The organism is Clostridium amylolyticum, assembly GCF_900142075.1.
Classification (GTDB): Bacteria; Bacillota; Clostridia; order Clostridiales; family Clostridiaceae; genus Clostridium_AA; species Clostridium_AA amylolyticum.
In genome coordinates, this window is record NZ_FQZO01000001.1 from 173,014 (window position 1) to 288,356 (window position 115,343).

Below are 115,343 nucleotides of genomic sequence, written 5' to 3' on the forward strand. Positions count from 1 at the left end.
AGCAAAAATTGTAACTGGTGAAATCAGTTATGTAATCTTCTTAAGAGACCCTCTTACAGCTCAACCTCACGAGCCAGATGTATCCGCTCTTATCAGGGTGTGTGACGTACACCATGTCCCTGTAGCCACAAACCTAGGCACCGCTGAAGTATTAATAAAGGGGATAAAAACAATTTAGAATTGAGAATTTAGAATTTAAAATGAAGGATAGTTTTTCTGAAAAAGCATCAGAAAAACTTACAAAGTAATTTAGGTATATAGAAACTCTAGGGGAGTTTCTTTGAAATGGTGCAAAACAAAAACTCCTCATGGAGTTTTTTTGTTTTGGAAGTATTTATGAATTGATTGTAGGTAAAGTTACTATATATTTCTTATTTCTAATTAAAGAAGCTTCCCTCGAAGCTTCTTTAATTTTTTAATAAATTCAAAGAAACTCTTAGAGTTTCATCATTCATTCTAAATTCTCAATTCTAAATTCTCAATTATTAAAATATATATAATATAGAAAGTAAAAACTAAAGTAATTATAAAATCAAAGGAAGTAATAATGGTGTAAAGGGGATATATTATGGGAAACTACAATTCACATTATGAGAATTATTATTCTATGTTATCTGAGAAGAAAAATATCAATAAAAATGCGGGCTATTACAATAATACAAAAACTAAGGAAAAACCTAAAAGCAGCTTTATAGTAAGAAGGGTGATACAAGAACTCACTGGATGCCTTTGCTTGTTTGTGGTTTTAACCAGCTGCAAATATATAAATACTCCAAAAACTCAGCAATTTTATAGATATTCTAAAGAACTAGTGAATAAAAATTACGATTTCAAAAATATTTATAACAGCATTACAAGTAAAAGTATAGAGACTTGGAGAAATGATGCTGAAAATTATATTGATAAAGTAAAATCTAAACTTACTGGAACTCAAGGCATTAAAGAGAAAACTATGGGCAATTTTGCAAATCCTGTGGAAGGTAAAATAGTTAAAAAATATGGGGAAAGTAAAGAAGGTATACCACATAAAATGGAAAAGGGAATAGTGATGGAAGTTAAAGTGCCTAGTGAAGTGAAAAGCAGTTTTCAGGGTACTGTTAAAAGCGTGGGAGAAGATAAGGAAGTTGGACAATATGTTTTAATTAGTCATGAAGATGGATTAGAAACTAAATATTCCGCTTTAGAAGAGATAGCAGTATCTGAAAATCAAAAGATAACTAAAGGAGAGGTGATTGGTAAAATAACCTCAGATATACAAGATTCTAAGGGCTATGTGTTTTTTCAACTGTTATATATGGGGGAAGAAAAAAATCCTGAAGAATACATTCAATTTAAAACTGAATAGTTTTTTACTTAAGCAATATTTGGGAGCAGTGAATGTATAAAAGACTTTTTAAATATTTGCCACAATTACTTTTAGTAGTAATAATTACTCTACATACAAAATTTGCAGTAGCATTTTTTTGGGTAGTATTTCATGAATTCATGCATTTTATTGTATCTTACAAATTAAATATTAAAAAGGAAAAGGCAGGAATACATGCTTTAGGGGCATACCTCTATTTAAAGGATTTGGATTATATAAGTCCTAACCAAGATATTATTATTTCTTTTGCCGGTCCCTTATCTAACCTATTGCTGGCAATACTTTTTTATTTTTCTTTTAAACATTTTAACAATGAATTTTTAATGTTATCCTTTGAAAGCAATTTAGCTTTAGCTTTTTTTAATCTATTACCTGCTTTTCCTTTAGATGGTTCACGAATATTAAGAGCCTTTTTAAGCAAAAAGAAGCTTTACAAAAAAGCATATATGATAACTATAAACTGCAGTTTTATAATAAGCACATTTTTGTTTAGTGGTTTTATTTTTTTGCTTTTTTTTAATAGAATAAATATAAGTTTAGGGTTAGCTTCCATACTAACATTTTTTGTGACTGTAAAAGAAAAGGAAAGGATAATGTACATTATCATGGGGGACATAGTGAAAAAGCGAAATAGATTCATAAAACAAAAATATATTGAAAATAAGAGTATCTCTATACATGTAAGCCTTTCCTTAGTTAATGTATTAGGCATTATGGATAAAAATAAATATAATGTATTTACCATATTAAATGATGAAATGATGGTTTTAGGGGTATTATATGAAGAGGATATAATATATGGGGCTAAGGAATATGGAAATATTAGTATAGAAGAGCTAATGACAAAAGAGGAATTCGTTCATAAGTTTACTAATCTTTAAATTGAAGATGTTATTATTTAAATTAATATGGTAAAATATAATGATGTAATTATCATGGGTATAATTGCATCTTTTTTGTATTTAACAAAAGTATTGGAGGAGTTAATTTAATGAATAAAATAACTGATGATATATTATATAGGGTTGAAAAGCCTGCCAGATATATTGGAGGAGAATTAAACATTGTAATTAAGGAAAAATCTAAAGTTGATGTACGATTTGCCTTCTGCTTTCCAGATGTTTATGAAGTGGGTATGTCTCATTTAGGTACCAAAATACTATATCATAATTTAAATAAAAGAGAAGATACCTATTGCGAAAGAGCCTTTGCTCCATGGCCAGATATGGAGAAACAGCTGAGGGATAATGATATTCCCTTATACACATTGGAAACTAAGGACACTTTAAAAGAGTTTGATTTTATAGGATTTACACTTCAATACGAGATGAGCTACACCAATATACTAAACATGTTAAATCTTTCAAACATACCTCTTAGAGCTTCAGAAAGAGATGAAAGCTATCCTATTATAATTGCAGGAGGCCCCTGTGCTTATAACCCTGAACCTTTATATGACATAATAGATGTGTTCCAATTAGGTGAAGGAGAAGAGGTTATTAACGAGATAATAGATGTATATAAAGAGAATAAAAACAAATTAACTAAGAGTGAGCTTTTATTAGAGCTAAGTAAAATTAAAGGGGTTTATGTGCCTTCCCTTTATGAAGTTAGCTACAATGAAGATGGAACCATAAAAGAGTTTAGGGGTAAATACCCAGAAGTACCTAAAAAAGTTGTTAAAAGATTTGTTTCTAATTTTGATGAGTCAGAGTTTCCAGAAAAACTTATAGTGCCCTACACCGAAATAGTTCATGATAGAGTAGTATTAGAAACCTTTAGAGGATGTACCAATGGATGTAGGTTTTGTCAAGCAGGGATGATATATAGACCTGTTAGAGAAAAGAAAACCGCTACGCTTTTATCTCAAGCAGATAAACTTTTAAAGAGCACAGGCTATGAAGAAATATCTCTAAGCTCTCTAAGCACCTGTGATTATTCAGATATTCAAAACCTCATAAACACTTTAATACTAGAACATGGTGGAAATAATGTAGGTATAGCGTTACCTTCCATAAGGGTAGATGCCTTTTCCGTGGATCTTATAAAGGCTATACAAAAGGTAAGAAAATCAGGCCTTACCTTTGCACCAGAAGCTGGATCTCAAAGGATGAGAGATGTTATTAACAAGGGGGTTACAGAAGAAAGGGTTATAGAAGCGGTAAAAAATGCCTTTGAATCAGGCTGGTCCACCATAAAGTTATATTTTATGATCGGCCTTCCTTATGAAAACATAGAAGACTGTAGCGCTATAGGTGAATTAGCAGAAAAAATAGCTGATGAGTATTTTAAGGTACCTAAGCAAATAAGGAACAAAGGTCTAAGGATCACTGTAAGTACTTCAATATTTGTACCAAAACCTTTTACTCCTTTTCAATGGGCGCCTATGGCCACAATAGAAAGTGTGGGGGAAAAAATAAAAGCTGTTAAAACTTCCATGAGGAGTAAATCTATAACCTACAATTATCACCACTCACAGGTTTCATATTTAGAAGCTGTAATTGCTAGAGGGGATAGAAGGGTTTGTAATGTGATTATTAAAGCTTATGAAAATGGAGCAAAGTTTGATGGTTGGACTGAACATTTCAACTTTGAGCACTGGCAAAAAGCTTTAGAGGATAGCAATGTAAATGGAGACTTTTATTCCTATAGGGAAAGAAGTACCGAAGAGATACTCCCTTGGGATTTTATTGACATTGGAGTTAATAGAAATTATTTAATAAAAGAAAATGAAAAGGCAAAGGATGCTGAGCTTACTCAAAACTGCCGACTAGGATGCACAGGCTGCGGTATAAATATTAACTTTAAGGAAGGGGAGTGTTTTCATGGTGCGCTATCTAATTAAGTTTACTAAAGAGCCAGAAATAAAATTTGTAGCTCATTTAGATTTTATGAGAACTATTCAAAGAGTTGTAAGAAGAGCGGGCCTTCCAGCTGCATATTCTAAGGGGTTTAATCCTCACATGTCTTTATCCTTAGCTCAGCCCTTAGCTGTAGGAGTGTATTCTACTGGAGATTATTTGGATTTAGACTTAGAAGCTTATGTGAATCCAGAGGAAATGATAAATAAATTAAATGGCTGCAGCCCATTAGGAATAAAGTTTTTGCAGGCAGCAGAGGTTAAAACTCAAGAAGGTAGAAAAGTACCTCAATCCATGGCGCTTATAGACGCTGCCAGATATACCATAAAAATAAAATGTATAGAGGGTAGCACTTATGAAGATCAATTTAAAAATATATTAAAAATGGATTCTTGGGTTACCATAAAAAAGAGCAAAAAAGGCAGTAAAGAAGTGGATATTAAGACTATGATTAAAGATTTTAAATATTCTTTTAAGGATAATGTTTTAATAATCAGTACTCTTATAAGCTGTGGAAGCAGAGAAAATTTATCAGCAGATCTTTTGGCCAGCTACTTTGTAGACAACATGGAAAATAGTAAAAAAGAAGCCTTCGTAGAGATATATAGGGAAGACATGTATGCCTTAAAGAATAATAAGTTGGTTTCACTAATAAAATATGTGAGTTGATTAGTTATGAGAGATATATTTATTGAAAGAAATAAAAATATACTTAGAATAGCCGTAAAAGAAGAAGAAAAACTCATGGAGTGCTATATAGAAGATGATATGGGAGAAGCTATGCCTGGGGAAATATATAAAGGCATAGTGAAAAATGTGGTTCCTGCTATTAAGTGTGCTTTTATAGATATCGGTGGTAGTAAAAATGCCTATCTTTATCTGGACAGAAAAATTAAAAAAGGTCAAGAAGTTATGGTGGAGGTTATAAAAGAAGAAATTGGTTATAAAGGGGCAAAGGTTAGTGAAGCTGTAACCATACCAGGGCGATTAGTAGTACTGCACACCTATGATAATGAAGTTAACTTTTCAAAGAAGATTTCTGATAAAGACTTCAAGGAAAAAGTTATTAATCATATAGAAAAACCTCAAGAGGTAGGAGTAACTGTAAGAACTAAGGCAGAAGAGGCCTCTATAGAAGATATCCAAAAAGAAATAGATGAATTGCACAAAAAATTTATACAAATTAAAAGAACCTTTGAATATACTTTGAACCCCAAAAGGATATCCAGTGAAAACAGTATATTTTATAGAATCCTTAGGGATATAACCAATACTAATACTCATAAGATATATGTGGACACCAAAGAGGATTATAATTTTATAAAAAATTACTTAGAAGATATAATAACCGTAGAAGTAATACTTCATCAAGAAGATAGGACACTATTTGATTATTATGGCATTGAAAAAGAAATACTGGCTTTAAGGGGGCATAGGATAAACCTACCTTGCGGAGGATATATAATAATAGAAAAAACTGAAGCCATGTACACTATAGATGTAAATACCGGAAAGAATGTCCACGGAAGGAATATGGAAAAGACTATTTATGAAACTAATTTAGAAGCGGCTACAGAAGCGGCTAGACAGATTAGGCTTAGGAATCTAAGCGGCATAATAGTGATAGATTTTATTGATTTAAAGGATAAATCCTTACAAGCTAACATAGTTAACAAGTTAAAAGAATGTTTTGATACGGACTCAAATAAAACTGTTATATATCCTTTTACTGAACTTGGTTTAGTGCAGATTGCAAGAAGAAGAAGAGGAAAAAATATAAGTGAATTTATAGAAGAAGAGTGTCCAAAATGTCATGGCTTTGGAGTAAGGCTTAGGTTGGATTATATATCATTGCTTATTAGTAATGAAATTATTAAATTTGAAAATGAAAACAGTATAGATAATATACTCATAGAAATAAATGATAAATATAAAGAAGAAATTCAAAATGATATATTGTCGTTTATTATGAAGATTAATGGGTTAAATAAAAATATTTATATAAAATATATAAGTGGAAGTGGTTATTTTAAGGTAGAACCTCTACTTTTTCAAAATCAATTAGATGCACTTAATGAATATAAGGTAACTCTATAGATCAAGTGATTCTTAGGTTCAGGTGGGGTTTGTTTTTTGACCACATCTGAACCTTAGAAGAACTTATCTAGGCGCTTAGCAGTGCTTATCCCCCACTTTGATAGAAGATGGGGGTATTAGCAATGGTAGCGATCAGATAAATAAAAATAAATTTCTTTACAAAGGTACAGCTATATGGTAAAATTGCTTTTGTAAACCGCACACCATTGGTTTTTTAGAAACAACTTCCAAAGAAAGTTGTACCTGAAGTGGCGAGACCGTTAAGAGGAGGTGTTTTCATGTACGCAGTAGTAACAACAGGTGGAAAACAATACAGAGTTCAAGAAGGAGACGTTATATACGTTGAAAAATTGGATGCTGAGGTTGATTCAACAGTTGAGCTTACAGAAGTTCTCGTTGTATCCAAAGGAGAAGGCGAGTTAGTAGTAGGTAAGCCAGTAGTTGAAGGAGCAAAGGTTGTAGCTAAAGTAGCTGCTCAAGGTAAGTCCAAGAAAGTTATAGTTTTCAAATACAAACGTAAAAAAGACTATAGAAGAAAAGCTGGACACAGACAACCTTATACTAAACTAACTATAGAAAAAATCGAAGCTTAATCATGACTGAAATTAAGTTTAAAAGAAAGTCAGGTCAAATAGTTTCTTTTTCCATGGATGGTCATTCAGGCTATGCCAGCAGTGGAGAAGACATAGTGTGCGCAGCACTATCAGTACTTTCCCAAAGCATGGTTATTGGAATAGAAGAAGTTTTAAAAATAAATCTTAAGTATGAAATAGAAGATGGCTTTTTAACCCTTAGTATTGAAGACAACACTGAGGATGAAATAAATAAATGCCAAGTTTTACTTCAAACCATGCTTAAGAGCATTGAAAGTATGATAATTTCGTACGGTGAATATATAAACCTGGAAATAGAGGAGGTGTAGTACTATGTTAATAATGAACCTTCAATTGTTTGCTCACAAAAAAGGAGTTGGTAGCTCCAAAAACGGCAGAGATTCAGAATCTAAGAGACTTGGTGTTAAGTCTGCAGATGGACAGTTTGTTCTTGCTGGAAACATATTAGTTAGACAAAGAGGAACAAAGATCCACCCAGGTACTAACGTAGGTAAAGGTAAAGACGATACTTTATTTGCCAAGCTTGATGGTGTTGTTAAGTTTGAAAGAATGGGTAAAGACAAGAAAAGAGCTAGCGTTTACCCTGTAAATGTTGAAGAGATAGCTGAATAATAAAAAGGTTTTTAAGCACCCTAAAAAAGGGTGCTTTTTTAAGTAAAAGACTATATTAATTTAGAATTGAGAATTTAGAATTTAAAATGAAGGAAAAAGTTCCCCACGGAATTTTCTAAAATATATTTATAGAAACTCTTGGAGTTTTTCCCTACATTCTAAATTCTACATTAATAAATTATAAATTATGTCCCATTCTCAATTTTAATTAACTAATATTGATACTTTTAGTCTATAATATGTATAAACAATTGAGAATTGAGAATTTAGAATTTAAATTACAAAGTTAGGGGTGAAATTATGTTTTTAGATACTGCAAAATTATTCGTTAAGTCTGGAGACGGCGGAAATGGATCTATTTCCTTTAGAAGAGAAAAATACATACCACTAGGTGGTCCAGATGGTGGTGACGGTGGAAAAGGCGGAAATGTTATTTTAGTGGTAGATTCACAGATGACTACACTATTAGATTTTAAGTATAAAAAGAAGTTTGTAGCAGAAAGAGGAACTAATGGTTCAGGCTCTAAATGCTATGGAAAAGACGGAGAAGATCTTTACATAAAGGTTCCTATGGGTACCATAATTAGAGACGTGGAAACCGATAAGATTATGGCCGACTTATCCCATGCAGGTGACACATACGTGGTTTGTAGAGGTGGTAAAGGAGGGAAAGGCAACACTAAGTTTGCTACTCCTACTAGACAGGCACCAAACTTTGCAGAGCCAGGAATGCCAGGAGAAGAAAGATGGATTTCTTTAGAGTTAAAGCTATTGGCAGATGTGGGGCTTTTAGGATTCCCCAATGTAGGTAAATCCACATTGCTTTCCATGGTTTCAAAAGCAAGACCTAAGATAGCAAACTATCATTTTACTACCATAAAGCCTAATCTTGGAGTGGTTAGTGTTCCAGGGATACAGCCTTTTGTTATGGCAGATATACCGGGTATAATAGAAGGAGCTGCTGAAGGGATTGGTTTAGGATTAGACTTCCTAAGACATATAGAAAGAACTAGGCTTCTTATCCATGTGGTAGATATTTCTGGTATTGAAGGACGAGATGCTGTAGAAGATTTTATAAAAATAAATGAAGAACTAAAAAAATATAATATAAAGCTTTGGGATAGACCTCAAATTATAGCTGCAAATAAGGCTGATATGCTTTATGATGAAGATATATTTAACAACTTTAAAAACAAGCTTAAAGAAATGGGTTATAATAAGGTGTTTAAAATATCTGCGGCCACTAACGAAGGGGTAGAAGAGCTTATAAAGGAAGCAGCTGCTATGCTTACTACTATACCTGTCACTGAACTTGAAATTTCAGAAGAAGAAAGATTTGTACCAGAAGATAGGAAATTCTCCTATGCTATTTCCGTAGAAGAAGGAGAAACTGGCAAAGTATATGTTGTGGAAGGCAGCTTCGTAGATAGATTACTTATGGCAGTAAATATTAATGAGCCTGATTCATTAAGATACTTCCACAAGGTTCTTAAGAATAAAGGTATTATGGAAGAATTAGTAGACAAGGGCATAGAAGATGGAGATACAGTTAGACTTAATGATTTTGAATTTGAGTTTATGAGGTAAGGAGGAATATAATTGATTACAAGTAAACAAAGGGCATATTTAAGATCTTTAGCAAACAATATTAGCCCTATATTTCAATTAGGAAAAAATGGCATTGAAGAGGCTTTTTTAAATCAGATAGAATCAGCACTAGAGGCAAGGGAGCTAATAAAGATATCTGTATTAGAAAACAGTGGCCAGGACACCCGTGAAGCATCTGACAAGATATGTGAAGCCATTGGATGTGAAGGGGTTCAGGTTATAGGAAATAAGATAGTGCTTTATAAGCAATCTTTAAAGAAACCTAAAATTGAACTGCCAAAAGGTAAATAATTTTTACCATGAAGAAAATTGGGTTAATAGGTGGAACCTTCAATCCAATACACAATGGACACCTTTATATAGCTTCAGAAGCTATGGAAAAATTAAAGCTTCAAGAAATAATATTTATGCCAGCAGGAAATCCACCTCATAAAAGGAATAAAGACATACTGGATGCTAATATTAGAAGTGAAATGGTAAATCTTGCTGTAAGAGATTACAGCGGATTTACCCTATGTGACTATGAAGTAAATAAAGAAGGTTATAGCTACACTTATGAAACACTTAAATATTTAAAAAGTATATATGAAGATATTGAAATATATTTTATTACAGGTGCGGATTGTTTAGTAGATATATTTACTTGGAAAAATGTTGAAGAGATTTTAAAGCTTTCACATTTTGTAGTATTTAATAGACCTGGTTACCCATTGGAAGATTTATTAGTGCAAAAAGAAAAGGTAGAAAGATACTACAATAAAGAGATAATATTTTTAAATTTATTGCAGATGGATATATCTTCTACAGATATTAGAAACAGGATAAAAAATAATTCTCATTACAGGTTTTTTGTTCCTGATAATGTTTATAGTTTCATAGAAAAGCTTGAATTATATAGATAATTTAAAAAGAGGTATGGAAATGTGGAGTGAAGAGCAAATTGATGAATATTTAAAAGAAAATATTCATGAGAGCAGATATATACATATAATAGGTGTGGTAGAGACCTCTGAAAATCTTGCAGAAATTTATGGAGGGGATATACGCAAGGCTAGATTATCAGCCTATATACACGACGCAGCAAAGTATATACCAAAGGATAAAATTATAAGTATAATAACTGATAATGGCTATGAAATAACAGAGGAAGATAGGGATATGCCCCATCTTCTCCATGGACTTGCCGGTGCCATTATAGGAAAAAATGTTATGGGTATTGATGATGAAGAAGTATTTAATGCTGCTAGATATCATACTACTGGCAGAGAAAACATGTCTCTTCTAGAAAAGATAATATTTATAGCAGATTTTATAGAACCTTCCAGGGACTATCCAGGAGTAGAATATTTAAGGGAACTTACCCTAAAAGATTTAGATAAAGCTTTAATTCAAGCCTTTGATAACACTGTTAAGTATGTTATAGAGAAAGGGCTTATGATTCATACGGATACTATAAAATCTAGAAATTATTTACTAAAACAAAAGAGGTAAAATCACAAATAACCTTTAATGGAGGCATAGATGAGCGTTATAACAGAAACCATTAAAAGTGAAGAGCAAGGACTTACCATAAGAAATTATCTTAAAAATAATCTTGGTTTAAGCACTAGGCTTATTAGAGGTGCTGCTAAAGATGGAAGAGTAAAGGTTAATGGTGAAGTGGTAAGGATGAACTATGTGGTTAATACAAATGACCAAGTAGAAGTACAGCTGTCAAAGGAAGAAAATCAAGATATTCAAGAAGAACCCATGGATCTTTCCATAGTGTTTGAAAACGAGGATATACTTGTGGTGAATAAGCCTCCCTATATGGTGTGCCATCCTACTAGAAGCCATATTACTGGCACTTTAGCCAATGGTGTGCTCTATTATTTTAAAGAAACAGGCCAAAACTGCATTGTAAGGTTAGTAAACAGATTAGATATGAATACTTCTGGCATTGTTATTATTGCAAAAAATCAATATGCTCATATGTTTTTATCTAAAGCAATGCAAAATGATACCTTTAAAAAGAGATATAAAGCCTTAGTACATGGTAAAATGAAATCTGAATCTGGTACTCTTGATCTGCCTATATACAGACCTACAGAGGATTCAATTAAAAGAGTGGTAGATGAAAGAGGACAAAGAAGCATAACCCATTATAAGGTTATAAAAACTTCAGAGGATATAAGCTTAGTAGAACTTCAGCTGGAAACAGGTAGAACCCATCAGATAAGAGTACACCTAAGTCATATAGGACATCCTATTATAGGAGATACCCTTTATGGCATAGAAGGAGATAATTTAATGGAAAGGCAGGCGCTTCACGCTTATGCAGTGGAGTTCCCAGATCCTAAAACTTCTGAAATAATATCATTAAGTGTAGACATTCCAGAAGATATGAAGAAACTATTGGAGGAACTCTAGTAGGACATTATTAGTTTAAGAAGTGAAGTTAATGAAAATTTATACGGTAGCTAATCGCTCCTAGATAAAGTTCTTCTAAGGTTCAGCTGAAGAAGGTATTCATTTTAAGTAAGTCCATGTGAAGCTAAGAATCACTTGATAATAAAAACATTGCTATGCCATAGTTTACTATTGCATAGCAATGTTTTTTTATTATCTTCATAAATCACTTTCTAATAGCTTTTCTTATTAAAAACCAAAGGAAAAGTGATATTATAACTAAGGTTCCAGTGATGACAGCCCAAAGGGGGATAGTATTTTTTATATAGTTAGAAGCTGATTTCACTGGAGGCACTTCATAGGAGGCTCCGCTCATTAGAGTAAGACTGCCTATTAAATTGTCTTTAAGATAAATTTTTGAATCTATTAGTCTTTCTCCTTTACCAAAGCTTGTTTTGCTTAAATCTTTAGCTTCTAGTTTGCATACGGCAGAGGAGACATTTAAGTTACTTTCGTCTTTTTTTATTAAAGCATAGAAATCTTCACTAGCTAAAAGAGGTATCTTGTTTTTGTCTAGCGTTAAATCTATAACCTCTTGGCCTTTGCTATATAATTTTAACACTTGAAAATTAGCAAAACCATATTCCAATAAGTTTTTTGTTTCAGGAAAGAAAAACTCTTTTCCTTCGCCATTAATCATGGCGCTAATGAGTATTTGATTATCCTTTAATGCGGCAGCGGTATAGGAATGCCTTGCTTTTATGGTATAACCGGTTTTACCAGCTATGGCATAAGGATAATAATAATGAGAATTTTTAAGCATAAGCTGATTTTTATTGTTGGACCATTTAGGATTTGGGTCTAAATTACTAGGCGGAAGCTGATAAAAAGGAAGCTTTTCAATTTCAAGAAAAGCAGGATTTTTAATGGCCTCACGCATTATTAGAGCTAAGTCTCTAGCTGTGGTATAGTGATTTTCATCATATAAACCGCTAGGATTAACAAAGTTTGTATTGGTACACCCTAACTCTAAGGCTTTAGCATTCATTAATTTAGCAAAGTCTGAGATAGAGCCAGCTACGTGCTCCGCAAGAGCTTCTGCACAGTCATTGCCTGATTCTAAAAGCATCCCTCCTAATAAATCCTTTACAGTGAAAACTTCATCGGTTTTTATACCCACAGCAGAACCATCTGTATTAGGTGGATTCTTTCCTACAGTAACCTTGTCGTTTAAGTTACAATTCTCAAGAACTATAACTGTAGTCATTATTTTTGTAGTAGAGGCTGGAGATAGCCTTTTATCGGGATTCTTTTCATAAATCAATTTACCTGTAACCCCATCCATAAGTACAGCGCCTTCAGCGGTAACCTCAGGAGCAGGTGTAGAAGCACTAACACTTCTATTTAAAGATAACAATAAAAAAACACAACAAAAAAAGGTGAAAAATATTCTTTTCATAAATAATCCTCCTACATTAACACAGTAAAATTATATCAATAAATTTAAAAAACATCTATATAATAAGATTATTCTGTCAATAATTTAACTAGAAATTATTGTATGGAAAGGATGCTTATGTTGAAAAAGAAAGAGAAATTAATAGGTTCTGTAATATTATGTGCAATTTTACTATTAGTAACTGTCATAGGATATATGATGTCAAAAAATAATAATTCAGGTATGGACGAGGATATATTTATTGAAAAATCTTCTAAAGAAGAAAAATCCAACGTAAAAAGTGATAAAAACTCCACTTCAAAAGAGACAGAAACCTCGAATTCTACAGAGAAGAAGGGCATTTTGGTAGAAATAAAAGGTGAAGTAAAAAAACCAGATGTTTATTTAATGAAAGAAGACAGCATAGTAAAAGATTTAGTAAAAGAAGCTGGAGGAGCCACAGATAATAGCGACACTAGCAAATTAAACTTAGCACAAAAACTAAGAGATGGCATGTGTATAGTAGTGCCTAATGTACAAAGCAATACTGGAAATATGATTACTGCTCCAGTATCCTCAAATGTGGGGATAAGTTCTAATTCTGAAATAATTAACATAAACACAGCTACTAAGGAAGAGCTAAAAAAGCTTCCTTCTGTAGGAGATGTTACTGCAGATAAAATTATAGCCTACAGAGAAAAAAACGGAGGCTTTAAAACCATAGAAGATATAAAAAAAGTTGATAGGATAGGAGAAAGTACCTTCAATAAGCTAAAAGATAAGATAGATGTTAAGTAGTGCAAAGTGGTACATATGTATAGTTTTATATGACTTTTAAAAACATTGAAAATAGTTTATAATGTATTCAAAACAATGGAAAGAGGTGGCGTACATGGTAAAAAGATTAACAGAATTAACTCGTACCTCTGGTTGAGCAGCCAAAATAGGGCCGGAGACCCTTTCAAAGATACTTGGTACTTTACCAAAAATGGAAAGCGAAAATTTAATAGTAGGCATAGAAACCAGCGATGATGCCGCAGTATATAAATTAAATGATGAAATGGCTACCATTCAAACTTTAGATTTCTTCACTCCAGTGGTGGACGATCCATATACTTTTGGAGCTATTGCAGCGGCAAATTCTTTAAGTGATGTATATGCTATGGGAGGAAAACCTATAGTAGCTCTTAACATAGTATGTTTTCCTAACTGCCTGCCCATTGAAGTTTTAGGAGAAATTTTAAGAGGGGGAGCAGATAAGGTTAAAGAAGCAGGAGCAGTGGTTATAGGAGGACATTCAGTTCAAGATGAAGAACCTAAGTACGGCCTCTCAGTAACCGGTATAGTACATCCAGAAAAGGTTTTAAAAAATCATGGATGTAAAGAAGGGGATGTACTTATACTAACAAAACCTTTAGGCACAGGAATAATTAACACAGCTATTAAAGGAGATATAGCTTCTAAAGAGGCTTATGATGAGGCTGTAGAAGTTATGTCCACATTAAATAAATATGCTGGAGAAATAGTTGTAAATCATGATATAACAGCATGTACAGATGTTACAGGTTTCGGTATTATGGGGCATGGATATGAAATGGCTGAAGGTTCTAATAAGACCTTGATAATATATAAGAATAAAATACCTTATATAAAAGCTGCTAGAGAATATGCGGAAATGGGATTAATACCAGAAGGAAGTTATAATAATAGAGGATATTTAGATGGTAAATATGAACTTAACAATGTAGAGCCTTGGTTAGAGGATATATTGTTTGACCCTCAAACTTCTGGAGGCCTATTAGTTTCCTGTTCTTTTGATGAAAGTGAAGAGCTAATGAGAGAGCTTTCAAAGCTTAAATTGCAAAGTTCTATAATTGGTGAAGTTGTAAGTAAGAAAGATAAATATATTATAGTTAAATAAAAAGCCGCAAATAGTTGTTACATTGATTATTGATATAACTACATTAAAGTTAAAAACTGAAGGTGGCTATTTCATTTGGGTAAATAACTTTAATCAGGAGGAGTTAAAATGGGTAAGGAGCTTTTAAGAAAGCTACCTAAGGTAGATATATTGCTTCAACACTCAAAAGTAGAAGAAGCTTTTGAGAATAATTCAAGGGTTTTGGTTATAGAAGCAGTAAGAGAGGCTTTAGAAGATACTAGAAAGAATATATTAGAAGGAAATATCCAAGAATTTACTATAGAAGATATAATAAATACATTTAATGATATACTAGATAAAAATAACAAGCCTAAGCTTAGAAAAGTAATAAACGCAGCAGGAATTGTTATACATACAAACCTTGGACGTTCTCTTTTATGTGATAAGGCAGTTAATCAAGTAGAGGATATCATTAAAAATTATAACAATCTGGAATATGATATTGACAAAGGTGCCAGGGGTTCTAGGTACTCCCATATAGAAGATATTATTAAAGAAATAACTGGAGCGGAAGCAGCCTTAGTAGTAAATAATAATGCTGCTGCGGTGATGCTGGTTTTAAACACTCTTTGTGAAGAAAAAGAAGCCATTGTATCTAGAGGTCAGCTGGTAGAAATAGGTGGATCCTTTAGAGTGCCTGAAGTTATGAAGTTTAGCAAAGCTAAGCTGGTGGAAGTAGGTACAACTAACAGAACTCACCTTTATGATTATGAAAATAATATAACTGAAAATACTGGTGTACTTTTAAAAGTACATACTTCTAATTTTAAAATTTTAGGATTTACAGAAGATGTATCAGCAGAAGAACTTACAAAGCTGGGAGAAAAATATGATGTACCAGTGGTAGAAGATATAGGCAGTGGAGTATTGATAAATCTTCAAAGCTACGGATTAAGCTATGAGCCTACGGTGCAAGAAAGCGTTAAAAAGGGCATAGATGTAATAACCTTTAGTGGGGATAAGATGCTAGGGGGGCCACAGGCTGGTATAATCATTGGAAAGAAGAAATATATAGATAAAATAAAAAAGAATCAGCTTACAAGAGCATTAAGGGTAGACAAAATGACATTAGCAGCCTTAGAGGCAACGTTAAAATGTTATTTAGATGAAGAAACAGCCATAAAGGAAATACCTACTTTAAATATGATGTTAACACCACCTGAGGAAATTAAAAAGAAAGCTCAGTTACTTAAAAGAAAGCTATCCACAGCTCCAAAACATTTTAGTTTCCACATTGAAGAGGATTATTCTATGGTAGGAGGAGGCTCCATGCCTGAGGAAAAGCTTAAGACTTATGTGGTTAAAGTAAAAAGCAGTAAGTTTTCAGCTAAGGAATTAGAAGGAGAATTAAGAAACTATGAAACTCCTATTATTTCAAGGATATCCAATGATGAAATTTATCTTGATTTAAGAACCATATTTAAAGAAGATTTTGAAATTATATTAAATGCTCTTAAAGCACTAGGAGAATAACCTATGAAGCATATAATTATAGGAACAGCAGGACATATAGATCACGGTAAGACAACGCTTATAAAGGCTCTTACAGGAAGAGAAACAGATACCCTTAAGGAGGAAAAAGCGAGAGGTATATCTATAAACTTAGGTTTTACATTTTTTGATTTACCTTCAGGAAAAAGAGCTGGAATAATAGATGTACCTGGCCATGAAAAATTTGTTAAAAACATGCTGGCGGGAGTTAGCGGTATAGATATAGTACTTATGGTCATTGCAGCAGATGAAGGTGTCATGCCGCAAACAAAAGAGCATCTTGAAATACTTCAGCTATTAAATATTAAAAAAGGTTTAGTAGTACTAACCAAAAAAGATATGGTAGATGAAGAATGGTTGGAAATGATAAAGGAAGATGTAAAAGATAGGGTTAAGGGAACCTTTTTAGAAAATAGCCCCATAATACCTGTATCCTCTAAAACTGGTGAAGGTATTGACAAGATTATGGAGTATGTGGAAGAAGCCTCTGAAGAAGTGGAAGCAAAAGATACCATAGGTCACTTTAGAATGCCGGTAGATAGAGTTTTCTCTGTAAGTGGTTTTGGTACTGTGGTAACAGGAACCATATTTGGAGGAAGAATAAATACAGGAGAAACTGTAGAAATATATCCTCAAAAAATAACAGGGAAAATTAGAAATATTCAGGTTCATGACAAGGATGTAACCTTTGCAGAAGCAGGTCAAAGATGCGCATTAAATATATCTGGAGTAAAAGGTGAGGAGGTGTCCAGAGGCAACGTTATATCCAAGGAGGATATAATGGAACCATCCCTTACTATAGATTGTAACTTATATTATTTAAAAAGCGCTGAAAAACCTCTTATTAATAGACAAAGAGTGAGATTATATCACGGTACAGATGAAATATTATGTAGAGTAATTATTTTGGACAAAGAAGAGGTTAAACCTGGAGAAAATGCTTATGTACAGCTAAAATTAGAAGAGCCCATAGCTGCTCAAAGAAATGACAGATATGTTATAAGAAGTTACTCACCTATGATAACCATAGGCGGCGGGGCAATAATTGAACCCGTAGCAAAGAAAGCCAAAAGGTTAAATAAGGAATATCTAGAAGAGCTAAAAATAAAGGAAAGCGGCTCTGCAGATAGCATAGTTGAAAGTATCGTAAACAAACTATCATCTAATTATCCTGGAAATAATGAGATATTAAAAGCTTTGGGAAAAAATGAAGATAGGCTTGCTGATATTTTAGACACCTTAGTAAAGGAAAAGAAGATAATAAGGTTAGATGCTGGAGATAAGCCTGTTTATATTCACAACAAATTTCTAATGAAGAAGATTGAAGAAGCTAGTGAATTGTTAAAGGAATTTCATAAAAATAATCCTTTAAAAGCAGGGATATCAAAAGAGGAATTCAAAAACAAAGTATTTGGAAAGAACTTAAAACAGAGAAATTATGATGAGATACTAGATATTTTATTAAAGGGAGATATTATTAAAATTACAGGAAACAATGTAGCTCTTTATGACTTTCAAATTGTTTATGACGCATATCAAAAGGAAATTAAAGAAACTATCCTTAAACAATTTAAAGAAGGAAAGTATATGCCACCAAGATTAGAAGATCTTTCAGCTAACATAAAAAATAAAAAGGATTTTAAAGCTGTATTAGATTCCCTGCTAGATCAAGGTGAATTGTATAAGGTGAATGAAGAGTGTATTCTTTATAATGAATATTTTACAGAAGCAAAGAATATGTTAACTCAGCATATTCAAAGTAATGACTTCATTACTGCAGGAGATTTTAGGGACTTATTAGATACCAGCAGAAAATATGCAGTAGCTATTCTTGAACACTTTGATTCTTTAAAGATAACTAAAAGGGTAGAAGATAAAAGATTTTTAATGTAAATATGTATAAATTTAAGCATATTTATAGTAAGATAATGGTAGTATGATAATAAGATATTGAGAAGGGGGATTTAAATGGAAGTACTAGCTAATTTAGGATTAAGTTTGATCTTTGGAATTTTAGGAATTATAATAATGGCTATAGGTTATATTGTTTTTGACAAGATGATTCCTTTAGATTTTAATAAAGAATTGGAACAAAAGAACATAGCTGTAGCTATTGTAATTGCAGGACTACTAATAGGCATAGCTATTATAGTATCTAGAGTGGTAGCAGCCTAGTAATTGAGAATTTAGAATGGAGGAAGTTTTTCTGATGGAGAGAATCAGAAAAACTGAAGAATGTATAGAAGAAACCAAAGGATGAATCCTTTGGTTTCTTTTAAAAACATTGATTAGGGTAGACTTTGTTGAGAGTGGTTTGGAGTTTATACCTGGGTACATTGACACAATAATAAAAAAGAATTATAATAGAGATCGTGCAATCGTTTGCATGCCTTTTTTTAATTTAGTGTAGGAGTGTAATAATTATGGCAGTAACTATAAAAGAAGTAGCAGATTTAGCAAAGGTTTCTACCTCTACAGTGTCTAGAGTATTAGCCGGAAATCCAAGGATAAGTGATAATACTAAAGAAAGGGTTTGGAAAGCGGTAGAGGATTTGAATTATCATCCTAATGCTATTGCCAGAAGTCTTGCCAATAAATCTACTAATACCTTAGGGGTTATTTTACCTAGTAGAAACGATGATCTATTCAAGAATCCTTTTTTTATTCAAACCATGACTGGTATAAGTAAATATGCAAAGAAAATAGGGTATTATATCATGTATACTTATAGCAAGAATGAAGAGGAAGAAGTTAAGATAATAGATAACTATATCAACAGTAAACTAGTGGATGGAATTATTTTATTAACCTCTAGATACGAGGATAAAAGCATAAAAAATTTAAAGAACAAACAGTTTCCTTTTGTGGTTATAGGACGACCTGAGAATATTGATAATGATCTATGGATAGATAACGATAATTTCAGAGCCATGAGAGAGGTTGTGTACTATTTAATTGAAAAAGGACATAGAAATATAGGCTTCATTGGAGGACCAAGCAATTTATATATGTCAAGAGATCGATATCAAGGATACATATCAGCCTTGCAAGAGAATAACATAGATATAAACATTGATTACATATATGAAATGAAAGACTTTACAGAAGAATGTGGCTATTTAGCCGCAAAAAAACTGTTTAAAAATAAAGGTGTTACCGGCATAGTAACCACAGATGACTTGTTAGCCTTTGGAACTTTAAAGTTTATGAAGGAAAAATCTATTAAAGATATATCCATAGTTGGATTTAATAATACACCTTTATCGGAGTACCAAAACCCTCCTTTAACCACTGTAAATATTAATGCGGATTTGCTTGGCTATAATGCAGCTAAGCTTCTTATTAGCTCTCTTAGAAATACTTTAGAAGGAAAAAATTATTTTATTGTGGATACTGAGATAATAAAAAGAGAATCTACAAAGTGATAGAAGTATGGGAGATTTAATAATATTCAATAGGATTACTTCTATATTATTAAAAATAAAAAATGAAGGAGTTGTCGCATAATACATTATACAACAGCTCCTTATTTATAAACTGATTTTTAATTATACCAATTTTAGAATAAAAATTAATTGCTTCATTAATTATTCTTAATATACATCTTTTCAAAATACTCTTCTAACATTCTTTTTACTGAAAAATAATCTTTAGTGCTGTTTATGGAATTAATCATCATTTCCACCCATTTAGCTTTATTGTTATAATAAGTTGGTATAACTTCATTTAAAAGCACATGGTAAAGAGCTTTTAAATCATGATTATCTAATTCTTCCTCGGTTTGGAAATCTTCAAGAGCCTTGCCATCTCCAAACTGCCATCCATTCACTCCATGGTTGCAGGCTTCTGGCCACCATCCATCTAAGATGGAGAAGTTTATTACACCATTCATGGCTGCTTTCATTCCTGAGGTACCGCTGGCTTCAAGAGGCCTTCTAGGGTTGTTAAGCCATATATCAGAGCCTCTGGTAAGCATCTTTCCTATGGTCATATCATAGTTTTCTAAAAATACTACAGAGTTTGGATACTTTTTAGTCATATTAACTATATTCTTAATTATATCTTTACCAGTATCATCTAAAGGATGAGCTTTTCCTGAAAATACTATTTGTATCTTTCCTTCTCTTAAAAGAGGTTCTATTATTTCTGTATCTGTAAAAATAAGATTACTTCGTTTATAAGGGGCAGCCCTTCTTGAAAATCCTATAAGAAGCTTGTCAGCATCTAGTGCTACTCCGGTTCTTTCTTTCACAAAGGCTATTAAATCATGCTTATTTTTCATATGGTTTTCCCAAACCTGAGATTTTTCTTCAGCAGCCTTAATCATATTTTCATCCACCCAAGTAGGCATGTGAATAGCATTGGTTATGCCTATTATTTCACTTCTGTTATCTATATGCATCCACATCTTATTGGCAGTTTCAGCATGAAGCTGTGCCACAGCGTTGGAGATCCTAGAAAGTCTAAGAGCAGCCACGGTCATATTAAAAGGTGCTCCTCCTATGTCCACCATTTGTTCAAAGGTAAGGCCATTGTTTGCTCCCATATACATAAGCCTATGAAGGGGATGGGATTCATTCCCTTGAACAATAGGGGTATGGGTGGTGAAAACAACTTCATCAATGGTTTTACATTTTGCATTTATAAAGGATAAACCTTTATCCATTTTTTCTTTTATAAGCTCTAATCCAGCAAAAACTGCATGGCCTTCATTAAAATGATATACTTCTACCTCATGGCCTAAAGCTCTTAAAGCTCTTACTCCACCTATACCCAGCACCATTTCTTGTGCTATTCTCTCTTCACCAAACCAACCATAAAGCTGACCAGTAATCCAAGCATCTTCATTTTCAGGAAGATCTGTGTCCAAAAAATATAGTGGACATACTCCGTAATTTACTACTTTCCATACCTTTATCACAACATCTCTTTCTCTTATTTTAACATTTACCTTCACTCCGGTATCTTCTAGGCAATGATAATCATTGTTATGATAACTGTCATAAGGGTTGCCTTCTTCATCTATCCTTTGATCCGTATAACCTTGTTTCCATTTCAGTCCTAAACCTATAAGAGGGTAGTGATAATCATGGGCACCCTTCATATAGTCTCCAGCAAGTATACCTAATCCACCAGCATAAGTTTTTATTTTACTATCTATGCCATATTCCATGCAAAAGTAAGCGGTATTTGGAAGCTTTTTATTCATAACAGTTACACTCCTTTGAAATTTATCTCTTCATAATTATATTTAAGGGAGAATTTACTTTTAAATCATAATATGCATCATATACCTCTATAGGTAGTTCTTCTCCATACTCCATATTTACCCTTATATTTTCTTTATCTATGGAAATGCTAAGCAGTCTCTTTCTAAACATTATCTTGAAAGAATAGCTGCTCCAAGTTTTTGGAATAAAGGGCGATAGAGTAAGCTTACTATCCTTTATTCTAAATCCGCCAAAGCCATAAACTATGGACATCCAGGTACCAGCCATACTGGTAATATGAAGACCATCTTCAGTATCATTATTGTAATTATCTAAATCTAATCTAGCAGTTCTAAGATATAGTTCATAAGCCTTTTCATGGTATCCTATCTCTCCGGCAATTATAGAGTATATGCAAGGAGATAAAGAGGATTCATGAACGGTTCTAGGTTCATAGAAGTCAAAGTTCCTCTTTTTAGTAGCTAAATCAAATCTATGATTTAAGAAGAATAATCCTTGCAGCACATCAGCTTGTTTTATAAAACAGGATCTTAAAATTCTGTCCCAAGACCAGTTTTGGTTAAGGGGAAGTTCAGCTTCAGGCAGATCTCTAACCATAAGCTGCTCTTTGTCCATATATCCATCTTGCTGCTGAAAAACATCTAATTCTTCAATATGTGGATAATACATCTTATCTATTATATCTTGCCACTTTTCAATTTCTTCTTTAGAAATATTTAACTTAGCAGTTAATCTATAAAAATCTGCAGGATATTTTTCTTTTAATAGAGTATAAACTTCAATGGTATATTCTAGGTTCCAGCTAGCCATAGTATTGGTGTACCAGTTATTATTAACATTATTCTCATATTCATTAGGTCCTGTAACGCCTAGAATCATGTATTTATCTTTATAGGTATTGTAATTTACTCTAGATGCCCAAAAACGGCTGGTTTCAACTAATACTTCAAAACCGTACTCTGCCAAATGGTACTCATCTTCTGTATATTTAACATAATTATATATAGCATAGGAAATAGCAGCATTTCTGTGAATCTCTTCAAAGGTTATTTCCCACTCATTATGACACTCTTCACCATTCATGGTAACCATAGGGTAAAGGGCTCCTCTAAGTCCTAACTTTGCGGCATTCTCCTTAGCTTTTTCCAAATGATTATATCTATAAATAAGGAGCTGCTTGGCTATCTTTGAAGGAGCAGTGCTTAAGTAAAAGGGAAGGCAATATGCTTCTGTATCCCAGTAGGTACTGCCGCCATACTTCTCGCCTGTAAAGCCTTTAGGACCTATATTTAATCTTGGATCTTCTCCGGTATAAGTTTGGTTTAGCTGAAAGATATTAAAGCGTATAGATTGCTGGGCAGCTATATCTCCTTTAATTTCTATGTCACTTTCACTCCAATGCTTTTCCCAAGCTCTTCGGTGTTCCTGAAATAAATCTTCAAATCCCTTATCACTAGCCTCTTTTAAGAATTCATGGGCTTTTTCTTCTAACAAATTGTTATCGTAATATCTATTACTTACAACGGATATATATTTATAAATTGTTAGAGTATCCATTTTTGAAACCTTTATTTTAAAGGAACTAGCTACATATTTATCCTTTAGTATAGGATCTGTATCTATATTAACGAAATTATTGTTAATAGTTGCATTAAAGCTACTTGCCCAAGTAGTTCTAAAGGCAGTCTTTTTGGTTTCCAGGGTTAAATCCATAAAGGATTGGGTGCTGTGCTTATCTATTTCATTCCAAAACTTTTCATCATAGTTAGAATCCTCGTTTTTAACGTCTCCATCTAAATAAGGGCATACAGTTATTTCTCCATGATAGTTAAGAGGTTTAATAGAATACTTTATAGCTGCTATTTCATTAGAAACTATACTTATAAATCTTTTTACTTCTATTTCAGTTTCTCTTTCATCTTCACTTACTATAGTAAAGCTTCTTAGAAGATAACCTTCCTTCATATTTAATATCCTCTTGAAAGCCTTAACTTCCTTTGCTTTAGATAGATCTAAAATTTCATCATTTATTTTTATGGAAAGCCCTAGAAAGTTAGTTGCATTAGGAACCTTGGCAAAGTATTCAGGATATCCATTTTTCCACCAACCAACTCTAGTTTTATCCGGATAATATACTCCTGCTACATAGGAACCTTGTAATGAATCTCCGGAGTAATCTTCTTCAAAGTTTCCCCTTATTCCCATACTGCCATTACCTAAACTCATTAAACTTTCATAAACTCTATTGTCATTGGGGTGAAAACCTTCTTCTATGATTTCCCATTCATGGTGTTTAACATATTTATTCATTATTAAAACTCACCTTTCTTGAGATAATGTAGTGCAAGCGGTTGCATACAATGATAATAAAAAAAGCATTTAAATGTTTACACGCCTGTTAATTCTAATATTACCATCACTTAATGCAATTTTCAAGAGAAAATTCTAATATTGTTTTGTGTAAGCAAAAGAATCGCTTGATTTAATTGTTCTATAAAAAAGTAAATAGTGAAAAATGTTCAAAATTATTTAAAATTTCAGAATTATTAAACTAAATAGAAGGATTTTACAAATATGTGTAGTATATATAAGATAACACAATATTTACTAACACTCATTAAGTATCAATAATTATTAATATATTTCAGATGAGGGGGACTTTGAAATGTCTAAATTGTACTATTGTCTAGATTGCAAAAGGGTTTTTCAAAAGGAAGAGCAATGTGAGTATTGCAGTAGTAATGCCATAAAAGAAATTAGAAAGGATAGCCCTGTAAACATCCTAGGAACTAAAATTAAAGGCAGGGTGCTTAAGATAGAGCCAGATGCAGTAAGACTATTGCTTACCAATGAATTCAATGAAAGATATATAAAAGACTACAAAGCCGAGGAACTGAAAAAGGTACTATAATAATAGGGAAAAAATGTAATCGCCCCTGGGGTGCTTCCTTTTAATTGGAAGCACCCCAGGGGCGATTACATTTCTTGGAATTTATCCTTAGAACATACTGTATAACATCTTTGCTGCTACTGCTAGGGACATGGTTACAAATATGGGTTTTATAAGCTTGGCTCCTTTGTTTATAGCGGCTTTGGCGCCTAGCCGCGCTCCTAGGATCATGAATACAGCCACTAGAATACCATATTGATAGTTAATTTTGCCTTCTAAAGAGAAGGTTAAAAGAGAAGCTATATTACTGGTGAAATTTAATATCTTTGCATTACCATTGGCGTGTACAAAATCAAATTTAAATATGTAAATAAGGCCAAATATCAAAAAGGAGCCTGTACCAGGGCCAAAAAAACCATCATAAAATCCAAGAGAAAAACCAAGTAGCATTGCAAAAAAGAGAGTCTTAGTGGTTATTCCTTGATAATTATTTTCTAACCCGATATTCTTAGATATTAGGGTATAAATCCCCACTAACAGTATGAGTATCATAACTATAGGGTATAGGAAACTTTGATCTATTAAAAGCACCGTTTTAACCCCTAGAACAGCACCTATAAAGGTTACTGGAACGGCATATTTCAATATGTCTTTATTTACTTTTTTAGAGGTTATAAATTTAATAGAGCTAGTCAATGAACCGGTGGTGGCTGCAAATTTATTTGTGCCTAAGGCTATATGAGGAGGAAAGCCTGCCATAAAAAAGGCTGGAACACTTATAAGACCGCCTCCTCCAGCAATGGCATCCACAAAAGCTGCAATAAAACCAGCAGCACAGAGAAATACTATATTATACATGAATTACCCCCTACAAATATTGTGATAAAAAAATTATATCACACCATAATTATACTAGTAGGATATTATAACTTAAATAAATAATTATATTAATGTTATAAATAAGAGGGTTGTGTAAATGTTTACTGATAATTTATTATTAAAAAATCACTATTATTAATAAAATATTTAGAAAATATTGATTTTGTTATTGATTTTTTTAGAAAATGTGATTATACTAGTGTCAATGGAAAATTAAATAACTGATAACAATTGTCTTATCAAGAGAGGTGGAGGGACTGGCCCTGTGAAGCCCGGCAACCAGTATTTATTTATAAATACAATGGTGCCAATTCCAACAGCGTAAGCTGGGAGATGAGAATAAATGAGGACTTAATCGCCGGAGTTTATTCTCCGGCGTTTTTATTTTGCATAAAGATACATATGATCTGCACAAGGGGGAGAGCACATGATAGAAATCAGCGGCTTATACAAGAACTTTTATGATTTTGAAGTTCTTAAAGATATAAGTTTAGAAATTAAAGAAGGGGAGATATTTGGAATAATAGGCAGAAGCGGAGCTGGAAAGTCCACTTTACTAAGATGCATAAATGGTCTTGAAGGTTATGACAAGGGATCTGTAAAGGTGATGGATAAAGAAATAAAAGATCTAAACCCAGACAACCTAAGAAATTTAAGAAAAGAATTAGGCATGATCTTTCAAAGCTTTAACCTATTGGAAAGAAAGAATGTTTATGAAAACATTGCACTTCCTATGGAGGTTTGGGGAACCGACAAAGGAGTAATAGACAAAAGGGTGAAGGAATTACTGAAGCTGGTGGGATTAGAAGATAAAGCAAAATCTAAACCTCGTTCCTTAAGCGGGGGACAAAAGCAAAGGGTAGCCATAGCCAGAGCTTTAGCTTTAAAGCCTAAAGTACTATTGTGTGATGAAGCTACTTCTGCCTTAGACCCTAGCATCACCAAGGGAATACTTCACCTATTACAGGATATAAACAAAGAGCTAGGTATAACCATAGTGGTGGTTACCCATCAAATGGAAGTGGTAAAGGAAATCTGTGAAAGAGTTGCACTACTAGAAGATGGAAGGCTAAAAGCTGTAGGGCAAAGTAATGAGCTTTTCCTTAAGCCAAGCCATGAGCTTAAAAAATTCTTAGGAGAAGAAGAAGTTTTACCAGAAAAGGGGGTTAATATAAAGATATTCTTCCCTAAGGAATTTAGTGAACAAAGCTTAATAACCAATATGGCCAGGACCTTAGATATAGACTTCTCCATAGTTTGGGGCAAGCTTGAAAAGTTTAGAGGAGATGTTCTAGGATCCTTGGTAATAAATGTGGACAAAGAGCAACAAGGAAGAGTGCTTAATTATCTTATAGAAAGATCTATTAACTGGGAGGTGCTTTAAATGCAGTATGCTGAATTAATATATGATGCACTTTTAGAAACTTTATACATGGTTTCTGTATCTACAATATTTGCAGTAATAATTGGTGCTATACCTGCCATAATACTTACTCTCACAGCACCTAATGGGTTAAAGCCTAATGAAGGAGTATATAAAACCTTAGATTTTATAATAAATATTTTAAGATCCTTTCCTTTTATAATACTGTTAGTAGCAGTGGTACCTCTAACAAAAATTATAGTGGGGAAATCCATAGGTACCACAGCGGCCATAGTTCCCCTTACCATAGCAGCAGCTCCTTTTGCAGCCAGAGTTATAGAATCTTCCCTTAGAGAAGTAAATCCAGGAGTTATTGAAGCAGCAAGATCCTTTGGCGCTACTAACTTTCAAATCCTTACTAGGGTGATGCTAAAGGAAGCCCTTCCTTCCATAATATTAGGAATAACTTTAACAGTAATTAGCGTTATAAGTTATTCAGCTATGGCAGGAGCCATTGGGGGAGGAGGTCTTGGAGATATTGCAGTAAAGTATGGTTATCATAGGTTTAAAACAGATATTACGGTTTATACGGTGATAATATTAATAATACTTGTACAAGTAGTACAATCCCTAGGAAATTTTATTTATAGAAAGCTTACCAAATAATAAAGAAAAATAAAAAACAGTTTATATAATATAAAACTTAAAAATAATTACACAAAATGGAGGTATTAACAATGAAAAAAGTATTATCAATAATATTAGCAGCAGGATTAGCACTAGGTGCAGTAGGGTGTACTAGCTCAAAGGGTGGAGATACAGGAAAAGCTAAGGATGATAAAACCATAGTTATAGGATTAAGTCCAGTACCACATAAAGAAATAGTAGAAGCAGCTAAACCGATTTTAGAGAAGGAAGGTTACAAAGTAGAAATAAAAGAATTCACAGACTATGTACTGCCAAACACAGCTTTAGCAGACAAAGAGTTAGATGCAAACTTCTTCCAACATGTGCCTTTTCTTAAAAAGACCGTAGAAGAAAAGGGCTTAAAGCTAACTTATACCGTTAAGGTACACTTAGAACCCCTTGGTTTCTACTCAAAGAAGATTAAGGATGTTAATGATATAAAGAATGGTGCAGAAATAGCTATTCCTAATGATCCTACCAACGGTTCAAGAGCATTAAGACTATTAGAAACAAAAGGAATAATTAAGCTTAAGGACGGAGAAATAGTATCCAAGCTTGATATAGTAGAAAATCCTAAAAACATAAAGATAACTGAGTTAGATGCTCCTCAACTTCCTAGAGCTTTAGCAGATGTAGAGGGAGCTGTAATAAATACAAACTTTGCTCTTGAAGGTAAGTTAGATCCTCTTAAAGATGCCTTAATAATTGAAGCTAAGGACTCACCTTATGCTAATGTATTAGCAGTAAGAGAAGATAATAAAGATTCAGAGAAGATTAAAGCTCTATCAAAAGCTCTAAATTCCCCTGAAGTAAAGAAATTTATAGAAGAAAAATATAAAGGGGTTATACTTCCTTCCTTTTAATAAGTAACATTTTAATATAATATGCAATTTAAAATATCTCTAGAAGCTTTGGTGAATAAATTAAATCCACAAGTTTATAGAGATATTTTCTTTAGCTTAAAACCTAGGGGTTTGTTTACTTGATATGTAAAATATAGTATAGTAAATATCAGAGTAAAAACAAGGAGGAAGCATCATGAGCGATTTAGAAAAGAATGGAATAATTGAAAATGATACAGAGTTAAATAATGAAAATGTAGTATCAGAAGAAATTAAGGACATACTAAAAGAGGAAGAAGAAAAGGAGAAAGCTGACTCTGAAGCAATGGTGGAAGCAGAGAAGGATAATATTGAAAATTCTAAAGAAGAACATAAGAGAATTTCCTTTGGAGATTTATTTATAGCTAATTTTGTAGATGTTTTAGCTATAAGTGCTATTTCCTTTATTATTTTATCTTTATTTCAAATTATCATTAAGTTTATAGGCTACAAGGTATCAGACATGATGTCTATGTATTTAATTATGTTTATAATCATATCCTTATTCTATGCACCTATATGCCATAAGTCAAAGCTTGGCACAACTATTGGAAATAAGCTCTTTTATTTATCCTTAAAAAAGGATAAGTAATATATTTATACAAAGGAGAACCTATGAAAAAAGGCACGGAATTAGAAATTAAAATACAAGATATGGAGTTTCCCTCCTATGGAATAGGAGAGCGGGATGGGATAAAGCTCATGGTTAAGAATGCTTTTCCCGGGGAAACCATTAAAGGTAAACTTACCAAGTATAAAAAAGGTGCTGGAGAAGTAAGACTTCTAGAGATAATAGAAAAAGCAGATTATGAAGTGCAAGGACCTTGTCCTCATTATGGACCCTGCGGAGGATGCATAAGTCAACATGTTCCCTATGAAAAGCAACTGGAATTTAAAGAGAATCAAGTGAAAAAGTTATTTGTGAAAGCAGAAATACCTATGGGTGAGTATTTAGGCACTGAAGGCAGCCCTAATCAGTGGGAATATAGAAATAAAATGGAATTTACTTTTGGAGACTTTGAAAAAGGTGGAGAGCTTCAGCTGGGAATGCATATGAAGCATCAAAGCTTTAGCATAATTTCTGTACCTCATTGCCTTATTGTAGATGAAGATTTTAGAAAAATATTAGATGCTACCTTAGACTATTTTAGGAAGAAAGAACTTCCTCATTATCACATAATGAGAAGAGAAGGCTACCTAAGAAACTTAATTATAAGAAAAGCCTACTTTACCCGGGAAATAATGGTGAACTTAGTAACTACAACTCAAATAGACTTTAATTTAGAAGAATACAAAAATCTTTTAAACAGCCTAGAATATGAAGGTAAACTAGAAACCATAATGCACACTGAAAACAACTCTTTTTCAGATGCCGTGGTACCTGAAAAGGTTAATGTACTTCAGGGTAAAGGCTACATAACAGAAAAGCTTCTAGGACTAAACTTCAAGATATCTCCTTTTTCCTTCTTCCAAACCAACTCTCAAGGGGCAGAAAAACTCTATAGCGTGGTGAGGGAGTTCTTAGGTGACTCTAAAGACCTAACAGTATTTGATTTATATTGCGGCACTGGCACCATAGGACAGATAACTGCTGCTAAAGCCAGGGAAGTTATAGGTATAGAGCTTATAGAAGAGGCAGCTGCAGCGGCCAACGAAAATGCAAAGCTAAATGGTCTTACAAATTGTAACTTCATAGCAGGAGATGTAACTAAAGTTATACAAACCCTAGACAAAAAACCCGATGTGATAATATTAGACCCACCTAGAAGCGGAGTACACCCTAAGGCATTAGAATACGTGGTAGACTTCAATGCCAAGGAGATAGTATATGTTTCATGTAACCCTAAAACCTTGGTAATAGACCTAAAATATTTAAGAGAAAAGGGCTATGAGGTGATAAAAAGCAAGTTGGTAGATTTATTCCCTAATACACCTCATGTGGAAACTGTGGTGAAGCTTAAAAGGAAACACAGTTAGAAGCCTAGATATAGTTGGGTTGGAGAATGGTAAAAACAGTATATGCTCCTTAATAAGGGGTTAAAAAATAGTGAGAAAAAGATGATATAGTTGAAGAAAGCACTTAAGTGTTGATTACGCACTTGAGGGCTTTTTTATTATTAGGAATTAAAAAAATTTGCTTTAAAAAATAGTTTTAATTAATTTCTTAAGAAATTTTTAATAATTGTTAGTAAATATGTAATAAATATAGCCGATATTTTTAAACTTCATGTTATATAGTTATACATATAGATTACTTATAAGGATGTGTATAGCTGATGAAAAAAATAAATTTAATAACAACTATAATGGTATTGATTTTAGCCTTAATAATAATTGATAAAACTTTAATTAAAAAAACTAGAAATTTAGAAGTAACAAATAGGATATATTCATATATGAAAAGTGAAAGAAATCAAAAGCAGGTATTTAAAGATGCAATTGCTTTAAATAATAATAATTCTTCTAATACATGTGTATATTTTGTGGCTGAAGTCTTAAGGAAGAATAATATTGAAGTTGCAAAGCAAATAGCAAATACAACTCAACTTATCAATGTTTTAAAGGATAAAGGATGGAAAAAAGATAATGATTACAAAAATTTGAAACCAGGAGATATAGTTTTTACAACAGATGATTTAGGAAATAAAAATGGTGCTCCAAGTCATGCTTATGTATTTATGAAATGGGTAAATGAAGGTAATTATGATTATGCTTATATATGTGATAATCAAGCAAAGGATTATGGAAATAAGATTTATCATATTAGAAATGTTAAAAATAGAGATAATATTAATGGAGTGACAAAGGATGCTTTCAGTTTTTTTATGAAACCTTAATAAAGAAATATTAGGGCAATAGATTAATCAATTAGAAAATGATATAATCGGTGCTAAGGGGTGGTAGAAATGGCTGAATATAATGTTTTAGTAGTTGATGATGATAATGCAATACGAGAATCAATAGAAATATATTTAAAGAATGAAGGAATTAAAGTAATTGAAGCTTGTGATGGAGAAGAGGCTTTGAAGGTATTGGAAAAACAAGAAATTCACATTATCATTATGGATATTATGATGCCAAGAATGGATGGTATAAAGGCAACCTTTAAAATTAGAGAGAGCAAAAATATACCCATCATAATGCTTTCAGCTAAATCAGAGGATGGAGACAAAATTCTTGGGCTTAACATAGGTGCAGATGATTATATAACAAAGCCTTTTAACCCATTAGAGCTTGTAGCAAGGGTAAAATCTCAATTGAGACGATATACAAACTTTGGGCATTTTAAAGAAGATGATGAAATACAAATAAGAGGCATTAGCTTAAATAAACATAGAAAAACAGTAAAGGTAAATGGAGAAGAAGTAAGTTTAACTCTTACAGAATATAAGATACTAGAATTGCTTATGGAAAATAAAGGCAGAGTTTTTTCCATATCAGAAATTTATACAAGGGTATGGAATGAGCCTTTTTACAATGGTGAAAATACAGTAGCTGTTCATATAAGAAGGTTAAGAGAAAAGATTGAAATTAATCCAAAAGAACCTGAATATCTTAAGGTGGTGTGGGGAATTGGATACAAAATTGAATAATATATATACTCAAGGAGTACTTTTTATAATATGCATGTATTTGTTTGGAATAACAACGCTCTCAGCAGTTGATGTGCTTAAAAATTACAAATACATTGAAAAAGAATATTATCTTAAAAGTACTTCTTTTAAAACAGAGTTGTTTGAATATTTTGAAGATATTAAGATGTTAATTATCGGACTTCAAAAGGAACAGCAAAATGTGGAGGATAAAAACGATAATTTGAAAATTGATCCATCTTCTGAGAATATTAAGAATCAAGTGAATTTAAAACAATCCTTAAGATATTATATTAAAAGTAAAACAAGTGATAAAATATATACTAACATTATTGATTCAAATGATATAGAAAATTATATTAGTAATAATGCTATTTATTTAGAAAAATTTCCAAGATCTTCTGATAATGAATGGGAGTTTCAGAGTATTAACAATTGGTTTCAAAAAAACAACTTAGAAGGTAGTCTTATATTTATTAAAACTCCAGGAGGATATAGCCAAATGGAGAAGGATTTCACTTATTATAATTCTATTCGAGAAAGATTGATTAAAGAGATTATTTTAGGAAGTGGATCCTTGATAATTGCAATATCCATATTTGTATTTTTAAAATTAAATGTAAAAGATAAAAAAAAGCATGTAAGAATAGAAGAAAAATATTCCAAAATACCGTTAGATTTAAAAGTTCTTATATTTGTTTTATTAACTTTTATTATGTGTAGATTCATAGTTAATGTGGATTTTTTTTATAAAGCTGTTGATGTAGGGCAGTTTATAATATTAACTGTTTTGGTTGTTTATTTTTTGTATATTAAAATCAATATTGATTTTATATTAAGGTTAATCAGAAATAAAGAAGAATTATCAGAACAATTTAGAAAAAGTATAATTAGTGAAGTTACTTTATTAATTCGTGAATGCAAATATATTTTTATTAAGGAAATATTATTATTTATAGCTACTATTTTATTTGGGGCCTTGCTGCCCATTAGATTATTTGCATATTCTTCTATAGCTAATTGGGCTGTAATGTTTATATCTGCTTATAAAGTCATTTACTTGATAGTTGTTCCTATTTATGTATTAAAAAGAGTCTTAGCCTTAAGTAAAATTATAAAGGGAACAGATGCTATAGTTTCGGGTGATTTTAACTATCGTATAGAGGAAATTGGAGATAGCAATTTTATTAAGATATCTAAAAATATCAACAGTATGAAGGAGGGGTTTAAAAAGTCTGTTGAAAGCCAAGTGAAAAGTGAAAGACTCAAAACTGAACTTATAAGTAATGTATCACATGATCTTAAAACACCTCTTACTGCAATAATAAATTATGTAAGTTTATTAAAAAGAGATAATATATCGGAGGAAGAGAGTAAAAAGTATATAGATGTTTTAGATCAAAAGTCTCAAAGACTTAAAGTGCTCATAGAGGATCTTTTTGAAGCCTCAAAACTTTCAAGCGGTGCCATTGAACTTAACGTTGAAAAAGTTGACATTGCATCCCTATTACGACAGGCTTTGGGTGAGCTTGAAGATAAGATAATTAACTCTTCTTTGACCTTTAGGACAAATATACCTGCAGAAGAAGTATATTTAAATTTAGATGGTAAAAAAACCTGGAGAGTGTTTGAAAACTTGATAAGCAATGCATTGAAGTATTCTCAGCCTAATTCAAGAGTATATATTGATGTCTTTGAAGAGGATAAGAGTGTAATAATAACTATAAAGAATATGTCTTCCTATGAAATGGATTTTGATGTTAATGAGATTTTTGAAAGATTTAAAAGAGGAGATAAAGCTAGAAGTAGTGAAGGATCTGGATTAGGTCTATCTATTGCAAAAAGTATAGTGGAGTTACAAGGTGGTCAGATGAGAATTGATATTGACGGTGATCTATTTAAGGTTGCGGTAGAGTTTAAAAAATAAATATACAAAAAGCGGCATAGCCAAGAAATAAAAAAATATTTATACAAGCCTATGAATAAAAGAACTTAATTATAATGAATAAAATTATCTACTTAAAGCAAAAATAACATAAATAGGATTGTTTTATAATAAACTTTCTTTGAAAATATTAATTTAGGTGGTGATTAATATGGAAATCAAGGAAGGAGTAATGGTTCCATTAGGTTATGGTAATTTTGCCAGATCTGATAAGATTATTAGTCTTCAACGTATAGAAGATGAAAGAGGACCAGGAAGAAGAACAGTAGTGCACGTGGAAGAACTTAGTTCTCCTATAATAGCATCAAAAACCGAAAATTCAATACTTGCTGCTATGGTGGAGGTACCAAGAAATGAACTGGAGGCTGCTTCAGCACTAGAGCTTTTATATGATATAAGAGATGACATACAACAAATTGGTCCTATGTTGAGGAAAAGCATAAAAAAAGAAGCTGACTTTGATTTAGATAAAATTGAAAAACGAATAAATGAAATCCTTCAGCATGAGATAGAATTTGATGAGATGCATTAGATGCCATATTACAAATTATGCATGACTTAAAGTATTGCATTAAACTTGGAAGAGGTTATGAAACTCTATACTATTAATTGGAGTATTTTCATGATTATTATTAATGTATGAAAATAATAAGGTTTGAAAAGGGTTAGAAAAATTTGACCCTTTTTTTCGTGGAATTTATATATTTATGGAGCATGTGAAATGCTAGCATTAAATCCAAAGCCTTTGATATATAAGAGATTTATATAAATACATCAAGTGAGATAAAAAATAACCTAATGGGTATCCTCATGATGTTATTTTTCGTAATATACAATGTAAAATACACACTAAAAAATCTTAAATTCCTCTTTAACACTAGGAGGATTACTAAATGCATTAATATATTATTTGTTAATAATCCTTGTTATTTACAAAATAATTTCATTGTGATATCATCTTTGTAGGTTTAATGAAGATAAATTGGAAATAAGAGTTAATTATATAGAAATAATTATTGAAAATATTAGTGAATTTGAGAAAGTAAATTAGAATTACCAACAGAATTTAGGAGGAACACAACATTGGAATTTTTAAAAGATGAATTTGAAAGTGTGAAGAGATATTTTGAAAACACTATATATAAATGGAAAGTTATAATGGCTTTTTTAGGTTATGGGAAGGTGAAAGTATCAACTGCTAGAGTATACAGAGGAAAGGTTCATCATAAGGAAATAATAGGTGGTGCCATATGGAGATAGATGCTAATACAAGGGCAATAGGCGAGTCACATAGCAAACTGATTTTACTTGGTGAGCATGCAGTGGTTTATGGAAAACCTGCCATCGCTATGCCTTTTCCATTGAAGGTTAGATGCATAGTTGAAGAGACCATTGGTCATGTTATGCTTGATTCTATTATTTATACTGGAGTTGTTGATCACATGCCTAGAGAAATGCAAGGCATAGCAGCTTGCATGAAAGAAACCTTAAATTATTTAGGTAAGCCTCTAGAAAATTTAAGTATTAGTATTGATTCCTGCATTCCTTTAGGTCGTGGATTAGGCTCTAGCGCCGCAGTGGCTATTGCTATGGTAAGGGCCTTATTTGCTTTTTACGGGAAAGAACTTTCCAAAGAAGAGTTGTTTTCTTTGGTGCAGATCTCTGAAACCTATGCTCATGGAAACCCTAGCGGCATTGACATGGTTTCGGAAGCCAGTGATTGCCCAGTGTGGTTTGAAAAGGGAAAGGAGGTATTACCTCTTAAACCCACTGCCCCTTTATTTATAGCGGTGGCAGATACAGGACGCATGGCTGACACTAGAACTGCTGTGGACAATGTGAAGAAGAGGTATGCAGCTAATCCTGAAAAAGTGGAACAATCCTTAGAGAAAATAGATGACATGGCTAATAAAGCTAAAGCTGCTCTTTTAAAAGGGGATATCCAGTGCATTGGGGAGCTCTTAAATGGTAATCAGCAGGAGCTTGTGAAGCTTGGTGTCAGCGATGAAGGACTCAATGGGCTGGTTCAGAGGGCATTAAAGGCTGGAGCCTTGGGAGCAAAACTCACTGGCGGAGGCATGGGAGGATGCATGTTAGCTCTTGGCAAAAATATGGAACATGCTAAGCTGATTGCCAAAGAATTAAGGGAGTATGGTGCCTCTAACAGCTGGTATTTTTCCACAGACAGCGATATGCTCTATGGGGTATATGAGTAAAGGAGGATAATTTCATGAAGGCTACAGCAAAAGCAAACACTAATATAGCTCTGATAAAATATTGGGGAAAACGTGATGAGAAGTTATTTTTGCCTATGAACGGTAGTATATCTATTACATTAGATAGATTTTATACCATAACCGCAGTAGAATTTAAAAGAGACCTTCAAAAGGATGTTTTTTTATTGAATAACCAATTATCCAGTGAAGCGGAAGGACAGAAGGTTTTTAGGTTTCTTGATATCATAAGAGAATTATCTGGTACTGACTTAAATGCAGTAATTACCTCTGAAAATAGAGTTCCTACAGCAGCGGGCTTCGCTTCTTCTGCTTCAGGCTTTGCAGCCTTATCAGCGGCGGCAGCAAAGGCTTTAAATTTAGAGCTCAGCGAAAAAGAATTATCTGCACTAGCTCGTCGAGGTTCAGGATCTGCTTGCCGTTCTATTTATGGCGGCTATGTGGAGTGGCAAAAGGGTGAAAGGGCAGATGGAAAAGATTCTGTAGCACATCAGCTTTTACCTGAAGACCGTTGGAATATTAGTATACTATCCGTGATGGTAGCTTCTAAACAAAAGAAGATATCCAGCAGGGAAGGCATGAAGCGTACTGTAGAGACCTCTCCATTTTATACTGGCTGGTTACAAACTATAGATACGGATTTACAAAAAGCTAGAGAAGCTATAATTTCCAAAGATTTTGAGAAGCTTGGAAGGGTAGTGGAAGCAAATGCACTGAAGATGCACGCCACCATGCTCGGGGCAACACCTCCATTTTTTTATTGGCAAAGTGGCACCATGGAGGTAATGGAGCAGGTTCAAAACCTTAGAGAAGATGGTATTCCGGTGTATTTTACCATAGATGCAGGAGCAAATGTGAAGGTACTTTGTTTACCTGAGGATGAACAGAAGGTTTATGAAGCTTTATTAACATTACCTTCTGTGAAAGAGGTTATTACTTGTCATCCAGGGGCAGGGATAACCTATCTGTAAAAAATCTACTAAATAAATGGTAGGAGTGAATTAAATGAACAGTAAAATTTCAAATATAAAAGAATCTCCTGAAAGGGAAGATTCAAAAAATAATATAGAAGTATGGGAAGACTTGGTTAGTATTAAAGACTTAATTATATCCCTTATAATTTGCACTATAATGTCCCTTGGGGGATATTTTCTTGCGCCTAATACCCCTCCTAAGCCTTTATTTGGAGGACTAGCAGGTGCCATCTTGGGTTTTGTAATTTGCGCTGTTTTAATTAAACCTAAAAGAGTGCTTATAGAAACAGAGCAGGAGGATTAAAATGGACTTTTCAATAATTATACAAGCAACTATTGCAGCTGCAGTAGCAGCGGTGGTATATACAATTATTGGTGCCGTACCTGGGGCAGATGAAACTGCAACCCTTGCACCTATTACCTTAGTATTGGTTTTAGCAGGTTTACATCCTGCTGTAATCTTGTCCTTCTTTATTTCAGCCATTGTGGCATGTAAACTTATAGATGCGGTGCCTGTTTCCATAGCAGGGATTCCTGCGGGGGTTATGTCTACTCCTATGGTGGAGCATGCTATGGTGCTGAAGAAGCACGGGATGACAGATACTAGCATTAGAAAGATTGCTTCAGGAGCTATTATTGGAACCTTTGTTTCCCTGCCTGTAAGCTTATTTTTAGCCAGTGCTATAGTTCCTTTTGCCAATTCCATTAAACAGTATGGAGACCCAATATTCTTCGTAGGAGCTATACTATTAGCCCTTATGAGCAAAAAGAAATGGGTGAGCCTCGCTTCAATAATACCTTTTGCTCTATTGATTCAAGGACTTCGTCACCTATATTGGGGAATTGGAGTGGTGCCAAAGGGAACTAATGTATTTATCTCCTTCTTCTTAGGTATAACCATAGGACCAGTTATTTTAACCCTATTTGAACTTCTTAATAAAGATAAGAGAGAAAGCATGCCAAGGTATGATAAAAAGGAGATTCATTTAAATAGAACAGAGGAAATCAAAAGATTCCCTAATCCTTTTAAAATCTTAACTAAAAAAGAGGTAGGTTATAGCGCTATTGCTTCCCTTATAGGCTCTTTTACATTTATTCTGAGCCCTGTAGGTCTTACTACCTTTTTAGGAGAACTCTTTGCCAGCCGGGTTAAGGATCCAGTGGAAAAGTCATCCCTTGCAGTGTCTACCATGGAAGCCTTAGCCCAAGCTACCTATATGTCAGGAACCTTGATTCCTCTTATTGCTTTAGGTATACCTTTATCTCCTATGGCACTGGGACCAGCCAATCCCTTATTTAATGCTCCTCCGGTATATACCTTAGAGAGAAATATGCACCATCTACTATCCAGCTGGGACTTTGTTTGGGCAACTTTTCTTGGAGCAATAATCGCTTCTGCCTTTACCTATTTTGTGGCAGTGAAGTACTCCAAGCAAATTTGTGCCTTTGTGTTTAAAAAAATCCCTCATGAAGCGATGTTAGGACTATTCTTAGCCTTAGTGGTATTACTTGCCTTTATGGATGCAGGATGGATTAATGTTGCAGGTGTACTCTTAATCGGAATTGTGTCAGGAACACTATACCGCTTAGGTGTTAATTACGGTGTTCTATTTATGATTTTATACTCGGCACCGTGGATTGTTAAAACCTTAGGAGCTATATAAGAGAAAGGGAGGAAAGACCATGAGTTACTCTAGCCATGAGGTAAAAGTACCAGGTAAGCTTATGATCGCTGGAGAGTATGCTGTACTGGAACCTAATGAGAAATCAGTGGTAGCGGCAGTAAACCGCTACGTAACAGTTCAAATAGAACCCGGGGAGGAAAATGTTCTATCCCTGCCACAGTGGGGACTAGAAGCCATCACTTGGGAAATAAATAATGAAGAGGTGCAATTTAGCATAGAGGATTTACGACTAGGATTTATTAGAAATGCTTTTCTTGTTGCCCACCAGCTTTTACAGGAAAAGTCCGTGAAACCTCAGAGCTTTAAATTGCAAATCAAAAGTGAACTGGACGATGCCTCAACCAATAAAAAGTATGGACTAGGTTCCAGCGCAGCTATTGTTACTGCGGTTATTTCCTCTATTTTAACTTTTCATAGCTGTGATAAGGAACTACTTAATCTAGATACAATATTTAAGCTATCAGCCATTGTACATTTAAAGACCCAAAAAAGTGGCTCTGGTGCAGATGTGGCGGCAGCGGTATATGGTGGATGGCTTGAGTATTGTGCCTTTGATGGTGAATGGGTGTTAAAGGAGCTAGAGCAAGGGAACAAGCTAACAGACATAATAAAGAAACCTTGGCCAAATTTATTAATTAAACCCTTAACCCCGCCCTCATCCCTAGAGCTAGTGGTAGGATGGACCAAAGAGCCAGCAGCCACAGCACCTATGATCAAGAAACTGCAGAATTATAAAGAAGGTAATTTAGAAGCTTATAAAGACTTTCTAAAGGAAAGCTCCTTGGCAGTGAATAAATTGATCAAAAGCTTTGAGATAAATGATTATGCAGGAGCCATTAATAGCCTTGCACTAAATGGCAAAATTCTTAGGAAGCTAGGTGAAAATGCTGGCATGGACATTGAAACGGAGAAGTTAAGAAAATTATCTTCCATAGCTCAAAGCTTTGGCAGTGGAAAATCCTCAGGTGCAGGAGGGGGAGACTGCGGTATTGCTTTTTTAAAAAGTGATAACCATAAAGAAGAGCTATATAGAGCTTGGGAAGAGGCGGATATTCTCCCATTAGATTTATCTGTATCCCAAAGGGGTGTTTCTGTAAAATCTGGTAACTAATTTAATAAGTCCTTCATAACATAAATTGTAGTAGTATATATGGAGGGTTTTATGACATTCTATTATAACGGCTATGATTGTTTTAATAATTATTATGGCTGGAGAAAAGATGTTAATGTACAGTATAGCAAGGCAGTAGCATATTTAAGTGGCGGACCTTTAGTACCAAATATTCGTGGTATGGTAACCTTTATAGATGTTCCTGGAGGAGTAGAGGTTGCTGTAGAAGTAAACGGCCTGCCTCCTTATAAACCTGCCATGGGCGGAAACCCACCAGTTGGTCCCCACGGTTTTCACATCCACGAAAAAGGCAACTGCGAAGTAGGCAACCCCTCAGATCCCTTTATGGCAGCAGGCGGACACTGGAATCCTACCAACCAGCCCCATGGGAATCATGCAGGAGACTTCCCAGTGCTCTTTTCCAACAATGGCTATGCTAGAATGAGTTTCTTTACTAATAAGTTTAAGGTCTCAGATATTATTGGAAAAGCCGTAATAATACATGAAAACCCAGACGATTATAGAACCCAGCCTGCAGGAGCATCTGGTAAGAAGCTGGCTTGTGGTGTTATTCAGGGGATGATGTAATAAAAATTGCAATAGTGAGAGCTATTGCAAATTTTTTTGGCTAATTTTTGTAGATATTGAAAAATCAACTTAAAGAACCAGGAGCCTTTTGAGAAATAAAAATCAATTGGCTTTTTTATTTGGGTTTGAATCTATATGACGTGTAATTAAATTAAGGCAGTTTCGTTAATATATAAAAAAATAGAAATTTAAAACATACTTAGATATATATCTAAATATATGTTCACAATTTATCTAAGTATGCATACATTAATATTAGATAAGTATCTAAGTAATATTAATATAAGTATAGTATATTCCTTAAGGGGGGATTTAAAAATGAATATAGAGTTTAACAGAGGTTTATCACGGGTACACGATGCAATGGAGGGGCTGGTTTATTGCTATAAGGATAACTATAAACATATATACGAAGAATATAACCTTAGTTTGAATAAGGCAGCTGAAGAAGCTTTCGTCTTCATAAAGGAAAGAATAACCATGGATATAGCAAATAGTGACCTTTTCTTCAGTAGGGAAACAGGAGCAGCCATCACCTTTGCCAGATCAAGATTTATACCATCTGATTTGTCAGTTGACAACTTTGTTGACTATCTTATTGGGTTAAGTGATGAAGAAGTGAAGCTAATTGTTCTTTCAAACTTAAACTCTGCAGGACCAAAAATAAGCCATGAGGAGTTAATACTCATTTCTCAGGATGGAACCAGGATAATGGATTTTTTAAGAAATATAAAGCTTTCCTCCTCCATTAAGTGGGAGGCACTAGAGTTTTTCAGAGATGTAAGAAGCTCTATGAAGGGATTTATTGAGCTTGTAAAAAGATATATTCCTATCTATAAAAAGATTTTAAGCAGGAATAAAAAGCTCATAGAAACTTTTGAGAACTATGTTGAGAGTGGTATCAATTCTGAGGGAGAAGTATTTTTTACAAAGCTGGTAAAGGATTCAATTAGACTAGATGCAGAGGAAATAATTATTGGCACTCTCTTTTTCCGTTCTAGAACCCTTATTTGTACAATTGTAGGAGAAAAATTATATATTTTTATCGGTATGGATTATGAGGAAACAGTAAGATTATCCTTGGGTGCAGGAGATGCCTCCATAAGCGTATTTAAAAATGTTTCAGACAAAACCAGGTTTCAAATTCTAAACTTGCTTAAAGACAAGGATCTATACGGCCAAGAGATTGCTGATAAGGTTGGAATCACTTTGGCAACTGTATCATACCACATGAACTATCTTCTGGCATCTAATCTTGTGACTTTAGAAAAAGTTGGACAGAAGGGATACTATTCACTGAGGAAAGACACTTTGAAAAAAAGTGTAGATTTTTTAAATAATAACTTTAATCTATAATTAAATGAAGGAGAATAGGGATTATGATAATAGAGTATCAAGATCAATACAATATAAAACTAACTAATGAAGTAGATGTTTACTGCAGACTAGAAGGTGTTTCCCCTCTATTTATCTACAGGACTGGAGAGAAAAAAGAGATTTATCCAAAACACAAGTATGGAGGGAAAAGCTTAAAATATTTATTTAAAAAATGGCTGGGGTTCATAAAATTACCCAGCTTCACTACCCATCTATAATAAGCCATTAACCCTCTTGGAAGGAGGGATTATCAGATAGCTAATCGCTCCTAATACCTATACTTCTTCAAGTAGTGGGATAACGAGCGATTAGCTCCTAGATAAGTTCTTCTAAGCTTCAGTTGGAGTGGTACCCCCTGTATTTCCTCACCATGGGATGATATGTATCGGGGAAACTTATGCTGCATCGATGAATACCGTTTGCGCTTTATTTCCTCAAATGGCGGTGTTATCCAAAGAAAATAAGGAATGGATATTTTGATGGAGCCTGCAAATGAAATAAATAAACTGAGTAAAATCAAGGATTTACCTGATTAAGTGTAAAAAATAAAAAGTTTACTTTATAAGAAAAATGTGAATTGTACTCATTGTATTGGATTGCATATATTTTGCAATTCATTTAGTACAAAACTGCCTTGTTTATATAAATACATTAATGATTCAACAGGTATTATCAAATAGTAGATTATTTAATATATTGCAAGCTGAGGATTTTAGGGCGTTGACTCCTCTTATTTATACCCATGTAAATCCGTATGGAAATTTTAACTTAGACATGAATGAGAGACTGCCTATTGAATTAGCTTTATAAAGCATTTATTGTTATAATCTAGTGGTTTATCAATAAATATATATATAAATGAAAGGATTAAGGCATAAGGATTTCAATTTCTATCATCCTTATTTTTTAATCCTTTTTCAAATCCCTATCTTAATTTCAAAATCTATTTAACCTCAAATTAAGTATTTTCAATGCTTTATACTGCTTTAGATTCTATTTAGATTTCAATTTTCTTATCCCTTGAGCCATAAACCTTTTTCCTACACTGTGTAATTTATCGCTTAGCCTAGTTCTTTAAGTGTGTTAATTTGAGTTATTAAGTTTTTTAGGCCCTATTGAGCCTTGAAATATAAGGGCTATTCGTTATGATAAAGCCTAATAAATTTAAAAAGCGAAGTGAAGAAGTTCTCTATTTTCTGAGAGTGTTTGCTGAATATTCTTTTGTTTTAGAGCCACCAGTCCAGTGATTGCTGAGCCATGATTCCGGACGCAAAGCCAACATCAAACTTTTATGCCGCGAAAGCCTCTTGACAATGAGTATCGGCTTGTTAGTCTGAACCGCCAGGCATCAACTATTCTCCAAAGCCCTGCTCCTTGTTCAACATGGGTGATGCCCTTGATGCTTGAAGACACGCCGATGGATGCTCACTGTCAAGAGGACCGTGGAATAAATTATAGCTGGCTCAAATTAGGCAAGATTACTCATGTTTGCAGTTTAGGTTGTAAAAAATAATTTCATAGTGCAACTTTTTACTATCATAATTTATCTAATAGGTGAAATGATATAATATTGCTTTAGAAGGGAGTGTGAATGTTTATGGAACAAACTTTTCTTGTTAGGAGTGCCGTAAAAGGCAATAAAGAAGCTTTCACTGCACTCATTCATCAATATAAAAATGAACTATATAATGTAGCTTATATATATACAAAAAACCAGGATGATGCTTTAGATGCTATTGATGAGAGTGTATATAAAGCATACATATCAATAAAAAAATTGAAAAAGCCTGAATTTTTTAAAACATGGCTTATTAGGATATTGATAAATGAGTGTATAAGCTTATTAAGGAAAAAAAATAAAATCGTGCTAGAAGCAGATAATTCGAAATTAGATAGTTCATATGATGATATAAATTTAAACATTGATCATGAAGAGTTATATAAGGCTCTAAACATCTTAACCGATAAACAAAGAACAGCAATTGTTCTTAAATATTTTGATGATTTAAAGATATCGACCATAGCAGAAATAATGGAAGTTCCAGAAAATACTGCGAAGGCTCATATAAGACGTGGACTTTTAGCACTAAGAAAATCATTAAAGGAGGATGTTATTAGTGGATAAAAAATCATTTCATGTAGAAATTCCTACAGAGAAATTAGACAGCAGAATAGAAGCTTCGATTAATCGAGGCGAAAGGTACGTGAAACATAAAAACTTTAAAAAAGTAGCTGCAGCATGCATACTTATTGGAGGTCTGTCAATTGTAAATTACGCCAAGCCAGCACTAGCTGAAAGTATACCAGTTATAGGAATTGTAATTCAAGAAATAGATAAGGCCTTAGGTATAAATAAAGACTATAAAGATTATGTAAAGTACGCTCAAAAGATCAATAAGATTGCCAAAGATAATGGTATTCAAGTAAAAGTAAATGAAGCAATAATCGATGATCATAACCATATTTTATTAAGCTATGAAATTAAAAATGAAAGTGCATTTACTCCTGCTGATAAAGCTTATTTCAGTTCTAACGATATAGGAATGATATTAGAAGGAATAAAAAGAGTAAGTTTTCAACCTAATTATAATATTGCACCAGAAGAAGCTGAAAAACTATTGCCTTCATTGTCAAAAGACGGCAAAATGTTAGCATTAGAAGAAACTGGTGGTGCTGTACATGGCAAGTTTATAGATGATCATACCTTCATTGGAATAAGTGAGTTTGATTTATCAAGTTTTCAAGATGTACCTAATAATTTTAAAATGAAAGTTGATATAAATAAAATTAAATTTCTAAGTGGTATAGTTGAAACAGGAAATATCGAAAAAAATCAATTTTATAGTGGTCCATCTGATGTTAATGGAAAGTGGAACCTAGAGTTTGAAGTTAAGAAATCTATTGTCTATGAAGTAAAAACTGTAAAACCAAATATATCATCAGAAAATGTAACAATAAAGGATATAACTATTACTCCATTTACTGCTGATGTTTCTGTGAAAATTGATTTTTCAAAGATTAATAAACTAAAAGTTGTAGATGAGAATAATAAAGAGTATGAAAATTATAATACCATTAATAAAAAGGAAATGGTCGGCAGATTCTCCGACATAACCTTTAGATTTACCAATATAAATAAAAATGTTAAAAACCTGAAATTAATATTTTTAAACGATCATAATGAAGAAGTGTTTTCCTGCTCTGTTCCAATGGAGTAAAATATATTACCATTTAGGACACTGGAATTGTAATACTGAAAGCTTTATACAGTAAAATTAAGGGGCTGCTACACAGCTAACTGATTAGTTAACTGCGTAACAGTTCCTGTTTTTGTTTTAAAGTAGTAATTCTTGACTCCAATGTTATTCTGCTCGCACCATCTGCTTAGAGTCAATACGCTGGCACGGAATTCTTTTATCCTGTTTGTCCATAGAGCCAGGTGGTAACCATGCGTTTCAGTTGTAAGTTTATCCATAGCTTTCCTCTAATCTTTAGACTCGAAATATCTAAAATCCCTTAAGAACCCTAAGTTACTTTAGCATTCTTGTTTTATATTGGAGATTATTTCACAGACATAAGATAGGGGACAATCCACATTTTTATTTGACGATTACCTTTGAAATTCTAATTCTCTTTCTTCTTAAAATTCTTTTTAAAATAATCATTGTAACTGCAACTATTTATTTTATTTATTTATCTAATAAGTGTAATTAATAAATTTCAAATTATTTTAGGAGGAGAAAACATGAAAAAGAAACTAGTAATTTTATTTAGTATTGTTGCTGTAATAATAATATCAGGTGTTTTTGTATTAATGCCCAAAAAAGATAAACCACAAGCCACTAAGGAATCTAACAGAATACCGCTATATACTATTTCTCAGAGTGATAAAGTGTTTGTAAACGGAATTATTTTACCAGAAAAGGTGATAAATATAAATCAAGATCCCTCAAAAGGAACTGTATCTAAGGTTTCTGTGAAGACTGGACAAGTAGTAAAGGGCGGTGATATCCTCTTTACCTATAAGAATGATCAAAATGAAGGGAAGATTACAAACATAACAGCACCTATTGATGGTAAGGTATTTTTAAATGATTCTAATGATCAAAATAAGCCATTTATCACAATTAAATCAACAGCACTTATTGTAAAGAGTGTGATTAATGAAAAAGATTTGATAAAGGTTAAGGAAAATCAAGCTGCTGATATTTTTGTTTATGCTTTAGATAAAACTATAACTGGTAAAGTAAAAAGTGTAGCAAGTGAGCCGGGCAGCATATCAGATGAAGATATGCAGGGGATGATTACTGGAGGTTCAAATTTATCAGTTTATGGTATGCGATTTTCTTTGGATTCTCAAGAGGGAATTGTAAATGGATTTCATGTGCAAGTTTCAGTGAAGCTTTCAGGAGAAGTTAAAATATCGAAAGGTTCAATTCTAGAGGAGGATGGAAAGAAATACGTGTTTAAAGTTCAGGATAAGAAGCTTATAAAACAAGAAATCAAATATGAAGAAATTAAAGGCTCAAATGATGTCTCTGTGAACACAGGATTAAAGGAAAATGACACTATCATTATAACTCCTACTCCAGATATGAAGGAAGGTAATGTCATTGAATAAGGTTATTGAATTGAAAAATGTAAATAAATATTACAAGCTGAAAAATGATATGCTGCATGCATTAAAGGATATAAATTTAACTATAAATCAAGGCGAGTTTGTTATGATAATGGGGAAGTCAGGAAGCGGAAAAACCACACTGCTAAATCTTCTTGGTTTTCTAGACCGTTTTGAGAAGGGAAATTATATATTCAACGGTAAGGATGTTACTAATTTAAATGAAAACCAAAGGTCAGAGCTTAGAAATAGTTATATGGGATTCACCTTTCAACAGTTTCATTTAATTGATTCTCTAACTATAGGTAAAAACGTTGAGCTTCCTCTTTTATACAGAGAAAAGAATGGTATGTCTAGAAAAGAAAGAGCAAAAAGAGTTGAAAAGTACTTGGATACAGTAGGCTTATTAGACAAAAAGAAACGATCACCTTCAGAGCTATCGGGCGGTCAGCAGCAGCGTGTTGCAATAGCTAGAGCTCTTATTAATGATCCTTATGTAATTTTTGCCGATGAACCAACAGGTGCTTTAGATAGTGAAACAGGGATAGATATAATGAATATCTTAAAAAGACTTAATGAAGAGAAGAAAACAATATTAATGGTGACCCATGATGAAGATTTGATTAAGTATGCCAGTAAAGTAATTCATTTAAAAGATGGCTTAATAACAAAGGTGGAGTAGATATGTCGATTATTAATTTATTAAAAACCTCATTGTACAGTCTGAAAGCACATAAATTAAGAGTTTTTCTCACAATGATAGGAATAATTATAGGGATAAGTTCTGTTACCACTATTCTTTCAATAGCTAATGGATTTAAGATAGAGATAAAAAAGTCTATGGCAGAAACTAAGGCAAATAAAATTAAAATAGGCTTTACTGCGGATAATAAAATAACAGATATAAGTTTAATTCAACCTTTTACTAAAAATGATATAGCTAATATTAAAAAGGTTGATGGAGTAGAAAAGGTAGAGGTTTCTAAGATATCTGGAGAACTTGTTACTACCACTGTAGGGGCTACCTATTTCGATAGGAATTCTGCTGTTTTGGTAGAGGATTATGAAAATAAAATGATAAATGTAAAGTATGGTCGCTCTTTTAATAAGGGAGATGCTTCTAAAAAACTCCTTGTATTAACTAATGAAGCAGCAGTATCTCTTTTTGATTCACCAGAAAATGCTATAGGGCATGGAGTAGAAATTAGTGGTTATAACTATATGGTAATTGGAATTTTAGAACAAACAAATAAATTTTCAATAATGGGTAACTCAAGTTATATTTCAAATTATACTCCAAGCGACGTAAATGAAAATAAACCTATCGATGGCCTGGATGTTTATATTGAACCAGGCAGTAATAAAGATAAGACCTTTGAGGATGCAAAGAGAATGCTTATGCAATATCATCCAAATTTGAAGGGCAGCTATAAGCTTCAAGAGCCAGAGGGAATGACAAAAGCCTTTGATAAAATAATTGGTGGGTTAACAGCATTTTTAGCTTTCATAACTGGAATTTCCTTGTTCGTTGGGGGAATAGGGGTAATGAATATAATGTATGTTTCAGTTTCTGAGAGAAAGAGAGAAATTGGTATAAGAAGAGCCATTGGCGCAAAACCCAAAAGTATATTGCTTCAGTTCCTTTTTGAAGCGACAATTGTTACAGGGGCAGGAGGGCTAATAGGAATACTTTTAGGCTATTTCATTGGCAAGGTAGCTGGTAAATTCTTGCCATTCCCTCCAGTATTAACAGTAGCAAGCTTTTTAGGAGCTACACTTACCTCAGTCCTTGTTGGAATAATCTTTGGAATCATACCTGCTATTAATGCATCAAAACTGGATCCGATTAAGGCGATTTATAAATAAAAACTTGATGCTATAAGTAAAAAGTTCCCTAATTGGGACTCTCAATAGAGTGGCTTGCCACTCTATTATTATTTAATAGAAGTACTTTAATATGGGGAGCATGCTCTTTATTTTTTAACTTTGCCACTGGTTACGCAAATTCTCCCTCCACCCCATGTATTCTAGATAGCACAGAAATTAGATAAAGAAAATTCAAAGGCATTGAAATGAGAAATCTTGATGCCTTTTGGAAGTCTATCCTAATATAGTTGACTTGTCAATTATAATTTTGTAAAATAAATATGGTGATAAATATGAAAAACATATACGAAGAATTTGGCAGATGGATATCTATACTGTATAGACAGTTTCAGATATTCATAAATAATGAATTGAAGGACTTAAATATAACATCGGGTGAATATATATATTTGATAAAGCTCTATGAAAATAAAGAATTGACTCAAGAGGAGTTAGCTGAAATATATTATATTGATAAGGCAGCGATAACAAGGAGTATAAGGAGCCTAGAGGATAAAGGATATATAAAAAGAATAAAAAATCAAAGGGACAAAAGATCCTATAGAATACAAGTTACAGATCAGGCTCTAAAGGTAAAACACAGAATATATAATGCATTAAAATCTTGGGATGATTTGATCTCATCAGATGTAAATGATGATGAATTAAAAATGCTATCCAATGTATTGAAGAATATGTCATTAAAATCACTACATGGAGATCAAAAAGGAGATGATATTTATGAAAATAAGTAAGAAGTATAGGGGAATGATATTTTCATGTCTTGCTGCTGTATTTATATCTGTACCCATTGCCTTTTTTATGGTATTAATAAATTATGGATTTAAACCAGGCTTCTTGATGGCATTTTTAAAATCTTCATTGGTGGGGACAGCCATTTCTGTGCCGTTGGCTAATATATTTATTCCATTGGCAGAGAGGATAGTAAATAAGGTAGTGGAGGAATAGTAGGCTTTCCTAAGTATCTTGATTGTTCTGTTTGTGAATAGTGCTAAGCCAAGGGTAATGTTGAGGCCTGCCCGCAAGGGGATTCCAGGCTCAGGTGGCATCTTTTTTATCTCCTCAAGACATGTGGAGAACAATGCCTTTTACAGAAGAAAGAGATGGGTAACTCAACTTTAAAGTAGTTTAGGAGGTGATTAATTATGGAAAAGAAGCCTGAGAAAGACTCTAAATCAGCGTCCCAACTAATAGACGAGAAAATTGAGGAACTGGGTGATTGGCGCGGTCAGATGCTATCAAAGGTGCGGAACATAATCAAACAGGTAGACCCGGAGGTAGTGGAAGAGTGGAAGTGGAGAGGGACCCCTGTATGGTCTCATGACGGGATAATATGTACCGGGGAGACTTATAAGAATGTGGTGAAGATGACTTTCGCTAAAGGAGCATCACTGGAGGACCATATGCATATTTTCAACTCAAGCTTGGATGGGAATGTCAGGAGGGCCATAGACTTCCACCAGGGAGACCAGGTGAACGAGGAGGCTCTTAAGGAGCTAATCAGAGCTGCCATTGCATTAAATAATTCTAGCAGCAAGACTTCCCGTAAGAGGTGAGCTTCTGAGTCAGCCTGCTTGGGTTTTGAGTTAACAGACTAATTTTTATTTTTGGAGGGAACAACATGGAAGTTTTTGCAGAATATTTAGCTGGTATTGATAACCTGCAACATAAGGCCCGGCTGGAAGAGGTTTTTGGTTGGATAATTAAAACGTTTCCTAATCTAATTCCTAAAATTGCATGGAATCAGCCTATGTTTACTGATCACGGCACATTTATTATCGGCTTTAGCGTAGCAAAACATCATTTAGCCGTTGCCCCTGAAAGGGTAGGGATTGATCATTTTTCTGGGGAAATTGTGCAGGCTGGCTATAACCATAGTAAGGAGCTGATACGCATCCCATGGGATAGCCATGTTGATTTATCATTACTTGAAAAAATCATCCAGTTTAATATTTTGGATAAGGCAGAATGTTCAACTTTTTGGAGAAAATGATGAAAATAGCTTATCATATGCTATAATTTTGAATATAGATTAGCATTAAGGAAGTGGTGTCTTGGTACAGCAATATACAAAAAAAATGATTCGCCAGGTATTCATAAAGATGCTGAATGAGCATCCACTTAACACAATCACAGTTAAGGCTATTGTTGCAGAATGTGAGATCAATAGAAATACATTTTATTATTACTATTCAGATATTTATGCAATTTTGTCGGAGATTTTCCAAACAGAACTTCAGAGAGTCATTGATGAATATAATGATACACTGTCCTGGGAGGAGAGCTTTATTGCGGCTGCTAAGTTTGCTTTAGAGAACAGAAGAGCAATTTATCATGTATATAATTCCATGCAAAGAGAAGAATTGGAGAACTATATATACAATGTATCAGGAAATGTCATGATTAGGTATGTTGAAAAAGTAAGCGATGGTATCTCAGCCTCTTCGGGGGATAAAAAACTTATTGCTTCCTTTTATCAGTGTGCCCTCACCCAAATGGTGCTGCATTGGATTGCTACAGGAATGAAGGAAGACCCTGATGTTATCAGCAGGAGAATAGGGCAGCTTTTCGATGGAAACATTGTCCTATCCCTTAAGCGAAGTGTTGGATTAACTGATATCTGGTAAAAAAATAATATGAGATTTCTTTTTTATTAGACATTCTAATGTAAATGCCTAAAAATTAGACAAATGAACTGCAGTGTTTGAATTTCGAACACTGCAGTTTTTTTATCTAATGTAAAAGATATTAAAAAGCTATATTATAAGTATAAATAAATCCTACAGACAACAAATATTCACAAAGTTAAAGGTGGATTTATTATATTTTGTACCACCTAGTTATATTAACAAGGTTAATAAAAAGATATCTAAACACAATAGTAGGATTTAGAAAACTATTAATAATTGGGAAAGAGGGAGAAAAAATGAAAATAAAAACACATGATGATAGGCTTACACTTACCAATGGAAGTTATCATGCTTTAGTAAATGCAAGAAAGCCTAAGGGAATCGATGATAAAAAAGCTTACTTAATAGGTACAGGAATTGGTGCTTTAGCTGCTGGCTGTTTTTTGATTCGTGATGCCCATATGGATGGAAGCAAGATCACTTTTCTAGAGCAATTAGACATCCCTGGTGGATCCTTGGATGGTGCTATTCGTGAAAATATGGGTTATGTAGCACGTGGTGGACGTGAAATGGGACATCATTTTGAGGTTTTATGGAGCTTGTTTAGTTCATTACCATCCACAGAAGATCCTAGTATGACTGTATTAGACCATTTTTATTATACAAACTATGATGATCCAAACTTTAGCAATTGTCGTATTACTAAAAACCAAGGGGAACGTTATGACAATGGGAAATTTAATTTGGGTCAAGACTTGGCAAAGGAATTAGCTGCTTTTACCAGCATGACAGATGAAGAGCTTCAAAATAAAGCTATAGAAGATATTTTTTCTGAAGAGCTTTTAAACTCTGATTTTTGGACATTATGGAGAACAATGTTCGCTTTTGAAAACTGGCATAGTGCCCTAGAGATGAAATTATATATGAACCGTTTCATCCACCATGTTGGCGGATTGACAAATCTTTCAGCTTTACAATTTTCAAGACATGATCAATTCACTTCCTTTGTAAAACCTATGGTTAAATACTTGGAAGATCACGGTGCTAAATTTGAATATGGAGTCAATGTGGATAACGTTGAGTTCTCAATTTCAAACGATAAAAAGGTTGCAAAGAAAATAGTTGCAAAAGATAAGAATGAAAAGGATATTTCCATTGACTTAACAGAAAATGACTTAGTATTTATCACTAATGGATCCATGACTGAAGGTTCTGGGTATGGTGATGACAATACTTCTGCTCCATTTAACAAGGAACTAGGTGGATGTTGGAGACTGTGGAAAAACATAGCTGCCCAATCCGATGAATTTGGAAATCCAGATAAGTTCTGTACAGATACAGAAAAATCTAATTGGGAGTCTTGTACAGTAACTTGCCATGATGAACGTGTTCCTAAGTACATTGAAAAGATCACAAAACGTTCCCCATATGGCGGACGCACTGTAACAGGCGGCATAGTTACAGCTGTTGACTCTTCATGGCTTATGAGCTGGACCATAAACCGTCAAGAACAATATTATGGACAACCTGAAAAAGACGTTGTGGTTTGGGTATATGGTTTATTCTCTGATGTTCCTGGAGACTATATTAAAAAATCTATGAGAAATTGTACTGGTAAGGAAATCACAAAAGAATGGTTATATCATATAGGTGTTCCTACAGATGAAATAGAAGAATTAGCAGAAAGCTGCACTGCAATTCCTGTTATGATGCCATTTATTACATCTATGTTTATGCCTCGTGAATTTGGAGACCGTCCTTATGTTGTACCAAAGAATGCAGTAAACTTTGCTTTCTTAGGACAATTTGCTGAAACCTTGGATGATCCAGGACGTGATACTGTATTTACTATTGAATATTCAGGACGTACAGCTATGGAAGCAGTATATGTTTTAACCGGAGTTGAAAAAGGAGTTCCTGAGGTGTTTGCTTCCAGATACGATATCCGTTACTTATTAAATGCAGGTGTAAGTTTATTAGATGGAGAAAAACCAAAAATTGATCTGCCACCACTTACTAGACGTAAAATTGTAAAACAATTAGCAGGAACAGATATTGAACGATTATTGAAAGAATATGGAATTATTTAATGGCACTTAGAATTAAATAATTTATTTAAAATCCCGAATTTGAAAAAAATCGGGATTTTAATTTATACCCATTTATCATAATACGCTGGCACTATAACAGATATCACTCAAAGGAGGAAGCTTCTGTGAAAAAAGAAAAAAATCTTAAGCAAGTTTATATTCCTACAATAGAAGAAATGCAATGTTGGTATGAAGATGACTTGCGTAGAGAAGCCTTAAAATCATCGGAATTGGAAAATAACAAAAAAATAAGTGAGCAGGGATCCTTTTTTAAAGCTTTTCGAAAATTTGAAGAAGAGGATGTGAAAATTCCTTCTGATTCTAAAAAAAATAATGTTTATTATGAAAAATATAAAGCTTATGTAGAACAAGAATTAGAAAACAAGGGCAAAAAGATCCAAGAAATTGAAAATTTAATGGAATATGAAAAGTTTTTTCTTCGCTGGGAAAGAAGAGTGAATAGCGAAAGCAATAATTACAGTCACTATGGGAGTAATTCAGCTACAAGATATAGAGTCGATGGCATAGAAAAATTGGAGAGAGAGTTAGAGATAATATTAGAAAGCTCTCCGGAAGCATGGGAATGTTATTATAAACGTCAATTGATAAGTGATATAGAAACCCAGCATCAACAGCGTTTGGTAACTGTACCTTATGTAGTTAAAGCAAAACAAAAAGTGATAGATTCCTTGAATTTAGGTGTTCCTGTATATATCGTAGGGCATTTAGGAAGTGGTAAAACACAATTAGCAACTGAAGCAGCCATGGATTTCACCATACAAAATAAAATACAAGCAGAATTAGAAGGGAAAATGGAGCATTGGTTTTCTGAAAATCCAAATGCCACAGAGAAAGATGCCATTGAAAAATTTAGAGAATTTAATGAGGAAAGAAAGCTCTACTACAAAAATATATTAATTAATGGAAGTAAAGAGGAAATAGAAGCTTTACAGCCGCTATTTATATCCGGCTCACACAATTTAACCTACGAAGATATGTTTGTAGAGAAAACTTTGTCTCTGGAACATAGTTTCTCCCAAGGCTCCTATAGGGATTATCTGAATATGATCATAGGAGATTTTTATGAGTGGATGGATGAGCATAAAGAAAGACTGGATCAGATCACTGATGAAGAACAGTTGCAGCTTAAGATTCAAATATGGAAGAGTTTTTCTGATTTATTGGTAGCAAGTAATAGTAACTTTGGTACTACAATTAAAAAAATAGAAAGAGAAATTTTACTTGCAGTAAAAGAAGGCCGCCCTGTAATCGTAGACGAATTAAATACCATTGCCATGCAAAACTTAATTGCATTGAACGATATTCTGCAGCGTCATGCAGGAAATACAGCTTACATCACAGGAGTTGGACCTGTTTTGATTAAACCTGGATTTGCATTTATTGGTACAGGAAACCTATCATCTCAAAGGGTGAATTATGAAGGAACAAATGAGCTAAATCCAGCCTTTAAATCACGTTTCGTAACCATTGAGTACAATTATGTACCCCAAAAGATAACTGGTTCCTTAGAAGATCAACAGTGCCCAGAAAAAAATGAGCTTTTTAGGATAATAATAGCTCAATTAGCTGATAAAAATGGAAATGTTCATATTCCTGATTCCAAAAGGACATTAGAAGAATTGTTTCGTTTTTCTCAGCTTTGCAGGGTTACTCAAAATGTCTTTATGGGCAAGTGGAAAGATAATGAGGTGCAAAAAGATTTTGGTATAGATGAACCGGAGCTTAGAGAATCTGTATTATCAATCCGTAATATTTTGCACGTTTTAAATGATTGGAACAAAGGGGAAGAAAAAGATCTAAGCAAAGCTATGTGGGATGGTTTCATTAGTTCCATCACTTATGCTGACGACCAAAACTATATTCTATCACAGGCGGTGCGTTTTGGATTCTTTCCTATAGGAGAAGGATGGAATATTGAGATAAAAGACATAGGAGAAGCAACAACCACATACGAAGAAATTCGTACCCGTCCGTATCGCTATGTTCGTCCATCCATAGAAGCTTTAAGCTGCTTAGATGTAGTTCATCTGATATTTGGGGAAGGAACTCTTAGAAAAACTTTGCCAGAAGCACTAAAAGAAAATTTTGGAGCTGATATTGAGGGTTCATGGCCAATTGATGCAAAAAAATATCAAGTGCTAGACCGACAATTATCTCATTTAGAGCATTCAAAAGAGCTACTTGAATACTTAGAAGATAATGGAGTAGAAAAATGAAAGTGAATTTGTCAGTAGACGGTGAGGATTTTAAAAGTCAAGTTAAAGAACTAAGAGAAAAGCTGAATGAATGCTTAATAAATGGAGTTTTGGATGATGGTTTCCAGGAGCAATTAGACGAACTTTCACAAATGGAAGAAGAGTTATTAGCTAATTTAGTTCCATATTACCGGGTTTATGCAAATAATATTAAAAAGACTTCCATGCAAGTAAATCCAATAAAACCATTGGGGGTCTATGGCTTTGATAGTTTTTTACAAGCTACGCTTAAGGTTAATAAAAATCTTTTTATTACAAGTAGTATAGATGGAAAAGTACAATTTTTTTATATAGATATTGCAGATGATTTTTCTGATGAAAATCAAGTTGAAGCTGAATGGAGTCCTCCTATTAAAGAAATAAAAGAGACAATTTCCTTTATGTATAAATTAAATGATAAAGAAATATTGCTCTTTGGAGTGAGAGGGGGATGCTACCTGCTCTTAAGCGATAATTTTCATCAAATGCCTGATGTTAACGAAGACATTAAAGTTAAAAGGCTTCAAACAGATGGCGAAGTTAGTGGGGTTGGAAGATGCTTAGCGATTAATGATGGTTTATTTGTAGTGGAAAATGGAGAGGAAAAGTTAAATTTATTAGAAATAATAAAAGAAAAAGATGATTATAGTCTGGTTTTTCATAAAGAGATATATTGCACTATTCCAAATTGGACTACACTAGAAAAGATAAATGAAGATTATTTTGTAGTTGGAACAAAAACTGGGGAATTATATTTTATTAAATATGAGAACAGACAATTTAATATTGCAGATAAAATTAATTTTCTAGATGATGAAATAAGGCAGATTACATGGCTAGAGGATGGAAATGGTAATAGTAATTCTATTATGGTAATAGGAAATAATGGACACGTTAAGATATTTTCTTTATATGAAGATGAAAAAGTTGTAAAAATAGAATTGAATGATTTAGAGGGTAATTTATTTGATGTTCAATGTAAAAAAGGCACAGCTATAGTTTTAAGTGAAGATGGAATCATATATTTATTTGAAGAGAATTTTGGCAATTGGTATCTAAATGAAGGGGCGGCAATGAAAGACGTATTTTTTACAAATGTCTTAAAATTGGATATTTTAAAATATTTGCTTATGGATGTGGAAGGTAAATTAAAGCTTCTAGACATTGATAGAATCCATACACCAAAGGACTTGCGGGATATGCCACTGTATCAATAGGAGGGATTATAATGTTTGACTTTGATGAACAAACTCTAATTGAAGAATCTAAAAAACATTGCCAAGAATTTTTACAAAAAGAGCAGCGCTCCTTAGCCACATTTACAGGAGATTCTAGTTTGATGTATATTCCTGATTCAAAATTAGAAAGATTTCTATTAGATCCTTCCAAGGGGGTTTTGTATTTACCCCTTCAAAGCTTTTTGGATAGAAAATTAGATGAAAATGAAATAATGTGGCATATCTACTATGAATTAGCCCTATACCCTGATTGGAAAAAACAAACTAAACAATATTTGAATAGAAAAAAACACTGGCAGAAAGAAATTGATCACATGACAAGCTATATTCTGGGTAGAATAAAAAAAGAAGGTCTGGAAAAAGACCAGGCGTATGAACCCAGAATTATTTCCAATTATGTAACAAGAGAAATTATTGGACTATTACATGTATTGGATAAGTACGCATCATTTTTGAGAGTTTTACAGTTGTGTCCTATATACAGGGATGAAGAAAATTTTGAGAGGATTGCTTCATATATGAAACAAACAGGTAAGACCACGGAGTCAATTTCTCAGATGCCTAAACATAGAGCTTTTGCAAAGAGTTTATTAATTATTGAATTATATAAAAGAGCGCCTGAAATACAAGGATGTGCTCAAAATCCCTTTCATAGGAAAGTTTTCAATGAGCCTTTTTTTGACTTTATTCATTATCAATTAGTCAGGCAGATAAATGATGATGAAGGAATTATAGAAAGAGATCCATTCATCCGTTCTTTTATCTATAAAACTTTTGAACAATTGTGGAAAGAAGAAATTGATGAAATGGATTTTTATAAATCAAAAGCCCAGAAAAAAGAGCAAGTACAGGGAGACAAAAATCCTTTTGAACAATCTGAAGAAGATGAAATGCCAGATTCACTGGAATCTACACAGGAAGAAGTGGAAAAGATTCTAGAAGAAATGCTAGATGAACAAGACCAAATGAGTATGACAGTGCAAGACATGATGCAAGGTAAGGTAGATTTAGAGGCTTATGGGATCAGTCAGGGAGATCAGCAATTGTTTCAATTTTATTCAAATAAAATGAAATCTGAAAGAGAACAAATGCGTCAATTTTGGAAAAAGCTCATAGGGGATGCTAAAAAGGAGATAAGTGTAAAAAAGCATGGTCAAATAAAGGGAAAAATAGATGTGCATAGCATGGTTAAATCTTATCCGGATTTTGTAGAAGCTGAAAAAAAGGGAAATTACAAGAGCCTTCTGATTTTTAATAGATATTTACTAGAGCCACGAACAGATATATTGCCTGAAAGAATAGAGATTTCTTTTGTGATAGACAATTCAGGATCCATGAATGGGGCTAAAATTGAGGCTGCGAGAAAAGCTTTATCGGTGACATTACTGTCAATTGATGATTTTAATGAATATTTGAAAAGCAATGCGGCTCAATTAAATCAAAAAGTAGAAGTTTTAAGCGAAACTTGGTTTTTTGGCAGTAAGTATTATAATGTCAAAGAATTTAATGATAAAAATGTGAAGGAAAAAGAAAAAAGCGATATAATCCGCTCCATAGTGAAGCTGGATGCAACAGATGGATCAACAGATGATGCAAGCTGCCTTAGAGAAATATCCCATGGAATTACATCCATACAGGAAAGGGAACTGAAAAAAGGAAAACAAATAAAGATAGTCTTCGAAATTACAGACGGTGCATCAAGTTTGCCAGGATCAGCAAAAGAAGCTGTACAAGAATTGTTATCAAAAAATGTTCAGGTGTATGCATTTCAAATGGGAAAAAACAGCGAAGCAAATGAAAAAATCTTTAACTTCGTATGGAATGAAGGATACAAACAGACACACGGGGTAATCATAGGTGAACAAGTAGAAAAGCTGCCTAAAGAACTTCTAAAAGCAGTAGAAAAAAATATGCGGTTTATTTTTAATAATTAGCTGCAATATTGAAAAGATATGCACAATTAATGAATAATAATTATCAGAAAATAAAAAATATTGACACGATATATAGGCTATAGTATATTAAAATTAATATAAATAACTTTTACCATATAGATTAAGTAAAAGCAAAAAGAGTTTCAATAATAAAAATAGTTAGGTAAATTTAGGTTAATTTAACATATAAGCAACAAGATAACAGTAAGAAACATTAATAATTAATTATTAAAGAGGTGAAGAGAATATGAAAGATGAGAAGCAGGGAAAGCAAACAATAACCGTAAAAACAACACTTAATGCACCTGTAGAAACAGTATGGAAATATTGGACAGAACCAGAACATATAAAAAAGTGGAATAATGCTTCAGAGGATTGGCACACCACGGCGGCAGAAAATGATTTAAGAGTTGGTGGTAAATTTCTTTCAAGAATGGAAGCTAAAGATGGCAGTTTTGGGTTTGATTTTAATGGGATTTATGATGAAGTGAAGTTATATGAGCTTATAGCTTACACTATGGCTGATGGAAGAAAAGTTGAAATTACTTTTGTATGTGGAGAAAATAAAACAGAGGTAACTGAAACTTTTGAAGCTGAAAGTACCCATTCTATTGAGATGCAGCAAGGAGGCTGGCAAGCAATTTTAGATAACTTTAAAAAATATACTGAAGGAGAACTATATAAAGTATAAACAGGATATTCCTTAAGTTTAAAATTAGGAGTGATTAAAATGTCTGTAAAGACTTATATAAATTTTAATGGAAATTGTAGTGAAGCAGTAAATTTTTATGCAGAGGTTTTTGGAAGTGAAAAGCCTCAAGTTATGTTGTTTGGAGATATGCCATCAAAGGAAGGTACTCCACTTACTGAGAAAGAAAAAAATCTAGTATTACATGCTGAGGTGAAAATAAAGGATAGCTCAATAATGTTTTCAGATATTCTGCCAGGAATGTCTTTAGTTGTTGGAAATAATATAAGTTTAGTAATTAATAGTAGTGATATAGATGAAATTAAGGTAATATTCAATAAGCTTAAAGTGGGTGGTACTGTAGTAATGGAGCTTCAAGAAACTTTCTGGAGCAAATGTTATGGATTTGTAATAGATAAGTTTGGTATAGGATGGCAGTTTAGTTATGAAAATAAATAGTTATAAGTAGAATTCTATATGCAAATATTTTTTATAATGCCTTCACCCCTTAGTTACTATATTTGTTTGAGTAGCTGAGGGGTGAAGGTATTTTTAGTTACAATTAGTTAATTATTTAACTTAAAAAAATAAATAAATTGATTTATAATAGTTGTTGCGATAAATGCGTAGGATTGTTAAAATATAATTAATCTTTAGAGTTTTTTAATGTTCTTAGTGGGAGCGAAAAAGTCCCTATGGGTATAAAGCATACCATTGCAGAAGAAATTTCTTAACTAAAGATTTATTGAAACAATGTATTAAGTACAGAAGGGAGAATATAATATGATTTATTCAACAGAAGTAGACAGAATGTGCTGCGTAACTAAAGGAGCAAATCACCCATCAGCTCCAATACCAGAAGAAGGAAAATGGGTTCGTGCTAAAGAAATAAAAGATATCTCCGGTTTAACACATGGTGTAGGTTGGTGTGCTCCACAGCAAGGTGCTTGTAAACTTACTCTAAATGTTAAAGATGGTATTATAGAAGAAGCTTTAGTTGAAACAATAGGATGTTCCGGAATGACTCACTCAGCAGCTATGGCATCAGAAATACTTCCAGGAAAAACTATACTTGAAGCATTAAATACAGATTTAGTTTGTGATGCTATAAATACAGCAATGAGAGAGCTATTCTTACAAATAGTATATGGAAGAACTCAAACAGCTTTCTCAGAAGGTGGACTACCTATAGGAGCAGGTCTTGAAGATTTAGGAAAAGGATTAAGAAGCCAAGTTGGTACAATGTATGGAACAAAGGCTAAGGGAACTAGATTCCTAGAAATGGCTGAAGGATATGTTACAAACATAGCTTTAGATGAAAACAATGAAGTTATAGGATATAAATTCGTTCACCTTGGAAAAATGATGGAAATGATAGGAAAAGGCATGGATGCTAACGAAGCAAAAGAAAAAGCTACAGGTCAATATGGTAGATTCGATGAAGCTGCAAAAGTTATTGATCCAAGGCATGAATAATATATAAGGAGGACGAGTGAAATGGCATTATTTGAAAGTTATGAAAGAAGAATTAATCAAATAACACCTGTACTTGAAAAGTACGGAATGAAAACTATAGAAGAAGCTAAAGCTGTATGTGATGAAAAAGGAATAGATGTTTATAACATAGTTAAATCAACTCAGACAATATGCTTTGAAAATGCTTGTTGGGCTTACATATTAGGAGCAGCAATAGCTATAAAGAAAGACTGTAAAAAGGCTGCAGAAGCAGCAGAAGCTTTAGGAGAAGGCTTACAAGCTTTCTGTATTCCAGGATCTGTTGCAGATGATAGAAAAGTTGGTATAGGGCATGGAAACTTAGCAGCTATGCTTCTAAGAGATGAAACTAAATGTTTTGCATTTTTAGCAGGACATGAATCCTTTGCTGCTGCTGAAGGAGCTATAAAAATAGCTGAAAAAGCTAACAGAGTTAGAAAAGAGCCATTAAGAGTTATACTAAATGGTCTTGGAAAAGATGCTGCTTACGTAATTTCAAGAATAAACGGATTCACATATGTTGAAACAAAATTTGATTATTATACAGGAAAATTAGAAGTAGTAAGAGAAGTTCCTTTCTCAAAAGGTCCAAGAGCTAAGGTTAAATGCTACGGCGCAGATGATGTTAGAGAGGGAGTTGCTATAATGCACAAAGAGGGCGTTGATGTATCTATCACTGGTAACTCAACTAACCCAACAAGATTCCAACATCCAGTAGCAGGAACTTATAAAAAAGAATGTGTTGAATTAGGTAAGAAGTACTTCTCAGTAGCATCCGGTGGTGGTACTGGAAGAACTCTTCACCCAGACAACATGGCAGCAGGTCCAGCTTCTTACGGTATGACAGATACTATGGGAAGAATGCACTCAGATGCTCAATTTGCAGGTTCATCATCAGTTCCAGCTCACGTTGAAATGATGGGACTTATAGGCATGGGTAACAACCCAATGGTAGGAGCTTCTGTGGCAGTAGCTGTTGCTGTAGAAGAAGCAATGAATAAATAAGAATACCCCTAAACCTCTGATTTATCAGAGGTTTTTATTTTTTAAAGCTTTATAGAAACATATAAAAACTCACTGATAATACACAAGTAATACACACTCGTAATACACAAATTTTAATAAAAAAATTATTTTATTTTTTCAATCTCTTTCCTTAGTTGTTCTATTGTTCTATGAGTATAAACTTTTTCTGTTGTATCTTCAATTGCGTGACCTACAATCAATTTAAGAATATATTCATTCATATCAATTTCCTTGGCAAGTGTAAAAATAAAATCTGTTATGATACCTTACCTGGAAAGATTATAAAAAGCATATAGTTACATTTGAATGTGAAGAATATGAAGATCTCAATATAGAGTTTATGCTTTATGGGTGGGAGAAATATGGTGAGTATCATCAAAAGTAGTTTAAGTCGGAATATGATTATGTTACGAACTAGTTAATAAAATTTGATCTTTGAAAACTGAATAATGCGGTATTTATAAAATATGTTATAATTTATTTAAAAATATAGAAAAGCTTGGAATTGAATGTGAAATGAAACAATAACAAATTTCATATGTTGAGATGAATGGAGGCATACGAAAATGTCAAAAAAGTCCAAAGAAGTTTATGATTTCTTAAATAGAATGGAGATTAAATTTAAATTTATTGAGCATAAGGAAGTATATACTATTGATGATATGATGGAACTTAACTTACCTGATACTGATGTTATAGCAAAGAATCTATTTGTTAGAGATGATAAAAAACGTAATTATTATTTATTGGTTATCCGCCAAGAAAAGAAAGTTAACTTAAAAAAGTTAAAAGAAAAAATTTGTTCAAGGCCTCTTAGCTTTGCTTCTGAAAATGATTTAAATTCTATTTTAGGACTTTCTAAGGGTTCTGTAACACCCTTGGGTATAATTAATGATGATGAGCGAAAAGTAAAGGTAATACTAGATAAGACATTTAATGAAAGTATTATAGGGATTCACCCAAATGAAAATACAGCAACAATATGGGTTAATGTAGTAGATTTGGTGAAGATGATTAAGCAGCATGGTAATTCTGTAGAGTTTATAGATATTTAAGACTTTAAATTTCGGTTTGCTAATGAGTTTCTTATTCGTATATTATTAGGGTGAAAATAAATAACATATTAGAATATCGCATTATTCAGAAATGAGTATGCGATAATTTTTTATTAAGGAGGGATAGTTTGGATAGTTATAATGATTTAATAAAGTTAATAGATATAATACACGCATTCTTTTCAACAATAAGCTATAATTTAGAAGGGAATAAATGGGGAAGCAAATATCCAATGTTAATGAATGAATTATATTAAGGTAAATTAAGTTGGGAAAATGCTAGTGAAGCAATTGAAGAATTAAAAATAATTAAGGAAGAATTAAAAAAATTTAGTCCAGAGTATGTAGTATGGGATATTGAAGACATAAGCAAGGAACTACCGTGGGAAAATAATATAAGTAGTGATATTACTGATTTATCTAATTATTTCATAACTAGTGATGGTAGAGATTTGATAAGTATAATTTTAATGGCACTAAATGATTCTATGTCAGAAAAAGTAGATATTGAAATAGTGAATATCTAAATGCTTAATAAACAATAGCTCAGCAGGTAAAGTAAAAGACAAGAAGAGTAAACAAGTTAATATAGAATCCTACGGAGTGTTCTATTTCCTAGCAGTTCAAAAGATTCAAGTTTCATCCAGAGAAACTCCTAGAAATCAGTTTTACTAAAATACTACAAGAGAAAAGTTTCAGAAGGTAAAACTAATATACAAGCATTAGTCTGTGTAATGAGAATATTTAGTAACATAATCTACCCAATGGTGAAGAATAAATAAAATACCGATAGTAGGATAAAAAACACTGTATAGGAGTAGAGATAGTTTCAAGTGGGGGTGAGAGGTGGAGATTTTAACACGACTTTATTGTTTATGTACAACATCCTTGTGGGATAACAATGAAATTTAATTAAGGCTGAGTAGCCATGAAGGGTTTCACCTTTCATTAGCTGCTCAGCCTTTTTAATTTTCCTAGAGTAATATTATATTGGAATGAATACATAAACATAGCGAAAAAAATATTTCAGTAAATTGTGTGAAATTTTAAGAATCAAACTCAATTTTATATACTTACTATACCACAAAATGGAAAAAAATTCAAGTCTTGTTCTTCAGTTGTTTAGGGTGTATTAAGTATAGTGAGGTGATTAACAATGGAAAGAAAAAGTATGACTGCCCTGGTAAGTGCGTTTTCTAGGGCATACCATTCAGAAAACAATGATATGAAAATTTTTAATGACAGTATTGCGAAATTGCTCTTGTCTGAATCAGAGTACAATGAAATAGCAAAAAGTATGTCCGGTGAAATTATGTTTTTTAACCCATCCTTCGTAGGAAGTGAAAATGAAGCATTGCGATGGATAGTAGACAATCAGTTGTCACCATCTCCCCTTGGGAGAGCAGCATTTACTGAAAAAGTACTGAAAACTGCGGTATCTATTGGAGCAATGCAGTATTTGATTTTTGCAGCAGGGTATGATACTTTCGCATATCGTCAACCGTACTGGGCAAATAGGCTTCAAATTTTTGAGATTGACCATCCTGCTACTGCAAAAGATAAACAAGCAAGATTAGCTAAAAGTGGTATATTGCCGCCAAACAACATTGATTATGTTGAAGCTGACTTTACAAAAGAAATGTGGCAAACTGCTTTAATGGGTAATGCAAATTTTGATAAAAGTAAGATCAGTTTTTGCAGCTTACTGGGTCTATCCTACTATCTTTCAAAGCAAGTATTTACAGAAATGATTTCCGTAATGGGAGAAATGGTTCCAAAAGGTAGTTCCCTTGTTTTTGATTATCCAGACCAAGACACCTATACCGAAAAAGCAGGAGAACGGGCAAAAAACAAGCAATTCTAGCAGGAGGAGCAAAGGAGGCTATGCTTGCAAGCTATTCCTATGAAGAGATGGAAAGTTTGCTTTCAAATTGTGGCTTTCTAATATATGAGCATTTAGAACCCAGTGAAATAACCAAGCAATATTTCCACCATTACAACAAAGCAAATCCCCACCATCCAATGACAGCTTTTGATAATGTAAACTATTGTTTGGCAGTAAGAAAATGAGAATTTTACTCTAAAACTAGCCGATGAAATACATAGCAGTAGGTGATGGAGATATACTTTTTGATATGAAAATTTTAATATGATAGTGTAATGATAAAATATAGTTTACAAAAGAGGACATCAAAAGCGAGGAATAAAAACCCTTAATGTATTATGCTCTTTATAGGAGAGGAGGTAAAGGAATGGAGTGGTTGAAAAAATTAAGCAATGCTATAGACTACATAGAATGCAATCTGGACAGTGAGATTTCCTATGAGGAAGCCGCTAAAATTGCCTGTTGTTCAACCTATTATTTTCAGCGAATGTTTTCCTATGTAGCGGGTATTTCGTTGTCGGATTATATACGTCGTCGAAGAATGACACAGGCTGCGTTTGAGTTACAGTCTACGGATGCAAAAGTATTAGATATAGCTCTGAAATATGGCTACTCTTCCCCAACATCATTTAATCGTGCATTCCAAAATGTCCATGGAATTTCTCCAGTTGCTGCAAAGAACCAAGGAAGTGCGCTTAATGCTTATCTTCCAATCAAATTTTCAGTACAAATTACAGGAGGTAGTGCTATGAAGTATAGAGTTGAAGAAAAAGAAGCTATGCGAATTGTTGGCATCCGTATTCCTTTAACAGAAGATATGGAGAAAAATCAAAAACTTGTTCCTGCTTTTTGGAGTGAAGTTCTACAAGATAGTAAGTTTTCGGAGATCTGCCAGTTGTCAAATCAATCCCCCCATGGGGTGTTAGGGATTACTGCTTATGAGAAATACGGAGAGGTTTATTATTATATAGCATCTGCAACGGATAAGCCCATACCTGAGGAAATGTTGGAATATGAAATACCCGCTGCAACATGGGTGATTTTTGAAAGTGAGGGACATTTCAAAGAGTCAGTGCAAAGTATCTTCAAACGCTTTCTTACTGAATGGTTACCTTTTTCTGGATATACCTATGCAGAGCTGCCAGATATTGAGGTATATCCAATTTGCAAAGGAAGCCCACAAGCCGGTCATTCCGAAGTATGGATTGGAGTGAAAAATGAAAAGGAGAATTGATTTATGGAATATCAGATTGAGATAAGAGATATTGAACCAATACGTGTTGCATATATTAGGTACAACGGAATTGCAACCGGATCAAACAAAGTTTTTCCCAATGTTTTTAAGTCTATCCGTGGGAAAACAAATGGAGCACCATTCATAAGCTACATTGTAATGAACCAAGAAACCAAAATGGGTGAAATGGAGTTATGTGTGCCCACAGCAGAAGTTCCTAGTGGAAATGGGATTGAAGTAAAAGAAATGCCGCGTATCAAGGCTGTTTGTGTTACACATATTGGCCCTTACGAAACCATATATAATGCCTATGAAGCAATAAATACGTACGTTACTGAACATGGATTACAATTACAGCTGCCATTCAGGGAAGTGTTTATCAAAGGACCAGGAATGATTTTAAAAGGAAATCCAGATAGATATATTACCCAAATTATATTTCCCATCAAGGAGGATTAAAATGACGGCAATCCTTGTTGAAAACCTAGTAAAAAAATATAAGAACGGTGTACAGGCGTTAAAGGGTCTTTCTTTGACGGTAAAGGAAGGGGAAATTTATTCTCTGTTGGGACAAAACGGAGCCGGGAAATCTACTCTCATTAATGTGCTAACAACCTATTTGCATCCAACTTCTGGTAGTGTAACTATGCTAGGTAAAGATATTTACAGCGGAGCTGCCGCAATCCGTACCGATATTGCCTGTGTCGCTCAGCGAATTTCCATTGATACTTGCCTGTCCCTTACCGACAATATGATGTTTCAAAGCAAGCTATATAAAATTCCAAAAGTTGAAGCAAAAAAACGAATGGAAACATTGATTAACTGTTTTGAACTGGAACGGTATTTAAAATATCCCGTTGCTTCTTATTCTGGAGGCGTAAAAAGGCGCCTTGACATAGCTCTTAATATGATGTCAAACCCCAAAATTTTGTTTTTGGACGAACCCACTGTTGGTATGGATATTCAGTCACGTATGGCCATGTGGGATATGATGAAGAAAATCAGAGATGATTTTGGAACAACTATTTTTTTTACAACCCACTATTTAGAAGAGTCTGACAGCCTAAGCGATACAATCTGTATTATGAAAGATGGAAAAGAAGTAATACAGGGTACGCCTCATGCTCTCCGTGGATATCTGCGGCAGGATATGGTGAAAATAAGCTTTGCAGGCGAGGAAGAGGCAAAAGATTGTTTAAAGTTACTAAAAAGTGAATTTATTAATGAAAAAGCTCACTTGGGAAAGGATGAAATCCTTATAAATTCAGAAAACAGCCATGGGGATTTAAAAATAGTCAACCGTTGGTTATTAGAGAATAGTATTGCTTTCATGGGGATAGAAATTGTGCAGCCCACTTTAGAAGATGTTTTTATAAGGTTGACAAGTAAAAATGAAGAGGAGGGCAACTAATGAGTGTTTTTACCATCCTTGGACGTAATATGAAATGGCGTTTTCATAACGCTTTTACAGTAGTGATTACCATTTTACAGCCTATGCTGTGGTTAGTTCTATATAGTGCGGTAGCTGGACAATCTATGAAAGGTATTGGAATTAAAAACTACACAGCATTTATTCTACCTGGACTTCTTGTATTGGTAAGTTTCGGAGCTTGTAGCAGCAGCGGTATTATGAATTATCTTATGAAAACAGATGGCAGCTTCTATAGGGTATTGATTGCTCCAGTAAGTAGAATCTCTATTGTTCTCGGTCAAATTTTAGAAGCGGTTTTATGTACATTTCTTGAAGTTTGTATTATGTTTCTCGCTAGTCTTTTTTTCTCCGTTAGAATTGCTTCCGGATTTGCTGGGGTAATTCTTATTGTTCTAATTGTATTTATGACAGCCTTCTTTATGGCAGGGTTATCTTATGCAATCAGCCTTTCCTTGCCAAATGAAGTTGTTTACGAAACGGTGATGAACGCCATTGTCCTGCCTGGGTTCTTTCTTAGCACAGCATTATTTCCTGCAGAGGCATTGACGGGAGGTTTGGCAATTGCTGTTAATCTTAACCCTTTTACCCACGTAATCAATGCTTTGAGAGATTTGGTTTTACAGGAAAGCATTAGTATATTAAATATCACCTTTGTCTTTAGTTTACTTGCCATTATGTGCGCCATGAGCTTTGGATGGAGTTTTCACAGATTGAAAAAAGAAACAAGTCTATAGCTGATTAAGCAAAATGAAAGGTTGATCGCATCAAGCGGTCAGCCTTTTTATTCATAGGTACATAGGTTTCTATTATATTCTAAATTACATGGACAATAATAATATTAAATATAGAAAGCCATGGAGAAATTGTATATTGATGAATCCACGGAATAGGTTCATAATAAATTTATATCCAGCAACTGTCGGAAGGATAGGAAAGCGAATATATAGCTTTTATTAAGGGTATTTATGAAGAAACTGAACACTATCAAGTAATGAAGAGCTTTATTAATAATAACACGATGTTAGATATTCTTATTAACGATAAATAAAAATTGAATATAAAGAACTAACTAGGAGGAAAGTAGAAGTGCAAAAAATAAATTTTTATGATGTAGGAACAATTGATGATAATCAAATAAAGTTTGCGGTAATATCAACTAAATATAATGGTAAATGGGTATTTGTAAGGCATAAGGAAAGAGAAACCTGGGAGATTCCAGGCGGGCATAGAGAAAGTCTGGAGGATATTTATAATACAGCCTCAAGAGAATTAGTTGAAGAAACTGGAGCCACAGATTTTAAATTATATCCTATATGCATTTATTCTGTAGATAGAGATGGAGTAGAAAGTTTTGGACAACTTTTTTATGCTGAAGTAGAGAATTTAGATGAGTTACCAGATTCAGAGATTGGGGAAGTAAGGATATTTGATGAAATGCCATTAAATCTAACCTATCCGCTAATTCAACCTTTTTTATTTGAAAGAACCCTTAAATTTTTAAGTAGTAGTGGACAAGTAAGTACACTACAACAAGATAATGATCTGACAATATCTAAAATGTTAGAGTTATCTTATAGCCTATGGGAAAAACATAAGGAGACTTGGTCACCAATGAAGCCTGAATATGGTAAAACATTTATTCTTTATATGATTGAAGAGATAGGAGAAGCAATTGCAATAATAAAGAAAAAGGGTGAACAAGAGATAATGGACGATCCAGAAGTTAGGGCTAGATTTATAGAAGAATTAGGAGATGTATTAATGTACTATATGGATGTGCTTAATAGATTTGATATATCAGCAGAAGAATTTACTAATGCGTATATTAAGAAGTTTCAAAATAACATGAGTAGAAACTATAAAGAGCAGTATAAAAACTTTATATAAGAAGCTATAAAAAGCATTTTGAGTGAGGATATTAGAGAAGATAGCCTTACTCTTTTTTTATAGTAATTTTTTTAGAATTAGTATAGTACAAGAAATTAATTGGACTAGAAAATGAGATGTTAGGTTATGGTAAAATTTAATTAAATATACTTAAAAATATTAGGAAAAACGTAATGTACTAAAAAGTAAAATATTTGTAATTTTATAATCATAAGGTATATAATCGAATAAAAGGATAGATAAAAGGGATGACGAAGAAAGAAGTGATCATAATTAATGTATATAGGGGGGAAGAGAATAAATATGGAAATCAAAAAATGTATTAAAAGTTCTTTTTCGGTAATTGGTAAAGAAGGTTCAAGTAATGATGGGAATGGTTTTGTAAATAAATTGTGGGAAAACGCCAACAAGCACTTTAATGAGGTGGAATTTCTGGCAAAGAAAGATGAAAAGGGAAATGTTTTAGGGATTTGGGGATTAATGAGTGATTTTTCAAGGAAATTTAACCCTTGGAAAGAGAATTTTACAAGAGGATTATATTTAGCAGGAGTAGAAGTCATGGACGATGCTCAACCACCTGATACCTGGATAAAATGGATAGTTCCTCCATTTGAGTATCTTTATATAAAAGTTGATAATAAATACGGAGAAGCCTTTAATTATGTTTTAAATTACATGGACAATAATAATATAAAATTAGAAGGTGCTGTATTTGATTATAATTGTCCTGAAGAAAATGGACAATTATATTTGTTTTTCCCAATCAGAAGATTATAATATGATGGAATAAACATAAATATTGATAAATGAGTGTTTGAGGTGTTTTTAAATAAGGGGGAATTGCATACTTTAGAAACCTTAGAAGAGCTTATCCGGGAGCGGCTGGTTATCGGAGAGAATGGTAATAAATAATTTTTATAAGGAGAGCTATCTATGATTAAAGTAAAAAATCATACCTTTACTTATCCAAATGGTAAGGGTGTTTTTGATCTTAATTTCACCGTAGAAGAAGGAGAAGTCATGGGCTACCTAGGCCCCAATGGAGCAGGGAAAACAACCACTATTCGAGGCTTGTTAGGTTTCCTTCCATCTAAAGATGGAGCTTGTACAATCAATGGGCTTGATTGTTTTTCTAATGCACCTAAAATTCAGAAAATTTTAGGTTATATTCCCGGGGAATCAGTATTTCCTGAAAAGATGAAAGCTAATGAATTTTTGTCCTTTATGAACGAAATGCGTGGAACAAAAGATAAAATACGCCAAAAACAACTGATGGAAATGTTTGAATTCCAGCCTAAGGGTTATATTAAGAAATTTTCAAAAGGTATGAAGCAAAAGCTTGCCATTGTTGCAGCTTTTATGCATGATCCAAAGGTTATAATTTTAGATGAACCAACCAGTGGTCTTGATCCACTAATGCAAAATCGTTTTATTGAGCTTGTGCTTGAGGAGAAACGTAAAGGCAAGACAATACTTATGAGTAGCCATATTTTTGATGAAGTTGAAAGAACCTGTGAAAATGTTCTAATAATCAAAGAGGGATGCATAGTTGCAAGTTCTGATATGGTTTCTCTAAAAAACTCTCAGCGTAATGGATTTATTCTTAAAGTTGATAATGAAAATGAAGCTAGAACTATGTTAAATAATGCAGGGTTTGAAATTGAGAAGGCTATAAACGGTTCTTTGGAGGTTTATATCAAAGGGGATGCTGTGGACCAATTTATCAAAACTATAGCTAAAATAAAAGTGTTATCATTGGATGTTAAAGCACAATCACTGGAAGATATTTTTATGCACTTTTATAGCGGAAAGGGGAATTAATTATGTCTTTTCCATTATTTAAATCAACTTTAAAAAGAAATTGGATGCTTCTTATAATATTTTTTATGGTTTTATTGCTTTATTCTGTTGAGATGATTAGTATGTATAATCCAGAAAGTATGAAACAATTTGATGAGATGCTAGAGCTTCTGCCAAAAGGTCTTATAGATGCCATGGGCTTCGGAAAAGTAGCAGGAGATCTTTCAGGATACATCGCTTCCACACTTTATGGAATGATCATGCTTGTTTTTCCTATGATTTATTGCATAATCTTAGGGGGCCGAGTTGTTGCCCGTCCTGTTGACAGTGGATATATGGCATATTATCTATCCACACCAAATTCTAGAACAAAGATAATAATGACTCAAGGAATTTATGCTGTTTTAAGTATTATAGTGCTATTTGCTGTTACTTTTGTATCAACAGTTGCAGCCTGTAACCTAATGTTCCCAGGAAAGTTAGTTGTTTCACAGTATATAAATGTGGTTTTAATTACACTGCTTGTGAACTTGTCTGTAATGATGATTTGCTTTTTCTTCTCATGCCTCTTTAGCGACGCAACAAAAGCTATGGGTTTCGGATCTGCTGTACCTATTGGATTTTTCTTAATGACAATGATAGCAAACGCATCAGATAAACTTAAAGATTTAAATAATTATTCTATATATGGGCTTTATGACCCAACAACCATTGCACACGATGGAATTCCCACTGGACTTATGGTTTTTTATATAGGGCTGATTGTGGTATTATTTACTGCAAGTATATTAGTGTTCAGGAAGAAAAATTTATCTATTTAAAATGTCAGGAGAATTAACATGATTTACTTAAGAGCTTTTGAATTTCCAAATGATGATAAGGAATTTAATTTTTTCATGGAGATAAAAAGAACCTGCTATGACTCATTTTATCCCTTTAAAGTACTATCAAAACATACTTTTGAAAGAATTGATTTTGAACCCATTACTATTTTATATGGTGGAAATGGATCAGGTAAATCAACTGCATTAAATGCAATAGCTGAAAAAGTAGGAATTCATAGGGATTCTGTTTATAATAAATCAAATTTCTATACGGATTATGTAGATATGTGTGAGATGCAGCTTGAGGAGGAAATCCCTGAAAATAGTAGAATCATTACCAGTGATGATGTATTTGACTATATGCTGAATATCCGTAACCTCAACGAAGGAATTGACTTAAAACGAGAAGAACTCTTTGAAGAATATTTGGATGCTAAATATTCTCATTTTCGGATGAATTCTATAGCGGATTATGAGGAGCTTAAAAAAGTAAATAATGCTAGAAGTAAAACGCAGTCTCGGTTTGTAAGAAGTGAATTGATGGATAATGTGAAGGAATATTCTAATGGGGAAAGTGCATTTCTATATTTTACTGAAAAAATTGGTGAAAATGGACTTTATATATTAGACGAGCCTGAAAATAGCCTTTCTCCAAAACGTCAGATGGAATTAATGCAATTTATAGAGGACTCTGCACGCTATTTGGGCTGTCAATTCATTATTTCAACCCATTCCCCATTTCTGTTAGCCATGCATGGAGCGAAAATCTATGATCTTGATGAAGATCCAGTGGATGTGAAAATGTGGACAGAATTGGAGAATGTGCGTACATATTATGAGTTTTTTAAAAGGTATGAAAAGGAGTTTTGATGCTTTTGAGAGTTGGTAGATTATGAGCATAACCTACCAAATATACCACCCAGTACGGTAAGTTTTGCAAAATAGCTTATTTTTATATTTTCACAATTTATTTCGCTTAATAGAAGGTATATTTTTAAAGAATATATAAGAAATCGTACGTTACTTTCGTCTGCCCATGATCCTGTGAATACTGATGTGAATATAATAGATTTAGCTTATACATATCAAAAGGAACCACCCAAGCCTTTACTTGAGTTTTACTAATTGGCTAGCTTAGTCATGGGATATCAGCTTGGTATATACTCGCCGGATTAAGTTTCTCTAATATTTAATTATATAAAAAAATATTCAATCTTAGTAAATTGAGTACTTTTTAGTATGGTTAAATAGGGTTATTGGTTTAATACCTTATGAAATCAGACACTTATTAGGATTGTAAAAAGAATGGTAAGAATTCTGATGGAATTAATAAAAATCATTCATAATGAAAGAATCAATGACGAGTAATAGAATTATAAATGCTCCATTAACATTTTCCTACAGGGCACTAGAGTTATATAGAAAACTAACAACTGGTATAGCTACTTTCTACAGAAAGGAAGCCAATATAAATGAATTTAATCAGATGGTATTGACAGAGCTTTTCACACAGTTATATTCAACTGGAGAAAGTATATTAATTGTATTAGCTGCTACATTGTATACATACTCATTTTCAAGCCATTTGATTCACTATGATGGAGAATGTCTTAAGCAAAGATCAGAAGCATTAATGAATAATGCTGTAAGAAACGATGAATCACTTGATCTGGCGCATTTGTTGAGAATAATATCGAATGTAGTAAGTCTTGGTACTATTAGAGTCAGTGAATACGTAAAAGTCTATAATTTGGATGTAAAACAATATAGAAAGAACTTAAATGATAACCTTACATTTCTTAACGAAATCGAAGAAATTAATAACAAATCTTTAGATGGAAAGCATTAGAAACTGAATTAAAATGAAGGCAAAGGTTTTAGCTACAATGAAGTTTAGTAATAGTTGTTGATTTACAATTAAAATTGGTTCTTAGTCAAATCTGATGAAAGCCACCAAATGGGGGCTTATTTATATGCTAATTAATATTTTATTCCTTAATAGTTGAAAGGTAGCTCTTACAAACATATATCTCTTTATATATTTGACTCTATTGACCTTATATTCTAATATTCCATAGTGTATTATAAAATGTCTCTATCACTATGCATACTTAATGTAAAATGCAATATATCCCTTTTAGGAGACTCTTTGAGTCTTCTTTGATATAGATATAAGTGGTACAGATATATCGAAAGTGAATCGTCCTCTTTTTTTAACAAAAAAATGGGGGGATTTATTCTCCCGCCCATAAATAATTTATACTTCCTGTTATATTCTTCTTAAAGTCCATAGACAGAAGGAATCTCCTATCATATTAGCATCTATGCATAATTTGCTGTTATTAACTGTAGCGTCAATTTTCTTTGTTGGTTGCAGAGAATGAGATGTTGGATCTGTCAGGCAATTGTTTGTATGGTTGTCCACCATAAATTGATTAAGCTCATACCTTCCGTTTTCCAAATTGTTAAATATTACTTCTATAGCATCTTGGTTTTTGCCTGGATTTGAAACTAACAGGCATATTCTTTCGTTATCTATTGTTGCAACGGCTTTGTTCTCCAGATATTCCTCAATCATAAGCTCATGGGTGCCCAGCATTTTAAACATGGTCATTGTGTGTCCGCTTGGTGTGGGAATATATTCATTCTCTTCATTAAGTATGAACATGGTTCTTCCTATTTGCTGATTCGGGTTATGAAAAGTGCACCATGGGAACATTTTTAGGTTAGGGTAGTGGGAGCCTAATATCATTCCAGGGATTTCACCAGCTGCATTTTGAATATTCGTTGGGCGGCCAGCATCTCCCTCTCCAACCCTGAGTCCATATTCAGTCATAAGCAGTGGAAGAACAGGGAGATTAAGCTCATTGATCATCTCCTGATGACGCATGCAAAACTCCATTATACGCTGTGGATTTGTATGATATTCATGCATGGAATAGAAATCAATGATTTTTTCCTCATCTCTGCTTAAAAGCTCTAAAAATTCCTGCCAGAAATGCCAGTGGGTGATTCCATGGGATAATCCAAACCCACCTATCTTAAGGGAAATTTCGTAATCATGTTTTTTGTTTAGTCTTTGGATAGCACGATAGGCACACTGATATAGGCTGTAATACTCCTTCATATTTAATTTTCCAAATTGCAGCAGTTCAACTTCATTGCAGCATTCGATATATGTTATATTTGGACATAGATTCTTATAATACTCAACAACCCTTTGGAAAACTTCTTCATATTGCTGATGTGTGATGATACCATCTATAGTTTCCCTTTCATATCTGCGCAAATTCAGCAATACTCTATCAGCGCATTCTGCATGGGATGTCAAGTACTCCTGGATATGAGCATTTACAGGTGAGGGTACGGTTAATGGCCAGTCATAGTCATAATGATTTTTATCCCCATGATACCTGTTAACTCCAATGGGATAATCCCAATAATATGAATCAGTTCGATAATCCCATACTTCATCCAAGGTAATAAAAAGTCTGATGATGGAGGGACGGCCAATAACCTTTTCCATAACCTTTGGAAATAGAGGAGAAGGGGTGTAACGCAATGTAGTATTCTGAAACTTTTCCACATGGGGCCATTTTCGATATGAATTTTTAGTATCAACAGTTATTTTCATATTTACCTCCTTATGCATATAAATTAATTTAATAATATCACACTATTCTTATAAATGAAATAAAATAACAAAGAATAATAAAAAATAAAAAAGATTGAAATAAAATTACAAATGGGCTATATTAAATATAAGGGGGTGCAATCCTCAATAATTTATAAAAATGGAGTATGGGCAGCAAATCCCATGCCTCATTAATAAAGGAGAGTATTTTATGAGCTTTATGTTTAAACCATTAGCCTATGATGATTTATCTGCAATCAACAAACCTTTATTATCATCTTTTGTTAGGTCAGCTATTGTAGTAGGGAATGAGAATGTAGCAGAGAAGATCATAGGAAGTTTAGGCCAATTCCAAAAACCTGTTGTCCTCGTAGATGGATATGTAGGAAGTAACTTCGTGAATTTTGTAGAACAATTGCAAAAGCAAATATCAGGTAAAAGCAGTAAAGGCTTTGACATGAAGGATGTATACCTGAGTGAAGAGAAAATTAATGAACTTACAAAGTCAAATTTACCACTGAATTATGATGATGATCCGGTGTTGTTATTTGGTAGCTTGTTTGATGGAAAGCTTGAGGATTTTATAGATTATGAAAAATTAAAAACCATGGTTCGTGCAATAATGGATTTTGATGGGGTAAGTATTGTCTATGGACATGGAGCGACTCTTGAGCCGTTGCTAGAAATTGCAGCCAAGGTGGTATATATTGATATTTCCCCTAAAAGCTCTGCTATAAGAGCTCGTGAGGGGAAATTTAAGAATATAGGCGATAATGAGACAAGACCATTTAATGCTCTTATGCGTCGTAACTATTTTGTTGATTTTGAAATTGTAATTCATCAAAGAAAAAAGCTTATAGATAAAAATTTCATTGACTTTTATATTGATGGAAATTGGGATGATGAATACAAGCTGTTGCCATTTGGAGCCTTGAAGGAGCTGCTTGGCACACTGGTGAAATATCCGTTTAGAAGTAAACCAGTCTATCTGGAAGGTATATGGGGTGGTGAATACATCAGAAAAGTAAGGAATATTCCTATGGATATTTCAAAAAACATAGCATGGATTTTTGAGTTCATTCCCATGGAAACCAGTATAGTTGTGGATGTGAATTCATATAAATTTGAATTGCCCTTTGCTACCTTCATGACCTTTGAGGGAAAATCTATCCTAGGTGAAAAAGCATATGAGAGCTTTGGAGGGTATTTCCCAATTCGTTTCAATTATGATGATACCTATCATAGTGATGGAAACATGTCCATACAGGTACATCCAAAGGGAGAGTTTACAAGGAAGCACTACAATGAAAAGGGCTCCCAGGATGAGGCTTACTATGTTATAGCTACAGGGCATAATGCTAAAACATATGTGGGATTTAGAAATGATGCTAACGTTGATGAGTTCATTGAGCTAGCGGAAAAATCCCAGAGTGATGGAAGTGACGTTAATTATAAAAAATATATAAATGGGGAAGCTTCCATACCAGGTAAGCAGTTCATGCTGCCAGCAGGTACTATTCATGCTTCAGGCCAAAACCAGTTTATATTGGAACTGGGAAGCTTAACCATAGGCTCCTATACCTATAAGATTTATGACTATAATCGAAAGGACAAGGATGGAAAGCCCCGTCCAATTCATATGAAAAACGCAAAAAAAGTACTTGAATATAATAGAAATGCTGATTGGGTAAGGAAAAACATAATGATAGAACCTATTCTAACAAAAGAATGTGAGGACTTTAAAGAATATATAGTAGGCGATACGAATTTGATGTATTATCAAACCAGCAGGGTGGAGCTTAATACAAGGGGAATCTACAGCTCAAATAATAATGATCAGTTTACGGTAATAACACTTGTTGACGGTGAAGAAATAGAGGTGTACTCTAAATCAAACCCGGATTTTAAGTTCACTCAAAAATACCTTGAGATTGTGGTTATTCCAGCAAATATTACTGATTATGTAATCGTTAATAAGGGTTATCAACCTGCAGTTGTTCATAAAACCTATCTAAAGCCTAATTTTGAGAATTATATTTTATAATTTGGAGGTAAAATCATGGATTTTATTAGAGAGCCAAAAGCTATTCAAAAATTCTGGGATGATTTCGAGTTAAGCGGACAAAAGGTACAGTGGCGTCAAAAGATGATCAGAGAATGCATTAATGTTTACAAGAACAACGATGCTATTAATGATTTTGGTGACCAAATTGCCTATAGGGTGGCCAATCAGAACTTAAATAGAGAAAGCTTCGTAAAAGGCAATTTGCAGTGGGGTATCACTTATATAAATCCCTTTACAGTAGATGGAGAATGTGCCATGACTTCAGGTCACTATCATGACGACAGTGATTGTGATGAATATTATTACGGGTTAGGTGGTACAGGCTTTCTGCTTTTCTGGGATGGCATGGAGGATTTTTACGCAGAAAAAATATATAAGGGTTCACTTCACTACATCAATGGACATTATGCCCATAGAATAATAAACAGTGGAGATACACTCCTTGCTGTTGCAGCCTGCAGCCTTCCATCTAGCAAGCAAAACCACAAGAGAATTGAAGAAAATGGTTTCCCATATCGTTGTTACAAAGAAAATGGACAAATTATTTGGAAGGTACAGAAGCTATGAAGCCAATTAGACTGCAGCCTGTTAATGTAAAGGCATTATGGGCAGGAAACCGTCTATCCAAATTGAGAAACCTGGAGGAAGGCACAGGGATTATCCGTGAGGTATGCGCATATAGAAAGAGCGAAAACTCCATACTCAATGATGAGTATAAGGGCATGAATTTACGTGATTTAATCAATCTTCATTATAATGACCTAATGGGGAATGATAATAGCGACCAGATGATCCGAGCTGCATATATTGATGCCAGGGAAGATTTGTCCATACAGGTGCATCCAGGGGAGGAATATGCAAAGAAAATGGAAAATGACTTTGGGAAATCAGAGTCCTGGTATGTGTTGGAATGTGATGAAAACTCTTCAGTTATTGCTGGATGTAGTATAAATGATAGTGAATTGCTAAAGCAAGTTGCAATTAACGGAAGCATAGAGGAGTATCTCATTCGCATTCCTGTTAGGCAGGGTGATTTTGTATATATTCCGGCAGGTCTGATACATGCTTGTGGAAAAGGGACACTTGTTATGGAAATTGGAAGTTTCGGTGGTGTTACCTACCGTATGTATGATTATGGAAGAGGGAGAGAATTGCATCTGGATAAAGGTTTTCAGGTCCTTGACACTTCCCTTAGGGCATCTAAAAAGGAATTCCCATTGGATTCAAGAAACAAGAATAGGATAGAAAATGGTGTAGTGTCTAAGGAGTTTAAGGTGGATGTTATTGATACCATAGGATCACAGAGGATTACTAAGGAGAATAAATATCATATACTTACTTGCGTACTCAATGAGTGTAATATTATAATAGATGAAGAAAAATATAGTCTACATTACACTGAAACCTTATTGATACCCGCATCGATAAATGAGTATGAAATACAAGGAGACTGCAGAGTTCTGTGTAGTTATAGACCGTAATAAGGAGATTATCCTATGGATATGATTTATACAATAAGAAGTATTTATAACACATTGCCCCAATCAGAAAAAAGGGTTGCCGATTTTATAATGAAAAATCCAAGGAAAGTATTAACTCTTAGTGTCTTTGAATTAGCTGAATTATGCAATGTATCTGCACCATCTGTTTCCAGATTTGTGAAAAAGACCTTTGGTGTAAATTTTCATGAAACTAAGGTAGAGTTAGCAAAAAGTCTTTCTAAAATAGAGAAAAGTCACATAACTGAACTTTTAAGCTGGGCGGATGATCTGAGTGATATGCCTTCAAAGATAATTAATGAGATTTCATTGACATGTAACGATGTTATAACAGCCAACCCCATTGACACATTTAAGGATATTATAAATTTAATTAAAGATGCCGGGACAGTTTACTTTTTTGCAGTAGGTTCATCAGCTATGGTCGCAATGGACTTTCAAAACAAGCTATTGAAGATTGGGATTAAATCTGTATTTATAAATGATGGTAATTTAAACATTCTAAATTCAAATGTTTGTACCTCTAAGGATGTGGCAATAGCCATAAGTTTTAGCGGACGTTCAAAGGAAGTTAATATCGCTGTAAATAATGCAAAAAAAAGTAATACTCCAATTGTAGCCATTACTCAAAAAATAGAAAGCAGCTTAGGCCAGCTGGCTGATTATGTACTTTTAACTCCAAGCTATGAAATAAATGAAAACCGCTTAGGAGCAATTTTCTCAAGGTATGGACAATTGTTTATAGTAGACTATTTATATATGGGACTTACAAAACAGGTAATTAAGAACACCGAACAATTCTCTGACAACTATCACAAATTCTTTGAAATGCTAAAAGAGGATAAGTGATGAAAAAAGTTAATGTTGATTTTATTTCGCATATGAAAGGGTATATATATTAAATAAGTTTACAATTTGTTATTCGCCACTCATGAAATCAATTGTTAAGAAGTCTGTAATAATGGTTACAGACTTCTTTAGTATTTAGGAAAATATAAATTTTTAGCATAATAAATATACTTATAGAGATAATAAAAACGTAGATCTTTATCTTTTTAATATTAGTTTTAAATAACTTTATAACATAAGACAAGGAGAGATGAATTTATGAAAAATAAACCAGATGATAGAACAAATAATGCAGCTAGAATTCAACATAATATTACTAATACCATTGAAAATATTCATCGTGCTGATGAAATGATTGAAGAAACCAGCGATGACAATATGAGAAGAACCTTAGAAGAAAAAAATAAAAGAAGAGAAGAAGCTCTGAAGGGCATGAAAAGTGAAATGAAAGACGAAACTATAGCTAGAGAAAATGGCTATAAATAGAGTTTATTAAGGATAAAAATGACCTGAAATTATAGATTTTCAGGTCATTTTTTTTATTAATAAGATGTTATAATAAAATAGGGGTGTTTTAAATGGATAATTATAATTTTATAAATGAATTATTTAATAAAATAAATGAAGAAAACAAAAACATAACACCAGCTAATATTATGCTAATAGGAAAAACTGGTGTTGGTAAAAGTACATTGATAAACAACATATTTAGAGAAAACTTAGCTGAAACAGGCATAGGAAAACCAGTTACGCAGCATTTAAAGAAGATAACTAAAGAAGGGATTCCAATAAACTTATATGATAGTAAGGGATTAGAGTTAGATCCTTCAGTTCAGAACCAAGTAAGAGATGATATTAATGCTGAAATAGATAGAATACATAAAAGTAGAGATATTAATTCTGAAAATCTAATACACGTTATATGGTACTGTATAAATGCCACTTCAAATAGAATAGAGGATTTTGAAATTCAATGGATTAAGGAGTTATCTGAAAAAGTACCTGTAATCGTGGTTCTAACTCAAAGCTTTAGTGATAATTCAAAGGAGCTTGAAAAGTATATTGATAATATGAATTTAAACATAAAGGGGATACAGAGAATTTTAGCTGAACCAATAAAATTTGGAAGCATAGAATTGCCCAGCTTTGGCCTTCAAGAGCTGGTAGAAAAGACATATCAGGTTTTACCACAAGGTATAAGAAGAGCTTTTAACAATGCCCAGAAGGTAGACTTAAAAAGGAAAGTGGACGAAGCTACAAGATGGGCATTAGGATATATAGGGACTTCCTTTGGAGTAGGCTTTACGCCAATTCCATTTTCAGATTCAGCAATATTGATTCCAGGGCAAGTTGGAATGTTAGCACATATAACCTCAATTTTTGGTGTCAAAGTTGATAAGGATTTACTTGTGGCCATAGCCTCAGGTGTTGGTGGTATTGCAGGAGCAACCATAGCCGGTAAGACCTTAGTAGCAAATCTAATAAAGTTTATACCCGGTGCAGGCACATTAATTGGGGGAGCAATCAGTGGTGCTACAGCAAGTACATTGACTACTGCCTTGGCATTTTCATATATTGAAGTTATGAAAAGAGTAGCGGCAAACCAATATGAAGGCAAAGTAGCAAAAAATGAAGAGATATCACAAATGATGTATGATGAACTAAAAAAACATTTCAAGAAAAGCTAATTGAGAGCGGATAAGTAATGTTTCAAGATGCATGGGGGGTAGGGTATGTATACAATTAAGGATAGTGAAAGAAAAAATACTATAGAGGCTTATGATGATGAAGAAAATCTTGTAGGAGAAGCAATGATTTGTCCTTTTAAGGCTTCAGACATACATGAGAAACCTAGAATGAATATTTATTTTGATATTAATGTTAATGATATTGAAGGTAAAAATGAAATAAAAGATCAAATGTTTGATGAGATAATAAAACGTTCACGAGCTATAAGGGAGAACTATAAAGATTTTGTAGTGAAGGTTTATCATTGCTGTTTTTCAGATGATAAAGAAAATATAGAATATTATTCTTCAAAAGCAGGTTTCAAGAATGATGAAGGTATGTATATAATTAAAAAGGAATTGATGCATGAGGAAAGCTTTGAAATTAAGGAAATTGAGGGTGTTGATTTTTGTAATCTTCAATTTGAAGATGAACATGAGATGATGGAATTAGTGGAAAAACAAAATAAGGTATTTACAAGTGGATATTCAGTGGAAGATTTAAAAAACTTGAAGGATAACAACCAATGGTTTAGCATAGCAGCTAAGCATAAAGGAGAGATTATAGGTAACATTGTTGTAGTTATAAAGGAAGATGAATCAAAAATTAAATATGCCTGGGTGGATGATTTATTTGTCTCAAAAGAATGGAGAAAATTTGGTATTGGCAAAAATCTAATTCTTAAAGCCTTTAAGGAATTGATAGCTTTAGGCATTAAAGAGTCAAGGTTGGAAGTATGGAGCGACAATAAAAGAGCATTATCAGCCTATGAGAGTGTAGGGTATAAATTTTATAAGCAGACAGAATGTTCAATTGGAATGTTCCTCTAGAGTTTAAGGCTGCATAGAAAACTTCCTCTACATCACTCATTACCCCAGTATAGTTTGTTGAAATATTTAAGTGACCAGTTGTTACTGGCTGCTTAGTGGTCTTTTTCAATACGGTCAATTCTCTTTTAGTATACCCAATGCAGAGGAAGTATAATCGGATAATTTAGCATTTTAAATGCGGGGATTATTAATTTTACTTTATACCATCTATTTCTAACTTCAATCTATCAAAATATATCTCCATAAAATTAAGTCTTTCTTTTCCAATTTCTTTTGCTTTTTGGGTATATAATTTATCTGGAATTTTTTTGAACTTTACTTCGTATTCAATAAAAGGTGTATGTTGCGAAACATCTTTTAATCTTCCATTTTCAACAGTATTAACTTTGAGATAATCATTTAATGGTTCGTTTACTGTTAGTCTTTGTTCAAATTGTCCTGCTAACATAAAAGTACGAGCAATTCCACTTGCTCCTATAACATCAAGTTTATCTGAATCAAAGAGTATTTTTGCTTCTATTGAATTAGGTTCATTTCCAGTTCTGAATCTATGTGCTATAATACAGTGTTTTATCTTCTCCATTTTATCTTCTTCATATTCTAAATTTCTTAATATATCCTCTGCAATTACACTGCCTAAAACAGCATGGTCAAATTCCCCCGTTTTATCTTGGCTCTCTTCAACCCTTGCAATATCATGTAATAATGCTGATGGAATAAGGATTTCTAAATCAACATCTTTCTCATATTTTGCAAGTAATAAACAAAGAGTATAAACTCTAAATACATGGTCTAAATTATGTGCTGAACAAGTTAATTTATCTTGAACAATTTCTATAATCTTTCTATGCTTGGTTTCCATATTCATATATTTTCCTCCTATATATAAAATTTCCATAAAGACAAAATACCAAACATAAGTTCTTTTGTCAAATTACTAAATTCTAGGAAATAACCATTTGAAACACATATTGAAATTTGTATAATTAAGTAAGAGAATAAAGATAATTAGTGAGTGGTAAAAAGGATTTTATTGAGGAGGGCAAAATGCGTACAGAACAAGAAATGCTTGATTTAATATTGAATGTGGCAAAAAATGATGAAAGAATCCGTGCAGTTTTTATGAATGGTTCAAGGACAAATCCAAATGCTGTAAAGGATATTTTTCAGGATTATGATATTGCATATGTTGTTGAAGAAACAAAGTCATTTCGTGAACAAAAAGATTGGATTAACCAGTTTGGTGAGCGATTATATATGCAATATCCTGAAGAAAATTCTTATTATAAAAATGATATTGATAATTGTTATGGATGGCTAATTCAATTTACTGACGGAAATCGTCTTGACTTACATGTATGCACATTATCATACGTACTAAAAGAAATTGAAGAGGACAGACTTTGTAAAATATTACTTGATAAGGATAAATGTTTACCTAATATGCCAGAAGCAACAGATGAAGATTATTGGGTGAAGAAACCAACAGAGAAAAATTTTCTTGATACATGCAATGAATTTTGGTGGTGTCTTAATAATGTTGCAAAGGGATTGTGGAGGGAAGAAATACCCTATGTAATGGATATGATAAATTATGTTGTCCGCCCACAGTTAATTCGTTTAATGGAGTGGAAAATAGGTTCGGATACAAATTTTTCTGTTAGTGTTGGAAAATCAGGAAAGTATATGTATAGGTGGTTGGAAAACCAAACATGGAATGCATTCTTGAAAACATATCCTTCTGGACAAGTAGAAAGTATTTGGGAATCAGTTTTCATTATGTGTGATTTATTTAATGATATTGCTAAAGAAGTATCCTGGAATATGGAGATTAAATACAACGAAATTGAAGCAAATAACAGTTTGAAGTTTTTGAAGCATGTGTATGCATTGCCTAAAAACGCAAAAGAAATATATTAATTAGGAACAAAGGAAAGGGAAGCGCAAAATAGCATTATAATTAACTTAATAAAGGAGATATTCCTCTCATTACAAACCTTACAACAACTGTAAGTGTTAATTGACAAGCTTTCATTGTATAGTATTAATATCGAAATGTATGGGAGGATATGATATGAAAATTTCAGATAGATTACTTCAGGTACAGGAAGTATATAAGACATATGGGAAGGGGCAAAGTGAAACCGCTGCATTAAAGGGCATCACTTTTGATGTTCTTCCAGGAGAGTTTCTTGGAATCATGGGTGCCAGTGGATCGGGAAAGACAACATTGCTTAATTGTATTGCAACCATGCTTAAGCCAACATCTGGACAAGTCTTGTTGCAGGGAGAGAATATTTCTTCATTTAGAGGATCCCAGCTAGCAAAATATAGAGGAAGTAAAATTGGATACTTATTTCAAGAGTTTGAGCTGTTAGATAATTTAACTGGGAGAGAAAATATCATTTTGCCCTTATCCATACATGGAGTGAATCCTCAAAAGGAAGAAGCACTACTTGAAAAATTAGCTAAGCAATTTGATATTCAGGAGGTATTAAATAAATTTCCTTCTCAAATGTCAGGAGGTCAGAAGCAGAGAGTGGCAGCGGCAAGATCATTAATTTCCAATCCCAGCATTGTATTAGCGGATGAGCCAACGGGTGCTTTGGATTCGAAAAATGCAAAAATCCTTATGGAAAAACTAGCTTCCACAAATGAGACTGAGGAGACCACTATTTTGATGGTTACTCACGATGCCAATGCAGCAAGCTTTTGCTCAAGAATATTATTTATCCAAGATGGTGTAATATTTCATGAGCTTAGAAAGAAAGTGCCTGGGGAAACTAAGAGTTCTTTTTATGAGCGTATCTTAACCGTTATGGCACAGCTGGGAGGAGGCAGTGCTAATGTTCTTTGATTTCATAAGGCGAAATAGTAGTAAAATTCGAAAAGAAAATGGGGTTTATTTTGCCTCCCTGATTATTTCAATCGTTGCTTTTTATGTGATCCTTTCCCTGGGTGAACAGGATGTTATGATATATCTAAAGACCGTTGAAAGTGATGCGGTAGCTAAGCTTTTGGTGATGATTCCTGTGCTTTATGCCCTGTCACTATTTTTCGTGTTTTTCCTGGTTTATTTTGCTAACAGATACCAATTACAACGTCGAAGTCATGAATTTGGTATTTATTTAATGATGGGGATGAAGCGAAGCAGGTTGTTTGCAATGATCATGAGTGAAACCTTGTGGAATGGTTTAGTGGCTTTGGTAATTGGAATTCCCATATCATTATTTTTGACAGAAATAATTAGTCTGTCAACTTCTAAACTTATTGGAATGGGCATAATTGGTCATGAGTTTCGTATATCCTTGGTGGGTCTAGGATTAACGGTATTTGGTTTCATTATGGTGCAGCTATTAGCTGTGTTTATACTGAGCTTAAATATGTCCAAGAAGGAACCTGTGGATTTATTAAATGAACAGAAAGAAAAAATGCAAAGAATTCTTTCTCCTGTATGGGGTTGGGTTTGCTTGCTGCTTGGAGCAATTTTGCTAGGTGCAGCTTATGTATTAGGGCTTTTATATTTGCGTACTCTTGATGTTAGGATGTTTTCATTAATATTGCTTTTAGGCATCAGTGGAACTTTTATGCTATTTCGTGGACTAGGAAGCTTTATTGGAGGATGGATAAGAGGTAAAAGCAGCTCCTCTACCGGATTATTTACATTTACAGGAAGACAGCTTCAAGAGAATGTTTTACATCAATACAGTTCCCTTGCTATATCTTCACTATTAATTCTTTTTGCAATGGTTTGTTTTGCTTATGGTATTTCTACAGCTTTAAGACAAGGTGAAGCATCAGCTAGAAGCGTAGATTTTACTTTTGAAGCCTCGGAAAAAGAAATTGCTTCTGTACTGACCTCTGATAAAATGAAACCTTATGTGAAGGATTATTATCCCATGAAAATTGACTTTTTAAGGACACCTTATAAGGATATGCCTGAAAATACTGTGGCACATACATTTTCTTGGGCAGGGTTAGAAGAATCCGTTTCTAGAGAAAAAAATTCACAAGAAAAAGAAAATCTATTAAAGGATTTATCTTCTAATAAAAGTTCTTACTTAATTTCCCTTAAGAGCTATAATGCAATGCTTAAATCTATGGATAAACCTCCTATTGTATTAGGAGAAAATGAAGTTGCAATGTATTCTAGTGCTGAGTTTTCATTCTCTCATGGTATATTAAGCAATGCATTGAAAGCTAATCCAACAATTAATATAGATGAAAAACAGTACCAATTAGCTTCAACACTATATACAAGCAATATTGTTGCAGATAGATCCATCACTCTCTCCTATGCCTTGATTGTTCCCGATGATATGTACAATGCGTTAACTGTAAAGTCGGAAGGATCATCCCGTTGGAATATGGTTCTAGATTCTGATTTTGTCCGGGATAAAGGTTTGATGCAAGCTATGTATCAAGTAGATGAGTTACTTAACACCTCTGGCTTAAAATATGAAAGCTATCTTGCCAGTATGGGTAGGCAGTTGTTTTATATAGTGGCGGGAAGCTATACCACACTTTATTTAGGGGTGATGTTCCTTATCATAGCCAATACGGTGCTAGGATTGAAGTTTCTTATGCAGCAAAGGAGCACAAGACATAGATATTCCACATTATTTATGTTAGGAGCAAGTGTTAAATCCCTGTGTAAATCAGCAAGGATGCAAATATGGTGGTATTTTGGATTGGTAATTGCTGTAGCCTTGATTAGTTCGATTTTTGGAACTATGTCAATGTTAGGAAGCTTCCTGATTATTCCAAAGTCATTAAACAGAAACGTTACCACTACTATTTTGCTGGTAGGAATTGCGATTGCTAGTTTTATAGTTTTTGAACTTTGCTATATAAGGATGATCCAGAGGAAGAGTGATGAAGAAATCAAGAAATTAAAAGAGGCTCTCTAGGAGGTGACAGAGTGGAAAAGATAGTCATTGTTGAGGACGACATCTTTCTACGTGCGGAGCTACAAGATATATTAGAGAAAAAGGGATATGCTGTACAGTGTATCTCTTCTTTCAATACAGCTTTGGAGGATATAGCTTCGGCTTCTCCTTCTCTAATTGTATTAGATTTGAATTTACCCAAGCTTTCTGGATTCGATATTTGCCGGGAGCTTAAGGCTAGAGGGATAGGGCCTATTTTGGTGTTAACTTCACGTAATCAACTTCGTGATGAGTTACACGCATTAGATTTAGGTGCAGATGATTACTTAACGAAACCCTGTCATCCTGAACGTCTTATTGCTAGAATTCAAAAGCTACTTCATCTCTACGCACATATGCGTGTTCTGTTAGATTCTGGTGATTTTCAGCTGGATGAGAATGCAAATATATTATATTTTGGTGAGAAGTCTATTTCACTATCGGAGAATGAAGGAATTATTATGAAAGCCTTGGTAAAAGCTTTTCCTTCAGTAGTAAAAAAAGATGAGCTTTTTAACCTGTTGTGGGGAAGCAGTGACTATGTTGATGAGAACATATTACAAGTAAACATGACTAGGCTTCGCAAGACCCTTGAGCAGGTTGGATTACCTAATCGAATCAAGACTATCAGAGGAATTGGTTATCAACTAAAAGGAGGGGACGGGGAGTGAAGTCAAGAGATTGGTTGAATATTCTAAAGGAATCACGTCCTTGGATAGTACTTATTTGTATAAGTGATGCTTTTTTTCTTTTTATGGCTTGGCTGGCATATCCAGAAACCTTTGGAATTCTAGTTGGTATCATGATTATTTTTTCTGTATTTACTATTGTCTTTGGGATGTGGCTAGATTGGAAAAGGAAGATAAAACAACGGGAAACCTTCTATGACTTTCTTAAAGAACCCTCGCTGGAGCATGAAGGCCGGTTTATAGAAGCCATTGGTGAGTCTCATAAGGAAGAATTGAAATATCTGGCTAATAAGCTTAGGATTCAGGAGGATCAATTAGATGATGCTAAGTTGAAATCCACAGATTATGCAGAGTTTATTGAAAGCTGGGTTCATGAGATAAAGAGACCTATTTCTTTATCAACGTTGGTGTTGGCAAATCGTAAAGAAGAAATGTCACAACTGGTGTATCAAAGACTTGAGCATGCAACAGCTAATATAAGGGATAATGTTGAACGGATACTATTTTATGCAAGATTACAGGCATCCCATGTGGATTACCGATTAGAGAGAATCCCCTTGAATCTTTGCTGTGAAGATGTGCTGCTGGAACTCCAAGGACTATTAGCGGAAAAAGAAGTTACAGTTATTTCTCACATGGAAGATGTACCAATTGTATCGGATAAAAAGACACTTCAGTTTATTTTTACGCAAATATTTATTAATGCAGTGAAATACTCCAAGGAAGAGATTAAAAGCTTTATCTGGTTAAAAACTGGTTTTCATAGTGTGAAGAATCGCTATTATTTAAGGATTTCTGATAATGGTATTGGGGTGTTGGAGTCTGATCTTCCATTCATTTTTGACAAAGGTTTTACAGGAGATAATCCTAATGGAAGCCACTCTACTGGAATAGGACTGTATCTTGTAAAGAAATTATGTGATGAATTACAGATTGAAATTGAAGTTGAATCTGAGTATGAAAAGGGATTTGCAATTCAACTGCTATTTCCCATAATTGAGAATGCACTTAAACAGTAATAACAAAAACTAGAAGTAAACTTCCAATTTTCAGATGGATCTGGTACTTTACAGAGAGTAGAAGTGTTAAGACTTTAAAAAAGTAGCTTGATTTCATCATGACATGAAGAGAGCGCATTCCCATGGCAAGGGAACGCACTCTTTCTGTATTCTTCATATGCAAATTTTTTTATTATATTTGTATGTCTACTTAACGGGACACTTAACTTCTTTTGGAGTTGTTAAATACTTAATGGTTTGAATGATCATCATTAAAGATATAAAGCTAAAGACAGCAATCATTATATTTTTTGAAATAATGCCAGAAGCTATTACTACAAATCCATCTAGGCATAATAGTATTACAGGAACTTTAAAAATTTTAATAAAGTGTTTTATAAGTAAGGCTATTAAATCTGTTCCACCCGTTGCACAATCATGGTTTAAGGCTATTCCAATTGCAGTACCTACAAGCAATCCACCAACAATAGCAGCAACTATTAATTCTAAAATATTATTAATATTACCTAATCCTTTTGTAATATGCAGGGTTGGAACTATATGCATACAAATAGGAGTGGCTAAAGTTATGTATAATGTTTTAATACCAAAACTCTTTCCAAGAAAAATTACTGCAAGTATTAATAGTGGAACAGAAATACTTAAGGTCATATATTCTATAGGAATTCCAGTAATTGTAGAGAATATAATGGATAGTCCTGTTATTCCACCGGGGGCTAAACCTGTTGATTTAAAAATTAGGTTTACAGCCATAGCAGTTAAAAAAGCTGAAAGAGTGATCCATAAATAATCTTTTATTAGTGCTTTATTTTTCATTTGTCCTCCCATTAAAAAAACTCTCAAGAGAGAGTTCTTTTATTCTAATCCAAATTTTTCTGCTGCCTTATCTATAGCTTCTCTACATTTTTTGTAACCACTAACAACTCCATCTGGATCTTTGAATATAGCAGAAGATAAAACTATAACATCAGGATTACATTCTATTAATTTCTCCATATTGTCAGCTCTAAGGCCACCATCTATAGCTAATTCACAATTTGGATTCTTTTCATCTATCATTTTCCTTGCTCTCTTAACTAAGTCTATAGCACTCTTTCTCCATCCCCAGTTATCTTTTCCATCTGTTTCATCTACTCCGTGAGTAACTATATGAAGACGATCAATATCATAAATTGATTCTTCAACAAAACATAATGGTGTATAACATCCAAGAGTTAAACCAACTTTTATTTTTCTTTCACGACACCAGTTAATTATATAAGCAAGCTGTGCTCCTATAAAGTGTTCAGCAGGTATAATAAGCATGTTTGCACCTGCATCATATATTTGTTCAATGAACATCTTGTCCATACTTACTGTATATATGTGACATTCTATTGGACATTCAGTTTCAGGACGAATACCTGCAATAATTTGATGGCCACCCATTAATTTCATATTTTGAAGATCATGCATATCTGCTGCATCTGAATGAATATAATCAACGCCGGCATTACTAACTTCTTTAACTACATCAGCTATTCTTCCATAATTCACATGAGCTAATCCAGCTGCAATTTTAATATGTTTCATTATATTTACCTCCTCGAAATCCTTGTTTTTTACATCTTAATTTTAAAATAATGAAAAAATATAATCAATAGCTAGGGTAACTGATAAATATCCATATTAATAGGGTAATTTATAAACATTGATTAATAGTTTAATTTTTACCACAAATAAAAGGAGGGGTGTTGAAATATATGGTTATTGTAATAATAAATCCTTTACAGTATGATAAATAAATAATAATAGATTATATAAAGCATAGAAATAAGACTAGTAAGGAGATGTAAACTAATGTTTAATTTTCTAAAACAGAAAAAGGAAGGAAAGGCCTTAGTTGCTTGTGCAGATGGGGTTTTAATTGAATTAGAAAAGGTTAATGATCCTGTTTTTTCTGAAAAGATAATGGGGGATGGCTTTGCTATTAAAACAAAAGGAAGTGTATTCTATAGTCCTGCTGATGGAGTGATTTCAATGCTTTTTCCTAGTAATCATGCTTATGCATTAACTTTAGAGGATGGGATGGAGCTCTTAGTTCATATTGGAATTAATACAGTAGAAGAAGAAGGTAAAGGCTTTAAATGTAATTTAAGTGCAGGAGATAAGGTAAAATCAGGTGATGAAATATTATCTATAGATCGTCCTTACTTAGAAGGAAAAGGATATGATTTAACAACCATGATTATTTTTACTAATAAAGAAGCTTATGAAGATTTTTCCTGTGAATTTGGTAGAGAAGTTAAGGGAGGAAAAGATATTAGTGCTTATTATAAAGCTTAGAAAGACCAATAATTTTTGTTTCATTCCTATAAGCTCATTGGATATATGTAAGTTATGGTAAATAACTTACATATATCCAATTCATTTTTTAACAGTATCCTGTATATTATTTAAGGGATCATTTTTCTTTTTGTAGTATGATTTAATAATATCTTTTATTCGGGTAATATCATAATCGAATAATAGATTATTTATTATTAAAACAGGTATATCTTTGGTGAAATTAAAATCTATTGTAGATATAATTAATTCAATTTCATTTAAATCAGCTTCATGTATGGATAAGAAGGTCTCTTGAGAAACAATTTGAATTTCGGGTATTTGAGTACTTAATTTTCTTACCAAAAGATTGCTAGCACCAATTCCACCATGGCATACAACAACGGTTTTTAACGGTTTTTTCATACTTTCTAAAGAACATGCTAAATGCAGTGCCAAGTATCCAATTTCATCATCACTAACCTGACAATTATAACGTTGTTCAATTATATGCGAGGTTTTTTTCATAATATTAAAAGTATTTTTGTACAATGTTTTAATTTCAGTCATTAAAGGATTATCAATTTTTATACCATGACGAAATCTTGTTATAGCCGAGTAAAAGTGAGTGTAAAGAGAATTTTTAAATGTTTCATCTTTATCAAAAGGAAGATGAAATTCATCTTTAAGAGAACTTATTATTTCATTTGTAAGAGTTTTTGCTTCTTTCTCATTTTCAGGGTTTAAAGTACGATTGTTTTGTAGAGAGATAAAGTAAACCTGTAAATAACGAATGTCCAATTCACTGAAGGTAATATTATACTTATTAGATAATAAATCAGTTAGTTCCTTTGCTTCATTGTAGAAAGGCTCATATTTAAGTTCGTTCATAAATTCTTCTGATAAATTTACATTATGATGATCTTTTGCACGAATAAAAGCTACAAAAAGGTGAAGTAAAACCATAACTAGAGGTTGAAATAAAAGAGAGTTGATGTACTTATTTCCAGAATGTAGTATTAAGTTAATGAATTCTTTATATTCATCATCTATGTAGTCTATACCAGAAAAAACAAAGGATCCATCACATTGGTAAGCATCATTTTTTATAATATTTATAAATGTTTCATAGCCATTATCATTTAACATTAATTCAATTAATAGATTACGAAGATTTCTTTCTTTACCGGTAATACTGATTCCATTATTGTTTTTCCTATTTAATTTAATTTTATGTTTATCTAAAATAGGGGATAAAGATAGAAGATCTTTATGGATTGTAGCTCTACTTACGTAAAGTTCATTTGCTAGTTCATATACCCTGCAATTTTCTGTACTTGTTATTAAACGCATAGCTAAATATAATTTTCTTGCTTCTGGGGAGAAGTCAATAAGCTTTTTATTTTTTGATTTAATTAGGTTGAGAGTATGGAGTTTTGAGGAACGTTCACCTTCAATAGTAACGCCAACTCCCGTTTTCTTAATTAATTTTAAATCGTTTTCTTTTAACCATTCTTCTGCTAACTTTAGATCGTTACGTATAGTTTTATTTGATACTTCAAGCTCTTTTGAAATAGTATCAATAGTTATGTAATTGTCTGATTTTAGTAATAAATTAACTATATTAAGGATTCTATTATTCGACAAAATAATCACCTCCGTTAATCAAACTATAGAGTTTAGGATAATTTTTGTCAAGGTAGATAGTTTTAAATTTTATTATAAAAAGGAGTGTTTTATATGATTAAATACACAAAAAAAATACAAGAATATAAGCAATGCATGTTAAATGATATTGCCTATTTGGTTGAAGTTCCTTCAATTAGAGATTTATCCACTAAAGGTTTAGGTTCACCTTTTGGTGAAAATATTAAAATAGCTTTTCATCGTTTCCTGGAAATTGCAAATAAACTTGGATTTACTTGTGAAAATGATGAAGGATATGCTGCCCATGCAGAAATAGGAGAAGGAGAAGAGTATGTAGGAGTTCTAGCTCATCTTGATGTTGTAGATGTTCAAAATATTGAAGAATGGGAAACAGAGCCATTTTCTATGATAGTAAAAAATAATAAAATTTTCGGTAGAGGTGTTAATGATGATAAAGGACCTCTAATTGCAGCATTATATGCAGCAAAGATTCTAAAGGATATGAAGGTTAAATGGAAAAGGAAGGTTAGAGTAATAGTAGGGGGAGCAGAAGAAACCACTTGGGAATGTATGGAGCATTATTTCAAAAAGCATAGTCAGCCAGCTTTAGGATTTTCTCCTGATGGAAACTTTCCAATAGTAAATGGAGAAAAAGGTATATTGGGTATCAAGGTTTCCTTTAAGGGTGAGGATACTGGAGAAGAAATATGTAGTATAGAAAGTAGAAATAAAGTGAATTATGTGTGTGATGATCTTAGAGTAATATTTAAAACGAAAAATATAGATAATATACTTTCTTATTCAAAAAATGCACATGAAATTTTATTAGGAGATGATGAGGTTACTTTAATATACAAAGGAAAAACCTCTTTATCAAGGAATCCTCAACGTGGTAAAAATGCTATGTTTTTATTTGTAAGGGATTTTTATGATTTTGGCTTCAAGGAAAAGGGCATAGTAAATATGATGAACTTTATAAAGGACTGTTTATTAGATGATTTTTATGGAGAAAAGATAGGATTATATAGGGAAGATAAGGAAATGGGAAAGAGTTCAATATGCCCAATGACTATAAAGTGGAAAAATGGAAAAGGAGAAATGTCTTTAGATTATCGCTATCCTAAAAACATAGAACCTACAGAAATAAAAAATAGGTTTTATGAATTAGCTAAGGAATATAAGTTTAATGTAGATTTTGAAAGAGAGAAAAAGTTATTATATGTCTCTAATGATAGTGAACTTATAATGGCTTTAAAAGAAGCATATAAAAGGGTTATGAATGAAGAGGCGGACACTATTACTAAGGGAGGAGCATCTTATGCTAGAGTTTTAAAAAATGGTGTTGCTTTTGGGGCAACCTTTGAGGGAGAGGAACCAAATCCACATATGCCTAATGAAAATATGAGTATTGATTCATTAATGAAGGCTACAGAAATATACTGTGAAGCTTTATATATGTTAGCTTGCAAATAGTTATATGATAACGATGTCAAAAAGTTGCCATAATATTAGTGAATTATACCTATAGAGTGCTTTATAGAATATAAAAAAATCCTGTGATAGAATGAAATTGTAAAAAAAAGATATTAAGAGAGGAGCTAAATAATATGAAAAAGATTCAAGCAAAATTGCAAACTTTTGCTGGGGCAATGATGGTACCAATAATTCTTTTAGTACTTGTAGGATTCTTTGTTGGTATAGGTAGTGCCTTTACAAATTATATCCTATCAGAAGGAACAATATTATATAAACTATTTAGCATGATAACTAATCTTGGCTTTATGTTTATGAATAACCTTCAATTATGGTTTGCAGTAGGTATAGCTTTTACACTTTCTAAAAAAGAAAAAGGTTGGGGAGCATTTGCTGGACTAATATTATTCTTTTGTTTTATATCAAGTATCCAACGTTTTGCAGCCTTAAATGGATGGAATGCAGAAACAACAACGGTAAAAGCGTTATTGGAAAAGGGGTATAGCGAACAAGCAGCTTTAAACTTTAACGCATTGTGGTCACAATCTTTAGGATTCTTTACTTACAATATGGGTATATTCTCTGGTATTATAACAGGTCTTGTAGCAGCTTTTTTACATAATAAATTTGTAGACAAAAAACTTCCAGCTATGTTTGCTTTCTTTGCTGGAACAAAATTTGTAATTATTATGGCTGCTCTAGCATCAATTCCATTAGCTATTGTTTTCTATTATGTATGGCCTTACATTGCAAGTGGCTTACAAGGAATAACACAATTCATATCATCAAGCGGATTATTCGGAACCTTTGTATTTGGAACCTTAGACAAGATGTTACTTCCATTTGGAATACATCACTTAATAGCATTCCCAATTGAATACTCTAAAGTTGGGGGAACAATGTCAGTGGATGGCGTGTTATACGAAGGTGTTAGAAATATAATAAACGGACAAGCGGCAAGTGCAGCAGCAACAGGTTATATCACTCGTAACTTTACAAATGGACGTTTATTATTCCAATTAGCTGGATTACCAGCAGCTGCGCTAGCTATGTATCATACAGCTATGCCAGAGAAAAGAAAGAAAGTTGCAGCTATTCTTGTGCCTGCGGTATTTACTCTTGCATTAGTTGGTATTTCAGAACCTATTGAATATACATTTTTATTTGTAGCCCCATTACTGTATTTTCTAGTGTATGCTCCTTTATGTGGATTATGTTACGTACTAGCAGAAGTAGCAAAGATATCAATTAATGGTACTGCATTATTCTTCATGATTCCAAACATATTCCAACCACAAAAAGTACATGCTATGTCACTAATATGGTTATTACCATTAGTATTTGCAGTATACTATTTCGTATTTAAGTTTGCTATTGTAAAATTCAACTTAAAGACACCAGGTAGAGATACTGATTCAGAAGTAAAACTAATGAGTAAAAAAGAATACAATAATATTAAAGAAGGTAAAGATGCAGCTGAAAGTACAATTGCAGAAGAATCCTTAGAAGTACGTATTGTTGAAGCCCTTGGTGGAGCAGATAATATTGAAACGGTAACTTGTTGTGCAACTAGATTACGTGTAACCGTAAAAGATGACTCTCTAATAGTTACAGACCAAGATTGGAAAAATAGTCTTGAAGCATTAGGAGTTGTACGTGGTAAAAATTCTATACAAGTAATTTATGGGGTTCGAGTGGGTAATATTACTACTGCTGTTAAAGACATATTACAAATTGATTAATAAGCTATGAAAAACAATAATAAAAGTAGGAGAATGTCTAATAGGTTAAAAGAGAATAAAGATTTTAGGTTAATAGTGTATGCAAAAAATATGTCTGTAGTTATTACAATAATTTTCTTAATATATGTAGGTTTGCAAATTGGTAACTATAAAGGTGATGTCCATAGACTTTTTACAGAAGCACCTGCCAATGTAATTGGTTTCATAGCTAGTGTAGCAAATTTATATATATGGTTTGAATTAAATAATATAATTAAAGATATAAAGTTATCAAAAAATATAGAGACTATCCGTTTAAAGCATATGATAATCATTGTTGGAGAAGTTATTTTATTTAACTTTGTAACGGCAGGATTGTTAACCTTATCATTAATAAAATATTTTAAATGGAGAGATGTAAAGATAACAGATTTACTTAAAGACATAAAAAGAGAAGAACAAAAATCTTCTATAATGCTTTTAAGCTTAGTACTGTTAATATGCATATTACTAACTTATACTGTTGTAGCAGCAATTAGATAATTCTTAACGCTTAAATAAATTACAACATAATTAGATTGTTAACGCAAAAGTTAGCAGTCTAATTTTTTGAAAATCATAATGAATTATAAGTTACCAGGTAAGAAATAAGAATTCTAAATAAACACAATTTTTCTATAAAATAATTAATATTGATGGAGATATATATGAAGAAGAAAAGCAATCCCATTATTGGAATAACCATTGGAGATCCTGCAGGAATAGGACCAGAAATATGTGTTGAAGCTTTGATGAAAGAAGAAGTATATAAAAAATGTAAACCAGTGCTTATAGGATGTAGTGGAACTATTAAAAAGGCTATGGATCTAAAAAAATGTAATTTCAAATTAAATGTAATATCAAAGCCTAGTGAAGGTAAGTTTGAAATAGGAACTATAGACTTAATAGAAACTGGAGAATATGATTTCCAAAGCATAGAGTATGGAAAGGTTCAAGCCTTGGCGGGGCAAATGGCTTATGACGCTATAGCTAAGGGAACTTCGTTAGCTAAGAATAAAGAAATAGATATATTAGATACAGCTCCAATAAATAAAGAATCTATAAAACTTATAGGAGTTAAAGAAGCAGGACATACAGAAATAATTAAAGAACTTACACAATCTAAATACGCATTAACTATGTTTAATTGTCACAAATTAAGAGTTTTCTTTTTAAGCAGGCATTTATCCTTAAGGGATGCTTGTGATTATATAAATAAAGAAAGAGTTTTAGAAAACATTAAACTAATTAATAAAGAGATTACAGATATAGGAATTGAAAAACCTAAAATTGCAATAGCAGCCCTTAACCCTCATGGTTCTGATAATGGATTATTTGGAAATGAGGAAAAGGAAGCTTTAATTCCAGCTATATTAGAGGCGAAGGAATTGGGAATGAATGTAGTAGGACCTGTACCGGCAGACTCTGTTTTCCATTTGGGAAAGAGTGGAATATATCATGCTATATTATCTCTTTATCATGATCAAGGGCATATAGCTTGTAAAACTTTTGACTTTGATAGAACTATATCATTAACATTAGGATTGCCATTTTTAAGATCATCTGTAGATCATGGAACGGCCTTTGATATTGCTGGTAAAAATCTTGCCCAAGCTGTAAGTATGGTGGAATCAGTTATAGTTTCATGTGACTATTGGAATTTAATGGACAAGTAATCTAAGAGGAGGAATTAAATTGAGAAAGAATTGTTTAGTAGCTCAATCAGGAGGACCAACAGCCGTTATAAATTCATCCCTTTATGGAGTAATAAGTGAATTCTTATTAGCTCAGCCATCAGGAAAGGTTTATGGCGGATTATATGGAATAGAAGGTATTATAAAAGATAAAGTAATTGATTTATCTTGTCATAGTGAAGAAGCTTTAAAAGAACTTAGAAATATGCCTTCATCAGCGTTAGGTTCCTGCAGATATAAACTTCCTAGCATTGAAGTTAAAAGTAGTGATTATGAAAAACTAATAGAGATCTTTAACAAATATGAAATAGGGTATTTTTTCTATATAGGTGGAAATGATTCTATGGATGCAGTAAGCAAAATCAATGATTATGTTAAAAAAATAGGATTAGATGTAAAGGTAATAGGAATACCTAAGACAATAGATAATGACCTTATAAACACAGATCATACGCCTGGTTTTGCAAGTACTGCAAAATATCTTTGTAATATAGCTTTAGAATTATGGTTTGATATAAATTGTTACGATAAAGAATCTATAATGATAATGGAAGTAATGGGAAGAGATACCGGATGGATTGCAGGATCTACTGGAATATTAAAAGAATTAGTACCGGGGATAAATCAACTTATCTACCTGCCTGAAACTGCATTTGAAAAGGAGAGATTCATAAAAGAGGTTAAAGAAAGTTTAAAGAAAAATAGTAAACTTTTAATTGTAACTTCTGAGGGACTTAAAGGAAGTAATGGGGAATATATTAATGTAGAGGATAATTGCTATGAAGTTGACTCCTTTGGTCATAAGCAATTAGGCGGAGTAGGAAAATATCTACAAGATATTATTAAAGAGTATGTAACTAAGAATGTAAAATTACAAGAAGCTGGAGTAGTACAAAGATGTGCAATGCATTGTTCATCTAAAACAGATTTGAATGAAGCAGAAATGGTAGGGAGATATGGAGTTATAAGTGCTCTAAAAGGAAAGAGCGGGTTTATGGTAGCTATAGAGAGAAACAGTAATAATAATGAAGAGTATAAATCTGTAGCAGGGCTTGTAGAGGTTAGTGAGGTTTGTAATAAAGTAAAATATGTTCCTTTAGATTGGATTGATAAGGAAAATAGTAATGTTACTGAAAAGATGAGAGATTATATAAGGCCTCTTATTTTAGGGAATGAAGTAGCATTATCAGAAGATGGATTATTAAAATATAAAAATACACATAGATTTAGGGTAGAGAGCTAAAAGTAGAATATTATAATGCGTGTATTGAAATAAAAAACTATGGAAACCAAGTTAAAGTAAGGTTTCCATAGTTTTTTTAAAGCTATAAATTATTAATTGCTTTTTAGAGATTTCCAGTCCTCTTTAAATGTTTTACTACCTGATTCAGTTAAAGGATGATAAAGAGATTTTATATATAAGTTATAAGGAATAGCTGCAAAATCTATGCCCATTGTAGATAATTTTTCTAATTGATATAAATTTTTTATAGAGGCAGCTACCACCTTTGTTTTGTAATTTTTATTTTTAACAACGGATTGGATGGAATCAATTATTGAAAGTCCATCTTGTCCATTATCATCATTTCTGCCAATAAACACAAATAGGTAATCAGCACCGGAATTAATAGCTGCTAAAGCTTGGGCAACATTAAAAATTAATGTCATCGCACTTTTAATGCCTTTTTCTTTAAGGTATTTACAAAGCTTTAATCCTTCTTTTGAAAAATTTATCTTAATTACAATATTCTTATTAATTTCTTGAATTTTATTAACTTCTTCAACCATATCTTCAAAAGTATCACTCATAACTTCACCACTTAAAAAATCAAGGCTTTTAGAAGAGTATTCCTTTAAGAAACTGTAAAAATTTTGATTGTTTTTTAAATACATTGAAGAATTTGCAGTAACTCCATTAATTCCAAGGGATAAAGAGTCTTTAATTTCTTCATTATTAGCGGTATCTATAATATAAAGCATTAAATAACCTCCCTTACCTTCTTAACTATATTAGAAGCACAAAGGCCATACTTATTTAACAATTCATTAGGAGTTCCACTTTCACCAAAGGTGTCTTCAATACCTATCATATATTGTCTTGCACCATTATAAGGAGCAAGGACCTCAGCAACGGCACTTCCTAAACCACCTATGACATTATGTTCTTCACAAGTTATTATTACATCGTGAGTTCTTGAAATTTCTATGATTAAATCTTTATCAATAGGCTTAATAGTATGAATATTTACAACTGTTGGATCTATATCATCTAATTCTTTTGCAGCTTTAAGAGCTTCTTGCACCATAAGACCAGTAGCTATGATTGCTACTTTTTTACCTTTATGTAAAGTAACTCCCTTACCAACTTCAAACTTATAATTTTCATCATTTACACTTTCAACAGCGCATCTTCCTAAACGTACATAGCAAGGAGCGTTTAGATTTGCTATAGATTTTATTATAGCTTTTGTTTCAACTTCATCACAAGGTTGGAAAACATACATTCCAGGAATTCCTCTCATTAAAGATAAATCCTCTATTGCTTGATGGGATGCACCATCTTCTCCAACACTAATACCAGCATGAGTTCCACAAAGTTTAACATTTAGATGAGGGTATCCTATACTATTTCTAATTTGTTCGTAAGCTCTGCCAGCTAAAAACATGGCGAAGGAAGAAGCATATACTATTTTCCCACTAGAAGCTAGTCCAGCAGCTACACCTATCATGTTTCCTTCAGCTATACCCATATTAAAGTGTCTATTTGGACATGCAGCCTTTGCTTCAGAAGTCTTTGTTGATTTTGTTAAATCTGCATCTAAAACAAATACCTTTTCATTTTCTACAATTAATTCAGATAATGCCTTACCATAGGCTTCTCTTGTGGCTAACTTACCCATCTAATCACCTAACTCTCTTAATGCATTTTCGCATTGTTCTTTATTTGGAGCAGTTCCGTGCCATCCGGCATTATTCTCCATAAAGGATACTCCTTTTCCTTTTACAGTACGTGCTAGAATCATGGTTGGTTTTCCCTTTGTATTTCTAGCTTCTTCAAAAGCTTTTTCAATTTCTTTAAAATCATGGCCATGGATAGTTATTACATTCCAGCCAAAAGCTTTAAATTTTGTATCTATAGGAGTAGGATTCATTACCTTTTTGATATCCCCATCAATTTGTAGTCCATTAAAATCTACTATGGCACAAAGGTTATCTAATTTATAGTGAGCAGCAGCCATAGCAGCTTCCCATACTTGTCCTTCTTCGCATTCTCCGTCTCCAAGTAATGCATAAACACGATGGTCGTTATTATCTGTCTTATTGGAAAGAGCCATACCAACAGCTGCAGATATACCTTGACCTAAAGAACCAGTAGACATATCTACACCATCTACATAATTCATATTTGGATGACCTTGAAGTGGTGAGTTTATTTTACGGAAGGTTAAAAGGTCTTCCTCATTTAAAAATCCTTTTTCACATAGAGTTGAATAAAGTAATGGAGAAGCATGTCCTTTTGATAATACAAATCTGTCCCTATCTACTCCTTTAAGGTTTTCTTTAGAAATATTCATTTCTTCAAAGTAAAGTACAGTTAATATATCTGCAGAAGAAAGAGATCCGCCTGGATGGCCAGAGTTTGTATTTGCTATCATTTTTATTATATTTTTACGTATATTTGTGGCATGGTTTTGTAATTCTTTTATATCCATAATATGCAGCACCTCACTTTCCACTATATTATATCCCCCTAAAAATGGGCTTGTACACAAGTTAGAGTGTATGATTGTTACCACAATGATATGTAAAGATATAACGTTTATTTATAATGCAAAATGATAAATGAAATTTGTAATTATAGGCATATGTTTATAGATTGCCGTATGAATATGGATTTGAATTTATACTTTAGTAAGTAGAGGAACAGATAATTTATTATTATACTTAAACTATAAATATCAAAGGGAGGATTAATTTATGTTTAATTATTATCAACCAACCAAAATACATTTTGGTGCAGGTAGATTAGATGAGCTGGGAGAAATATGTAAAAAGTATGGTAAAAGGTGTCTTTTGGTTACAACAGCTGATGCTCCATTACAAAGCTTATATAACAAGACAAAGAAGATTTTAGAAAGTGTTAATATTGAAGTTTTTCATTTTGATAAAGTAGAACCAAATCCAAAGGTAGAAATAGTACAAGAAGGGTTTGATATGTTAAAGAAGAATCCAGTAGATTTTGTACTAGCAGTTGGAGGTGGCAGCAGTATTGATACAGCAAAAGCTATTGCCTTTACAAATGGATTAGAAAAAATAAATTGGGATGATATATTTAATAAATTTAGTTCGCCATTTGAAGATTATCCTTCTTACAGTGATACAATATTACCTTTAATTAGTGTTCCAACCACATCAGGAACAGGTTCACAGGTAACACAAGCGGCAGTAATAACAAAAGGAGATGAAAAAATAACATTTTTTCACCAAGACTTATTTTCAAAAGAATGTATTGTAGATTCAGAATTAACTTTAACATTACCGCCAAGAATCACTGCTTCAACAGGCTTTGATGCATTTACTCATGCTTTTGAAAGTTTTATAAATAAGAGGGCTTCTTTATTTAGTTCAATGGATTCCTTAAAAGCCATGGAATTAGTTATTGAAAACCTACCTAAGGTAATGAAGGATCCAAGTAACATAGAATATCGTGAAAAAATGTCTTTGGCAGACACTTTAGCAGGAAGAGCCTTAGCAAATTCAGGTGCAGCTGTACCTCATCCATTATCAGAAATAATAGGAGGAATTTCTCATGTTTCTCATGGTGAAGCTTTAGCAGTAGTTTTCCCTCCTTATATAAAACAATCTTTTAAAGAAAATAAAGAAAAATTTAATAGGGTAGCTCAATTATTTAATCCCAATATAGAATTAGATAATGAAGATAATGTTCTCTATAGTTACATATGTGAGCTATTAGAAACTATTGGAATAAGAAAGAAATTATCTGATTTAGGTGTTAAAGAAGAAGAATTTCAAAAAATATTAAAATCCCCGATTCTTGATCACTTACCATTTGGCTCAAGAGAATACTTAGAAGAAATATTAAAGGAAACATTTTAATGAAAGCTTTTTGTATTGATCTTGATGGAACATTATTGAGAAGTGATAAAACAGTAAGTGATGTTAATAAAGAATCTATTAGAAAAGCAATTAATAAAGGAAATAAAGTTTTTATAGTTACTGGAAGACCCTATTGTTTTTCAAAATATTTAGCTAAAGAAATTCATAAAGATGTAGAAGTTATATCCTTTAATGGAGCCTGCTATGATAAAGGAAAAGATATAATGATAAATTATATAAGCAATAAGGCCCTTATTGAAGCTATTGATATATTAAAGAGTTCTAATTGTAAGAGCTTCTTCAAAGGGAAAAACTTGTTTTATACAACAGAAGCTTATGATGAGAGATTTTTATATGACAGTATTAATGATAAGGTTCCAGATGAACTAAAAGTAAAATCATATACTAATTTATCATGGGATGAAATATCCAATAATGCTAAAGATATTATTAAAATTTTAGCATATTCCTATGATATAAAAGAAGTTGATAAGCTTAGTATGAAACTACAAAAAATAAAAGGATTAACTATTAGTAGTTATATGGATATAAGCATAGATATAACCGGCGAAAATACCCATAAAGGAAGAGCTGTTAATGATGTTATGAGTTATTATGGAATAAATAGATCAGAAATAGTAGCCATAGGCGATTCTGAAAATGATATTCCTATGCTAAAAGAAGCTGGATATAGTGTAGCTATGGGAAATGCAAAAGAAGAAATAAAAGAAATTTGTGATATGGTAACATTCTCAAATGATGATGATGGAGTATCCTATGCCATAGAGAGTATAATCAAGTGATTCTTAGCTATAGGATAAATTAAAAAGTTTTTAAAAGATCTACTTACAAATATATAAGTAGGTCTTTTCTTTTTTGATAAAGATATTAACTGACAATATATTATTATAATATTTGCTAGCAATACTGCTATAATACTTTATATACTGAAAATAGTGTGCCAAAGGTATACTATTTTTTTATGCAATTGATGGCTAACCTTCCATAAGTATTTCCATAAATTAAGTTGATAAATAATTAACAAAAATAATATAATTAAAGTATATGATAGGGAAGGATGTGTCCATATGAAATACATGAATTTTTCTAAAGCTAATTGCAAAAATTGTTATAAATGCCTTAGAGCATGTCCTGTAAAGGCTATTAAATTTAAAAATGAGCAGGCTGAAATAGAAGAGGATAGATGTATTGCTTGTGGCCACTGTCTTTCCATATGTCCTCAAAATGCCAGACAAGTACTGAGTGATTTAGATATGGTAAAGTATATAGTAAATTTAAGTACACCAGTAATAGCGACCTTAGCTCCTTCCTTTGCTGGTTTCTTTGATGTGGAAGAAGGAAAAGTCATTACAGCCTTAAAGAAGCTAGGATTTTCCTATGTCCATGAGACAGCTTATGGAGCAGAACTAGTAGCCAAGCAATACAATGAATATGTAGAATCCCATAATCAAGATAATTATATTACAACCTCTTGCCCCTCTGCTAACTATCTAGTAGAAAAATATTATCCTGAGCTAGTTAAATACATGATTCCTACGGTTTCACCAATGGTTGCCCATGGAAAGATTTTAAAGCATGTATATGGAAAGGATTCCTTTGTGGTTTTTATAGGGCCTTGTCATGCTAAAAAAGTTGAAGTAGAGGAATATAAGGATGAGAAAATAATAAATGCTGTGCTTACCTTCGAAGAGGTAAAAGCTTGGCTAAAGGAAGAGGCTATTAACATAAAGGATCTTGAAGTATCTGAGTTTCAGCATAATCACTTATCTGGTGGAAGAAGCTTTCCATTGGGTGGAGGAATACTAGAATGCATGGGAGGAAAATTTCATAATAGATCTCTAAATACAATTTCAGTAACCGGTACTGAAGACTGCATGGAAGTTTTAAAATCTATAAAGGAAGGGAAGCTTAAAAACTGCTTTGTGGAAGTGAGTTCCTGTAAAGGAAGCTGTATTGGGGGCCCTAAGATGATAAAGGATGAAGAAGGCTACTACACAAGGTTTAGTAAGGTTAGAAATTATATTAATAAAAGAGTGGGAAGCGCAGACGATGAAGAGATGATTATCCCTGAAGGCATTGTTTTTTCTAGAGCTTTTAAAGATAAAAAGATCATTAAAGATCCTCCTATAGAAGAAGAAATAGCTAAGATAATGAGGCGGATGGGTAAGTTTACAAAGGAAGATGAACTAAACTGCGGTGTGTGTGGCTATAATACTTGCAGAGAAAAAGCTCAAGCTGTTTATGAAGGCATGGCAGAAACCAGTATGTGCCTGCATTATATGAGGAGTAAAGCAGAGAGCTTGTCAAATGTGATAATTGAAAATACACCTAATGGTTTAATCCTGATAGATGGAGATATGAGAATCAAAGAAATAAATCCTGCGGCAGAAAAGGTGTTTTTAGTAGATAAAGAAAATATTATTGGAAAGCCCATATCTATCTTAATAGAAGAGGAAGATATTAAAAAGGTTAAAGAAACAGGAGAAAATATCATAGGCAAGAAGGTTGTCTATGCAAAGTATAATGCTGTGTTTATTATAAATTCTATATATTTAGAAAAGCAGGATGCAGTGTTGATCACCCTAGTAAATATTATAGATGAAGAGAAAAACAGAGAAGAGCTTATTAAAATAAAAAGAAATGCTCTAAATGCAGCAGATGAAATTATACAAAAGCAAATGAGAGTTGCCCAGGAAATAGCAGGAGTTCTAGGAGAAACTACAGCGGAAACGAAATTGATTTTAATGGAGCTTAGAAAGGTTATCAGCGGAGAAACGGGGGAGACTAAATGAGTTGTTTTGTAGATACCTCCTTTGACAGCTTAAAGAAAAAGGGTGAAGAACTCTGCGGAGATATGGTAGAAATTATTAAGGTAGAGGACAGTACGGTGATAGTTTTAGCAGATGGCTTAGGCAGCGGGGTTAAAGCTAATATACTAGCTACCTTAACCAGCCGTATAGCAGCAACTATGATAAAAGGCGGGGCGGATATTTATGAAACGGTGCATACTATAGTGAATACTTTGCCCATATGCAGTGAAAGACATATAGCTTACTCTACCTTTACCATTATGAAAATACAAAGAGATGGGAGAACCTATGCTGTAGAATATGAAAATCCTCCCTTCTTCCTCATAAGAAAAGGAGAAAGCATTAAGGTAGAGAGAAAAGAAACCATAATCAATGGAAGAAAAATTTTAGAAAGTAATTTTTCCTTACAAGAAGAGGATGTTATAACCATTATAAGCGATGGGGTTTTGCATGCTGGGGAAGGCAACGTACTAAATATGGGTTGGCAATGGAGTGATGTTGAAAGTTACCTCCTTAGGAGCAGCGGAAATAAAAGATGCGCAAAGAATATCAGCAGAGACCTCATAGATGCCTGCTGGTACTTATACGGATGTAAGCCTGGAGATGATGCCACTGCCATTGGAATTAAAATAAAACGACCTCAGTATGTAGATTTATTTACTGGACCTCCTGAGCATAAGGAAAAGGATGCTTATGTGATTAATGAGCTTATGAGAGGGAAAGGAAAGAAGATAATATGCGGCGGTACTGCGGCAAACATAGCTGAGAGGATACTTAAAAGAAGCTTAGTGGTAGATGCTAAGGACATAAACTCTGAAATTCCTCCTATATTTTATATGGATGGAGTAGACTTAATAACAGAAGGGGTTATAACCTTAAGCAAAACCATAGAAATCATAAGAGAATACGCAGATTCTTTTCTTGAAGAAGGAAGAGAAAACAGCCTTAAGGGGGAGGATGGAGCTATACGTCTTGCAAAAATACTCCTGGAGGAATGTACTCATCTTAATTTATGGGTGGGTAAGGCTTGGAATAAAGCCTATGATAAAGAAGAATTTTATTTAAGTATAGGTATAAAGATGAGGTTGGTTGAAGAATTATGCCAGTTTATGCAAAGGCTTGGAAGGATAGTTAAGATAAATTATGTGTAAAAATAGGAAGGTTTATAGTACCTTCCTATTTTTATAGAGATTACTTTCTCTTATGATAGTGAGTGTGAAGAAGTTCATGAGCCTTTTCCCCATAAGGTTTTCCTAAAAATTCATCATATAAATTTTTGATATATGGGTTTTCATGAGATTTTCTTATGGTCTTATTTTTATCTTCTGTATATATAGCCTTCATTCTTTTTTGAAGGATTTCTGCATTTCCATGGATATATGGCTGACCGCCGCCATCGATACATCCTCCTGGGCAAGCCATGATTTCAATTAAGTGATAGTTTGCCTTGCCTTCTCTTATAGCTTGAAGAAGCTTTCTAGCATTACCAAGACCATTGGATATAGCAACCTTAACATCCATATCTTTAATTTTTACAGTGGCTTCCTTAATACCTTGAAGTCCCCTTACCGCCTCAAAGTCTAGGCTTTCAAGAGATTCATTGGTTATCCACTCATAAGCAGTACGTAGAGCTGCCTCCATAACCCCGCCGCTGGTACCAAAGATAACCGCAGCACCGGTAGATTCTCCTAAAGGATTTTCAAAAGCTTCCTCTTCTAGGGAAACAAAATCTATACCTGCTTCTTTTATCATCTGAGCCAATTCTCTTGTGGAGATAACTATGTCTACATCTGGCACTCCATTTCTATTCATTTCAGGTCTTGCAGCCTCATACTTTTTAGCTAGGCAAGGCATCACTGAAACCACTATTAAATCTTGAGGCTTAACCCCCATTTTTTCAGCTAAATAGGTTTTTGCTACAGCTCCAAACATTTGCTGTGGAGATTTACAGGAGGATGGAATGTCCAGTAAATCGCTAAAGTTTTGTTCCATAAAGTTTATCCAAGCAGGGCAGCAGCTAGTAAGCATAGGAAGCCTTCCGTCGTGCTCTAATCTATGAATAAATTCTGAAGCTTCCTCCATTATTGTTAAGTCAGCGGCGAAGTCTGTGTCAAAGACCTTATTAAAGCCCAAGGCCCGAAGGGCAGCTACCATTTTTCCTGTAACTAAAGTTCCAGGTTCCATACCAAAGGCTTCACCAAGAGCTGTTCTTACTGCAGGAGCAGTTTGTACTATAACAGTCTTACTCTTATCATTTAGAGCATCCCAAACCTTTGAAACATTATTAACCTCAATGAGAGCACCGGTAGGACATACGCTTACGCATTGACCGCAGAAAGTACAGTTGGTTTCAAGCATAGGAAGCTTAAATGCAGGGGATACCACGGTTTCAAAACCTCTGCCTACAGCAGACAGGATACCTACAGTCTGTACCTCATTACACATGGTTTCGCAGCGTCTGCATAGAACACACTTATCTAAATCTCTTATTATAGAGTAGCTGGAATCATCTAAATCATAGGTAGACATATCGCCTTTATATTTTATTTCAAATATTCCAAGCTCCACAGCTAATTTTTGCAAATCACAGTTTGTGCTCTTTTTACAAAGGAGACAATCTTGGGGATGGTCTGAAAGTAAAAGCTCTACCATACTCCTTCTAGCCTTTACCGCCTTTATGGAATTGGTTTTTACTACCATACCCATGGATACAGGGGTACAGCAGGCTGGAGCAAGATTCCTTCTACCTTCTACTTCTACCACACATACTCTGCAGGATCCAGGGTGATTTACGGTCTTATTATCATGAAGATTAAGATGGCAGAGGGTAGGGATATTTATATTTAATTTTCTAGCAGCTTGTAATATTGTAGTACCTTGCTCAACCTCTATAGGTTTTCCGTTTATGGTTAAATTAATTAAACTCACAGTGCACACCTCTCTTCTTACTTTTTAATGATTGCGCCTACAGGGCAAGCAGTGAAACAGCTTCCACATTTGATGCATTTATTAGCATCTATGGTATGCTTTGTTTTAACAGTACCGGCAATACAATTTACTGGACAATTTCTAGCACATTTAGTACATCCGATACACTTATCTGTAATCTCATATTGAACTAAATTCTTACATATACCAGCAGGACAGCATTTTTCCTTAACATGAGCTTCATATTCATCCATAAAATATTTCATAGTGCTTAAAACTGGGTTTGGAGCAGTTTGTCCAAGTCCGCATAAGGCGGTGTCTTTTATGGTTTCAGCTAATTCTTTTAGTTTTATCAGATCCTGTTCAGTACCTTGGCCATTGGTTATCCTTGTGAGTATTTCAAGGAGTCTCTTATTACCAACTCTGCAAGGGGTACATTTTCCGCAGGATTCATCCACGGTAAATTCTAGATAGAACTTAGCTATATCCACCATGCAGTTATCTTCGTCCATTACTATCATACCGCCGGAACCCATCATAGAACCTATAGAGTTTAGGGATTCATAATCTATAGCTGTATCTAAATTAGATGCGGGGATACATCCGCCAGAAGGACCTCCAGTTTGTACAGCTTTAAATTTACGTCCGTTCTTTATTCCACCACCTATATCATAGATTATTTCCCTAAGAGAAGTTCCCATAGGTACTTCTACCAGGCCTACATTATTTATTTTTCCTGCCAGGGCAAATACCTTAGTTCCCTTGGAGGTATTTGTTCCAATGGAGCTATACCACTCATCGCCATTTAGAATTATAGCAGGTATATTTGCAAGGGTTTCTACGTTATTTACACAGGTTGGTTTTCCCCAGAGACCCCTTTCTGCTGGGAAAGGAGGCTTATTGGTGGGCTCTCCACGGTTACCTTCTATAGAATGAATCAATGCTGTTTCTTCACCGCATACAAAAGCGCCGGCACCATATTTTATCTTCACATCGAAATCAAAGCCTGTACCCATGATGTTTTTACCCAGTAGTCCGTACTCTTTAGCTTCCTTTATAGCATTTCTAAGCCTGCTTATGGCAAGAGGATATTCCGCTCTTATATAAACGCAGCCTTCAGAAGCCCCTATGGCATAGCCAGCAATACCCATAGCTTCAATGACGCTGTGAGGATCTCCTTCTAATATGGAACGATCCATGAAAGCACCGGGATCTCCTTCGTCAGCATTACAAATTATATATTTTTGATCCGCATCATAAGCCTTAGCGAAGGACCACTTTTTACCAGTGGAGAAGCCTCCGCCTCCTCTTCCTCTTAGACCGGAGTCTATCATTAATTTTATAACTTCATCTTGGGTCATCTCTGTTAAGCATTTTCCTAGAGCTTGATAGCCATGGGCGGCAATGGATTCTTTTATATCATCGGGATTTATAAAGCCGCAGTTTCTAAGAGCTATACGGTTTTGTTTTTTATAGAAGGACATTTCATCTTGCCTTTTAACCTTTTCTTTAATAGTAGGCTCTTCGTATAAAAGTCTATCTATAACCTTTCCCTTTAAAAGATGTTCATTAACTATTTCAGCTACATCCGAGGGCTTTACATGGACATAAAAAACATTGTCTGGAAGTACCTTTACGATAGGTCCCTTTTCACAGAAACCAAAGCAGCCTGTAGGATAAACCAATACTTCATTAGACAAATTTGCTTCTTTCACTTGATTTATAAGATTTTCCAAAATAACATGGCTTTCTGCAGATTTACAGCCTGTACCATGACATACTAGTATAGTTCTTTCACACTTAGAATTTTCTGCTTGAACTTCTTCTTCATGAGAAACCTTACGAATTTTTAAAGAGTCTTTTAGATTATTATATAAACTTATAAGTTCCTTAAAGGAATTAATTTTACTCAAAGATCGTCCCTCCTATACAGAATATTCTGATAATACTTTCGACACTTGATCTTTAGTGAAATGTCCATAGACTCTATCATTTATTGTTACCACAGGAGCTAATCCACAGGCTCCTACGCACCTTAATACTTCTAAGGTAAATTTACCATCAGGAGTAGTTTCTCCCACCTTAATGTTTAATTTATTTTGGAACTCTTCCAGTACCGCTGCAGCGCCCCTAACAAAGCAAGCAGTACCCATGCACACATTAATTACGTATTCTCCTCTAGGCTCAGTAGTAAAATAGGAGTAAAAAGTAACTACCCCATAAACCTTAGAAAGAGGTATGTCCAATTTTTCAGCAATAAAGCTTTGAACTTCATTAGGCAAATACTTGAAAATTTCTTGAGCTTTATGAAGTACTTCTATTAAAGCCCCCTTTTTATCTTTTAAGTTGTGGATATAAGCTTCTAAAACAGCATACTTTTCATCATTAATAGGATTTTGACACAAAGAAAACTACCCCCTTATTCATAAATTAGGTAAAAATATTTAAATTACTTAAATATAATTAAATTAATTTAAATTGTAATGTAATCCTTTGCAAAAATCAATGACAAAATTTTAACAGTGATTGAAAATATTTTATTTTATAAATACAATGAATAATTTTCACATTGTTTTAGTTTTACCCACTGAAATTTGTTAAGTTTTCATTATTAAATTTATGCTTTCAACTCTAGAATGAGTACAATAGTATAATTAAAGAAGCGTTGTGTGTATCTTTATAAGGTTTATTACTAATTGGAATTGTAGAGGAATGACTAAAATTGTAATTTGTCGAATAATATAAATTAATTTTAAATGCATATCTAGCAGATGAAGCAATTAGAAACTTACATAGAAAATCTGGTTAAAATATTATTAATATATTTCTGGAAGTTAATAAGAAAGGAAAACTATTATAATTGTAACTAATGATATTGAGATAGTGAGAAAATGCAATAGAATGATTGCATTACTTGATGAAAAAATGGTTTAGCCAATAGCTAGATTTATCATTAAAGAAGATAAAATTTATAAGACTTAAATTAGGCTAGAGTATTTAATAGTAATCACTAAAAAGTACTATCAATATATACACTAGCCTAATAGTATCTATATCCATCTATATCCTATACCCCAGACGGTTTCTATATGTATTGGAGCTGACGGGTTGTCCTCTACCTTTTCTCTTATTCTCCTTATATTTACATCCACTATTTTTGTATCTCCAAAATAATCATAGCCCCACACTATATTTAAAAGCTCATTTCTGTTTAAGGGTTTATTCTTATTTTCTATAAAAGTTTTTACAAGTAGGTATTCCTTTGGAGTTAAGTCAAGGGGTACATTGTTTTTATAAACCTTCATAGAAAAAGTATCTAATTTTATATCTCCAGATACTAATATGTTACTGTCTTCTGGCAGCTCTTTGCCAATTCTTCTTAAAAGAGCTCTTGTTCTAGCAATAAGCTCAGATGGATTAAAAGGTTTCACCATATAATCATCTGCACCAAATTCAAGTCCCATTATTTTATCCATATCCTGTGATCTTGCTGTAAGCATTATAATGCCTACATTGGGGAACTCACTTCTCAATAATTCACAGGTTTTAAATCCATCTATTCCTGGAAGCATTAAATCCAATATAACTACATCTATATTTTCGCTCTTAGCCTTTTCTATTCCCTCTTCTCCAGAAGCAGCTTCTGTAACATAAAAATTATTTCTTTGAAAGTTTACTCTTATAAATTTTCTTATGGATCCCTCATCCTCTATTAAAAGTATTTTATTACTCATATTTTACTCCTCCAAATAAAAATGTTGTTTCAAGTTTATTATACAAGATACTTAAACTTATGGTGAGAGTAAATTGAAAAACTGCCCTCTATAAAATTGTTTGATCAAAGCGCAGACTTCCTCTCAATTATACTTACGATAATAAGGACAAAAAGATCGATACCTGCATAAGAAAAATACAAATGGTTACGAGATAATTACAATTTATTATGATATACAAATATAAAAAAATTTTATGATATAATACAAAGATAAAATAACTAATAATTTTGTCATATTAATAGAAGCTTAGAGGTGATAATTTGAAGGGGATTACTAGAAGATTAGTACTAAGTTATTTTTTTATTATATTTATTACTGTTGCAGTTTTAGAAGCTTTCCTCATTACTGCATTGAATAAATATTATTATAGTAATATGCAAAATCTCTTAAGTAATCAAATAACTGTTGCTGCTGATTTCTATAATAATTATTTTTCTTCCTCAAGCCTTGAAAAAAACGTTAAAGATAATGCTGATATCTTTTGGAAAAACACAAATGCAGAGGTTCAAATAATAAATAAAAATAATAAGCTGCTTATGGACTCCATAGGATACTTTACTGAGAAATTAATAAATGATAGTGATGTAGATAAAGCTTTACAAGGAAATTTAGGAGTTTATATAGATAATGGTAAAAATAATACAGATAAGATGATGTATGTATCATATCCTCTAAAATCAATGGGGCAAATTGAGGGGGCTTTGCGTTTTGCAGTTTCTCTTTCTGATGTGGACAACACCATTAATAGAATAACCAATATTCTTCTTTTAATAGGAGTTTTGGTTATCACAATATCTGGAATTATTAGTATTTTGCTTTCAAATACTATTGTTAAGCCTATAAAAGAGGTTACTGTTGCTGCTAAGAAAATCGCTTCTGGAAGATTTAATGAAAAACTTAATATAAAAAGAAAGGATGAAATTGGAGAGCTTTCTTCTACTTTTAATTTTATGGCAGAGGAGATACTAGCAAATGATAGGCTTAAAAATGAATTTATTGCATCAGTTTCTCATGAGCTTAGAACTCCTCTAACATCTATAAAGGGCTGGGCGGCTACTATTAAGGAAGGTAATTTAGAAGATAAAGAGGAAGCTATGGATGGACTTGATATCATTGAAAAAGAAAGTGATAGGCTTACTTTGCTTGTAGAAGAACTATTAGACTTTTCAAGACTTATATCAGGAAAAGTAAGTTTAACCAAGGATTATATAGACATTATCAACAATCTAAAATATATAGAAAAACAGTTTATACCTAGAGCTAACAGACAAAAAATTCATTTTAATGTGAAAGTTGAGGAAAATTTACCTATTTTGTATGCAGATCCAAATAGAATTAATCAAGTGATTATTAATGTTCTTGATAATTCTTTTAAGTTTACAAATGAAGATGGACTTGTAGAACTTTCAAGCTATAGAAAGGAAAATAATGTGATTATAAAAGTGGAGGATAGCGGTATTGGTATCCCTAAAGAAGAGCTTCCTTTTGTTAAGAATAAATTTTTTAAAGGCAAAAGTTCTATGTCTAAGACTGGGCTTGGACTGTCTATATGCAATGAAATAATAGCCTTGCATAATGGACATATTGAAATATTCAGTGAGCTTGGAAAGGGAACTCAAGTATGTATAAGCTTACCTACAGAGGAGGGTGGGTTAATTTGAAAAAAATCTACATGTTTCTTATCATTATTATATTAGGATTAGTCTTTGTATTATATAAAAATGTAACTCTTCCTCTTGCTCCAAAAATCCAAGCAAGAAACCTAAAAACTTCCCCTCTCTTAGGAGACTGGTATGTGGACAAGTATGTAACTCTAAAAGATAAAAGTAGTTATAATAATGAACCAGATAAATATTTGGGTAAGGTAGCTCATTTTAGCAACGAAAGTATATTTTTCAATGATGAAGGACTTACTAATCCAAGTTTCAAAGTTAAGAGGGTAAACTCCAAGGATTACTTTTGGGATAATTATAAGATAAAAGCAAATATGATAGGAATTGATAAAGAGTATATACAGATAATTACTATAAGCTCTAAAGAGCACTTTTTTGATGAGTATTTAAAAATAGATGAAACACATTTGGCTAAATATAATGAAGGCCTTCTTTTATTTTTTACTAAAGAAAATTCAACTAATGAAAAACAGGTTCAGAAATCTATAGATTATACCCAACTAGCTTCTGAAAAGGAACAAGAGGTTAGAGCAAAATCCGGGCTTCTTCTTGGACTAAAATCTAATAACTCTTATAGAACCATTTGGGTAAGTCAAGTTAATAATAAATTCATGGATATTGCTGAGATAAATGATATTCTTCTTCCTAGGATTAGTGGGTTTTGGAAAATAGGAACAGATGGAACTTCACTTTGGGCTGCTCCCATTACAAGTAATACTATCAAAGATTCCAACAATGATATTCAACGTGTACAAAATTTACAAGATGTATCCGTTCTATTTGCAGGAAATGACTTTATATGTGTTGATAACAAAAAGAACTTGCAGGTCCTTCCTTTAGATAACTTAAAAGGTCATCCCTTAGAACTTTCTAAAATATTCGTAAGAGAAGAAGATAAGTACTCCATAGATGGCTTAAGTAATGATACCATAACTAAAGCTAAAGAATTTAGCGAAACTAACTGGGGAGTATTCAGACGTGGTGGAAGATGGATTTTAAGAGGAAGAAAAAAATTAATAGATAATGATGGTTTTAAAGAGTTTGATATAGCTTATGCAGCACCCAA

At 33.1% G+C, this 115,343-nt stretch carries 108 protein-coding genes, 3 pseudogenes and 1 riboswitch (2 of these 112 only partly in view); of the genes and pseudogenes, 95 read left to right on the forward strand and 16 right to left on the reverse strand.

Going from position 1 to position 115,343, the window contains the following annotated elements; translation table 11 throughout:
* The 14 genes from mgsA to BUA82_RS00960 all read left to right on the forward strand — a co-directional run.
* Positions 1-178, forward strand: the end of a protein-coding gene (mgsA, locus tag BUA82_RS00895; RefSeq protein WP_073003849.1) for a methylglyoxal synthase. Its footprint begins 191 nt before the window's first position; 178 of the gene's 369 nt are visible here — the last part of the coding sequence; its start codon lies off the left edge, out of view; its stop codon occupies positions 176-178.
* A 390-nt stretch (positions 179-568) separates the two neighbouring features.
* The gene (locus BUA82_RS00900; RefSeq protein ID WP_073003850.1) at positions 569-1,345 is read left to right on the forward strand and encodes a M23 family metallopeptidase; all 777 of its coding nucleotides are present in this window, start codon (positions 569-571) and stop codon (positions 1,343-1,345) included.
* A gap of 32 nt (positions 1,346-1,377) precedes the next feature.
* Entirely contained in the window at positions 1,378-2,247 is an 870-nt protein-coding gene (locus BUA82_RS00905) for a site-2 protease family protein (RefSeq protein WP_073003851.1), read from the forward strand.
* Between the two features lie 110 nt (positions 2,248-2,357).
* The gene (locus BUA82_RS00910; protein ID WP_073003852.1) at positions 2,358-4,211 is read left to right on the forward strand and encodes a TIGR03960 family B12-binding radical SAM protein; all 1,854 of its coding nucleotides are present in this window, start codon (positions 2,358-2,360) and stop codon (positions 4,209-4,211) included.
* Positions 4,195-4,896, forward strand: coding sequence for a TIGR03936 family radical SAM-associated protein (locus BUA82_RS00915; RefSeq protein ID WP_073005070.1), 702 nt, complete (start codon positions 4,195-4,197; stop codon positions 4,894-4,896). The genes BUA82_RS00910 and BUA82_RS00915 overlap by 17 nt, the downstream gene beginning before the upstream one ends.
* A gap of 6 nt (positions 4,897-4,902) precedes the next feature.
* Positions 4,903-6,324, forward strand: a complete 1,422-nt coding sequence (locus tag BUA82_RS00920; RefSeq protein ID WP_073003853.1) for an Rne/Rng family ribonuclease — start codon at positions 4,903-4,905, stop codon at positions 6,322-6,324.
* Between the two features lie 278 nt (positions 6,325-6,602).
* Positions 6,603-6,917, forward strand: coding sequence for a 50S ribosomal protein L21 (gene rplU / locus BUA82_RS00925; protein ID WP_073003854.1), 315 nt, complete (start codon positions 6,603-6,605; stop codon positions 6,915-6,917).
* A gap of 2 nt (positions 6,918-6,919) precedes the next feature.
* Positions 6,920-7,246: a ribosomal-processing cysteine protease Prp gene (locus BUA82_RS00930; RefSeq protein ID WP_073003855.1), complete on the forward strand. Its 327-nt coding sequence runs from the start codon at positions 6,920-6,922 to the stop codon at positions 7,244-7,246.
* Between the two features lie 4 nt (positions 7,247-7,250).
* Complete coding sequence (gene rpmA / locus BUA82_RS00935) at positions 7,251-7,550, forward strand: 50S ribosomal protein L27 (RefSeq protein WP_073003856.1); 300 nt, start codon at positions 7,251-7,253, stop codon at positions 7,548-7,550.
* 300 nt (positions 7,551-7,850) lie between these two features.
* Positions 7,851-9,137, forward strand: a complete 1,287-nt coding sequence (obgE, locus tag BUA82_RS00940) for a GTPase ObgE (RefSeq protein ID WP_073003857.1) — start codon at positions 7,851-7,853, stop codon at positions 9,135-9,137.
* Positions 9,138-9,149: 12 nt separating this feature from the next.
* Positions 9,150-9,449 (forward strand): ribosome assembly RNA-binding protein YhbY, encoded by a 300-nt coding sequence (gene yhbY, locus BUA82_RS00945; RefSeq protein ID WP_073003858.1) that lies wholly within the window; start codon positions 9,150-9,152, stop codon positions 9,447-9,449.
* A gap of 8 nt (positions 9,450-9,457) precedes the next feature.
* Entirely contained in the window at positions 9,458-10,060 is a 603-nt protein-coding gene (gene nadD, locus BUA82_RS00950; RefSeq protein WP_073003859.1) for a nicotinate-nucleotide adenylyltransferase, read from the forward strand.
* Between the two features lie 19 nt (positions 10,061-10,079).
* Positions 10,080-10,649: a bis(5'-nucleosyl)-tetraphosphatase (symmetrical) YqeK gene (yqeK, locus tag BUA82_RS00955; RefSeq protein WP_073003860.1), complete on the forward strand. Its 570-nt coding sequence runs from the start codon at positions 10,080-10,082 to the stop codon at positions 10,647-10,649.
* Between the two features lie 30 nt (positions 10,650-10,679).
* Positions 10,680-11,567 (forward strand): RluA family pseudouridine synthase, encoded by an 888-nt coding sequence (locus BUA82_RS00960; protein WP_073003861.1) that lies wholly within the window; start codon positions 10,680-10,682, stop codon positions 11,565-11,567.
* Positions 11,568-11,772: 205 nt separating this feature from the next.
* Here the strand turns inward: BUA82_RS00960 and BUA82_RS00965 are convergent, their stop codons facing one another.
* Positions 11,773-13,005 carry a D-alanyl-D-alanine carboxypeptidase family protein gene (locus BUA82_RS00965; RefSeq protein ID WP_073003862.1) on the reverse strand — a complete coding sequence of 411 codons (1,233 nt, stop codon included), beginning with the start codon at positions 13,003-13,005 and terminating at the stop codon, positions 11,773-11,775.
* A gap of 117 nt (positions 13,006-13,122) precedes the next feature.
* Between BUA82_RS00965 and BUA82_RS00970 the strand changes: the two genes are divergently transcribed.
* From BUA82_RS00970 to BUA82_RS00995, 6 genes are all read left to right on the forward strand, one after another.
* Entirely contained in the window at positions 13,123-13,782 is a 660-nt protein-coding gene (locus BUA82_RS00970; protein WP_178140666.1) for a ComEA family DNA-binding protein, read from the forward strand.
* A gap of 94 nt (positions 13,783-13,876) precedes the next feature.
* Positions 13,877-14,905 (forward strand): selenide, water dikinase SelD, encoded by a 1,029-nt coding sequence (gene selD, locus BUA82_RS00975; RefSeq protein ID WP_083599717.1) that lies wholly within the window; start codon positions 13,877-13,879, stop codon positions 14,903-14,905.
* 108 nt (positions 14,906-15,013) lie between these two features.
* Positions 15,014-16,399, forward strand: a complete 1,386-nt coding sequence (gene selA / locus BUA82_RS00980) for an L-seryl-tRNA(Sec) selenium transferase (RefSeq protein WP_073003865.1) — start codon at positions 15,014-15,016, stop codon at positions 16,397-16,399.
* A 3-nt stretch (positions 16,400-16,402) separates the two neighbouring features.
* On the forward strand, positions 16,403-18,310 hold the full coding sequence (selB, locus tag BUA82_RS00985) for a selenocysteine-specific translation elongation factor (protein ID WP_073003866.1): 1,908 nt from the start codon (positions 16,403-16,405) through the stop codon (positions 18,308-18,310).
* Positions 18,311-18,385: 75 nt separating this feature from the next.
* A complete protein-coding gene (locus tag BUA82_RS00990) occupies positions 18,386-18,592 on the forward strand; it encodes a DUF350 domain-containing protein (RefSeq protein WP_073003867.1) in 207 nt (68 codons plus the stop codon).
* 248 nt (positions 18,593-18,840) lie between these two features.
* The gene (locus tag BUA82_RS00995) at positions 18,841-19,842 is read left to right on the forward strand and encodes a LacI family DNA-binding transcriptional regulator (protein ID WP_073003868.1); all 1,002 of its coding nucleotides are present in this window, start codon (positions 18,841-18,843) and stop codon (positions 19,840-19,842) included.
* Between the two features lie 158 nt (positions 19,843-20,000).
* Here BUA82_RS00995 and glgP read toward each other — a convergent pair whose 3' ends face one another.
* A complete protein-coding gene (gene glgP, locus BUA82_RS01000) occupies positions 20,001-21,626 on the reverse strand; it encodes an alpha-glucan family phosphorylase (RefSeq protein ID WP_073003869.1) in 1,626 nt (541 codons plus the stop codon).
* 22 nt (positions 21,627-21,648) lie between these two features.
* On the reverse strand, positions 21,649-23,958 hold the full coding sequence (locus BUA82_RS01005; protein ID WP_073003870.1) for a family 65 glycosyl hydrolase domain-containing protein: 2,310 nt from the start codon (positions 23,956-23,958) through the stop codon (positions 21,649-21,651).
* A 355-nt stretch (positions 23,959-24,313) separates the two neighbouring features.
* Here BUA82_RS01005 and BUA82_RS01010 point away from each other — a divergent pair, with 355 nt between their 5' ends.
* On the forward strand, positions 24,314-24,559 hold the full coding sequence (locus BUA82_RS01010; RefSeq protein ID WP_073003871.1) for a hypothetical protein: 246 nt from the start codon (positions 24,314-24,316) through the stop codon (positions 24,557-24,559).
* Positions 24,560-24,646: 87 nt separating this feature from the next.
* Here the strand turns inward: BUA82_RS01010 and BUA82_RS01015 are convergent, their stop codons facing one another.
* Positions 24,647-25,396 carry a TSUP family transporter gene (locus tag BUA82_RS01015; RefSeq protein ID WP_073003872.1) on the reverse strand — a complete coding sequence of 250 codons (750 nt, stop codon included), beginning with the start codon at positions 25,394-25,396 and terminating at the stop codon, positions 24,647-24,649.
* A gap of 254 nt (positions 25,397-25,650) precedes the next feature.
* Positions 25,651-25,757, forward strand: a riboswitch (SAM riboswitch).
* An 87-nt stretch (positions 25,758-25,844) separates the two neighbouring features.
* Between BUA82_RS01015 and BUA82_RS01020 the strand changes: the two genes are divergently transcribed.
* The 50 genes and pseudogenes from BUA82_RS01020 to BUA82_RS01270 all read left to right on the forward strand — a co-directional run bounded on the left by BUA82_RS01020 (position 25,845) and on the right by BUA82_RS01270 (position 73,681).
* Entirely contained in the window at positions 25,845-26,801 is a 957-nt protein-coding gene (locus tag BUA82_RS01020) for a methionine ABC transporter ATP-binding protein (protein WP_073003873.1), read from the forward strand.
* A complete protein-coding gene (locus tag BUA82_RS01025) occupies positions 26,802-27,446 on the forward strand; it encodes a methionine ABC transporter permease (RefSeq protein WP_073003874.1) in 645 nt (214 codons plus the stop codon).
* 71 nt (positions 27,447-27,517) lie between these two features.
* The gene (locus tag BUA82_RS01030) at positions 27,518-28,330 is read left to right on the forward strand and encodes a MetQ/NlpA family ABC transporter substrate-binding protein (protein WP_073003875.1); all 813 of its coding nucleotides are present in this window, start codon (positions 27,518-27,520) and stop codon (positions 28,328-28,330) included.
* 175 nt (positions 28,331-28,505) lie between these two features.
* The gene (locus BUA82_RS01035) at positions 28,506-28,940 is read left to right on the forward strand and encodes an RDD family protein (protein WP_073003876.1); all 435 of its coding nucleotides are present in this window, start codon (positions 28,506-28,508) and stop codon (positions 28,938-28,940) included.
* A gap of 23 nt (positions 28,941-28,963) precedes the next feature.
* Positions 28,964-30,325, forward strand: a complete 1,362-nt coding sequence (gene rlmD / locus BUA82_RS01040) for a 23S rRNA (uracil(1939)-C(5))-methyltransferase RlmD (RefSeq protein ID WP_073003877.1) — start codon at positions 28,964-28,966, stop codon at positions 30,323-30,325.
* Positions 30,326-30,624: 299 nt separating this feature from the next.
* Positions 30,625-31,185, forward strand: coding sequence for a hypothetical protein (locus BUA82_RS01045; protein ID WP_073003878.1), 561 nt, complete (start codon positions 30,625-30,627; stop codon positions 31,183-31,185).
* A 69-nt stretch (positions 31,186-31,254) separates the two neighbouring features.
* Positions 31,255-31,941 carry a response regulator transcription factor gene (locus BUA82_RS01050; RefSeq protein WP_073003879.1) on the forward strand — a complete coding sequence of 229 codons (687 nt, stop codon included), beginning with the start codon at positions 31,255-31,257 and terminating at the stop codon, positions 31,939-31,941.
* A complete protein-coding gene (locus BUA82_RS01055) occupies positions 31,922-33,868 on the forward strand; it encodes a HAMP domain-containing sensor histidine kinase (protein ID WP_073003880.1) in 1,947 nt (648 codons plus the stop codon). The genes BUA82_RS01050 and BUA82_RS01055 overlap by 20 nt, the downstream gene beginning before the upstream one ends.
* A 169-nt stretch (positions 33,869-34,037) precedes the next feature.
* The gene (locus tag BUA82_RS01060) at positions 34,038-34,418 is read left to right on the forward strand and encodes a hypothetical protein (protein WP_073003881.1); all 381 of its coding nucleotides are present in this window, start codon (positions 34,038-34,040) and stop codon (positions 34,416-34,418) included.
* A 551-nt stretch (positions 34,419-34,969) separates the two neighbouring features.
* Positions 34,970-35,146, forward strand: coding sequence for a hypothetical protein (locus tag BUA82_RS20560; RefSeq protein WP_178140667.1), 177 nt, complete (start codon positions 34,970-34,972; stop codon positions 35,144-35,146).
* Positions 35,137-36,102 (forward strand): mevalonate kinase, encoded by a 966-nt coding sequence (gene mvk, locus BUA82_RS01065; protein WP_073003882.1) that lies wholly within the window; start codon positions 35,137-35,139, stop codon positions 36,100-36,102. The genes BUA82_RS20560 and mvk overlap by 10 nt, the downstream gene beginning before the upstream one ends.
* 14 nt (positions 36,103-36,116) lie before the next feature.
* Positions 36,117-37,091 carry a diphosphomevalonate decarboxylase gene (mvaD, locus tag BUA82_RS01070; RefSeq protein WP_073003883.1) on the forward strand — a complete coding sequence of 325 codons (975 nt, stop codon included), beginning with the start codon at positions 36,117-36,119 and terminating at the stop codon, positions 37,089-37,091.
* Positions 37,092-37,125: 34 nt separating this feature from the next.
* Complete coding sequence (locus BUA82_RS01075) at positions 37,126-37,398, forward strand: hypothetical protein (RefSeq protein ID WP_073003884.1); 273 nt, start codon at positions 37,126-37,128, stop codon at positions 37,396-37,398.
* Between the two features lies 1 nt (position 37,399).
* Positions 37,400-38,758, forward strand: a complete 1,359-nt coding sequence (locus BUA82_RS01080) for a tripartite tricarboxylate transporter permease (protein ID WP_073003885.1) — start codon at positions 37,400-37,402, stop codon at positions 38,756-38,758.
* 19 nt (positions 38,759-38,777) lie between these two features.
* Positions 38,778-39,890, forward strand: coding sequence for a phosphomevalonate kinase (locus BUA82_RS01085; protein WP_073003886.1), 1,113 nt, complete (start codon positions 38,778-38,780; stop codon positions 39,888-39,890).
* A gap of 51 nt (positions 39,891-39,941) precedes the next feature.
* Entirely contained in the window at positions 39,942-40,478 is a 537-nt protein-coding gene (locus tag BUA82_RS01090; protein WP_073003887.1) for a superoxide dismutase family protein, read from the forward strand.
* Positions 40,479-40,796: 318 nt separating this feature from the next.
* On the forward strand, positions 40,797-41,834 hold the full coding sequence (locus BUA82_RS01095) for an ArsR/SmtB family transcription factor (RefSeq protein WP_073003888.1): 1,038 nt from the start codon (positions 40,797-40,799) through the stop codon (positions 41,832-41,834).
* A 23-nt stretch (positions 41,835-41,857) separates the two neighbouring features.
* Positions 41,858-42,073: a hypothetical protein gene (locus BUA82_RS01100; RefSeq protein WP_073003889.1), complete on the forward strand. Its 216-nt coding sequence runs from the start codon at positions 41,858-41,860 to the stop codon at positions 42,071-42,073.
* 391 nt (positions 42,074-42,464) lie between these two features.
* Positions 42,465-42,665 (forward strand): annotated as a pseudogene (locus tag BUA82_RS01105) (Tn3 family transposase); the annotation flags it as partial.
* 787 nt (positions 42,666-43,452) lie between these two features.
* Positions 43,453-43,980, forward strand: a complete 528-nt coding sequence (locus tag BUA82_RS01110) for a sigma-70 family RNA polymerase sigma factor (RefSeq protein WP_073005073.1) — start codon at positions 43,453-43,455, stop codon at positions 43,978-43,980.
* A complete protein-coding gene (locus BUA82_RS01115) occupies positions 43,973-45,073 on the forward strand; it encodes a DUF4179 domain-containing protein (RefSeq protein WP_178140668.1) in 1,101 nt (366 codons plus the stop codon). The genes BUA82_RS01110 and BUA82_RS01115 overlap by 8 nt, the downstream gene beginning before the upstream one ends.
* Positions 45,074-45,600: 527 nt before the next feature.
* Positions 45,601-46,476: an efflux RND transporter periplasmic adaptor subunit gene (locus BUA82_RS01125; protein ID WP_073003892.1), complete on the forward strand. Its 876-nt coding sequence runs from the start codon at positions 45,601-45,603 to the stop codon at positions 46,474-46,476.
* Positions 46,469-47,155 carry an ATP-binding cassette domain-containing protein gene (locus BUA82_RS01130; protein WP_073003893.1) on the forward strand — a complete coding sequence of 229 codons (687 nt, stop codon included), beginning with the start codon at positions 46,469-46,471 and terminating at the stop codon, positions 47,153-47,155. Before BUA82_RS01125 ends, BUA82_RS01130 begins: the two co-directional genes overlap by 8 nt.
* A 2-nt stretch (positions 47,156-47,157) precedes the next feature.
* Positions 47,158-48,339, forward strand: a complete 1,182-nt coding sequence (locus tag BUA82_RS01135) for an ABC transporter permease (protein WP_073003894.1) — start codon at positions 47,158-47,160, stop codon at positions 48,337-48,339.
* Between the two features lie 293 nt (positions 48,340-48,632).
* Positions 48,633-49,094 (forward strand): MarR family winged helix-turn-helix transcriptional regulator, encoded by a 462-nt coding sequence (locus tag BUA82_RS01140; RefSeq protein ID WP_178140670.1) that lies wholly within the window; start codon positions 48,633-48,635, stop codon positions 49,092-49,094.
* Positions 49,081-49,308, forward strand: a complete 228-nt coding sequence (locus tag BUA82_RS01145; RefSeq protein WP_073003895.1) for a DUF2798 domain-containing protein — start codon at positions 49,081-49,083, stop codon at positions 49,306-49,308. Before BUA82_RS01140 ends, BUA82_RS01145 begins: the two co-directional genes overlap by 14 nt.
* Before the next feature lie 197 nt (positions 49,309-49,505).
* The gene (locus BUA82_RS01150) at positions 49,506-49,916 is read left to right on the forward strand and encodes a DUF1801 domain-containing protein (protein WP_073003896.1); all 411 of its coding nucleotides are present in this window, start codon (positions 49,506-49,508) and stop codon (positions 49,914-49,916) included.
* Between the two features lie 65 nt (positions 49,917-49,981).
* A complete protein-coding gene (locus tag BUA82_RS01155) occupies positions 49,982-50,353 on the forward strand; it encodes an iron chaperone (RefSeq protein WP_073003897.1) in 372 nt (123 codons plus the stop codon).
* Between the two features lie 61 nt (positions 50,354-50,414).
* Positions 50,415-50,987, forward strand: coding sequence for a TetR-like C-terminal domain-containing protein (locus BUA82_RS01160; protein WP_073003898.1), 573 nt, complete (start codon positions 50,415-50,417; stop codon positions 50,985-50,987).
* A gap of 299 nt (positions 50,988-51,286) precedes the next feature.
* Positions 51,287-53,080 (forward strand): oleate hydratase, encoded by a 1,794-nt coding sequence (locus tag BUA82_RS01165; protein ID WP_073005077.1) that lies wholly within the window; start codon positions 51,287-51,289, stop codon positions 53,078-53,080.
* 176 nt (positions 53,081-53,256) lie between these two features.
* Positions 53,257-55,317 (forward strand): P-loop NTPase family protein, encoded by a 2,061-nt coding sequence (locus BUA82_RS01170; RefSeq protein ID WP_423230439.1) that lies wholly within the window; start codon positions 53,257-53,259, stop codon positions 55,315-55,317.
* Positions 55,314-56,552, forward strand: a complete 1,239-nt coding sequence (locus tag BUA82_RS01175; protein WP_073003900.1) for a hypothetical protein — start codon at positions 55,314-55,316, stop codon at positions 56,550-56,552. The genes BUA82_RS01170 and BUA82_RS01175 overlap by 4 nt, the downstream gene beginning before the upstream one ends.
* 11 nt (positions 56,553-56,563) lie before the next feature.
* A complete protein-coding gene (locus tag BUA82_RS01180; protein ID WP_073003901.1) occupies positions 56,564-58,507 on the forward strand; it encodes a vWA domain-containing protein in 1,944 nt (647 codons plus the stop codon).
* A 247-nt stretch (positions 58,508-58,754) separates the two neighbouring features.
* Positions 58,755-59,198, forward strand: a complete 444-nt coding sequence (locus BUA82_RS01185; protein WP_073003902.1) for an SRPBCC family protein — start codon at positions 58,755-58,757, stop codon at positions 59,196-59,198.
* 39 nt (positions 59,199-59,237) lie between these two features.
* On the forward strand, positions 59,238-59,654 hold the full coding sequence (locus BUA82_RS01190) for a VOC family protein (RefSeq protein ID WP_073003903.1): 417 nt from the start codon (positions 59,238-59,240) through the stop codon (positions 59,652-59,654).
* Positions 59,655-59,978: 324 nt separating this feature from the next.
* Positions 59,979-60,671 carry an iron-sulfur cluster assembly scaffold protein gene (locus tag BUA82_RS01195; RefSeq protein WP_073003904.1) on the forward strand — a complete coding sequence of 231 codons (693 nt, stop codon included), beginning with the start codon at positions 59,979-59,981 and terminating at the stop codon, positions 60,669-60,671.
* 21 nt (positions 60,672-60,692) lie between these two features.
* Positions 60,693-61,694, forward strand: a complete 1,002-nt coding sequence (locus BUA82_RS01200; protein WP_073003905.1) for a GGGtGRT protein — start codon at positions 60,693-60,695, stop codon at positions 61,692-61,694.
* A 587-nt stretch (positions 61,695-62,281) separates the two neighbouring features.
* Positions 62,282-62,770: a prolyl-tRNA synthetase associated domain-containing protein gene (locus BUA82_RS01205; protein WP_073003906.1), complete on the forward strand. Its 489-nt coding sequence runs from the start codon at positions 62,282-62,284 to the stop codon at positions 62,768-62,770.
* A gap of 128 nt (positions 62,771-62,898) precedes the next feature.
* Positions 62,899-63,297 (forward strand): annotated as a pseudogene (locus BUA82_RS01210) (Imm70 family immunity protein).
* A 629-nt stretch (positions 63,298-63,926) separates the two neighbouring features.
* Positions 63,927-64,840, forward strand: a pseudogene (locus tag BUA82_RS01220) (class I SAM-dependent methyltransferase).
* A gap of 182 nt (positions 64,841-65,022) precedes the next feature.
* Positions 65,023-65,889: an AraC family transcriptional regulator gene (locus BUA82_RS01225; protein WP_073003907.1), complete on the forward strand. Its 867-nt coding sequence runs from the start codon at positions 65,023-65,025 to the stop codon at positions 65,887-65,889.
* 3 nt (positions 65,890-65,892) lie between these two features.
* Positions 65,893-66,348, forward strand: a complete 456-nt coding sequence (locus BUA82_RS01230; protein WP_073003908.1) for a GyrI-like domain-containing protein — start codon at positions 65,893-65,895, stop codon at positions 66,346-66,348.
* 1 nt (position 66,349) lies between these two features.
* Positions 66,350-67,300, forward strand: coding sequence for an ABC transporter ATP-binding protein (locus BUA82_RS01235; protein ID WP_073003909.1), 951 nt, complete (start codon positions 66,350-66,352; stop codon positions 67,298-67,300).
* Positions 67,300-68,055, forward strand: a complete 756-nt coding sequence (locus BUA82_RS01240; RefSeq protein WP_073003910.1) for an ABC transporter permease — start codon at positions 67,300-67,302, stop codon at positions 68,053-68,055. The genes BUA82_RS01235 and BUA82_RS01240 overlap by 1 nt, the downstream gene beginning before the upstream one ends.
* Before the next feature lie 352 nt (positions 68,056-68,407).
* Complete coding sequence (locus tag BUA82_RS21170; protein ID WP_073003911.1) at positions 68,408-69,208, forward strand: dATP/dGTP pyrophosphohydrolase domain-containing protein; 801 nt, start codon at positions 68,408-68,410, stop codon at positions 69,206-69,208.
* A 303-nt stretch (positions 69,209-69,511) separates the two neighbouring features.
* Positions 69,512-69,985, forward strand: a complete 474-nt coding sequence (locus BUA82_RS01250) for a GyrI-like domain-containing protein (protein WP_073003912.1) — start codon at positions 69,512-69,514, stop codon at positions 69,983-69,985.
* A gap of 156 nt (positions 69,986-70,141) precedes the next feature.
* Positions 70,142-71,029 (forward strand): ABC transporter ATP-binding protein, encoded by an 888-nt coding sequence (locus BUA82_RS01255; RefSeq protein ID WP_073003913.1) that lies wholly within the window; start codon positions 70,142-70,144, stop codon positions 71,027-71,029.
* Positions 71,030-71,031: 2 nt separating this feature from the next.
* Positions 71,032-71,829, forward strand: a complete 798-nt coding sequence (locus BUA82_RS01260; protein WP_073003914.1) for an ABC transporter permease subunit — start codon at positions 71,032-71,034, stop codon at positions 71,827-71,829.
* Positions 71,830-71,847: 18 nt separating this feature from the next.
* Positions 71,848-72,702, forward strand: coding sequence for an AAA family ATPase (locus tag BUA82_RS01265; RefSeq protein ID WP_073003915.1), 855 nt, complete (start codon positions 71,848-71,850; stop codon positions 72,700-72,702).
* Positions 72,703-73,189: 487 nt separating this feature from the next.
* Positions 73,190-73,681 carry a hypothetical protein gene (locus tag BUA82_RS01270; protein ID WP_073003916.1) on the forward strand — a complete coding sequence of 164 codons (492 nt, stop codon included), beginning with the start codon at positions 73,190-73,192 and terminating at the stop codon, positions 73,679-73,681.
* Between the two features lie 420 nt (positions 73,682-74,101).
* Here the strand turns inward: BUA82_RS01270 and BUA82_RS01275 are convergent, their stop codons facing one another.
* Positions 74,102-75,466 carry a hypothetical protein gene (locus BUA82_RS01275; RefSeq protein WP_073003917.1) on the reverse strand — a complete coding sequence of 455 codons (1,365 nt, stop codon included), beginning with the start codon at positions 75,464-75,466 and terminating at the stop codon, positions 74,102-74,104.
* Positions 75,467-75,677: 211 nt separating this feature from the next.
* On the opposite strand from BUA82_RS01275, the gene BUA82_RS01280 reads away from it, so the two are divergent.
* The 7 genes from BUA82_RS01280 to BUA82_RS01310 all read left to right on the forward strand — a co-directional run bounded on the left by BUA82_RS01280 (position 75,678) and on the right by BUA82_RS01310 (position 82,437).
* Entirely contained in the window at positions 75,678-77,510 is a 1,833-nt protein-coding gene (locus tag BUA82_RS01280) for a class I mannose-6-phosphate isomerase (RefSeq protein WP_073003918.1), read from the forward strand.
* A gap of 15 nt (positions 77,511-77,525) precedes the next feature.
* On the forward strand, positions 77,526-78,098 hold the full coding sequence (locus tag BUA82_RS01285) for a glucose-6-phosphate isomerase family protein (protein ID WP_073003919.1): 573 nt from the start codon (positions 77,526-77,528) through the stop codon (positions 78,096-78,098).
* Positions 78,095-79,012 carry a class I mannose-6-phosphate isomerase gene (locus BUA82_RS01290; RefSeq protein ID WP_073003920.1) on the forward strand — a complete coding sequence of 306 codons (918 nt, stop codon included), beginning with the start codon at positions 78,095-78,097 and terminating at the stop codon, positions 79,010-79,012. Before BUA82_RS01285 ends, BUA82_RS01290 begins: the two co-directional genes overlap by 4 nt.
* 15 nt (positions 79,013-79,027) lie before the next feature.
* The gene (locus BUA82_RS01295) at positions 79,028-79,879 is read left to right on the forward strand and encodes a MurR/RpiR family transcriptional regulator (RefSeq protein WP_083599723.1); all 852 of its coding nucleotides are present in this window, start codon (positions 79,028-79,030) and stop codon (positions 79,877-79,879) included.
* A 258-nt stretch (positions 79,880-80,137) separates the two neighbouring features.
* Positions 80,138-80,365, forward strand: coding sequence for a small acid-soluble spore protein Tlp (gene tlp, locus BUA82_RS01300; RefSeq protein ID WP_073003921.1), 228 nt, complete (start codon positions 80,138-80,140; stop codon positions 80,363-80,365).
* Between the two features lie 92 nt (positions 80,366-80,457).
* Positions 80,458-81,567, forward strand: a complete 1,110-nt coding sequence (locus BUA82_RS01305; protein WP_073003922.1) for a GTPase — start codon at positions 80,458-80,460, stop codon at positions 81,565-81,567.
* Positions 81,568-81,612: 45 nt separating this feature from the next.
* Positions 81,613-82,437 (forward strand): GNAT family N-acetyltransferase, encoded by an 825-nt coding sequence (locus BUA82_RS01310; protein WP_073003923.1) that lies wholly within the window; start codon positions 81,613-81,615, stop codon positions 82,435-82,437.
* Between the two features lie 193 nt (positions 82,438-82,630).
* Here the strand turns inward: BUA82_RS01310 and BUA82_RS01315 are convergent, their stop codons facing one another.
* Positions 82,631-83,305 carry an HD domain-containing protein gene (locus BUA82_RS01315; RefSeq protein WP_083599724.1) on the reverse strand — a complete coding sequence of 225 codons (675 nt, stop codon included), beginning with the start codon at positions 83,303-83,305 and terminating at the stop codon, positions 82,631-82,633.
* 179 nt (positions 83,306-83,484) lie between these two features.
* Here BUA82_RS01315 and BUA82_RS01320 point away from each other — a divergent pair, with 179 nt between their 5' ends.
* The 5 genes from BUA82_RS01320 to BUA82_RS01340 all read left to right on the forward strand — a co-directional run bounded on the left by BUA82_RS01320 (position 83,485) and on the right by BUA82_RS01340 (position 89,073).
* On the forward strand, positions 83,485-84,357 hold the full coding sequence (locus BUA82_RS01320) for an aminoglycoside 6-adenylyltransferase (protein WP_073003924.1): 873 nt from the start codon (positions 83,485-83,487) through the stop codon (positions 84,355-84,357).
* A gap of 154 nt (positions 84,358-84,511) precedes the next feature.
* Entirely contained in the window at positions 84,512-85,294 is a 783-nt protein-coding gene (locus BUA82_RS01325) for an ABC transporter ATP-binding protein (protein ID WP_073003925.1), read from the forward strand.
* Positions 85,284-87,347: an ABC transporter permease gene (locus BUA82_RS01330; RefSeq protein WP_073003926.1), complete on the forward strand. Its 2,064-nt coding sequence runs from the start codon at positions 85,284-85,286 to the stop codon at positions 87,345-87,347. Before BUA82_RS01325 ends, BUA82_RS01330 begins: the two co-directional genes overlap by 11 nt.
* Positions 87,348-87,358: 11 nt before the next feature.
* A complete protein-coding gene (locus tag BUA82_RS01335) occupies positions 87,359-88,036 on the forward strand; it encodes a response regulator transcription factor (RefSeq protein ID WP_083599725.1) in 678 nt (225 codons plus the stop codon).
* Positions 88,033-89,073, forward strand: coding sequence for a sensor histidine kinase (locus BUA82_RS01340; protein WP_073003928.1), 1,041 nt, complete (start codon positions 88,033-88,035; stop codon positions 89,071-89,073). The genes BUA82_RS01335 and BUA82_RS01340 overlap by 4 nt, the downstream gene beginning before the upstream one ends.
* A 186-nt stretch (positions 89,074-89,259) precedes the next feature.
* Here BUA82_RS01340 and BUA82_RS01345 read toward each other — a convergent pair whose 3' ends face one another.
* Together BUA82_RS01345 and BUA82_RS01350 are read right to left on the reverse strand one after the other, a co-directional pair.
* Positions 89,260-89,889, reverse strand: a complete 630-nt coding sequence (locus BUA82_RS01345; RefSeq protein ID WP_073003929.1) for a YitT family protein — start codon at positions 89,887-89,889, stop codon at positions 89,260-89,262.
* 39 nt (positions 89,890-89,928) lie between these two features.
* A complete protein-coding gene (locus BUA82_RS01350; RefSeq protein ID WP_073003930.1) occupies positions 89,929-90,645 on the reverse strand; it encodes a ribulose-phosphate 3-epimerase in 717 nt (238 codons plus the stop codon).
* Positions 90,646-90,912: 267 nt separating this feature from the next.
* On the opposite strand from BUA82_RS01350, the gene BUA82_RS01355 reads away from it, so the two are divergent.
* On the forward strand, positions 90,913-91,398 hold the full coding sequence (locus BUA82_RS01355) for a PTS sugar transporter subunit IIA (RefSeq protein WP_073003931.1): 486 nt from the start codon (positions 90,913-90,915) through the stop codon (positions 91,396-91,398).
* Positions 91,399-91,479: 81 nt separating this feature from the next.
* Here BUA82_RS01355 and BUA82_RS01360 read toward each other — a convergent pair whose 3' ends face one another.
* Positions 91,480-93,024 carry a BglG family transcription antiterminator gene (locus BUA82_RS01360; RefSeq protein ID WP_073003932.1) on the reverse strand — a complete coding sequence of 515 codons (1,545 nt, stop codon included), beginning with the start codon at positions 93,022-93,024 and terminating at the stop codon, positions 91,480-91,482.
* A 93-nt stretch (positions 93,025-93,117) separates the two neighbouring features.
* Between BUA82_RS01360 and BUA82_RS01365 the strand changes: the two genes are divergently transcribed.
* The 5 genes from BUA82_RS01365 to BUA82_RS01385 all read left to right on the forward strand — a co-directional run bounded on the left by BUA82_RS01365 (position 93,118) and on the right by BUA82_RS01385 (position 99,194).
* Positions 93,118-94,497, forward strand: a complete 1,380-nt coding sequence (locus BUA82_RS01365) for a Sapep family Mn(2+)-dependent dipeptidase (RefSeq protein ID WP_073003933.1) — start codon at positions 93,118-93,120, stop codon at positions 94,495-94,497.
* 179 nt (positions 94,498-94,676) lie between these two features.
* On the forward strand, positions 94,677-96,239 hold the full coding sequence (locus tag BUA82_RS01370; protein WP_242948905.1) for a PTS transporter subunit EIIC: 1,563 nt from the start codon (positions 94,677-94,679) through the stop codon (positions 96,237-96,239).
* Positions 96,240-96,245: 6 nt separating this feature from the next.
* Positions 96,246-96,761, forward strand: coding sequence for a hypothetical protein (locus BUA82_RS01375; protein ID WP_143148545.1), 516 nt, complete (start codon positions 96,246-96,248; stop codon positions 96,759-96,761).
* 164 nt (positions 96,762-96,925) lie between these two features.
* The gene (gene pdxA, locus BUA82_RS01380; RefSeq protein WP_073003935.1) at positions 96,926-97,933 is read left to right on the forward strand and encodes a 4-hydroxythreonine-4-phosphate dehydrogenase PdxA; all 1,008 of its coding nucleotides are present in this window, start codon (positions 96,926-96,928) and stop codon (positions 97,931-97,933) included.
* Between the two features lie 19 nt (positions 97,934-97,952).
* Positions 97,953-99,194, forward strand: a complete 1,242-nt coding sequence (locus BUA82_RS01385) for a 6-phosphofructokinase (protein WP_073003936.1) — start codon at positions 97,953-97,955, stop codon at positions 99,192-99,194.
* A 92-nt stretch (positions 99,195-99,286) separates the two neighbouring features.
* Here the strand turns inward: BUA82_RS01385 and BUA82_RS01390 are convergent, their stop codons facing one another.
* Genes BUA82_RS01390 through BUA82_RS01400 form a run of 3 tightly spaced genes read right to left on the reverse strand, consistent with a single transcriptional unit; the run spans position 99,287 to position 101,688 of the window.
* On the reverse strand, positions 99,287-99,931 hold the full coding sequence (locus tag BUA82_RS01390; RefSeq protein ID WP_073003937.1) for a transaldolase family protein: 645 nt from the start codon (positions 99,929-99,931) through the stop codon (positions 99,287-99,289).
* On the reverse strand, positions 99,931-100,851 hold the full coding sequence (locus BUA82_RS01395) for a transketolase family protein (protein ID WP_073003938.1): 921 nt from the start codon (positions 100,849-100,851) through the stop codon (positions 99,931-99,933). Before BUA82_RS01395 ends, BUA82_RS01390 begins: the two co-directional genes overlap by 1 nt.
* Complete coding sequence (locus tag BUA82_RS01400; RefSeq protein ID WP_278321550.1) at positions 100,852-101,688, reverse strand: transketolase; 837 nt, start codon at positions 101,686-101,688, stop codon at positions 100,852-100,854.
* Between the two features lie 241 nt (positions 101,689-101,929).
* Here BUA82_RS01400 and BUA82_RS01405 point away from each other — a divergent pair, with 241 nt between their 5' ends.
* The 4 genes from BUA82_RS01405 (at position 101,930) to BUA82_RS01420 (ending at position 107,051) form a co-directional block, all read left to right on the forward strand.
* On the forward strand, positions 101,930-103,069 hold the full coding sequence (locus BUA82_RS01405; RefSeq protein ID WP_073003939.1) for an iron-containing alcohol dehydrogenase: 1,140 nt from the start codon (positions 101,930-101,932) through the stop codon (positions 103,067-103,069).
* A complete protein-coding gene (locus BUA82_RS01410) occupies positions 103,069-103,872 on the forward strand; it encodes a Cof-type HAD-IIB family hydrolase (RefSeq protein ID WP_073003940.1) in 804 nt (267 codons plus the stop codon). The genes BUA82_RS01405 and BUA82_RS01410 overlap by 1 nt, the downstream gene beginning before the upstream one ends.
* A gap of 285 nt (positions 103,873-104,157) precedes the next feature.
* Entirely contained in the window at positions 104,158-105,882 is a 1,725-nt protein-coding gene (locus BUA82_RS01415; protein ID WP_073003941.1) for a [Fe-Fe] hydrogenase large subunit C-terminal domain-containing protein, read from the forward strand.
* Positions 105,879-107,051, forward strand: a complete 1,173-nt coding sequence (locus BUA82_RS01420; protein WP_073003942.1) for a SpoIIE family protein phosphatase — start codon at positions 105,879-105,881, stop codon at positions 107,049-107,051. The genes BUA82_RS01415 and BUA82_RS01420 overlap by 4 nt, the downstream gene beginning before the upstream one ends.
* Positions 107,052-107,091: 40 nt before the next feature.
* Here BUA82_RS01420 and BUA82_RS01425 read toward each other — a convergent pair whose 3' ends face one another.
* The 4 genes from BUA82_RS01425 to BUA82_RS01440 form a co-directional block, all read right to left on the reverse strand.
* Entirely contained in the window at positions 107,092-108,828 is a 1,737-nt protein-coding gene (locus BUA82_RS01425; protein ID WP_073003943.1) for an NADH-dependent [FeFe] hydrogenase, group A6, read from the reverse strand.
* A 17-nt stretch (positions 108,829-108,845) separates the two neighbouring features.
* Positions 108,846-110,741 carry an NADH-quinone oxidoreductase subunit NuoF gene (locus BUA82_RS01430; RefSeq protein WP_073003944.1) on the reverse strand — a complete coding sequence of 632 codons (1,896 nt, stop codon included), beginning with the start codon at positions 110,739-110,741 and terminating at the stop codon, positions 108,846-108,848.
* Positions 110,742-110,753: 12 nt separating this feature from the next.
* Positions 110,754-111,233 carry an NADH-quinone oxidoreductase subunit NuoE gene (nuoE, locus tag BUA82_RS01435; protein ID WP_073003945.1) on the reverse strand — a complete coding sequence of 160 codons (480 nt, stop codon included), beginning with the start codon at positions 111,231-111,233 and terminating at the stop codon, positions 110,754-110,756.
* A gap of 645 nt (positions 111,234-111,878) precedes the next feature.
* Positions 111,879-112,562 (reverse strand): response regulator transcription factor, encoded by a 684-nt coding sequence (locus BUA82_RS01440; protein ID WP_073003946.1) that lies wholly within the window; start codon positions 112,560-112,562, stop codon positions 111,879-111,881.
* Positions 112,563-112,864: 302 nt separating this feature from the next.
* Between BUA82_RS01440 and BUA82_RS01445 the strand changes: the two genes are divergently transcribed.
* The gene (locus BUA82_RS01445) at positions 112,865-114,265 is read left to right on the forward strand and encodes a sensor histidine kinase (protein ID WP_073003947.1); all 1,401 of its coding nucleotides are present in this window, start codon (positions 112,865-112,867) and stop codon (positions 114,263-114,265) included.
* Positions 114,262-115,343, forward strand: partial view of a hypothetical protein gene (locus BUA82_RS01450; RefSeq protein WP_073003948.1) — the 5' portion only. 265 nt of this gene lie beyond the right edge of the window; only the first 1,082 of its 1,347 coding nucleotides appear in the window; the start codon lies at positions 114,262-114,264; the stop codon falls past the right edge of the window. Before BUA82_RS01445 ends, BUA82_RS01450 begins: the two co-directional genes overlap by 4 nt.

What these genes read in the sequence shown, in the direction of transcription:
- BUA82_RS00900 (WP_073003850.1), top strand. Translation starts at nt 569, where the DNA reads ATGGGAAACTACAATTCACATTATGAGAATTATTATTCTATGTTATCT.
- BUA82_RS00905 (WP_073003851.1), top strand. Translation starts at nt 1,378, where the DNA reads ATGTATAAAAGACTTTTTAAATATTTGCCACAATTACTTTTAGTAGTA.
- BUA82_RS00910 (WP_073003852.1), top strand. Translation starts at nt 2,358, where the DNA reads ATGAATAAAATAACTGATGATATATTATATAGGGTTGAAAAGCCTGCC.
- BUA82_RS00920 (WP_073003853.1), top strand. Translation starts at nt 4,903, where the DNA reads ATGAGAGATATATTTATTGAAAGAAATAAAAATATACTTAGAATAGCC.
- rplU (WP_073003854.1), top strand. Translation starts at nt 6,603, where the DNA reads ATGTACGCAGTAGTAACAACAGGTGGAAAACAATACAGAGTTCAAGAA.
- BUA82_RS00930 (WP_073003855.1), top strand. Translation starts at nt 6,920, where the DNA reads ATGACTGAAATTAAGTTTAAAAGAAAGTCAGGTCAAATAGTTTCTTTT.
- rpmA (WP_073003856.1), top strand. Translation starts at nt 7,251, where the DNA reads ATGTTAATAATGAACCTTCAATTGTTTGCTCACAAAAAAGGAGTTGGT.
- obgE (WP_073003857.1), top strand. Translation starts at nt 7,851, where the DNA reads ATGTTTTTAGATACTGCAAAATTATTCGTTAAGTCTGGAGACGGCGGA.
- nadD (WP_073003859.1), top strand. Translation starts at nt 9,458, where the DNA reads ATGAAGAAAATTGGGTTAATAGGTGGAACCTTCAATCCAATACACAAT.
- yqeK (WP_073003860.1), top strand. Translation starts at nt 10,080, where the DNA reads ATGTGGAGTGAAGAGCAAATTGATGAATATTTAAAAGAAAATATTCAT.
- BUA82_RS00960 (WP_073003861.1), top strand. Translation starts at nt 10,680, where the DNA reads ATGAGCGTTATAACAGAAACCATTAAAAGTGAAGAGCAAGGACTTACC.
- BUA82_RS00965 (WP_073003862.1), bottom strand. Translation starts at nt 13,005, where the DNA reads ATGAAAAGAATATTTTTCACCTTTTTTTGTTGTGTTTTTTTATTGTTA.
- BUA82_RS00970 (WP_178140666.1), top strand. Translation starts at nt 13,123, where the DNA reads ATGTTGAAAAAGAAAGAGAAATTAATAGGTTCTGTAATATTATGTGCA.
- selA (WP_073003865.1), top strand. Translation starts at nt 15,014, where the DNA reads ATGGGTAAGGAGCTTTTAAGAAAGCTACCTAAGGTAGATATATTGCTT.
- selB (WP_073003866.1), top strand. Translation starts at nt 16,403, where the DNA reads ATGAAGCATATAATTATAGGAACAGCAGGACATATAGATCACGGTAAG.
- BUA82_RS00990 (WP_073003867.1), top strand. Translation starts at nt 18,386, where the DNA reads ATGGAAGTACTAGCTAATTTAGGATTAAGTTTGATCTTTGGAATTTTA.
- BUA82_RS00995 (WP_073003868.1), top strand. Translation starts at nt 18,841, where the DNA reads ATGGCAGTAACTATAAAAGAAGTAGCAGATTTAGCAAAGGTTTCTACC.
- glgP (WP_073003869.1), bottom strand. Translation starts at nt 21,626, where the DNA reads ATGAATAAAAAGCTTCCAAATACCGCTTACTTTTGCATGGAATATGGC.
- BUA82_RS01005 (WP_073003870.1), bottom strand. Translation starts at nt 23,958, where the DNA reads ATGAATAAATATGTTAAACACCATGAATGGGAAATCATAGAAGAAGGT.
- BUA82_RS01010 (WP_073003871.1), top strand. Translation starts at nt 24,314, where the DNA reads ATGTCTAAATTGTACTATTGTCTAGATTGCAAAAGGGTTTTTCAAAAG.
- BUA82_RS01015 (WP_073003872.1), bottom strand. Translation starts at nt 25,396, where the DNA reads ATGTATAATATAGTATTTCTCTGTGCTGCTGGTTTTATTGCAGCTTTT.
- BUA82_RS01020 (WP_073003873.1), top strand. Translation starts at nt 25,845, where the DNA reads ATGATAGAAATCAGCGGCTTATACAAGAACTTTTATGATTTTGAAGTT.
- BUA82_RS01025 (WP_073003874.1), top strand. Translation starts at nt 26,802, where the DNA reads ATGCAGTATGCTGAATTAATATATGATGCACTTTTAGAAACTTTATAC.
- BUA82_RS01030 (WP_073003875.1), top strand. Translation starts at nt 27,518, where the DNA reads ATGAAAAAAGTATTATCAATAATATTAGCAGCAGGATTAGCACTAGGT.
- BUA82_RS01035 (WP_073003876.1), top strand. Translation starts at nt 28,506, where the DNA reads ATGAGCGATTTAGAAAAGAATGGAATAATTGAAAATGATACAGAGTTA.
- rlmD (WP_073003877.1), top strand. Translation starts at nt 28,964, where the DNA reads ATGAAAAAAGGCACGGAATTAGAAATTAAAATACAAGATATGGAGTTT.
- BUA82_RS01045 (WP_073003878.1), top strand. Translation starts at nt 30,625, where the DNA reads ATGAAAAAAATAAATTTAATAACAACTATAATGGTATTGATTTTAGCC.
- BUA82_RS01050 (WP_073003879.1), top strand. Translation starts at nt 31,255, where the DNA reads ATGGCTGAATATAATGTTTTAGTAGTTGATGATGATAATGCAATACGA.
- BUA82_RS01060 (WP_073003881.1), top strand. Translation starts at nt 34,038, where the DNA reads ATGGAAATCAAGGAAGGAGTAATGGTTCCATTAGGTTATGGTAATTTT.
- mvk (WP_073003882.1), top strand. Translation starts at nt 35,137, where the DNA reads ATGGAGATAGATGCTAATACAAGGGCAATAGGCGAGTCACATAGCAAA.
- mvaD (WP_073003883.1), top strand. Translation starts at nt 36,117, where the DNA reads ATGAAGGCTACAGCAAAAGCAAACACTAATATAGCTCTGATAAAATAT.
- BUA82_RS01075 (WP_073003884.1), top strand. Translation starts at nt 37,126, where the DNA reads ATGAACAGTAAAATTTCAAATATAAAAGAATCTCCTGAAAGGGAAGAT.
- BUA82_RS01080 (WP_073003885.1), top strand. Translation starts at nt 37,400, where the DNA reads ATGGACTTTTCAATAATTATACAAGCAACTATTGCAGCTGCAGTAGCA.
- BUA82_RS01085 (WP_073003886.1), top strand. Translation starts at nt 38,778, where the DNA reads ATGAGTTACTCTAGCCATGAGGTAAAAGTACCAGGTAAGCTTATGATC.
- BUA82_RS01090 (WP_073003887.1), top strand. Translation starts at nt 39,942, where the DNA reads ATGACATTCTATTATAACGGCTATGATTGTTTTAATAATTATTATGGC.
- BUA82_RS01095 (WP_073003888.1), top strand. Translation starts at nt 40,797, where the DNA reads ATGAATATAGAGTTTAACAGAGGTTTATCACGGGTACACGATGCAATG.
- BUA82_RS01100 (WP_073003889.1), top strand. Translation starts at nt 41,858, where the DNA reads ATGATAATAGAGTATCAAGATCAATACAATATAAAACTAACTAATGAA.
- BUA82_RS01110 (WP_073005073.1), top strand. Translation starts at nt 43,453, where the DNA reads ATGGAACAAACTTTTCTTGTTAGGAGTGCCGTAAAAGGCAATAAAGAA.
- BUA82_RS01125 (WP_073003892.1), top strand. Translation starts at nt 45,601, where the DNA reads ATGAAAAAGAAACTAGTAATTTTATTTAGTATTGTTGCTGTAATAATA.
- BUA82_RS01135 (WP_073003894.1), top strand. Translation starts at nt 47,158, where the DNA reads ATGTCGATTATTAATTTATTAAAAACCTCATTGTACAGTCTGAAAGCA.
- BUA82_RS01140 (WP_178140670.1), top strand. Translation starts at nt 48,633, where the DNA reads ATGAAAAACATATACGAAGAATTTGGCAGATGGATATCTATACTGTAT.
- BUA82_RS01145 (WP_073003895.1), top strand. Translation starts at nt 49,081, where the DNA reads ATGAAAATAAGTAAGAAGTATAGGGGAATGATATTTTCATGTCTTGCT.
- BUA82_RS01150 (WP_073003896.1), top strand. Translation starts at nt 49,506, where the DNA reads ATGGAAAAGAAGCCTGAGAAAGACTCTAAATCAGCGTCCCAACTAATA.
- BUA82_RS01155 (WP_073003897.1), top strand. Translation starts at nt 49,982, where the DNA reads ATGGAAGTTTTTGCAGAATATTTAGCTGGTATTGATAACCTGCAACAT.
- BUA82_RS01165 (WP_073005077.1), top strand. Translation starts at nt 51,287, where the DNA reads ATGAAAATAAAAACACATGATGATAGGCTTACACTTACCAATGGAAGT.
- BUA82_RS01170 (WP_423230439.1), top strand. Translation starts at nt 53,257, where the DNA reads ATGCAATGTTGGTATGAAGATGACTTGCGTAGAGAAGCCTTAAAATCA.
- BUA82_RS01175 (WP_073003900.1), top strand. Translation starts at nt 55,314, where the DNA reads ATGAAAGTGAATTTGTCAGTAGACGGTGAGGATTTTAAAAGTCAAGTT.
- BUA82_RS01180 (WP_073003901.1), top strand. Translation starts at nt 56,564, where the DNA reads ATGTTTGACTTTGATGAACAAACTCTAATTGAAGAATCTAAAAAACAT.
- BUA82_RS01185 (WP_073003902.1), top strand. Translation starts at nt 58,755, where the DNA reads ATGAAAGATGAGAAGCAGGGAAAGCAAACAATAACCGTAAAAACAACA.
- BUA82_RS01190 (WP_073003903.1), top strand. Translation starts at nt 59,238, where the DNA reads ATGTCTGTAAAGACTTATATAAATTTTAATGGAAATTGTAGTGAAGCA.
- BUA82_RS01195 (WP_073003904.1), top strand. Translation starts at nt 59,979, where the DNA reads ATGATTTATTCAACAGAAGTAGACAGAATGTGCTGCGTAACTAAAGGA.
- BUA82_RS01200 (WP_073003905.1), top strand. Translation starts at nt 60,693, where the DNA reads ATGGCATTATTTGAAAGTTATGAAAGAAGAATTAATCAAATAACACCT.
- BUA82_RS01205 (WP_073003906.1), top strand. Translation starts at nt 62,282, where the DNA reads ATGTCAAAAAAGTCCAAAGAAGTTTATGATTTCTTAAATAGAATGGAG.
- BUA82_RS01225 (WP_073003907.1), top strand. Translation starts at nt 65,023, where the DNA reads ATGGAGTGGTTGAAAAAATTAAGCAATGCTATAGACTACATAGAATGC.
- BUA82_RS01230 (WP_073003908.1), top strand. Translation starts at nt 65,893, where the DNA reads ATGGAATATCAGATTGAGATAAGAGATATTGAACCAATACGTGTTGCA.
- BUA82_RS01235 (WP_073003909.1), top strand. Translation starts at nt 66,350, where the DNA reads ATGACGGCAATCCTTGTTGAAAACCTAGTAAAAAAATATAAGAACGGT.
- BUA82_RS01240 (WP_073003910.1), top strand. Translation starts at nt 67,300, where the DNA reads ATGAGTGTTTTTACCATCCTTGGACGTAATATGAAATGGCGTTTTCAT.
- BUA82_RS01250 (WP_073003912.1), top strand. Translation starts at nt 69,512, where the DNA reads ATGGAAATCAAAAAATGTATTAAAAGTTCTTTTTCGGTAATTGGTAAA.
- BUA82_RS01255 (WP_073003913.1), top strand. Translation starts at nt 70,142, where the DNA reads ATGATTAAAGTAAAAAATCATACCTTTACTTATCCAAATGGTAAGGGT.
- BUA82_RS01260 (WP_073003914.1), top strand. Translation starts at nt 71,032, where the DNA reads ATGTCTTTTCCATTATTTAAATCAACTTTAAAAAGAAATTGGATGCTT.
- BUA82_RS01265 (WP_073003915.1), top strand. Translation starts at nt 71,848, where the DNA reads ATGATTTACTTAAGAGCTTTTGAATTTCCAAATGATGATAAGGAATTT.
- BUA82_RS01270 (WP_073003916.1), top strand. Translation starts at nt 73,190, where the DNA reads ATGACGAGTAATAGAATTATAAATGCTCCATTAACATTTTCCTACAGG.
- BUA82_RS01275 (WP_073003917.1), bottom strand. Translation starts at nt 75,466, where the DNA reads ATGAAAATAACTGTTGATACTAAAAATTCATATCGAAAATGGCCCCAT.
- BUA82_RS01280 (WP_073003918.1), top strand. Translation starts at nt 75,678, where the DNA reads ATGAGCTTTATGTTTAAACCATTAGCCTATGATGATTTATCTGCAATC.
- BUA82_RS01285 (WP_073003919.1), top strand. Translation starts at nt 77,526, where the DNA reads ATGGATTTTATTAGAGAGCCAAAAGCTATTCAAAAATTCTGGGATGAT.
- BUA82_RS01290 (WP_073003920.1), top strand. Translation starts at nt 78,095, where the DNA reads ATGAAGCCAATTAGACTGCAGCCTGTTAATGTAAAGGCATTATGGGCA.
- BUA82_RS01295 (WP_083599723.1), top strand. Translation starts at nt 79,028, where the DNA reads ATGGATATGATTTATACAATAAGAAGTATTTATAACACATTGCCCCAA.
- tlp (WP_073003921.1), top strand. Translation starts at nt 80,138, where the DNA reads ATGAAAAATAAACCAGATGATAGAACAAATAATGCAGCTAGAATTCAA.
- BUA82_RS01305 (WP_073003922.1), top strand. Translation starts at nt 80,458, where the DNA reads ATGGATAATTATAATTTTATAAATGAATTATTTAATAAAATAAATGAA.
- BUA82_RS01310 (WP_073003923.1), top strand. Translation starts at nt 81,613, where the DNA reads ATGTATACAATTAAGGATAGTGAAAGAAAAAATACTATAGAGGCTTAT.
- BUA82_RS01315 (WP_083599724.1), bottom strand. Translation starts at nt 83,305, where the DNA reads ATGAATATGGAAACCAAGCATAGAAAGATTATAGAAATTGTTCAAGAT.
- BUA82_RS01320 (WP_073003924.1), top strand. Translation starts at nt 83,485, where the DNA reads ATGCGTACAGAACAAGAAATGCTTGATTTAATATTGAATGTGGCAAAA.
- BUA82_RS01325 (WP_073003925.1), top strand. Translation starts at nt 84,512, where the DNA reads ATGAAAATTTCAGATAGATTACTTCAGGTACAGGAAGTATATAAGACA.
- BUA82_RS01330 (WP_073003926.1), top strand. Translation starts at nt 85,284, where the DNA reads ATGTTCTTTGATTTCATAAGGCGAAATAGTAGTAAAATTCGAAAAGAA.
- BUA82_RS01345 (WP_073003929.1), bottom strand. Translation starts at nt 89,889, where the DNA reads ATGAAAAATAAAGCACTAATAAAAGATTATTTATGGATCACTCTTTCA.
- BUA82_RS01350 (WP_073003930.1), bottom strand. Translation starts at nt 90,645, where the DNA reads ATGAAACATATTAAAATTGCAGCTGGATTAGCTCATGTGAATTATGGA.
- BUA82_RS01355 (WP_073003931.1), top strand. Translation starts at nt 90,913, where the DNA reads ATGTTTAATTTTCTAAAACAGAAAAAGGAAGGAAAGGCCTTAGTTGCT.
- BUA82_RS01365 (WP_073003933.1), top strand. Translation starts at nt 93,118, where the DNA reads ATGATTAAATACACAAAAAAAATACAAGAATATAAGCAATGCATGTTA.
- BUA82_RS01370 (WP_242948905.1), top strand. Translation starts at nt 94,677, where the DNA reads ATGGTACCAATAATTCTTTTAGTACTTGTAGGATTCTTTGTTGGTATA.
- BUA82_RS01375 (WP_143148545.1), top strand. Translation starts at nt 96,246, where the DNA reads ATGAAAAACAATAATAAAAGTAGGAGAATGTCTAATAGGTTAAAAGAG.
- pdxA (WP_073003935.1), top strand. Translation starts at nt 96,926, where the DNA reads ATGAAGAAGAAAAGCAATCCCATTATTGGAATAACCATTGGAGATCCT.
- BUA82_RS01390 (WP_073003937.1), bottom strand. Translation starts at nt 99,931, where the DNA reads ATGCTTTATATTATAGATACCGCTAATAATGAAGAAATTAAAGACTCT.
- BUA82_RS01395 (WP_073003938.1), bottom strand. Translation starts at nt 100,851, where the DNA reads ATGGGTAAGTTAGCCACAAGAGAAGCCTATGGTAAGGCATTATCTGAA.
- BUA82_RS01405 (WP_073003939.1), top strand. Translation starts at nt 101,930, where the DNA reads ATGTTTAATTATTATCAACCAACCAAAATACATTTTGGTGCAGGTAGA.
- BUA82_RS01410 (WP_073003940.1), top strand. Translation starts at nt 103,069, where the DNA reads ATGAAAGCTTTTTGTATTGATCTTGATGGAACATTATTGAGAAGTGAT.
- BUA82_RS01415 (WP_073003941.1), top strand. Translation starts at nt 104,158, where the DNA reads ATGAAATACATGAATTTTTCTAAAGCTAATTGCAAAAATTGTTATAAA.
- BUA82_RS01420 (WP_073003942.1), top strand. Translation starts at nt 105,879, where the DNA reads ATGAGTTGTTTTGTAGATACCTCCTTTGACAGCTTAAAGAAAAAGGGT.
- BUA82_RS01440 (WP_073003946.1), bottom strand. Translation starts at nt 112,562, where the DNA reads ATGAGTAATAAAATACTTTTAATAGAGGATGAGGGATCCATAAGAAAA.